85 protein-coding genes, 5 tRNA genes and 1 other RNA gene (2 of these 91 cut by a window edge) are annotated in these 115,343 nt (G+C 37.0%); 51 read left to right on the top strand and 40 right to left on the bottom strand.

Annotation, left to right across the window (positions count from 1 at the left end):
- The 19 genes from PHY73_00675 to PHY73_00585 all read right to left on the bottom strand — a co-directional run.
- On the bottom strand, positions 1-26,918 hold part of the coding region annotated (locus tag PHY73_00675) for a M24 family metallopeptidase (protein ID MDD3374223.1) (this coding region is incomplete at its 3' end). 17,564 nt of the annotated region lie to the left of the window's left edge; 26,918 of 44,482 annotated nt are visible.
- 282 nt (positions 26,919-27,200) lie between these two features.
- The gene (locus tag PHY73_00670; GenBank protein MDD3374222.1) at positions 27,201-27,323 is read right to left on the bottom strand and encodes a hypothetical protein; all 123 of its coding nucleotides are present in this window, start codon (positions 27,321-27,323) and stop codon (positions 27,201-27,203) included.
- Positions 27,324-27,681: 358 nt separating this feature from the next.
- Positions 27,682-28,554, bottom strand: coding sequence for a type II secretion system F family protein (locus tag PHY73_00665; GenBank protein ID MDD3374221.1), 873 nt, complete (start codon positions 28,552-28,554; stop codon positions 27,682-27,684).
- Between the two features lie 5 nt (positions 28,555-28,559).
- The gene (locus PHY73_00660) at positions 28,560-29,303 is read right to left on the bottom strand and encodes a type II secretion system F family protein (GenBank protein MDD3374220.1); all 744 of its coding nucleotides are present in this window, start codon (positions 29,301-29,303) and stop codon (positions 28,560-28,562) included.
- Positions 29,304-29,525: 222 nt separating this feature from the next.
- Positions 29,526-32,543 carry a hypothetical protein gene (locus tag PHY73_00655; protein ID MDD3374219.1) on the bottom strand — a complete coding sequence of 1,006 codons (3,018 nt, stop codon included), beginning with the start codon at positions 32,541-32,543 and terminating at the stop codon, positions 29,526-29,528.
- Positions 32,544-32,570: 27 nt separating this feature from the next.
- Positions 32,571-32,843, bottom strand: a complete 273-nt coding sequence (locus PHY73_00650; protein MDD3374218.1) for a hypothetical protein — start codon at positions 32,841-32,843, stop codon at positions 32,571-32,573.
- A 46-nt stretch (positions 32,844-32,889) separates the two neighbouring features.
- Complete coding sequence (locus PHY73_00645) at positions 32,890-34,470, bottom strand: hypothetical protein (protein MDD3374217.1); 1,581 nt, start codon at positions 34,468-34,470, stop codon at positions 32,890-32,892.
- Positions 34,471-34,513: 43 nt separating this feature from the next.
- Positions 34,514-34,951 carry a hypothetical protein gene (locus PHY73_00640; GenBank protein MDD3374216.1) on the bottom strand — a complete coding sequence of 146 codons (438 nt, stop codon included), beginning with the start codon at positions 34,949-34,951 and terminating at the stop codon, positions 34,514-34,516.
- Between the two features lies 1 nt (position 34,952).
- On the bottom strand, positions 34,953-35,285 hold the full coding sequence (locus PHY73_00635) for a hypothetical protein (GenBank protein MDD3374215.1): 333 nt from the start codon (positions 35,283-35,285) through the stop codon (positions 34,953-34,955).
- Entirely contained in the window at positions 35,282-35,605 is a 324-nt protein-coding gene (locus tag PHY73_00630; protein ID MDD3374214.1) for a Flp family type IVb pilin, read from the bottom strand. The genes PHY73_00635 and PHY73_00630 overlap by 4 nt, the downstream gene beginning before the upstream one ends.
- 105 nt (positions 35,606-35,710) lie before the next feature.
- Positions 35,711-36,103: a hypothetical protein gene (locus PHY73_00625; protein ID MDD3374213.1), complete on the bottom strand. Its 393-nt coding sequence runs from the start codon at positions 36,101-36,103 to the stop codon at positions 35,711-35,713.
- Positions 36,081-36,461 carry a hypothetical protein gene (locus PHY73_00620; GenBank protein MDD3374212.1) on the bottom strand — a complete coding sequence of 127 codons (381 nt, stop codon included), beginning with the start codon at positions 36,459-36,461 and terminating at the stop codon, positions 36,081-36,083. Before PHY73_00620 ends, PHY73_00625 begins: the two co-directional genes overlap by 23 nt.
- A 66-nt stretch (positions 36,462-36,527) precedes the next feature.
- Positions 36,528-36,836 carry a hypothetical protein gene (locus tag PHY73_00615; GenBank protein MDD3374211.1) on the bottom strand — a complete coding sequence of 103 codons (309 nt, stop codon included), beginning with the start codon at positions 36,834-36,836 and terminating at the stop codon, positions 36,528-36,530.
- A 68-nt stretch (positions 36,837-36,904) separates the two neighbouring features.
- Positions 36,905-37,210: a hypothetical protein gene (locus PHY73_00610; protein MDD3374210.1), complete on the bottom strand. Its 306-nt coding sequence runs from the start codon at positions 37,208-37,210 to the stop codon at positions 36,905-36,907.
- 98 nt (positions 37,211-37,308) lie between these two features.
- The gene (locus PHY73_00605; GenBank protein ID MDD3374209.1) at positions 37,309-37,683 is read right to left on the bottom strand and encodes a hypothetical protein; all 375 of its coding nucleotides are present in this window, start codon (positions 37,681-37,683) and stop codon (positions 37,309-37,311) included.
- Between the two features lie 34 nt (positions 37,684-37,717).
- On the bottom strand, positions 37,718-37,912 hold the full coding sequence (locus PHY73_00600; GenBank protein MDD3374208.1) for a class III signal peptide-containing protein: 195 nt from the start codon (positions 37,910-37,912) through the stop codon (positions 37,718-37,720).
- Between the two features lie 26 nt (positions 37,913-37,938).
- The gene (locus tag PHY73_00595) at positions 37,939-38,145 is read right to left on the bottom strand and encodes a class III signal peptide-containing protein (GenBank protein ID MDD3374207.1); all 207 of its coding nucleotides are present in this window, start codon (positions 38,143-38,145) and stop codon (positions 37,939-37,941) included.
- Between the two features lie 35 nt (positions 38,146-38,180).
- Complete coding sequence (locus PHY73_00590) at positions 38,181-38,336, bottom strand: hypothetical protein (GenBank protein MDD3374206.1); 156 nt, start codon at positions 38,334-38,336, stop codon at positions 38,181-38,183.
- Positions 38,337-38,502: 166 nt separating this feature from the next.
- On the bottom strand, positions 38,503-40,137 hold the full coding sequence (locus PHY73_00585) for a hypothetical protein (protein ID MDD3374205.1): 1,635 nt from the start codon (positions 40,135-40,137) through the stop codon (positions 38,503-38,505).
- Positions 40,138-40,538: 401 nt separating this feature from the next.
- Between PHY73_00585 and PHY73_00580 the strand changes: the two genes are divergently transcribed.
- Positions 40,539-40,772: a hypothetical protein gene (locus PHY73_00580; protein MDD3374204.1), complete on the top strand. Its 234-nt coding sequence runs from the start codon at positions 40,539-40,541 to the stop codon at positions 40,770-40,772.
- Between the two features lie 4 nt (positions 40,773-40,776).
- Here the strand turns inward: PHY73_00580 and PHY73_00575 are convergent, their stop codons facing one another.
- From PHY73_00575 to dnaA, 21 genes are all read right to left on the bottom strand, one after another.
- Complete coding sequence (locus PHY73_00575) at positions 40,777-41,118, bottom strand: DUF192 domain-containing protein (GenBank protein MDD3374203.1); 342 nt, start codon at positions 41,116-41,118, stop codon at positions 40,777-40,779.
- Between the two features lie 26 nt (positions 41,119-41,144).
- The gene (locus PHY73_00570; protein MDD3374202.1) at positions 41,145-43,304 is read right to left on the bottom strand and encodes an ATPase, T2SS/T4P/T4SS family; all 2,160 of its coding nucleotides are present in this window, start codon (positions 43,302-43,304) and stop codon (positions 41,145-41,147) included.
- Positions 43,305-43,327: 23 nt separating this feature from the next.
- Positions 43,328-44,968, bottom strand: coding sequence for a TonB family protein (locus PHY73_00565; protein ID MDD3374201.1), 1,641 nt, complete (start codon positions 44,966-44,968; stop codon positions 43,328-43,330).
- Positions 44,969-44,975: 7 nt separating this feature from the next.
- Positions 44,976-45,794 (bottom strand): Flp pilus assembly protein CpaB, encoded by an 819-nt coding sequence (cpaB, locus tag PHY73_00560; GenBank protein MDD3374200.1) that lies wholly within the window; start codon positions 45,792-45,794, stop codon positions 44,976-44,978.
- A gap of 10 nt (positions 45,795-45,804) precedes the next feature.
- Positions 45,805-46,770 carry a peptidyl-prolyl cis-trans isomerase gene (locus PHY73_00555; protein ID MDD3374199.1) on the bottom strand — a complete coding sequence of 322 codons (966 nt, stop codon included), beginning with the start codon at positions 46,768-46,770 and terminating at the stop codon, positions 45,805-45,807.
- A 116-nt stretch (positions 46,771-46,886) separates the two neighbouring features.
- A complete protein-coding gene (locus PHY73_00550; GenBank protein MDD3374198.1) occupies positions 46,887-47,342 on the bottom strand; it encodes a hypothetical protein in 456 nt (151 codons plus the stop codon).
- A gap of 75 nt (positions 47,343-47,417) precedes the next feature.
- A complete protein-coding gene (locus PHY73_00545) occupies positions 47,418-47,924 on the bottom strand; it encodes a hypothetical protein (protein ID MDD3374197.1) in 507 nt (168 codons plus the stop codon).
- A 21-nt stretch (positions 47,925-47,945) separates the two neighbouring features.
- Complete coding sequence (locus PHY73_00540; GenBank protein MDD3374196.1) at positions 47,946-48,923, bottom strand: malate dehydrogenase; 978 nt, start codon at positions 48,921-48,923, stop codon at positions 47,946-47,948.
- A gap of 57 nt (positions 48,924-48,980) precedes the next feature.
- Positions 48,981-49,763 (bottom strand): hypothetical protein, encoded by a 783-nt coding sequence (locus tag PHY73_00535; GenBank protein ID MDD3374195.1) that lies wholly within the window; start codon positions 49,761-49,763, stop codon positions 48,981-48,983.
- Positions 49,763-50,407, bottom strand: coding sequence for a glutathione S-transferase family protein (locus tag PHY73_00530; protein MDD3374194.1), 645 nt, complete (start codon positions 50,405-50,407; stop codon positions 49,763-49,765). Before PHY73_00530 ends, PHY73_00535 begins: the two co-directional genes overlap by 1 nt.
- Before the next feature lie 7 nt (positions 50,408-50,414).
- Positions 50,415-51,413 carry an NAD(P)-dependent oxidoreductase gene (locus PHY73_00525; GenBank protein ID MDD3374193.1) on the bottom strand — a complete coding sequence of 333 codons (999 nt, stop codon included), beginning with the start codon at positions 51,411-51,413 and terminating at the stop codon, positions 50,415-50,417.
- The gene (locus PHY73_00520) at positions 51,407-52,798 is read right to left on the bottom strand and encodes a TrpB-like pyridoxal phosphate-dependent enzyme (GenBank protein MDD3374192.1); all 1,392 of its coding nucleotides are present in this window, start codon (positions 52,796-52,798) and stop codon (positions 51,407-51,409) included. Before PHY73_00520 ends, PHY73_00525 begins: the two co-directional genes overlap by 7 nt.
- 35 nt (positions 52,799-52,833) lie before the next feature.
- Positions 52,834-53,364 (bottom strand): hypothetical protein, encoded by a 531-nt coding sequence (locus PHY73_00515; protein ID MDD3374191.1) that lies wholly within the window; start codon positions 53,362-53,364, stop codon positions 52,834-52,836.
- Between the two features lie 12 nt (positions 53,365-53,376).
- The gene (locus PHY73_00510; protein ID MDD3374190.1) at positions 53,377-54,282 is read right to left on the bottom strand and encodes a class I SAM-dependent methyltransferase; all 906 of its coding nucleotides are present in this window, start codon (positions 54,280-54,282) and stop codon (positions 53,377-53,379) included.
- Positions 54,279-56,228 carry a DUF2079 domain-containing protein gene (locus PHY73_00505; protein ID MDD3374189.1) on the bottom strand — a complete coding sequence of 650 codons (1,950 nt, stop codon included), beginning with the start codon at positions 56,226-56,228 and terminating at the stop codon, positions 54,279-54,281. The genes PHY73_00510 and PHY73_00505 overlap by 4 nt, the downstream gene beginning before the upstream one ends.
- Positions 56,229-56,294: 66 nt before the next feature.
- Positions 56,295-56,368 (bottom strand) — tRNA-Glu (locus PHY73_00500).
- 168 nt (positions 56,369-56,536) lie between these two features.
- Positions 56,537-58,990, bottom strand: a complete 2,454-nt coding sequence (gene gyrA / locus PHY73_00495; protein MDD3374188.1) for a DNA gyrase subunit A — start codon at positions 58,988-58,990, stop codon at positions 56,537-56,539.
- A gap of 39 nt (positions 58,991-59,029) precedes the next feature.
- Positions 59,030-61,498 (bottom strand): DNA topoisomerase (ATP-hydrolyzing) subunit B, encoded by a 2,469-nt coding sequence (gene gyrB, locus PHY73_00490; protein MDD3374187.1) that lies wholly within the window; start codon positions 61,496-61,498, stop codon positions 59,030-59,032.
- Complete coding sequence (locus tag PHY73_00485; GenBank protein ID MDD3374186.1) at positions 61,495-61,779, bottom strand: DUF721 domain-containing protein; 285 nt, start codon at positions 61,777-61,779, stop codon at positions 61,495-61,497. Before PHY73_00485 ends, gyrB begins: the two co-directional genes overlap by 4 nt.
- 4 nt (positions 61,780-61,783) lie before the next feature.
- Entirely contained in the window at positions 61,784-62,875 is a 1,092-nt protein-coding gene (gene dnaN / locus PHY73_00480) for a DNA polymerase III subunit beta (GenBank protein ID MDD3374185.1), read from the bottom strand.
- 159 nt (positions 62,876-63,034) lie between these two features.
- Positions 63,035-64,387 (bottom strand): chromosomal replication initiator protein DnaA, encoded by a 1,353-nt coding sequence (gene dnaA, locus PHY73_00475; protein MDD3374184.1) that lies wholly within the window; start codon positions 64,385-64,387, stop codon positions 63,035-63,037.
- Between the two features lie 392 nt (positions 64,388-64,779).
- Here dnaA and rpmH point away from each other — a divergent pair, with 392 nt between their 5' ends.
- The 50 genes from rpmH to PHY73_00225 form a co-directional block, all read left to right on the top strand.
- On the top strand, positions 64,780-64,917 hold the full coding sequence (gene rpmH, locus PHY73_00470; protein ID MDD3374183.1) for a 50S ribosomal protein L34: 138 nt from the start codon (positions 64,780-64,782) through the stop codon (positions 64,915-64,917).
- A gap of 25 nt (positions 64,918-64,942) precedes the next feature.
- A complete protein-coding gene (yidD, locus tag PHY73_00465; protein ID MDD3374182.1) occupies positions 64,943-65,155 on the top strand; it encodes a membrane protein insertion efficiency factor YidD in 213 nt (70 codons plus the stop codon).
- 10 nt (positions 65,156-65,165) lie between these two features.
- The gene (locus PHY73_00460; protein ID MDD3374181.1) at positions 65,166-66,782 is read left to right on the top strand and encodes a YidC/Oxa1 family insertase periplasmic-domain containing protein; all 1,617 of its coding nucleotides are present in this window, start codon (positions 65,166-65,168) and stop codon (positions 66,780-66,782) included.
- A gap of 1 nt (position 66,783) precedes the next feature.
- Positions 66,784-66,987: a Jag N-terminal domain-containing protein gene (locus PHY73_00455; protein ID MDD3374180.1), complete on the top strand. Its 204-nt coding sequence runs from the start codon at positions 66,784-66,786 to the stop codon at positions 66,985-66,987.
- 63 nt (positions 66,988-67,050) lie between these two features.
- Complete coding sequence (locus tag PHY73_00450) at positions 67,051-67,848, top strand: AAA family ATPase (GenBank protein MDD3374179.1); 798 nt, start codon at positions 67,051-67,053, stop codon at positions 67,846-67,848.
- A 31-nt stretch (positions 67,849-67,879) separates the two neighbouring features.
- A complete protein-coding gene (locus tag PHY73_00445) occupies positions 67,880-68,728 on the top strand; it encodes a ParB/RepB/Spo0J family partition protein (GenBank protein ID MDD3374178.1) in 849 nt (282 codons plus the stop codon).
- Positions 68,729-68,755: 27 nt separating this feature from the next.
- Positions 68,756-69,577: a YicC family protein gene (locus PHY73_00440; GenBank protein MDD3374177.1), complete on the top strand. Its 822-nt coding sequence runs from the start codon at positions 68,756-68,758 to the stop codon at positions 69,575-69,577.
- Positions 69,570-70,217, top strand: coding sequence for a guanylate kinase (gene gmk, locus PHY73_00435; protein ID MDD3374176.1), 648 nt, complete (start codon positions 69,570-69,572; stop codon positions 70,215-70,217). Before PHY73_00440 ends, gmk begins: the two co-directional genes overlap by 8 nt.
- Positions 70,177-70,458: a DNA-directed RNA polymerase subunit omega gene (gene rpoZ, locus PHY73_00430; GenBank protein ID MDD3374175.1), complete on the top strand. Its 282-nt coding sequence runs from the start codon at positions 70,177-70,179 to the stop codon at positions 70,456-70,458. Before gmk ends, rpoZ begins: the two co-directional genes overlap by 41 nt.
- A 4-nt stretch (positions 70,459-70,462) precedes the next feature.
- Positions 70,463-71,014, top strand: coding sequence for a flavoprotein (locus PHY73_00425; protein MDD3374174.1), 552 nt, complete (start codon positions 70,463-70,465; stop codon positions 71,012-71,014).
- Between the two features lie 128 nt (positions 71,015-71,142).
- A tRNA-Cys gene (locus tag PHY73_00420) sits at positions 71,143-71,214 on the top strand.
- Between the two features lie 185 nt (positions 71,215-71,399).
- Positions 71,400-71,482: transfer RNA gene (locus tag PHY73_00415), tRNA-Leu, on the top strand.
- A 127-nt stretch (positions 71,483-71,609) separates the two neighbouring features.
- A tRNA-Val gene (locus tag PHY73_00410) sits at positions 71,610-71,686 on the top strand.
- Positions 71,687-71,731: 45 nt separating this feature from the next.
- Complete coding sequence (gene thrS / locus PHY73_00405) at positions 71,732-73,468, top strand: threonine--tRNA ligase (protein MDD3374173.1); 1,737 nt, start codon at positions 71,732-71,734, stop codon at positions 73,466-73,468.
- Between the two features lie 42 nt (positions 73,469-73,510).
- Positions 73,511-74,017 (top strand): translation initiation factor IF-3, encoded by a 507-nt coding sequence (infC, locus tag PHY73_00400; protein MDD3374172.1) that lies wholly within the window; start codon positions 73,511-73,513, stop codon positions 74,015-74,017.
- 20 nt (positions 74,018-74,037) lie between these two features.
- Positions 74,038-74,235 (top strand): 50S ribosomal protein L35, encoded by a 198-nt coding sequence (gene rpmI / locus PHY73_00395; GenBank protein MDD3374171.1) that lies wholly within the window; start codon positions 74,038-74,040, stop codon positions 74,233-74,235.
- 18 nt (positions 74,236-74,253) lie between these two features.
- Positions 74,254-74,643: a 50S ribosomal protein L20 gene (rplT, locus tag PHY73_00390; GenBank protein ID MDD3374170.1), complete on the top strand. Its 390-nt coding sequence runs from the start codon at positions 74,254-74,256 to the stop codon at positions 74,641-74,643.
- 59 nt (positions 74,644-74,702) lie between these two features.
- A complete protein-coding gene (trkA, locus tag PHY73_00385; GenBank protein ID MDD3374169.1) occupies positions 74,703-76,061 on the top strand; it encodes a Trk system potassium transporter TrkA in 1,359 nt (452 codons plus the stop codon).
- Positions 76,062-76,070: 9 nt separating this feature from the next.
- Positions 76,071-77,525, top strand: coding sequence for a TrkH family potassium uptake protein (locus PHY73_00380; protein ID MDD3374168.1), 1,455 nt, complete (start codon positions 76,071-76,073; stop codon positions 77,523-77,525).
- A gap of 78 nt (positions 77,526-77,603) precedes the next feature.
- The gene (gene pheS / locus PHY73_00375; GenBank protein MDD3374167.1) at positions 77,604-78,647 is read left to right on the top strand and encodes a phenylalanine--tRNA ligase subunit alpha; all 1,044 of its coding nucleotides are present in this window, start codon (positions 77,604-77,606) and stop codon (positions 78,645-78,647) included.
- 260 nt (positions 78,648-78,907) lie between these two features.
- A complete protein-coding gene (locus PHY73_00370; protein MDD3374166.1) occupies positions 78,908-80,368 on the top strand; it encodes a hypothetical protein in 1,461 nt (486 codons plus the stop codon).
- Positions 80,369-80,436: 68 nt separating this feature from the next.
- Positions 80,437-81,903, top strand: a complete 1,467-nt coding sequence (locus PHY73_00365; GenBank protein ID MDD3374165.1) for a hypothetical protein — start codon at positions 80,437-80,439, stop codon at positions 81,901-81,903.
- 79 nt (positions 81,904-81,982) lie between these two features.
- Entirely contained in the window at positions 81,983-84,016 is a 2,034-nt protein-coding gene (gene pheT, locus PHY73_00360) for a phenylalanine--tRNA ligase subunit beta (GenBank protein ID MDD3374164.1), read from the top strand.
- A gap of 19 nt (positions 84,017-84,035) precedes the next feature.
- Positions 84,036-84,189, top strand: a non-coding RNA gene (gene ssrS, locus PHY73_00355) — 6S RNA.
- Between the two features lie 222 nt (positions 84,190-84,411).
- Entirely contained in the window at positions 84,412-84,975 is a 564-nt protein-coding gene (locus PHY73_00350; protein MDD3374163.1) for a 5-formyltetrahydrofolate cyclo-ligase, read from the top strand.
- Positions 84,976-85,150: 175 nt separating this feature from the next.
- Positions 85,151-86,707, top strand: a complete 1,557-nt coding sequence (gene rny / locus PHY73_00345) for a ribonuclease Y (protein MDD3374162.1) — start codon at positions 85,151-85,153, stop codon at positions 86,705-86,707.
- 106 nt (positions 86,708-86,813) lie between these two features.
- Complete coding sequence (locus tag PHY73_00340) at positions 86,814-87,596, top strand: TIGR00282 family metallophosphoesterase (protein ID MDD3374161.1); 783 nt, start codon at positions 86,814-86,816, stop codon at positions 87,594-87,596.
- A complete protein-coding gene (locus tag PHY73_00335) occupies positions 87,597-87,992 on the top strand; it encodes a PilZ domain-containing protein (GenBank protein MDD3374160.1) in 396 nt (131 codons plus the stop codon).
- 43 nt (positions 87,993-88,035) lie between these two features.
- Positions 88,036-89,310, top strand: a complete 1,275-nt coding sequence (gene gltX / locus PHY73_00330; protein ID MDD3374159.1) for a glutamate--tRNA ligase — start codon at positions 88,036-88,038, stop codon at positions 89,308-89,310.
- A 94-nt stretch (positions 89,311-89,404) separates the two neighbouring features.
- Positions 89,405-89,475: transfer RNA gene (locus PHY73_00325), tRNA-Gln, on the top strand.
- 47 nt (positions 89,476-89,522) lie between these two features.
- Complete coding sequence (locus PHY73_00320; protein MDD3374158.1) at positions 89,523-91,211, top strand: hypothetical protein; 1,689 nt, start codon at positions 89,523-89,525, stop codon at positions 91,209-91,211.
- A gap of 98 nt (positions 91,212-91,309) precedes the next feature.
- On the top strand, positions 91,310-92,032 hold the full coding sequence (locus PHY73_00315) for a glycosyltransferase family 2 protein (protein ID MDD3374157.1): 723 nt from the start codon (positions 91,310-91,312) through the stop codon (positions 92,030-92,032).
- Positions 92,033-92,044: 12 nt separating this feature from the next.
- A complete protein-coding gene (locus PHY73_00310) occupies positions 92,045-92,617 on the top strand; it encodes an NAD(P)H-dependent oxidoreductase (GenBank protein ID MDD3374156.1) in 573 nt (190 codons plus the stop codon).
- Between the two features lies 1 nt (position 92,618).
- Positions 92,619-93,530 (top strand): DUF481 domain-containing protein, encoded by a 912-nt coding sequence (locus PHY73_00305; GenBank protein ID MDD3374155.1) that lies wholly within the window; start codon positions 92,619-92,621, stop codon positions 93,528-93,530.
- A 290-nt stretch (positions 93,531-93,820) separates the two neighbouring features.
- Positions 93,821-94,516, top strand: a complete 696-nt coding sequence (locus tag PHY73_00300; GenBank protein ID MDD3374154.1) for a hypothetical protein — start codon at positions 93,821-93,823, stop codon at positions 94,514-94,516.
- Positions 94,513-95,583, top strand: coding sequence for a rhodanese-like domain-containing protein (locus tag PHY73_00295; protein ID MDD3374153.1), 1,071 nt, complete (start codon positions 94,513-94,515; stop codon positions 95,581-95,583). The genes PHY73_00300 and PHY73_00295 overlap by 4 nt, the downstream gene beginning before the upstream one ends.
- Positions 95,561-97,435 (top strand): hypothetical protein, encoded by a 1,875-nt coding sequence (locus tag PHY73_00290; protein ID MDD3374152.1) that lies wholly within the window; start codon positions 95,561-95,563, stop codon positions 97,433-97,435. Before PHY73_00295 ends, PHY73_00290 begins: the two co-directional genes overlap by 23 nt.
- A 270-nt stretch (positions 97,436-97,705) precedes the next feature.
- Complete coding sequence (glgB, locus tag PHY73_00285) at positions 97,706-99,631, top strand: 1,4-alpha-glucan branching protein GlgB (protein ID MDD3374151.1); 1,926 nt, start codon at positions 97,706-97,708, stop codon at positions 99,629-99,631.
- A gap of 122 nt (positions 99,632-99,753) precedes the next feature.
- Positions 99,754-100,065: a winged helix-turn-helix domain-containing protein gene (locus tag PHY73_00280; GenBank protein MDD3374150.1), complete on the top strand. Its 312-nt coding sequence runs from the start codon at positions 99,754-99,756 to the stop codon at positions 100,063-100,065.
- 112 nt (positions 100,066-100,177) lie between these two features.
- Positions 100,178-102,601, top strand: a complete 2,424-nt coding sequence (locus PHY73_00275) for a DUF3536 domain-containing protein (protein ID MDD3374149.1) — start codon at positions 100,178-100,180, stop codon at positions 102,599-102,601.
- A gap of 17 nt (positions 102,602-102,618) precedes the next feature.
- Positions 102,619-104,109 carry a 4-alpha-glucanotransferase gene (gene malQ, locus PHY73_00270; protein ID MDD3374148.1) on the top strand — a complete coding sequence of 497 codons (1,491 nt, stop codon included), beginning with the start codon at positions 102,619-102,621 and terminating at the stop codon, positions 104,107-104,109.
- An 86-nt stretch (positions 104,110-104,195) separates the two neighbouring features.
- Entirely contained in the window at positions 104,196-104,561 is a 366-nt protein-coding gene (locus PHY73_00265) for a response regulator (GenBank protein MDD3374147.1), read from the top strand.
- Between the two features lie 2 nt (positions 104,562-104,563).
- On the top strand, positions 104,564-106,726 hold the full coding sequence (locus tag PHY73_00260) for an ATPase, T2SS/T4P/T4SS family (GenBank protein ID MDD3374146.1): 2,163 nt from the start codon (positions 104,564-104,566) through the stop codon (positions 106,724-106,726).
- A 97-nt stretch (positions 106,727-106,823) separates the two neighbouring features.
- Positions 106,824-110,111: a PAS domain S-box protein gene (locus PHY73_00255; protein MDD3374145.1), complete on the top strand. Its 3,288-nt coding sequence runs from the start codon at positions 106,824-106,826 to the stop codon at positions 110,109-110,111.
- A 22-nt stretch (positions 110,112-110,133) separates the two neighbouring features.
- Entirely contained in the window at positions 110,134-110,502 is a 369-nt protein-coding gene (locus PHY73_00250) for a response regulator (protein ID MDD3374144.1), read from the top strand.
- A 9-nt stretch (positions 110,503-110,511) separates the two neighbouring features.
- Positions 110,512-110,871 (top strand): response regulator, encoded by a 360-nt coding sequence (locus PHY73_00245; GenBank protein MDD3374143.1) that lies wholly within the window; start codon positions 110,512-110,514, stop codon positions 110,869-110,871.
- Between the two features lie 71 nt (positions 110,872-110,942).
- Complete coding sequence (locus PHY73_00240) at positions 110,943-111,485, top strand: peptidoglycan-binding protein (protein MDD3374142.1); 543 nt, start codon at positions 110,943-110,945, stop codon at positions 111,483-111,485.
- Between the two features lie 132 nt (positions 111,486-111,617).
- Complete coding sequence (locus PHY73_00235) at positions 111,618-112,376, top strand: beta-phosphoglucomutase family hydrolase (GenBank protein ID MDD3374141.1); 759 nt, start codon at positions 111,618-111,620, stop codon at positions 112,374-112,376.
- Positions 112,355-113,149 (top strand): trehalose-phosphatase, encoded by a 795-nt coding sequence (gene otsB, locus PHY73_00230; GenBank protein MDD3374140.1) that lies wholly within the window; start codon positions 112,355-112,357, stop codon positions 113,147-113,149. Before PHY73_00235 ends, otsB begins: the two co-directional genes overlap by 22 nt.
- Before the next feature lie 4 nt (positions 113,150-113,153).
- Positions 113,154-115,343 carry the 5' portion of a glycosyl hydrolase family 65 protein gene (locus PHY73_00225; protein MDD3374139.1) on the top strand. Its footprint extends 249 nt past the window's final position, so 2,190 of the gene's 2,439 nt are visible here — the first part of the coding sequence; the start codon lies at positions 113,154-113,156; its stop codon lies beyond the right edge, outside the window.

Below are 115,343 nucleotides of genomic sequence, written 5' to 3'. Positions count from 1 at the left end.
TCAATCATTTTTCCATAACGATGAATTGTCAATCGCGCTTTTCTTAAAGAATCTACAATGACTGACGATGATCCTCTTAGGAACATAGAAGTAGGAGCTAGGACATATGGCATTAAATTGCTTGAAGCTTTGTTTTCTTCGATAGAAGATGCCGCTATCTTGCGTCCCTCCCTGCCACGGAAAAGATTTGGCGAAGATAGCGGCTGTGCGATCAAAAGCTCCGGTTTTTCAATTCCATTCCTGCTCCGCCTCGGCGAGTCCGCCCGAAAAGCTGGGCGAGATCTCGGCAAAGACGGACCTTCGGCGAGACGGGCACGGAAGAAAGAGCGAACGAAAACCGGCAAAATATTTACCATATAAGAGAAGATAGCCGCTATCAAAATCATTACGTCCCTGCCACGGAAAGGTGATTTTTGCGATAGCGGCTGTTCTATAAAGGATACCGGTTTACCATCTTCAATCCTGCCACGGAAGAAAAGATGAGCGGAAACCGGCAAAATGTTTGCGATATTTAAAAGAAAAGCCGCTATCAAAGTTTCAATCCTGCCACGGAAAGATAATTCACTTGATAGCGGCTTGTTTGCATCTATATTTGAAATAATAACGTTTGGTGCACTTGTTTTCTTAGCGCGCCATTTAGCAATACCGAAAACTATAAATGCGGCCGCAAGAGCAATAATCGCACCTTTTGTCATGAAAGCTGCGCTTACACCAGTGCTTAATATGATCGGGAATAAAAGAAGTGGGCTAATCGCATTAACAACAATCGGAGAGCTTAACGGTGTCACTGGAAGAATTGGAAGCGCTGAAGATGTTTTGTTCATTTTTTCAATAGCACTGGAGGCTTTTATCCAAATCGGCTTTACTTTAGCCGGAACAACGCCGGTATGAGCATTAAGCAACCAAATGGTTTGGCGTCCACGATAAATATAGCTTCGCGTAATGGATTGTCCGACTTTGTTCTCCACATAAACTTCTCTTGAATAACCTAATTCTCTCTCGAGGAACGGCAAGAATACAGCCAATGTCGTATCAGCTTTACCAATTTCTTTAATAGCAGCTTTGCGAGCATCTAGATAGTTTTGCAACCCGGCATTATAAATCGCAAGAGTTCTTAATAATCTTTCTTCTTCTGACATCGCGTTCCACTCGGTTATCATCTCAGGAACAACGCCGTTACGCTGCAAATTATCTTTAGGCTGATTGTAAATATTGGAGAGATAGAAAATACTTAAAACAATATTTGTTTGCGCATAAAGCACAGGATCTTTATCTACGAGCTTCCCAAATTCACGATAAGAGCTTGACTGCTTTAAGATATTCTTAATATAAGAGCTCTTGATCCTGCCGTTTCGTAGCTGTGACTTGAGATTATTATAAAGCACGTTTTGTGTTCCGCCGATCATATGCATCGGATTGTAAAGGCTGTTGGTAATATCAAATGTGCTTTCTAAGAATGTTACGGCAAAGGGAAGTTCGTAGGGAACATTAAATTCTTTAATGGCTTCTACATAAGCACGATAGAGTTTTTCTTGCTGTCCGTCTTTTCTTAAGCCGCTTCTATCGGCGAGCTCTTGAGTAAGCTTGGCATAAACCTGGTCTGAAACGCTCGCTTCTTTTGTTGGGTTAACCGTATCATAAGTATATCCGAATACAAATATGAATTTATTCTGGATATCTCTGTTAGGAAGGGTTTCTCTTGCCTCACCTAAATTCTTGAGGCCTTGTTTGGCTTTAACAGTTTGAACCTCAATCGTTGGGAATACTTGACCTTCTTCGCCCGAAGATAACAATGCTCTATCAATAACAAAAGCTAGGTAAATTGCGGCTAATGCTAAAAGTATATGAACAATATGTGTAGATAAAGTGCTCTTGTTTCGATATTTTGTTTTCTGGGCAGCCGTTCCGATAACACCTGATCTCTGAAGGGCTCTTCGGATAACCCAAACGGCTCCAGCAACAACAGCAACAGCCAAGACATATTTAAAGAATTTAATTGCTATAATAACGCCAATAATTGCAAGAACAGTCTTAACTCCAGAACCACCGTTATCCCCGTTAGAGTTTTCAGGTCGAAGATTAATATTTGAAGAAACTTTTTGTGTAAGGATTGAAGCTTTAGGAGACAGAGTATCCCCGGCAAACAATGTGGTAAGAATTTGAGAAATGGCAAACACCGCAAGTAAACTTGCAGTCCATGAAATTCCTATACTGTTTTTTGCCTCTAAGTTAAAGCTTGCTCTTACTCTGTTTTTAGCTTCTAAGTTGCTTACCTTGTTATATAGAGAAGCTGTAACTCTCTCTACATAAGCTCTTGCACGATCCAATACGTTTGTGACTTGTTGTGCGAGCTTTTCTGTGCTCATGCTAGAAGACGCACTTTCCAAAGCACCAGGAACGCCAATTTTTCCGAAACTAGACGCATTATCCCCTAATACAACAGGTTCAAATGCATAAGCCTCGCTTATACTGAACATTCCTTGCAACGATCCAGCTAACCAAAGAACAGATCTCTTGAATCCATTGACAACAGCCACTACAGATATGTTTGCTTCCCTAATAAGAGCGTCAGCAGATACCTCTGTAAAGATTAAACCAGTCAATAAACTCAAAGAGCGAACTTTACCTTTTTCACCCTTAGTAAGGGACAGTGCAGGCTCACTGGAGGCGTTTAATCCAAGCACACCTCGGGCATTGTTAACTCGTTTGGCTAGGCTAATTTCACCTAACACGTTACCATAGAACAAGTTAAAGCTATTTACTACTTCGTCTCTTACTGTCTTCATTAAACGAGATAGAGAACTAGAAACTCGCATAATGTCCGTGACTTTTTGTTCCACATTTACTATTACTGAGCTGCCTGAACCGTCGTGGAAACGGTCGGTAGCCAAATATACCGTTGGAGACGTGCCAGAAACCAGTCCGCTTGAGCATGAACCCTGTGCAATAGCAACTTTCCAATCAACTTGATGCTCTGCACTTGTTACTGGTGCGGCGGATTTCTGAATCGCATCTTTATCGTTATGAATAGACCTCGCATACGCTATCATTGAGCTACTTCGCCCATTGCCATCATTCGCTGAACCTAATAATAAAGGCATATTTATCGGAGTAACTGGCATAATCGGAGCAGGAGCCATAGGATCCTTCTGCTGCCCTACAGGAATATCGCTAAAAGGACTGCTTGTTTGTTGATTTCCTAGATTTGGCAGAGGAACTTGCTTAAATTCTCTATTTTCATTTGGCGTTTGGACCGTAGAAAGCGTTTCTGGGGCTTGACTTGTTCGTTGTCCAACAAATATAGGTCTCATGGTCAATGCCAGGCTTAGAATTGAAATAAATGCTGTAATCGGCATTGAAATAGATGTGGCTAGATCAATCGCAAAAAAGATTGCTTCAAAACCTAATGCTTTCAATATATTTCTTGCATAAAGAAGAATATTCGAAGCAGCTGCTTTTTCACCATTTGGTGCATTTGCCCTATATATAGAGGAAGGCGCTGGCTTTTTAACTGCTAGCGATCTTCCTTCAACATTTGCCTTAGAAATTGTCATCCAAGGAATCATTGGTACAACTGGCGTAAGAGGAACACCTGGTTGCTCTATTGTTGGCGCAGTTACGCCTTCAACCCCATCAATCGTTGCATCCATTTCTTCGAATTGTGGAATTTCAATAACCGAGATATCAGGTGCAGACCAAAAAGATGGTGCATCTGAAAACTCTACATTTCCGACTATATAACGAGCTTCCTCGTTGCTTGGCACAAAGCTATCTTTATATTCATCTGAAACAGTAATAACCCAACTGTTGTCAGTATTAATATCTGAAATATCGACCGGATACTCGTAAACTGCCATATGACCATCTTTAAGAGTAGCTATCGTTTCTTTTCTTTCAGCAGCGGAGACATAAATCACCGAAGATCCACTAACAAGAGCCATGTCTCTAACTGTAAGCCCACTATTACCTTGATTATATGTATTAAGGAGCTCAATATTGCCAAGAGGTCTGCTAGAAAGCAGAGTCGAGCTTCCAACATTTGAACTTGCGAGAACCATTTCTGGAGCCTTTGTTGTAGTCGGCACAACTGCTGTCTTAGATTTTACAATATTTTTTGTGGCTACAAGCACTGTATCTAAAACAAGAGCTAAGAGCACTGACTCTTCATATTCAGGTAAGAAAGGAACCTCATCTTCCTCGTTTAATGGATTGTCAGATTCTTTAGCTGCAAAAACATATCCTTCTACAACATCGCCCAAGCCTTCTTTCTCAGCAACAAAACCTTTATTAATTCGATAAAAATCCCCGCCAACATAAATATGAACTGTTTCTCCGTATTCTAGCAATGGCGCAATAATTTCATTCTTCAAATCAGTAATCGGTGTTGCGCTAGTCGCAACTGAGCTGCCTGGATTAATGCTTTGAGGTAATGCACGAGCAGTAGCAAGCTTTGACGGAGTAACAACCGTCGCAGAATTCGCCATCTTTTGATCGCCAACAGATCTCTTTGTATCAAGAAATTGCTTTGTCAAAAATGCGGTAACTGCGCCGATAGCTAAGAACGATAAAGATGCCACAGAATAATCCCCGTGTGCTGAATTAACAAAATCAAGTCCTTGTTGAACAACGCTCTGTGCGCTAGAAAGCATAGGCAAGAAAGTCAAAACAATAGGAAGCATTGCTGCGCCAATAGCAGGAAGCACAGACGAAGTATTGAATCCTCCTGACTTTGTCTCAGAAGTTTTAACGCGGTCGCTATCAATATTCATAACAGAAGAAGCAGACTGTATCTCAATCACCGGTAATTCTTTAGGAGCCTCGCCTGTTACAGAAACAAGCTGCAACTGTTCTTTCTTGCCCTTAACAGCCATATAAGTGTTCCCAGCTCCGCCTTTAAAGACTCCAGGCAAGTAAATACTTGGCTCCATAACAAAAACATCACCTTCTTGAATAACTATGTTGTTTTGCTCGCTAACAATCAAGTTTTCTTCATAATCCTGAAGTCCTGTTCCATACCCCAAAAGAGCACCAAAATTCCAATAAGCATCTTTTCCATAACCTTTTTCTTGAATAATCTTATTTGATGCCCGAGCCAAGTCTCCATAGGTGACAGACTCACCTTTGCTCATCCTCTCGTTAGCAGAATCAATAGGCGACTTTTCTGCTTGGAGAATGACTTGGTATATCTCTTCTTGTTGTTTTGTTCGTTTTCCAAAAGCATAAGGACGGGACATATTCGCATTATATATTTGTCCATCCTTTTTAACAACATCTCCAAATTTTACTGCCTCAACACTTCCATCATTTCTTTTAGCTATTTCTTGAATCTTCTTTTCTATTTCTGGATTCTTCAAATTCATAGCCCCAGCTGTTTTCTTTCCGGCTTCTTGAATCTGCTTGCGTTCTTGTTTTGTTCGTGAAGCAAGGAAAATATGTTTTACTTGAGCCAAACCTTGATTAGCAGCTTTAATATCATTATTGCTTGCTGCCACAATAGCCTCACTCCAAATCTTTTCCACATTTTTGCTAATAGATCTATCAAATCCTGCTAATTTGTACGCTTCTTGACGAGCTTGAGCAGCTTCTTTATATTTCCGACCATCAGTTTTTCCTTCTTTCACAAGAACTTCTACACGCTGTGAATATTCTTCAAAAAGAATCTCGTTAGTCAAAATCTTCTGGTTATAATTCTTGCTGTCCAAAACACTTAGCACTTTTACTGCATCATAAGCTCTAGGATAATCTTTCGTTTCTTTGGCTAATGCTAAGTCAGTAGAATAATCACTAAGAGCAGATTGCACAGGATTATATTCTTGACCTTTGAGCTTGCTTACTTCTAGGTCAACCTCTGCGGCATTCTTCCAATAGCCCAGATCAGCATCCTTAGGCACTTTCTTTAAAGAAGCTTGCTTGCGTAAATGCGCAGCTTTTGCTTCCAAAACAGAAATCGTTGCTTCCTTAAAATCAGGTACTTTCGATGCCGCTAATTTGTTCCAATGCGCAAGCTTACTATCTGCATCTAAAGCATCGATCGCATCATCATAATAATGTTCTTCGGTAAATCTATTGATAAGCGTAGCAAAAAGATCTGCTTTTTCTGAATCTGAAAGACTCTTGTGGTTCAAGATGTCCTGCTGTACGCTTGAGCGCTCCTTCTTTGTTTTAAGCGGAGTCTTTTGCAAGAAGCCAACAAGCGTCATTATTTTATTCTTTTTGTTCTCATAACTTTGGACAACCTCGTCAAAACTTTTACCCTCTTGTGCTAATTGAGCTCCTGCTTCCTGAATCTTAGCATTTGCCTCCTTTTTCTTTTCCTTTTCCGCTAAGATTTCTTTTTTCTTTCTTTCTTCTTTAGCGTTCTTTAAGCGATCAATATCCATGACAACCGTGGTTCCAACAACAACTTTCTTTTTTCCTGCAATAGAAAATGTAGGCTTAATGGCAATAGTGTCTCCAGCATAAATAAGGTTTTTAACTTCCCTTCCATCATGATGCTTGCCAAAAAGATCTTTATCAAGAGTGTATCCTAAATGCGACAAACCCTCCTTCTCCATCTCCTGGTCGATCTCTTGCTTAATTGAATCCTCTAATTTTTTATAGTTGAGAATGTCGCCACTTTTAGTCTTCTCTTTACCGTTTTCAATAGCCTTCAGGGCAATCTCCTGAATTTTTTCTTCCGTTTTCGCTGAAGCTTGTGTTTCTGTCGCCGAAACTTCTGTCGCTAGTGTTGCGTTTGCTTGCTCTGGCGATAAGATTTCTGGCACCTCACTATTTTCCTTTGCATTCAAATCAAAGGTTGTGGCGAAATTGTATTGCTCAAGACCATATCCATCACGGCTTGGCGCGTTTACAACTACATCCATGATCACATTGGTTCCCTCAACAACCACAGAAGTTTCTTTCAAATCAAGAGAAAATTTATTTTCGCTATTATTTAATTTTTGAGCATAAGCTGTTTTGATCTTTTCAGCCTTTTGCTCATCACTTAGACCTTTCAGCATTCCCTGCTTTAGCTGAGATATAAAATCATTTTTGATCTCTTGAACATTTTGTTGATATGAATCCCTCGCATCTGATACTTTTTCGTTATCCTCTTCGCTCCGCTCTCCTGCTTGATTAACATAAACTGTATTAAATTGAGCTTTTAGTTTCTCTTCATTAGTTAACATTTTATACAAATCAAATATATGTTCACTTCTCAATAATAAATCTTCCCGTCCTGCAGCGCGAATAGCTCTAATAGCTTCATAAGCAAGCTGACTATTTTTTTGTTTATTTAAGGCTGATTGCCCATCCTTTTTTGCAGTTTCCCTCGCAAGATCAATACCCTGATCCAAACTTATCTTGCGTACCCACCACTCTTGGTCTCTCATTTCACCCATATCGAAATAAAGCTGAGAAATACTCCTGTTGCTTATTTTCGACATGACGCGAAGGTCTTCATATAATTGAGCACCAACCTCAACTCGAGTGCCATTTTTCTTAGTCACAAACTTAGCCTGGAAATTTTCCATATTGCCATCGTTATTTTTATCCACTTCTGTTGAGCCATGATGATCATATTCATGAACAAGATTATAAAGACCCGTGTCATCAATAAGAAGTTTGCCGTCTTCATCAACGATAAAATTAGAATGCGCCGCAAACTTTGTAACTTCGCCCGCAGATGATTGGGCTGTGGTGTTTTGTTTCGCGACGTCGTTATACAAGCCATCCGTATCAACAACCTCAGAATTATCAATAGTTTTTGCGATCTCCGCTCCAGTGGAATCCTTAACAAGGCTCAAAGCTTCTTCCATCTGTGTGCGTCCACCTTCTTTATGCTTAATCCAATACGTCATAGCTGGCGCCAAGGCATCAGAGACTTTTTCACCGTTATAATTTTCTGTTTGCGCTAAAAAGCGAAGTTCGTTTTCAACCTTACTATCGACATCAACAAAGCCCTTGACCGTTTTAAGAAAATCTAATCCCCATACTGCACTACCAAACTTTTCGTGGCCTGATACCCGCTGACGCATTTGCTCTAAACGGTGCAAATTTTCTTTTTGTTGATCATAATTATTTATTGACTTTGTTAACCGATCCTTCTCTTGTTGTTCACTTTTAGTTAAAAATGTTTTTTCCTTTTTATCTTTTATAGCGCTACTATTCTTTTTATTCTTTGCAGAATCAGCATCATCTACATAACCTTCATCCGCCTTATTCTTTGCTTCCTTATCTGTTAGCTTCTTTAAGGCCTCTTTGTTAAACTTTTGCCCTAAAGCAATTTGTTTTCTTTTAGTAATTCCTCGAGCCTTTCTCTGCTGTTCACTCAACAAATCAGCAAGCTCTTGATCCTTTTCTTGAGATGCATCTGCATAACTTAAATAAGCCCTATTGTAAAATTTATCTCCGGAATGTGCATAAGCGTAATAATTCGTTAAAGCCCTTAACGATTGCGCATAAATCTCATTTTCAAGCATTCTACTAGGTTTTTTACTCTCATCTGTAATGTCTTTTTCACTATCAAGCTTTATCTCATCGTTCACAAAAGACTTAATCTCTGTTGTAAGACCCAAAGATCCTGTTTTGATAATCTGAGGTGTGCCGAGTTTTTCAATGGCTAGCGGCTGATAAAGAGGTCCCTTCGCCATCATAGGGTCTTGTTTCTTTTGTTCTGAATTCGAACGAGAAAAGAAAATTTTTCTAAACACAGACATCTTCTTCGAAGGCTGGTCTAAAACATCATTCGCTTCACTTGTTACTGTCTCAGCAGGAAGATTCTTAAAGAATTCTTCTTGCTTCTTTTGCTGAAAAGCTACAACCGCAGAGAATAATCTACGATCATGCGACAATTGATTCAAGAAATAATATTTGTTTACTTCAAGATTGTCGTTCGTGAAAACACGAGCGTTTAACTTATCATCAAAGAGATAATCGCTTTCATCCTTCTTGTCTTTATCCTTATATTCGTTTCGCTTAAACGAAATACCTGTCATCAAATCACTAACAAATTCCACATGATCTGCATTATCTGCATCTAGCATGCTGGCCATCAAATACCCATATGCGTTACGCCTATCCTCGCTCTGCTCTGTCTGTGTTTGTCGCTGAGCATAAGCCATAATTTCAGAAACAGACATGTCGCGTTCTACCTCGAGAGATTCTGTTAGGGCTTTCTTCATCCTTATGGCATCACGCTGAGCCAAAAATTTATTTCCATAAACTTTTCTTTCGTCTTCTTGTGTATTGATCATATATTTTTGACCAGCTGCGATAGAAAGACCAGCAGCAAATACCGACGCACCACCTATAGCAGTGATTGAAACAATTCTTTTAAAGCCAGCGCTATAATCATATTCGACTAAAACGCGCTCTGAACCAGCAGAAGCAGAAGAAGGATTCTTTTTTCTGTTTTCCCAATATTCTTTTGATTTTTGACTAAGCTTTTCACCGTCACCAAGCTTCCGCTCAAGGAAAGACACTCTCTCAACTGCAAAACGAGTATTTTCTGCATTACTTTTCATATATTCAGGCAAAAATCTTGCTTCCATAGTATCGCGAAAAACACGCGCAAAATCTTTAGCTGTCTTAACTGTTAGAAAACCTTCTTGCCTGCTAACTTCTTCCGCAGTTTTAGAAGGACCCGTGCGGAAGCTTAAAGATAGCTCTTCTCGCTCTACTTTTAAAATATTCTGTGTAATATCATTCTGATCCTTTTTGCCAAGACTATTAAACAATGTGTTCTTATCACTTTTCCTCAACTGTTTTACAAGGCGATCCACGTCAGATTTTTTATCTGGATCTCTTTCTCTAAGTTTTTCTAATTCTTTAATCAAACTTCTTGATTTTGTCGTTTTAGTATTTAACAATGTCTGGGCTTCGGCTTTAGCATTGGCTTGTGGAGCCCCAAGAATCTCACGCAAAGTTTTTTGCTGAGCAACAAGTCCTTCTTCAAGAACTTCGCGCGCCTTGCCAGCTCCTCCCTGACTCAAGCTCAAAGAAGATTCACCTTTCTTATCATGAATTTTTTGTAATGCCTCTTCAATCAAACGCCTTGTTTTTGGACTACGAGTCTTTGCTTTTAAATTACGCAAATATACTTCTGGCATATTAGTTTGAAGCTCAAGCAACTGCTCAGCAAAGATTTCTTGAGTAAACTTTGTTTGATTTTCTCCTTTGGCTTTCTCAGCAAATTTTACAAACTCTTTTTCCCCGTATTGCTTAATACCTTTTGCGCCTTCTTTAAGAACATAAAGCTCTCGCGCAACGCTATGAAGCATATCATTATCTTTACCTTGCTTTCCTACCCATCGGAAACGACCTGACCATTGTTCAATAAAATACGCAGCTGTTGCTTCATCTGCAATAAGAATTGATTTGTCTTTTCTATTTCCAAGTTGTCTGCTTTCAAAAGTTTTTCCAAATGTCGAATTTTTCTCAGCCAAAACAACAATATTGTCTTGATTTCGCATCAATCTTTGAAGCGCATCAATATCCGATTCCTCGCTTCCGTTTTTCTTAACTTCTTTCTTAATGCCTTCAGCATCTTTTGACCAATTTTTAAGATTTGTCTTAGCCTTATTTAGATCCACCTTAACAATCTTTCCAGTTGCTAAAGCCACATAAGTCTCAAGAGGCTTGCCAGCTGTACTTTTTTCTGCAACCTGCTTAATCCAAGACTCATGAAACTTATCTCCACCATTTCTTCCAAGTCGAACATGATCCGATGCAACATAAAAGGCAGACAAGTTACCCTCACGCTCATTAAGCGCTTTTTTAGCAACTAGTTCAGCCGATAAAGCTTCAAAAGCTTGCTCATAACTAAGCTTTTTACCGTTAACATCAATCTTCGCAACGTTAAATTCACCAGGATTACTTTCACCTTGTTTCTTACCATAAACTACAGCGCTGTAATAAGTCTCCAAAAGATTAACATCTAAATCGTACAGCGTTCCTGTGGCTGCCATAACAGACCCACCGTTTTCTGTAAACATGCGGATAACATCTAGATCAGTTGACTGAGATCCTTCTTTATCATTAAAAATATTTTCTCCATTCTCTTTGGAGCTCCATTCCCGTTCCAGTATTCTGTTTCCTTCAACATGAAGAGCAACTTGCTGATACTTGTTGTGTACGCGAACATTTTCATTTGCGCCGCCATAACGACCTGCAGGCGTCCAACTACCGCTGGACAACTCTACTTGGTCTCTCGAAGTAATTTGCTGCTTCGCAAAAGCCAACGCCTCAAGGATAGATTCAACTTCTTTAAAAGTCTGTTTGCCTGTTGTCGCGCTCCATTCTTTAGCCTCTGCATCCCATTTTAAGCCACGAAGATTTTCTAGCTCACCGTTTTGACTCTTCCAATGAGGGTTAAGAACGCCCTCTTCAGTTTCAATTTTTAATTCAATCTTTCCTTCTGCTCTCAACATTTCAAGCTTTTCATTCATAGCTTTTGTTTTGACAGCTAAATCTTCAATCTTTTTAACTTCATCATTTTTCTTGCTTTCTGAAATTGGATTGGAAATCTGTAAGGATGGAAGCGCCTGAAGCTCTCCTTTATACAACAAAGTATCGTGTGAGCGGATCATCTTTGCTAACATCGAAGATGCTTGATCATTCTGATGAATAAATTTCAAATCTTGATCTGTAATATGTACTAGCCCTCCCTTACGCATCTTTGCTTTGATTTCTCTAGCAATAGCACCTGACCCTTGATTCTTCACAGCATCTAAATCTATGCCCTGAATCCGCTTTTTAAAATCTTTGAAAATCTCTCCCTTCATATCTCTGCCAAATTGACCGATAACACCCAAGAATTCTTGACCTGCCAAATCCTGAGTTTGACCAAAATTTTGATTGTACTCAACCTTATCAGCCTCCGCAGAAACAAGCAAAGGTGATTTCTGCCCTGTTAGAAGCATAAAAATATAGGTTGCCAAAGGCGCAAAAGAACTTTTGCCAGAACCTGTCTTTCCTAAAATAACATAAAACTTGCCACTCTTTGTATCTCTAAGGGTTCCAGCCTCTTTTGTTCTTGCCAATCGACCATCTTTGGTAATCTCCAATCCTGCTTCTTTAAGGAGATTTTCATTCCCTTTTTCCTTGATTAACTCATTCAAGAACTTGTGCTCTTGTGCATTAATTTTAACACCTTTTCTCGTGCCCATAACCTGGCGAACCAAAGAGTGAAACTGCACATCATAAGCCCCATCGGAAAGAGTTTCGTGCAATTGAGCATAGACATTTTTCTCTTCCCTATTAATCCTTACAAGATTGAAAGATCCTGGTTCTTTAGAAGCTTCAATCTTTAAACCAATTTTTTCCAACGCATTTGTTTTTTCCCCTGGGTTATTGCCTTCGTTTGTTTTCTTGATTATCTCGTCAAATTTAACCTTTGCCTCTTTGCTGATAGGAACACTACCCGACTCGCTTAACTGAGCTTTAAAAACAATATCATTCACAACTTCAAAATCACTAAAATTGCCTTTATACATCTCCGAACTAATCTTAGAAAGAAGTTGGCTAAGTTCCTTCTTAGCTAAAGCCTTATTCAAAATATTCTTATTAACCTTATTCTTGCCGGCGAGAGCGCCAATTGTCTCCTTAAGCCCAGGACTTGCCTCAAAAAGTCTTCCCATGAGGTCTCCGCCAGCGCTCCACTGCTTGTTTTCTTTTTCTCTTTTTTGGATACTGTTTCGTACAAAATCCTGACGTAAACCTCCCAAGAAGAAATCAGCTAAAGCATATGTATATTTAGCTGCCACATTACCATTCTCCATAACGTTATTCCAAGAAATCTTTTCTCTGGCCACATCGATAACAGAAGCAGCTAACTTGTAACCCTTAGACGACTTTGCTCTTTCTACAAACATTTCAGCTGTGGTTCTTCCTACATCAGAGCCTGACAGCTTTCCTTCTAAAACTTCCATCTTGTTAGCAGTCTTAAGCATTTGCTGATCCAAGCTAATATTTTTTTCAACATTTAATGATGACTTATTCTGAGCGAAAAAGCTTTCCTTAAGTTCTTGCGCCTTCTTAATACTTTTCTCAAACTTCTTCTCTAAACGATTCTTTCGTGTCCAGCTTGACACAGATTTACTCGTTTCAGATGCATTATCACTCTTTTTACCAGATCTATCTTTGTTCCTTGCGATTTCCTTTAATGATTTTCCAATCTCAACAACAGAGTTTGTTTTCTCAATAGCGCTATTAACAGACTCAGCCCATGATTTACCAACTTGGCCATCTTTAGATGCAGCCAAAAGCCCTTCTAATTCTTTAGTTAAATTAGTTAAAGAACTTGGATCCTGATCTTTTTCCTCAAGCAAATCCCTTATTTTGCCTATGCGCTTTTCAGCAGCTTCATAAGTCTTGACCAAAGGCTCTATAACACTTTTTCCTTTTTCAGGCCCTACAACCTGCTCTAATGCTTTGTCAGCATTTTTCTTCCATTCAGCACGATCGGCTTTGCTAGACGGAATCTCACCAACTTCTTTAAGTATGCTTGAGAATTGAAGCAATCCCTTGCCATCTAACTCGGTTACCACAGTATTTAAGCGATCCCGAGTTGTAACCAAACCATTAACCTCATTAAGCGCCTCTTGGGCCTGCGTGAGCCATTCCCTACTTGATTGATCTTTCTTAGGTCCACCTTGAAAATCTCTAAGACCTTTATACATTTCCTGATCAGACCTACTTGTCTTATTTGCCTTAGTAAGATTTTCTGTTATTTCTTTGCGTACTCCAAAGACCTCTAGTTCGGTATCAGCGCGAGCCTGCCAATCTTCCATCTGCTTTTCATTTTCAAAACCTTTTTTAAACTCTTTTTTCAAGCTCCTAAATGATTCCGATTGTCTATCGCTAGAAGCAACCTTTGTACCCTCAATGCTTTTGCCTGTTTCCTGAGCCTTCTTAATTCCTTCGATAACTTTTCCAGCGCCATCTGTTGTTTCTTTGATCGCCTCATAATGAGTTCCCTCAAGCACCTTTTCCTCTAAAACTTTATCATGTGAGGTTAGTTTTTCTAGGCTCTCTTTAGCTATCTTTCTTGTCCCTTCAGGCAAACTTTTATCATTAACTATATCTTTAAGCTCTTTAACCTGCTTAGCCTGCATTGTTTTTATATCCGTTTTTACGCTAGATTCTACTATTCGTCCATGATTAAATCCTGCCACACGAGCAAACAACGCCATGCTCACAACACCAAAAATCTCAGTCTTTTTCATACTCTTTTCAATATCATCTTTTTCTTTTAAGTCCATGGCAAGAGGGCTAAGTGGACCATTTAACTCTTCGTTGCTCAACTCTTCCAAAGCGCTGGCAATCTCGGCTTTTGATGCACCTTCAACGTTTGCATTAATAACACCAATTCTTTCAGAGTCTATTCTGGCTTGATCTCGCTTTGCATCTCTTGCGATTAACCCAGCCACAATAGGGTTGTCCCCGTCTTCTACAAATGCACGCAATCCTTCACCCGCTGTTCCGTCCAAGAAAACATTTAACCCTTCGGAAAAACCTGAAAAATAAAGCGCTCTGTCCACATGCCCGATAAATCCATGGGAAACAGTTCCCAACATCGTTTGCTTGCCGCCAGCCATACGCATGCGTGTCACTTGATCTTCATAACTTTTAAATTTTTCAAAAAATCTACCGACGCGACCACCCAAACGACTAAGACGTGAAAGAGAGTTTTCTGCAACAGATAAGCCCTTGCCTACAACGCCACCGCCAGACCTAGCAATGGCACCAACTCTTCCCTCAGCCATACTCTTTGTGCCAAGCCCGCCAGTGCTTAAAACAACAGAGAGCCAAAGACCTGTACGCGGACCAGACCCCAAAGCTCCAAAGGCAAGCTTTTCAAGCATGGGCATATTTTCCTTGCGCTCATCCGAAACTGTAATTCCTTCTGGAACTTCAAGCTCAATTTTAAAATCACCACGTTTTCGATCTTTCAAATATCCATAAAAACTTTCAAGACCAGCACCAGTAAGCTTAAAAATTGGATCAATAAGCATAAACGAAACCGCTCCAGAGCGCATCTGCAACTGAAACGCCTTGGCCCCAGAAACAGTAATACTTTTCGCTTGGCCTGGAGTAAGATGTGAAAGAAGGCTAGGTTTTTGCACAGTCATGCCTTTAGGATTATGAAATTCCATCAATCTTTCGCGAATAGATGCCGCGTGACCTGAAGAAGGTCTAAACAAAAATCCTGCCATAAAACCAAGGGTTGCACCACGAGTCGCACGGCGCATCAAGTTTTCACTTGACCACATATTTTTCGTTGATTCATTAAATCCATCTCTAAAGCTTAATGAGCTATTGTACCCATCCCAGATACCCTCAACATATCCGCCTAAAGCCACATCTGCAACAACGCCAGCTGCTGTTCTAGAACCATAGTAAGCAAGCCTGCCTCCCCAAGCACGCACAGCAACAGAAGTCTCACGAACAATCAAATTAGCAATCTTATATCTCTCTCCAAAAACTCTGCCGGCTTTTAAAGAATCAACTACTTTCCTATAAACACTGGCCTTTTCTAATTTTTCTATTGCTTTGTAAGAATCTCGAATGGCTTGTGTTGGTTTGAGCATGTTCTCGCCAGAAACCGTATTTTTAAATTTTGCCCAGCGGCTTGTCTTGGCAACTTTCGCTGCAGAACCAGCTTTTGACACCAAACTACCTTCTGCTGCTGCATTCTTCATACGTGAAAATAGCTTTGTTCTTCCAAGAGTGCCTTTCCAAGCCTTTGACAAATATTTTGCGCTAACATTCTTAGTGCTAGAAAATGCATTTTTAGCAAGACCAAGTCCAGGTCCCGCCAAGGCTATAACCCCACCAAACCAAGCACCCATCTCCGCACCCATCTTAGCCTGTTGCCAGTTTTCCTTCAAAGAAAGAAGCTCTCCATTGGCTATAAGGCTCATGGCATTACCCGTCCCAACAAACCACATAGCACTTTCTGCGGAACCCCGCAAAACAAAACCAGGGGAATAAACTAAACCTCCACCAATTGCCATACCCTTCGCAAAATTTTCAACAGACCACCCATTGATTGAAGAATTAACCACTCCGCCAGTTGCAGCACCTACTCCAGTCAAAACCCCCCGGCCTAAACTAGTTTTACTAGCACTAATTGCCTCAGCTGTCGTAGCTTTCACAAAACGCGCTCCTATCTTTGGTGCTCTCTTTAACATTCCACCTGAAACAAATTCGCCAGCCTTTAAATATGTTTTTGCAAACACTCCCTCAGTAGCAGCAAGAGCTCTACCAACCTTAGTTTGAGTCATAAGCGCATCTTTCCCAGCAGACAATGCTGTTCTTGCAGAAGCGACTACTGGAGCTACCTTAAGATAGCCCAGTCCAGCTCCAAGAGCTCCAGTCAGAAAACCATTGCCAATAGCAGAGGCCGAAGAGCTTACTTCTCCTGTTACGTGCAAACTAGCGCCATCCAATAATCTATCAAAAGCCACAAAACTCATCAAAGTCTTGCCCCCTACGCCAGCCCCTCCAAAACCCATGGTACCAGCGGCTGTCAGATATTCTTCAGCAGCACCCAAAACTTGCGCAATCGCATTTTGAGAAAGGCTTGTCCAGTAATTTCCACCCTGCTTATTTTCCTTAGACTGAATCTTTAATAAGGTCACGAGACTTGCAGATTGTTGGGCGCTCACCAATTCTTTTGTATAAATATCCTTAACAAGACCTTTTTTCTTATCAAACCAAGCTAATCCTGCATCTGCCATTAATTTGTCTGTTGGCCTTTTCCCTCCAGACGCACCTTTCATCACTGCTGCATAATCAGCTCTACTCAAAGACCTATTTGCTTCTTTTTTATTGCCTAAAGCATACTGCACACCGGCGTTTCCTAACCAAAAAACAGACTGAAAAATACCATCAAAATGCTCTGTAATCATTTGGTATTGCGAATCTTTTTGCAAACTCTTCATTTGTCCAGCAAGCCAACTGTCTTTTTCCTTAACGAAAATTCTTTCTTCTCTGCCTTCATGAATTTCTTGACCAAGATTGTTGTAATAATCTAAAGTAGGGGTAAATGAAAATTTGTTATCAGATGAGAAACCAACAGAAGCAATAATAGTCCTGTCCCCAACAGGCTTGTCCATTGTCACCATGCCGCTAGATTCGACCTCCCTGTCAGATTCAATGAATTTTCTTAAAAGCGATCCAAGCGCATCCCGGCGATTATCGCTAGAAGTTTGAAATCCATAAATAATGCTTGCGCCTTCAATAGCATGGTTAATTCCTTTTTGTTCCAAAATCTTAGCATAGTCCCGAGAACTGTACATTCTTGCATCGGTATCATAATAAGAAATATTATCAGTATAAGCTAAATTTTTTCCTTCAAAAACGTTCAAACCATTCTTGTAATCAGCAAAATTATCACCCTTGCTTTCATCAAACATCCATCGTTTAGTAATATCTTTGCCCCACTCCCACGCACCGGATTTCTCATACTGTCTCATCACTGTTGAAACAACATTCAACTTAACCGTAATATCTTTTTCTCCTAATTGTTCAAAAGGCTTTCCGCTGTCTAATCGTTGCTCTTGAAGCTTGATGGCACCTTCAATCTTATTATTATCTTTGAAACTAATAACATTTGTATTCTCTCCGCCTATGAAATCAAGAGTAGTGATCCCATCTTTTTTGCTGATGCCTGTGATCATAGAAGATTCCGGAGAAACATCGAGCGTGCTATACTTTGTCCAATCTGCTGAAGATTGGACGCCATCGCTACCCATTGCCTTTAAAAATTCCCATTTAACCCCTTCAGCCTCAACTTGCGGACTAACCGAAGCCCCGGCAGCGCTTAAAGATAAAAATGCTGGTACTGTACCTTCCAATCCATCAATAGTATTAATACCTTTTTTATCTTTAGCTGTAAACGAATCTACAATCCCTGTATCAAAATCCTGCAAAACACCAAAGTTAGTCGTATACCCTAAATTTGTTTTGTCTCCGCCACCTTCTGCTGTGGAATGGACAATGCCTTGCGGAATAAAGGAAAGATTTTCAACACCATAAATCGTCTTTTTCTTACCATCTTCGCCAACAGTTTCAGTCTCATACTGATACTTAACGGATTTCCAAGCATTTTCTTGACTTTCAACGGGATCATAGACTCTTAAAGTGTCTTGTTCTTTAATTTCAATTTTCTCAACAAGCTTAGGAGGGCCTAAAAGATCAGCAGGAGCATCAGGATCCAACTCTAAAATAACGTTAAAAAGATTATCCTGATGAAGCAATGTTTTATCAGAAAATTCTTTAGCAAATTCTTCTTGCGTAGTGCCCGCTAAATAAAGCTCACCATAAAGAGTAATATCTTTTATCAAAGTACCATTATCATCAACAAACGCAATATCTTGTGATAAGCCATCGTTATCTATAGCATTCGCAGCTAACCATTCTTTAGCAACATCTTTTAGATACAAGTCAACTTCCTTTGAATATGCCTTCTTTTCTTCAGGTGTTAGATTAGAATTTCTAAGACCTACGAGCTTGCTAGCAATCTCATTCAATAAAGCAGTGTTCCCTTTTTCGCTTCGCCCAATTTGTTTTTCTTTTTTCTGCCAAACACCAAAATGATATTTTCCACTGGAATCAGGCGTATTAAACAAAGCAAGTTTGATATCACCTTTTCCGTCGGAATAATTCCATGTCTGATCAAGCGCTGAAATTAAAAGACCTGCACGCTTAAGATCTGACGACGGATCACTGCCCTTTTCTTGACTATTCGTATTTTCCTCTCCATATTGATAATCTCCTAAAGCAACTGGACTAAAAGTCCCTTTTAGCATAAAATGGTTATTATCGCGCAAGGACACACCACCATTGGCTCGGCTGCCCATAAAACTCTGGGTATAAACACCATTGCCATCCTCACCCCAGCTATAAGCAACAAGACCTTTGATATAATCTTCACTAATCGTAATGTCTGCAGCTGTCTCCGTTTTGCCATCAAAAGTTTTTTCGGTTGTTTTAAGCTCTCGAACCCCATGCCAAATGCCTTGATTCAAAGCAAGAGAATTAACATCAACAGAACCTAAACTTTCTAAGGTTCCGTCTTTTGCCCACTCTGCTCCCTCCATAAAGGTAAGATAATTGTCACCTGACCCCATGTTAATTTCGATCTTCTTGTTAACAGAGCTTGTCTTGTGCACATTATTTACATCAACAGTAATGTTAGTGCGATAGTCTTCAGCCTGCTTATCAAGCCCGCTGCCGCCGCTAGACTTTCCATCTTTTTGAGCAGGAATAAGCAAGTTGTCGCCAGCAATCCTAAGAGAAAAATACTCTTTCTCTTGATCGGTTCCCTTCTCAGAAAACTGCGCTACAGCATCTACAACATCAAAATGGCTCTCGGAATAACCTCCATTTTTATCCGGTTCTGTCTGAAAACCTTCTCCACTTGAAAAATACATCGTGTCTGCATCAAAAATAGAAATCACATTTTTCTCATCATTCGTATTGAATTTGCGACCAAGAACATAATCATTAACATGACCACGAACACCTAGCCCAGCTAAATCATCTTCTCTAGAACCAAAATCCATACGATCGCCAAACCTCACCTCAACGCCAGATCCAGAGAACTGTCCTGCCCCAGCGATTGTCAAAGGACCTTTAAATCGTTTATCAAGCTTATCGTCTCCCCAATGATCACCGATCACAGCGTCTTTAGTATAAGCGATGCCGGAATAGCCTTCATCAATCGTGCCTTCCTTATTTAAAGCGTCAGTATACTCTCCTTCATGCAAAGACATCTTTCCCTTATTAAGGATATTGACATTAGTAAACATCGGCTCAAATGAAATGCTGCCATCCTCGCCATCTTTGCCCTCACGCAAAACAACAGAAGTTTCACCCCCGGCCAAAACAAAATCAGATTCGGGAAGAACACGATTCATATAATTTAAATTTAATTTTTCGGTTTCCACAGGATTTGGATTTGGCTCGCCTCCAAGCTCTGTAATACTCTGATCAATAAACGGCGAATAGCCAAAGGCAGCACGATCAAAAACAAGATGCAAGCCATCCTGTTCCTGCGAATGACGCGTATAGTCACCTGGGTTAGCCAAGACAATCTTCAAAGAATTACCTTCCTCTTTAATAGATTCAAAATCTGGTGCAAGAAAATCTGTATACGCTTTGTCTGCATATACTTCTTTCGCATAAACCTCTAAATAACCCTTTAGAGTCTCTGCTGATAAACTGTCATCAATACTGGTCAATTTTTGCGTCGCATCTACGCGAGCAATCGACAAATCTTGATTCTGCTTAAAAATTGTTTTTCCTTCTGCATCAGGATAAAAATCAATCATGTCTGACAATTCCTTAACAGAAATATCTGTTTTCAAAGATAGGTCAAAATTCTTACCGTTCCATTCTGCCTTTCCTTCTCGCAAATCAGAAAATTCTTGATTCATAATATTTTCTTTAAAATACGCACCTTGACCTTCAAAAGCACCATTCTGAGTAATGCGCATCGGGCCAAGAGTTCTTTCCTCGAACGGATTCTGCGCTAAATACGTATCATCAAAAATATGAATACCAGTATGACGATCGACAGTCTGCATGTCTCCATTTTTGCCATAAGAAAATGTTTTAAATGTTGGCTTAAAGAGGTATGTAGCATCCTCGAACATAGGATTAAAACTAACGCTTCCGAATGAATAGGCCTCAGGATTTTCTATATTATCACCTTTAAACAGCAAGCCAGATAATTCCATGGTAATGTCACCATGGAGCAAATTAACATCGGTGCCGTGAAGACTGGTCGTGGTCCCGTCTTCATATGCAACCGTCTCACCTGACATGGCCAGCGGAGCAATGAAATTTAAAACTGTCGGAGATGTAGATGTAGAAGAATCTTCGTTAGTTTCTGATGCAGGCAATTCTTTGGAAAACGACATTTTATCTGCCAAGAAAGTGTCTGGAGCTTGTTCACGACCCTGTTGTTCTTGAGACTGAAAATAACTAACAACAGGCTCTAGCGCAATCTTCTCTTCATAGCTCAAAGGCTCTCCTGTAGCAGCTTTCTCCAAAAGAGCAAACTCATCGCTACGCCCTCTATGCTCAGCAAAGAAATTTCGCCCCTCTTGCAAGCCATCCTCAGTCGCCATATCAAACGGTATCTGCTTTTGGCTTAAATTCCCTAAATCTTCATAGATAAATTGATTTTTGAGCTCTTCGCGCTCTTCAGGGGTCATGTTATTATATTGATTTGACGCCTGCTGAATAGATTGATTTCTTCTTTGATCCTCTGCATTTAAATACGTCGACGGGGCAAAAGCTAAAGAATCTTTAAAAACAAGATCAAAAGTATCGCGGTTACCTTCAAAATCAAATCCGCCTTTAGGACCTGTAAGCTCAAGACCAAGGCCTCCATCGTTAGTCATATAGATTTTATCGAGTATGTCGTTCAGTCCAGCCTCTGTAAGTGTGTATTCAGAACCACCACTTTTGTGGGTTTTGCCAATGTCTCCTCCTAGAGCCATCTTTGCATATTCTTTAACTTGCTCTTTGTCATATCCATCAATAGCCTGAAACCAACCATCTGCATTAATATGAGTCTTGTCAATTTTTTCATTCTTTCCATCACCAGTACGCCATTGCAACTCAATCAAATTCTCAGCAAAAGTATCTAGCGTTCCATATTGAGCATCCTCTGCGCTCTCGGTACTTTTCTCTTGTTCTTTCTTCTCTTCAATCTTTTCAATCTTTTGCTCTCCCGCAACTTGGGCGCTTTTTGATTCTGGATTTTGTTTCTCTCCTAAATTAATAGTATGATTAGCCATTCCATAACCCCGTGATGGAATGCTCACAAAATTCTGCTCCTCATTGTTTTCTGAGTATGCATCCGCAGAAGCTTCAGATGACGTAGATTCTTTTACAACCTGAACATTTTTTGGTTTTAGATTTTGCTTCTGATTGATCTCTTCCTCGCTCATCACTTTGCCGTCTTTTAATTGTTGTGTTTTAAGCGTATAAAGACCTTTTTGACGTTGACCAACAAGAGTTTTGGTTCCATCGATGCCGCCGAATATTTTAGATCTTAACGAAGAAACACCTGTCATTGCATCAAAGCCAAAAGATTCTGACGCAACTGTAGATAAAAATCCTTTTATTTCGGGATGAGGTTTCACAACTCGCGTTTGAACACTATAGGTGCCGTCGGTCTCTTTAACCGTGTTTATATCACCAACCTTACGTTGAGTATAAAAACCAAGGGGACCAAACAATCCTTTGCGCTTTGATAATTCTCTAACATCCAAATCAACAGACATCGCCGAGCTCTGAGACGATTCCCACTCCTCGTTAAGGAAATGCTGCCGTGCAACACCTTGATCAAACTCTAAAACATCATATCCGCGTTTTTTGGTTTGCGGCAAAATCGAAAACTCAGAAGAGGAAACATCTGCCAAATCAATTATTTTTCCATCTCTGCCGGTTAACTTAAGTTTATGTCGAAAATCATCTTTATCGACCTGTAAATTTATTGCGGTGCGATATTCCCAAACACAAAGATTTCCTTCCTTATCAAAGAAAGCATCTCGAGGAGCATCAGAAGGACGAACAAAAGGTGAGGCAAGATCGTTAGCATTTTTAATAATTCTATGTGAAGAAAAATCACGGCCAATATCAAGATTATAGCCACCATAAACATCTGGATTGCCAACAAGCCCAAAAGTCAATAGTCCTGAAAATACTCCGTTGATTTGATGCATTGACCCTTCATTATAAATACGCCTAATCTTGCCTTCGCTATTTTTCACAAGCGTGAAATTTGAATCCCAAGGGTTAGCGCGAATAATCCTGGTTCTTCCACTATCATTAGCAGGCGTTTCAATTCTACGATTCCCTAATCCTCCCCAACTTAAATCAAGAGAACCTTTTGAAAATTCTAACCCATGAACAACATTATTGATCGTCCATCGCGAAAGCTTACTTTTATGATAATCAATTAATTCAGATACATAATTAGTTTCATACATATTTAAAGAAAAATACTGCTGCTGAACACCGTCGATAACGTCACTTTCATCCTTAGGCTTCTCTTTCAAAGCATTCTCTTTAAGAGCATCTTTAAGCGCTTTATCATATTGGGCCAAATATCTTGGTCGCATGCCGCTCATTTTTAAAACATGGTCCACACGATAAAAAATATCCTGAGATGAAGTCTTGTAATAATCCGTGCCTCTAGCCTTGTCGTCTTCATAAGTCGCTCCGGTCAAAGATCCTAACCCGCCCTGCGATAGTAAATCGCGGCCAAAAAGTTGTGTCTGAACGACCATAACATTTGCCGCATCAGCAAAAAATTGTCCTGCCACAGATAAAACTTTTCCAGCGCCTGTTTTCTCTCCTTCAAATGGATCTTCGTATTCAGGCTCAGGATTCTTAAGCCCAGGAATCTTCAATTTTTTGTTATAATCAAAAACTTTTTTCTCATATGCCTCATTGTAACTTATTTGTGTTTTAACACGATCAGATGGTATCACAGGCGATTTCTTTAATTCGTCCAATCTAACAATGGCAGCTTCCCACTCTTCATCAGAACTTTCTTGACTATTAATGATTTCTTCTTGTTTTTTGATATCTTTCTTATAGGCGATCAAATCTTTTCGATACTTTTTCATTTCACGGTCACGTTTACGCTGTTCTGGCGTTCTATATCTTGGCTTGTTTTCAATCGCTGACCATGTTGCCGCAGTCAACCCTGTAATCGCTGCTGTCCCTAAAAATGCGTACATCTGAAACTCTAAGCTCGAAACACCTTTTTCGTTCTTCTCTCCTGTTTCGTAATTCACAGCTCCCTTCACATGTTTTTCTGCCAACCGATCAATGTGATACGCCACAAAAGATTCAATCGCTCCTTTCGAAAAAGTCCCTAATAATTCTTTTCCTAAAGGCTTAACATTTTCGCGCAAAGGATTTCCTTTAGCATCAAAAACCGTGCGTGTCGCTGGTCTTCGATAAACGCCATTGTCTTCACCAATATACCGGCGGATGCGCTTGTCATACTGTTTATCTGTTTCTCCAATTTGTTGACTGTTCTCTTCTCTTTCCTTATAAATTGCAATATTGCGGTCAGAAATCTTTCCGCGGTATTCTTTATATGATTTAAAATATAAATCATTATCGTCTTCTTCAGCCTCGCTACCATACCAAGAAAATTGCGAAATGCGATCTAGAGGTATGCCCATTGACATATATTTTGCAACAATCTCTCCTCTTTTTGCACTAGAGATTTTTTTGACATAATCATCAACTATCTTACGACGATCTTTACGAGAAAGACTTTTAGGATCAACGCCAGAGGCTACATAAGGTGTTATCTCGTAATGAGAAAAAGCTTCCTGCTCTAGCCATTCCTTCCTATCTTTAAATATAACTTTGTCTATTTTTTTCCAAACTTTATTTTGCTTAGCAACCTTTCCTAAGAATTTGATATACCCCTTATATTCTTTTTTAGCTGCCTCATAATCCACATTTCCTTTTTCATATTTCCCATCAGCATAACCTTCGACTAATTCTTTCTTTGCGATATCGAGCTCTCCAAGCGAAGCGCTCGCCTTCTCGTTTGCTTTAAAAAATTTGTTAAGTAATTTATTTGCTTTATTTTGGCGTTTACTTGAAACATTAATTGATAAGTTGTCGGCAGACCAATCTTCAAAATTACCATCAAACTCATCAAGAAAAATACCTGCTTCGCTTTGAGCCTTGAACATTTTTTTCGCATTGCGATATTCTTTACGACTATCAAAATCATCTTTTCGATTGCGATATCCTAAAAGAAAATTCCTCTCATTACCCTCTTTATCTTTAGCGGCTAAAGAACGATGACTCTGTGATTGAACAAAACGATCCCAAAAAATACCTGTGACCGAACTGCCGAGTTGACTCAATGATTGAACAAACTGTCCTTGAGGATCGTGCTTGCGTCCACCAAAAACCTTGGTGTCTGTGGCTAACATCCCAAGCCCTGTACCAGCCAACCCTAAAACAGCGCCTCGGCCAACCATCTTACCTTCAGAAACTAGGTTGCCTAAGAATATTGAACCTGCGCTTTTACCTGCGCCTTCGGTCGTTTCAAGACCAAGACCCAAAACTAAGTTAATTTCCTTTGTGTCGTCCTTAATAGCAGCATTAATTCCAAGCTCCAAAGCGGAAACCACTGTAACTGAAAGACTAGAAGCAAGAGACGAGCCCACTGTATAAACAAGATCTTTAACAAGAAGATTAGCATTAGGCATCTTATTTTCAATATATGAAGCAATCTCATAATTAGCCCAACCGCGCATTCCACCTACAACAGCACCAACGATATAGCTTTTGAGTACACCTTTTGTTGGATTAAGCTGAGACCAAATGCTGTCTATCACAGCATCGCTTAAATGTACAGCTTGACCGGCTGCTTTTATCATGTTATAGCCTTCAGCAGAGTTAATCAAATTTATAGATTCCTCAAGATCTGAAACTACCCCCAAATCTGAAGCTACCGTTGATAAATCCGTAGAACCCGGCCCAATCGAGGACGTATTAAATCCAGGGGCCTCCACGATAGCCTCACCCACGGCTTCTTTTACCAACTTATCTTTAACCTCTTCTTTCATGCCCTCTTTAAGTTGATCTTTAACCTCTTCTTTCATGCCCTCTTTAAGTTGATCTTCAGCCGCGTTCATAGCCTCTTCTGCAGCTTGCGAGCCTACTGTTAGTGCTGTTGACACAACAGAACAAACAATCGAAGTTGTTTTAGCATCCCAGCCCCATTGCATAATACCGAATTGTCCAAGAGAATTAACAAGTTTATATATCGCCTGGGCTTTCATGTAGGCGCCAATCACCTTCATAGCAACTCTTACTTTATCCGCATATTTTAAAGCGTCTCCAGCCCTTTTTATCCCTTGCCCATAACTAACAAACAACATGACAACGTCTACACCTTTAGAAATCCAGAAATCTCTCCAGCCCGTATCCATTGGGCCCATGGCTCCAAGATAACGATTATGCCATTTCGAACCCCAAATAAAAGCCTGCTTTTCATCAGAGACTTTCTCGGCATACTTGGCTAAAAAGTCATTTTCTTCGGCAAAAACAAACCCTGAAAATTCTTGGACAAATTGATCCAAAGGCAAAACTTTTGTTTCACCAATATCATTAAAAACAACATTGCCTTCTTCAAAGGCTTTAACAAAAACAAAATGTTCTGGATTTAAGTTTGCAATAAAAGGAGTTTTGACTTGCTGAATATCAACGCCTGAAATCTTAGCAGACATAAAATTAATTCCATAGGCATTAGCGATGGTGTCAATCGCATAAAGCGATGTCTTTAGTTTTGGGTCACCAGCCTTGATAATTTTACCTAAAATATCAACCGTCAAAGTCAAAACAGAAGCTTCTTCAAGTTCAAGGCCAATCTGATAAGAAGCCAACAAATCTTTTAAGGCATAAACACCGCAATTAATTGTGTGAGTATCAGGATTTTTAAGCCATGCGACCATGTCGGCAACACCTTGCTCATCAAATGTCGCATTGGAAGAAACCAAAAGGCCGCGCTGCTTTTCAGAGCCTGCAGCATCGCTATTTGGAAGAATAATTTTAACTTGAGGCTTTTCTTTGTCTTGAACTTGGGCCAGGACATGCTGGATATTTTCAGAAACAGTTTCAAACGATTTGTCCCCAACATAGGCATCAACGCTTTTTCGATTCCAAAGAATAGCAGGATTATAGTTAAAAGCCCAGCTAACCTGCTCTGGAACAAAAACAAGAATGACCACCAAAGCAACTGTGCGAATCCAGCCTTTAAATCGGCTCTGGAATTCTTGCGCATATTCTGGGGTTATATCATCTGAAGCTTTTGAAAACACTGGTTGGGGCTCATAAGAAGACTTAGTTAAACCAAAAAAAAGAGTTCTCATAGTAAAGCGATATACTTTACTTAAAGAACTCTTTATCATTGATTTAATACTTTGTCTTTTCATGGCTCTTTCAAAAAAAATGGGCTGTGACTTCCAGCCACAGCCCTTGGTTAATATTAATAATTTCAGGGTACTCTTTCCGTGGCTTTTGTAAAATCTAAATCAATCAATTCAATCTAATCTAAAGGTGGTCCAACTACGAATTAAATATAACACAAGAATCGCGTCTGTCAAGAATTGGACATTCTGTAAAGTCAACTACTGCAATAACTTATAAATCTTTTATATTTTTTTATTTTTTCTTGGAAACCACTCTAAAAGCAAGCGTTTGCTTTTAGAATTTTCTTCCAATTTTATTTTTTTATTATTCAACTTTTTATAACCACCAAAATCTTTCTTGCCCATCTCATTTACTTTTTACTCGACGACAAACAAAAGAAATAGCTGTGAATTAATTTTAAATTAAGACGAAAATCATTGTATTTCAAGTTGTTAACGTCCTGTATTAATTTTAACAACATGTTTATATTAGATGATAAATGTGACGTTATTGTGTTGGATTTTTGAAATTTTTATGATATTTTTTAAAGAAATAATAAATTTATTATATTCTGAGTGGACATTTCAGAATGGACAAAGAAACAAACAAAAAACAAAGAGAAGTTTAAATTTTGCTTATATCTATGGATTTTTTGTATTAATGCGGGAATTTAAACAATTGATAATTCTAAAGACTGAACGTCCAATCTAGGAAATGAAGGATTTATCCGCTGATACCTTTTATAAGGTTCCCTTGAAAAAACTGCAGAAAAACGGGGCCAGCAACAAGAATGGCGACAACAGGAAAAATGCAGAACAGTAAAGGCATGAGCATTTTTAAAGGCGCTTTTAAAGCAATTTGTTCACCACGCCTAAATCTCGAAATTCGCATGTCTTCCGAAATAATATTAAGGGCATCCGCAACCGATGTTCCCATGCGGTCTGCCTGAACAAGAGCTCTAGTGAATGTCGATAGATCTGGTATTTGGTATTTGTTGGCAAAATCTGTCAATGCGTCTCTTCTCGGCTTTCCAACATGGACTTCCTGCAAAACATGCTTAAGCTCTTGAATCAATATTGAAGGGGCCGACTTCTCAATAACCCATTTTAGCGCAAGAAGAAAATCAAGCCCGGCATTAACACACAAACTTAAAAGATCAATCGTGTCTGGAAGCTCCTTGATAATTAAATTCTTCACCTTTTTTATTTTTATTTTAACTAAGAAATCTGGAACATAAAATCCTGCAGCCAAAATTGTAATAAGCCAAATCATGCGCGACTGCGGCTCCGACATAGGATATGTGAAAAAGAGAAGAAGCCCTATGAGAAGCTCTTTGAGAAATAAAAATTCTTCTGGAGAAATATTTATGCGCGCTAAGACAAGCTCTCTTCCTAGCCTTTCACCTAAAGGTCCTGCGCATAAAGGCTTGTTAAAAAAAACAAGGTGCCGAAAGAAAGAATACTTTTTCTTTTCTTCCTTCGGCATGTCTACAAGCCCTTTTAAAGTTGGTCTGGGCTCTGGCCTTAAAGTATCATGAATGGCTAGAACAAGTGTAAAGACCGCAAAAAATTCCAATAGAAAAATAAAAATTAGCATATTTTCTAAAAATCCCCTATTTTACTAAATTTAATAACAAAAAATGTTCCAACAACCTGCAAAAAAGCTGCCAATATTAAAAGATTTTTTCCCTGTTGCGACGCCAACATAATATCAAAATATTGAGGATTTGAACTATAAACAAAAACACCGAACGCAATTGGGAGCAAAGACATAACAAATCCTTGTATTTTCCCTTGTAATGTTAAAGTTTCAATATTTTGTTGAATTTTACGATTTTCGCGAATCGTGGCAATAATGCGATTAAAAATAACCGGAAGATTTCCGCCTGTTTCTCGAGCTAAAAGAACAGCCGAAATAAACTGCTGCAGAGCAGGCGTTCCCATGCGAGCATAAAGCCTATCAAAAGACGCCTCAAGAGAAACGCCCATTTTGTTTTCTCCAATCAAAATCGCAAATTCCTGACTAATCGGGTCAGGCATCTCATCGGCCACAACTTCCATTGCCTGCAAAAGACTTAAACCCCCTTTGAGCGCACTATTAAGCATCATCAAAGCATCAACAAGCTGACTATAAAACATCCTTTTTCTTTTGCCGGCTAAAAACTTAATATAAAAACTAGGAAAAACAAAACCAATCACGCCTCCGACAATTGAGGCCAAAAGACGATAGTCTTCAGGTGCCGCTAAAAAAGCAATCACCGCCAACAAGAAAGGAGCCAAAATATAAAGAAAAACCATCTTCTTTTCTTTAGCTTGAACAAACATCTCGTCCATTCTTGTAGCCATTTTCTCTGCTCGGCGCTTATTAAAATCGCGAATAAGATCGAGGAGCTTCGGTAAAAAAATAAAAAAAAGACTACTTACCGAAAAAAATAAAAGCACAAAAGACAATATTTTCATATTTTTTAATTTTTACCAACTAAAGAAAAATGTTAATTTTAAACTCATTAAAATAAAATTTCTGACAAAATCACAAATACTGTTAAAGAAATAAATCTCTAACAAGGCTTACCAAGGATCTGGAGCATCCTTACAATCCACAAATTTTATAGCAAAAGCACTAGGGTGTCCGCAAGGAAGATCACCTAAGAAATATTCAGTGCAAGATCGACTCTCAACCCCTTCTTTTAAAAGATCGCTCATTAAACTCCAACAATCTAAATTTTCATCAGTTATCTCAGCCAAAAGAAAAGCTCCTGGCGTACCAAAAGCCCCAGGAACCGAATCAAAAGCCATAATATCCCCACAATAACCTTGTTGAGCGATTAAATCTGGAGACGACACTGATTCAGCGTCTGGATGCTTAAAAATATTTCTCCAAAAATTCGTGCCTGTAGCCCAATTAAGGACTCCAGAAGGTTCGTCATAACGGATAACCCTCACCTTCGTCATCCCCCCTTTAAAACACTTGTTTGTGTTGCCATAGTCACTGGCAACTATACACCTACCTTTACCTCGATAATCCATAATACTAAAATTTGCCCCATTGTTGCCGTAGCTATAAAATTCTGGAAATTTTGGCTCCACAGGACAATCATCGCCATTGGTAGATGGATTAATATTCCCTCCATCGCTTATACATGTCGTTCTTCTGCAGTTTCCATTGCATAAACTTGGAATTTTTGCTTCAACAAAAACAATATGCCAAGGACCAAATTCTTGACCCTCTTTTGGATCATCGCGCCAAGCATAAACAGCGCTAGAATTGTTTCCCATAGAAAAAGGCGTATGCTGAGAAGCCGAATTCATATAATCACGTAATGCTTTTACTCGAGGATCATTTAAAAATCCATTAATTTTATCTTTAGCTTCTTGGAGTTTATTAAAAATATCTTGAGATTCTTTGTATAATCCTCCCTCCCCATCAGGTCCAAATAAAAATTCTTTGCGTTGCAAAATTTTATCCGCAATATTCTTTATTTCCCAGATAAAATGATAATATACGTTCGGGCCCGACGGAATATCAGAATGACATCCTGTAGCTTGATCGCCTTCAGGAGGCTCGCTAAAATCTAAGCCAAATTGATCCGCTAAATTTTGGCATATTGATATGTTCTCGGGGCACTCAGTAAAACAAGTATTAATATTTTGAAGAGCATCGTCATAACAATCCTTAATGTCGCCTAATGACCCAGAGCAAATACCGGGAAAATAAGGAAGAGTGTAATTAGCATTCTGAAAAGATGTAATATGATTTTGTATTTCTTCGATAGTCGAAACCCACTTTTCTAATTTTCCAGGATTATCCACATCGCCTACACGAATCCAAGGTTCCACGCCCGGATACCAATCATCAAATGTTGCTGCTAAATATTTAGGACTCTCGGAATCAATTTCTAAATATTTCGAAATTAGCCCGTCTAATCCATTTGCTTTATCGTACCTAAAAAGATCAATCGCATCATTTCGCCATTCGTCTTGATTATTAACAGAATTGCCAAGCATATTTTTACCACAAGTCCACAAGGCAATGCAAGAAAGAGGACATGATAAAGGATTTGTGCAACAAGAGCTGCAACTCGGATCACAGTTCTTTCCAGGACACCTGCTATAAGGAAGACTTTCAGAACAATATTGATTAGCGCCTTTTTTCCAAATTAAACCTCCTACAGAATCATAGCATTCGTTATTATTAAGAGACGCGACATTCACAGTATCTAGTTTTTCGACAGCATGCCAGCACCTTTCTTTGTCGTAATCAGGATATTCGAGGCACATCGATCCATATGTTAATGCTAAATTTAAACTATCCGGATAATCTTCACAAAATCCTGAACGCTTATTTCCCATCCCATCAAAACCAAAGCCACTCCAATAACAATTTTCTTCATCAGTCTGATATGGAGGACGCACTTCATACCACATCGCTAGCTTATCGAGCTTCCACAAGAATGGATATAGCTGTCCTCTTGTATCTTGCTCAAGCCACTGCTCCTCTCCAGAATTCAAAAAAATAGCATTGCCGTTAACGGCAAATGTAATCAATTGGTTTTCATCATCTCTTCCTATAAACTCACGAAAAGATTCAAAGCTAACATTAGAAAATCGTTCATAATATGGATCATAAATATATCGCCAAGGAGTGCCATTGTCAGGACAGGCTGGATCAAGTGGGCTTGCTGAAGCATCACATCTATCATCATATTCATTATGATGATATGTTCCTACATCAGGGATATCTTCGTGCCAACCAGAATCCCAAAGACCCCAACCATCATCATCTAACGGCTCTGAATCAAAGGGCAAGGATCCTCCCCCTTTTGTAACAAACTCTCCTAAAGCCCTTTGAAACAACTTTACAAGGTTAGTTCTGTCGTAAGATTTCTCTGCCAAAGCATGAACTCTTTTACCAAATAGAAAATTAAAACGACTAATTTTCTCATTAGTCCCTTCCGGGGTACCATCACCATAATAATAGCCATCCATATCATCATCACCAATCTCTGGAAGCTGAAATGAATCAGTAACTAAAGACTGAAGGGCAGTCATGAGACCTTGATCACGAATCTGCTGATTAATCTCAAGATCACTAAATGATTTATTCCATGAAGAAATAATCTTACCTTGGCCGATAGACTTAACTCCCATCTCTACGAGATCTGCCCCAACATTGATCCAAGCATTTCCAGCGGCTTTTCCTGTAACTGCAGCAGCACCAGGAACAAGACTTGCAATGGTCAACCCTACAGCACAGACCAAGTCAATAATAAACCCCACAATTTGCTTGCCCCATCCTGCCCCTTTTACAGTTAAAACGGAAGGACAATCAACATTATCCCTAATCCCTTCCATATAATAAGCTTCAACATAACTTGCAACCGAAGAAGCTAAAACAGCGGCAGTCGTATCAGAAACAACAGTTAACGCTGTTTTAATTTGAGAAATTTTTCCTAAATTAATAATAACGGACGTCAAGACCAGCAAAATAGCTAAAAAAACAACAAGCACAATAGCAATCTGCCCTTGCAGTCTTTTTCTTTGAGGACGACAGCTAAAACGTAACCATTGATTAAAAATCTGTAACATCAAACACTCTCCTTATGCCTCAAAATATTATTGCATTAAACTTTCTTGAAAAATTAAATTTAGCTGAGGAATTTCCTCTGATGGCCTTGTCATCTGATCTTTAAACTCCCACCATTCAGCGTTATCCGCAGGAGGATTTTGCTTAACACTTTCATTGCTTACAATAGGTCTAACAAAAATAATACCAGCCCATTGAAGAGCTTTAACGCAGCTGTAAAAAATAAGCATCACCACAATAAATGCAAAGACAAATTCCAATGTTGCTTGCGCTTTTTTTTGGTTTATTTTTATTTTTACCATTTTTTCTCTCTTGGCTTTATTTACTTTTTCTTCAAACTAAAATGTATTAATCCTGCGTTATAAATTTAACTCCTTTTCTATCTTCCATAACAGTGCGCACATAAAGAATATTTGTTCCATAATCAAAACATGTTTTATATTTCGCGTTATAAGCATCTCCGTCGCAACAATCCAAAGTGTTGCATGCCATCTCAACAGATAAATTGTCGCTGCTGCAATAATCGGGTTTTTCCGAGAAACCATAACCCACGTCATCTTTTGCGTGGCTATAACAACCTCCTGCCCCAATCAAACCTTTTTTTGGACAAAAACATCCTGTATTATTGCTTAACTGAATCTTACGCTCAATGATATCTAAAGAATTCTGAGTTTGTCTCGTTTTTTTCTCAATAGAACCAGAGGCAATCTCTTCTTGATCAACAATTAATTGTCCAGAAGAAAACGTTGTGATCTTTGCCTGGTCGCTCACAAGGCCAGGACTTGGTTTTCCAGCAACTTTGTCTGCAGTATCATACGTCATGTCAAGATCACCTGCTTGATAATCTAAAACCTTTAGCTGTGTAACCACCATACAAATACCCGCATCAGCAAATGGCCACAAAGCATCTCCGTATTCTCCGGGCTCCAAAAGATTATATGTACTTTCTAGCATAATGTTCCCACCGCAACCTTTTATCGCAATTAAAGTTAAAATCTGCTCTTCCTTTTTATCAAAATCAACATCAAGCACGGTCTGAGCGCCATCCTTATAAGGCTGTATGCCCCACAACGAAGCATGCACTGGAAACCATTGCCATTCCATGTTATAGCGATCTGCCTTAGACATCAAAGAAGGAGCAGGATCCTCCATTTTCAAATTAAACCTATGCTTAAGCTCTTCATTGCTAGGGTCATCGCCACAATGTCTTGAGAAATCTGGCTTCCACGGATCCCACTGACTATAACAAAATTTCTTATTTGTTTTCGCAATCTTTGTATAAAAAACAAGCTGAGGAGCTTTTATCAACCAACCACTAAACCAAGCAAACTCCTTCCATTCGTCTAAAACTGAATGAGGAACTTTTGATAAACAATTTTTTGAATTATTCTCTCCTGGACACAGATCCCAAAGTCTTACTCCGTCTCCTCCCATCATATTCACAGTTTGAGAACTATCATAAGACACTCCATTTGCTCCTTTTCCATATGTCCGAAATCCAGCCGTACGAAAAACAAAATGCTGACCATTGATATAAATATCAGTAACAGGCAAGTTTTCATTTTCTCCGTATTCTAAAGAATAGTTAAGAAGGTTAGAAAAAGTTCCTCCCCCGGATGCCATCGACGGAGTGCTGGAAGAAGAGCCATACTTTGCTCCACCTTCCAAAGTTGGCTTGTCATTAATCCATAAGACAGACGCATGAGACCTGCTTACAGAACCATCTACGCTGCCTGTCTCCGACAAGCTTCGCCCTGATAATTCTAAAGCCTTATGCATCGCACCAAATTGAGCATTTGAACTATCCGCAAAACTCATTGCATAGCGAATAACCACGCCCAAAAACATCAAAACAAGGCCTCCATAAATCGCAAGCTCTAAAATAGATTGTGCTTTTTTGTTTTTAAGTTTTCGGCAAATTAATATCATTATTCTTATCTTTTCTTTTTATTCTTTATCCGGCACATCATTCTCAATCTTTGCATTCATCTGTTTCGCAAGCCGTAGCACAACACCAATGAGGACTTAGCCCCCAAGGAATCTGCGGCTCATCGGGTTTTTTCCGACATTGATCCGCAGTAACACCCTGAATACTTCCATTAAAACCGTATTCTGTACAATCTGAAACACCCTCTTTATCTATGCAGCATGCGTAACAATTCTGAGCATACCATATTTCCCATGGCCATTCACCTGAACTAGAATCATGAGCTGCATAACGCTGACATTCCAAAGTCTTCGCCGGATCATACTGTTGGCCATATCCAAAACGATCAGCTGTTTCTTTCCATCGACCAAAAAAAGATCGATGTATCTGATGGCGCATCGCAATCATTGCACCAATAAACAAAAGAATTAAAACCGAATACTCAACAACAGACGAAGCTTTTTTGTTTTTCTTAAAATTCATTTTATTCAATGGTAATCGTTTCTACTTTATTTTCCACCATATTTGTTACGTCCGTTCTCGATGTTTCGTACCCAGATGCACCAGCGACATCAACTATCATCAACGTCGAAGAATTAGATTCCATATTTTGCGTTGAATGTACTTCTCCTAACGGATCATATTGCTTTCCCATGCCGTCAATAGTTTCTTTCCATTTTCCTTGAACACCTCTCTGAATATATGTTCGCATAGCAATAAGTGCTGAAATAATAACAATAAAAAGAACCACGAATTCTAAAAGTGTTTGCCCTTTTTTGTTATATTTTTTTGTTTTTAAACTCTTCTTTATCATCATTCTTCCGTTAAACCCAAATTTGTTAATGCATTTGTTTTTGTTGTGATCATCTCTTGTTCATAGCTACTATAAATACCTTGGGTTTCATCAATCGCTGTATTTGTCGTAACCCAAGCATTTGTTTCTGCAAAATCCAAATACCCTTCCTCATGATTTGCCGCTTGCTCAGATTTGCTTTGATAACCAATCGCATCTGCCACAGACTTCATAATTTTTTGAATCGTTCTCTTAAAAGGCGTTCCCATAGTTGCCAGCACAATGGCAACAATGCCTGCAACAATAGCATACTCGATTAATGTCTGTGCCTTTTTGCTTTTCACCTAGAAACATTCCCTTCTCAAATTTGCTAAAAATTATTTTACTAAACACTGTTTATTCGTCTGCCATTCCATGTAGCCATAATCGTAAGCATAATCAAATTCACATTAATTATTGTAATCGTCATCTCGAGCAAAGCCTTCTACACTTGTTGCCTGAACTTGAATATTTGAAGACACTGTATGCACATATTGGTCAGAAGCTCCGTCAAACAAAACATCTGCACTTGCATTGCTTGCTGTTGTTGTATCTTTTTGCGCATAATATGGCTCATACTCTGCCAACACCTGAGGATAGAGTTTTCCTCCTCTTTGTATATGAACTTCCTTAATGTCAGGGTCTAAAGTTGAAACCGCATATCCTCGAGCATCATTAATGCGCGCTGAAAGCCCTCTTTGAACAAACAGCGTCATGCCAATAATAGCAAAAGTTGCAATCGCAATCACAATAGTGTATTCGCCCAAAAATTGCGCGCTTTTATTCTTTCTTCTCTTTACCATATCCATCCTTCGTTTTATCTGACTGCCCATCTAATATGGGAGGCGGAGCAATTAGTTCGTCATAAGTATTCGTATAAACATCAACGTTAGTCGTCTCAGGCTGGAAAAAATCTGAATACGTTTCTCCTGCAACAGACTGCTCATAAGAATTACTAAAAGTGTTTGTTGTTTTGTTATATCTCGTGTGCCCATATTCAAATTGCTCTGAAGAAATATCATCGGTTGATGATTTAATTTTTCCTTGAAGACCTGTTTGAAAATATGTCCGCATAGCAATCAAAGCACCGATAATAATCACAATAAGGACAGCATACTCCAGAGTACTTTGGGCTGTTTTTTGTTTTATTTTTAACAGCATCTTTTTTCCTTTCTTGCTTTTTTAGTTCAGCCTAAATATTATTAATTTCAACCAACAATCCTATGACTACTGTGCAACATCTGTACCTGTTGAGTTTATCTTAACATTCGTCATTTCACCGCGAAGAGTGGTGTCTATTTGCCCAGCATAAGTATCCTCTGCTGTCCTACTGAAACTATTGGTTATTTTCGTATAATTTGTACCCGTCAGATCAAAGTGTTCAGAGGAAACATCATCGGTTGATGATTTAAGCTTGTCCTGGATGCCTCTTTGCAAATATGTCCGCATAGCAATCAAGGCACCGATAATAATGACAATAAGGACAGCATACTCCAGAGTACTTTGGGCTGTTTTTTGTTTTATTTTTAACAGCATCTTTTTTCCTTTCTTGCTTTTTTAGTTCAGCCTAAATATTATTAATTTCAACCAACAATCTCATTTTTTTACTCAATATCAGTTGCTGAATCTTCTCGAACACTTGTTAACTCTTGCCCGATAAGCGCAGAATTCGTTTGGCCGTCTTGAACGATCTCACGAGTTGTGCTAGAACTGTTAGTCTCTTTCGAATACGTCGTAGCGCTTGGATCAAACTGACCTGAAGAAATATCATCAGTTGACGATTTAAGCTTGCCCTGAATGCCTCTATTTAAATATGTCCGCATAGCAATTAAGGCACCGATAATAATCACAATAAGGACAGCATATTCCAGAGTACTTTGGGCTGTTTTTGTTCTTAATCTATACGGCATTCTCCCTCCTCTTTATTTATTCAATGTATATTAGCGACCCTCTTACAAAAACCATTATTTATGCTTCTTAAACTTTCTTCTTTTTTCCAACATCATTATTAAAACGCTATTCCATTGCCAATAGTGGCAGTAGTGTCATACATCGTATTCGAAGAACCTGTTCTTGTTGTATCTGTATTTGATATCAAGCTCGCTTGACCAGCAGTAACTGCCTGCATTTCATTTGCAGTGCGCGTGGTAGCATAGTTGCTTTGTGTATAATAAGGCTCGTATTGTCCAGTGCTGTAAGTAGTTGCCCCACCGGCACCAAAATTACTATTATCTGTCAAATACTGCGAAGCATCTCTAAGTCTTCCTTGCATGGTTCTTTTGACAAATGTTTGCATAGCAATAATTGCACCAACAACCAAAGCAATCAAAATAGCATACTCAGCAACATTTTGCGCTTTCTTGTTTTTTAAAAACCTCATCATCATCTCCTCCTTTTTTTCTTTTTTATAGTTAAGCTTAAAACGCCCCAGATAAAGTGTTAGCGGCTGCGTTCATTTCGTTTGCAACTGTGTTGTATGTGTCGCCAAGAATATTGCCAAGCTGTCCTGTTGCCGGATTTAAAAAAATAATAGCCACCGCAATAACGGCTGTTACCAAAAGAATGTATTCCAGCGTGCTCTGTCCTTTTTTGTTTCTCAATAATTTTGACACAATTTCCTCCTTTTTTGCTTATTCTTTTATAATGAAACTCTAATATTCCCAGCTAAATCTACCCCAGCCTCATCTATTTCACTCGAGATTGTATTCTGTGTATCATTAAGAACTCGACCAAACTGCCCTGTTGTCGGATTTAAGAAAATAATAGCCACCGCAATAACAGCTGTTATCAAAAGAATATATTCCAACGTGCTCTGCCCTTTTTTATTTCTCAATAGTTTTAACACAATTTCCTCCTTTTTTTATTAATAATAAATCATAGCTATTGTCGCATTTCTTCTTCAATCTGTTTTTGAATCGCTTGCGTTGAACGGGAAACATACGTACTCATAGCAATCATAGCCGCCGCCACTAATGATATGACAATGGCATACTCGATTAAATTCTGGGCTTTATTATTCAAAGGAAACAATCTCACTTTTTTTCTCCCGTGGCTTTGGGTTATTGAGAAAAAAAATGCCGGTTAGCAATTTTTTCATTTTCCGAGATTTTCCATTATATGGAAATTTATTTCTCATATTAAATATAGCATATGAAACTCAGGAAATCCATGTTATTCAAAGAAATAAAAAAGAAAGTGACATCTAGGCGTTAGCAAAGAAAATCCGGATCTTCTGGTTTAAGCAGGCGTTGCTCTCATTGACTCGCCTTAATATATATTTTAATTCTTTTATATATGTATATTCTTGCGGCAAAATTAACGATACTTTTACAATGCCGTCTTGTTCCTCTGCGAACCCAGAAAGACGATAAAAAACATTTTGCGCATCCTTAAACGAAAACTGCTTGCAACTTGATGGAAAGAAATGCTCTCGGCAATACCGGTGCATATTCATTAGAAAATTATGCGCCAATGTGTTTCTTTCCCCAAGAAACATCGACTCCCCATCCTCGCCTGACTTCTCGTCGGTAGAAAACATATTCGAGCAATCTTTTGTTGTCGGCTCTTCTTTTGTCATCATAAAATCTTGATGCCCAGTCCCAGGATGCGGCCACTGCGCAAAATACTGATTGATAATTTGCTCTGCGATTTGAATTGGCTTTGGAATATTGCTTATGAGAACAAACGGTTCTTGTCCTTCGATTTTTAAAATAAAAGCCCGTAAATTAATTTCTTTGTCAAGTAAAGGATTCTCAATAATAAGATCAGACTCCGAATACAAAACATTTTGATTTATAAAATTAAACGCTTTTTCTTGTGTTACGCCTTTTTTTTCTAGAGCTTGGGCAAAAATCATATGAGAATTCGGTAAAAATGTAATGAAATGACGTCTTTTATGAAGAACGGTGTCAAAGGAAGAGAGAATCTCGTCTTGTTTAGAAATAAGATCAACCTGAGCGACCCCGTAAGAAGGAAATCCTTCAAAGCATGCTAACATGGTATAAAAATAAGATGGGAAACTTTCAATGCCAGGAGCGCATCGCAAGACAATAGGGCGAATGTTAGTCGCTATCTTTTTTGATAAAAAATCAAGAGATTTCTCTAAAGGCAAAGAAAAGCTAGAATGGACATTATCTTTTGTCCAGACTGAATTAAATTGCGCGTCAATACAAAAAATATTACCATTTTTAAGAATAAATTTAAAACACTTGACCTCTGTAAAAATCTCAGAAGACTTTAGACTAATTTCTTGTTTTTTATTTTCTAGATCCTTTAGCATTGCCGTGGCTTGATGAATTTCTTGCGTAGGTGGAGAAGCGTTTATTCCATTTATTTTTTGCCAACCTATTTCTTCAGCTAACACGCTCTGATCACTGATACCAAACAAAGGCGCATACAAAAAACTCCCTGCCAGACCTGATTGAGCCGCTGAATCTGTAAGAAAGCTTACAAACCCTTCTTTTGCTATCTGCAATTCAGCTGCCTTTAGAATAAAAGATCCCAGCTTCTTTAATGGATACTCTTTCTTTTCCTGCACAACAACAGCCGCCGGTTCCTCGCCTAAGAGCTCCCTTGGCACATTAACAAAAAGTTCTTTTTTTCGATACTCTGGAATTTTAAATTTTTCTTGTTTTTTGTCTTCTCTCGACCTGCGTCCAATAGGACTGCTCAAAAGAAAAGTTTTAAGAATAGTATTAACAGAAGATTTTGAAATTTTTTTTTGAAAGAATTGACTTGCTAAGTCGGAAATTTTTCGACAGCTCAAAGAAGGACTTGTCCTTTTTTGAAGAAGGATATAATCAACAACTTCTTTTTTTAGTTTATACGTTACACCCATAAATGAGCTCCAAACTTATGGAGGCCAATTTTGCCGACATAAGTTTATTGAGCGAATTTATCCCGTACCCGAAGGGTATCGGGATATTCACCGATTAGATTTTCGAATTTACCCTGTGAGTTCCGCGGCCTAGCGGAACGAATTAAAATTTTTATTATTATCTTTCTTATAAAACCCCGCTTTGCGGGGTCATCTGCCTGATTTTTCTAGAAAACTCTAAAGAAATCAGACAAGAATGTCCAGAGAGAAAATGTCCAAAATGCTTTTTTTCATTATATCCTAGCTTGAATACCAACGTCAAGCTTAAAAAGGCAATTATTCTCTATTTATTAAAATCAAAAATTCTTCTTGTCAAAATAAAACAAACCATTCAAAATATAAAAAAAGAAAGGAAACTCTTTATGCAAAAATGTCCCTATTGTTTTGAAGCTGTTTTAGAGCAACCAAAAAAATGCCCTTTTTGTGACCAATTTATTATTGATGATTTAATTAATGTTGATTACAAAAGTATTGAAAAAAAGAAATGTTTTTTTTGTGGAAAAAAAGTCTTTAAGGAAGCGCGAATCTGTAAACATTGTCATCAATGGCTAGATCGTGTTATGGATGCAAGTGATACATTTGATAATATCGAATAACTTATTATTCTATTTCTAAACAATCCCCAATATGAACTGAGGATTTCTCAATGCTTCCTGCAGGAAGTTCAATCGCCTGCCTTGCTCTAAAGAAAAAAGGACTTATGCAAAAAGGCTTTATGTTTTGAACCAATCCTACAACCTTATTTTTTTGGTCAATAAAAAGAACGTCGATTGAAAATTTCATAAAAAACATATGAATCGCCTGACATCCATCGATAACTAGCGCATCCTCAGGACCAAAAAATTTTTTTCCCAAAAGACCTTTGAGGCGAGCTAAAAAACTTTTAGCCTCTTTTGCTTTTACTGCAACAATTGTTTTTTCTGTTAAATTAAGAATTCTCATAAGAAAAGAATTAAAAAGCGGTGAGATTATGCATTAAAAACATCTTTGGTGATGGCAATACCTCTTTTGGCAAAATCGTCAAAACAAGCTGGAACATAGCCGGTCGCCTTGTATTCACCTAAAATTTCTCCAGATTCACTAATACCCTGATGTTCAAAAACAAAGACATCTTTCATTATGATTTCGCGTTCTTTTGTTAATCCGGCAATCTCTGTGATCCCTGAGATCTTCCTTGTTCCGTCTGAAAATCGAGAAATCTGGACAACAATGTCAATCGCTGTTGAAAACATTTCATAAATCGCCTTTAGCGGAAGATCTAAGCCGCTTAACAAAATCAAAGAACTCATGCGAACTAAAACATCCCGCGTTGTGTTCGCGTGAATCGTTGTCATAGAACCATCATGCCCAGTATTCATCGCCTGAAGCATATCTAAAACTTCTGGCCCACGACATTCGCCAATAACAATGCGATCTGGACGCATGCGCAAAGAATTAACAAAAAGATCTCGTATTGTAATGGCGCCTTTTCCTTCAACATTAGGAGGACGAGACTCAAGCCGACCCCAATGCCTTTGCCGAAGCTTAAGCTCTGCGGCATCTTCAATTGTCAAAATACGCTCCCCGTCCGGGACAAAAGAAGAAATAACATTTAGCAATGTTGTCTTGCCAGATCCCGTCCCACCGGAAACAATAATATTTTTTCGCGACAAAACACAAGCTTTTAAAAAATCAACCATTGGCTGCGAAACAGAATGATGAATATGCAGAAGATCTTCAACGGTAATCCTGTCTTGTGCAAATTTTCGAATAGTCAGCATTGGTCCTTTTAAAGACAAAGGAGGAATGATCGCGTTGATACGAGATCCGTCCGGAAGTCGAGCATCAACCATAGGCACAGATTCATCAATGCGTCGTCCTAAAGGAGCTATAATACGCTCAATAATCGCACGAATTTGACCATTTGAAATAAATTTTTTATTAGTTAAAATAATGCGTCCGTTTTTTTCAACATAAAGCTCATCTTTATTGTTAACCATAATATCTGTAATCTCTGGGTCGGCTAAAAATTCTTCCAATGGGCCAAGGCCAAGAGTCTCATCAGCAATTTCTTTAACCAATCGTCTCCTCTCGTCATGAGAAGAAATAAGGGCGTCTGCCTCTTCAGCTAAAAGATCGCCAATCACTTTTTCGGTGCTTTCCCTAATTTTCTTAGATTGCTTAGGGTCCCTTAAAGCTTCTGTTGTAATAGTACTTAAATTTAATCGATCAACAAGTTTGTCGTGTACAGCTTGCTTTAACTTAATAATTTCATCATCCTCGTGAGCAACCGACAAAACCTCTTTGCTTTCTGAAATCTTTGAACTAATTCCCAACTTTTCCCAGAAATTCTCTTCTTGGCCAGAATTTGTTGTTGTGCGAATGCGAGCAACTTCTGTTCCTTGAATAAAAACTGTTTCTTTGATTAATCGATCTGCGAGCTTCTTGACAGCTTCGCTAGCAGGACTACCTGGTGCATCCGAAACACACGGAACACCTCTGTTTAGTGCAAGCCCAACAGCATGTCCGTCCGATGGAATCTGTGCAAAAATTTCACAGGGGAGAGCAGAGCGTACTTCCTGCCAGGCAACTCCTCCGCGACTTTGCGATCGATTTAAAACAAGTTTAACAATGCTATTTGGAAAATGAAGTCTCTCTAAAACATCCAAGCACCATCGGGCCTGAAAAACAGCTAAAATATCTGGCGTTGCCGTTAACAAGATAAGATTTGACTGATCAAAAACAGTAATCAGCGTCTCGTTAAAAACCTTTCCTCCGTCGACAATAATATAGTCATAAAGAGGTGCAACTTTTTTGAAAAACAATATAATTTTCTCTTGATTAATCAAAGGAACTTGATCGACATGAGTCACACATGGCAGAAAATGAATTCCAGACGAATGTTTAGAGCACGCCTTAACAATCATCTCTGCATTTTCCAGGGACTCATTATTAGAAAGAATATCAACAATAGATTTTTCTGTTTTAATATTTGCTGTTCTAGCCAAATCTTGGCTCGCCTGAAGATCAAAATCAAGCAAAAGAACTTTTGTTCTTTTGGAAGCCATTTCCACAGCCAAATTAAGGGCAACAAAAGTTTTTCCAACGCCCCCTTTAGTGCTAAAAACAACGGTTGTTTTTGCGCTCATTGTTTCCTTTTAAAATCACTTTTTTAATCCATGTCTAGTCGATAGACAATAGGAATTGTTACTGTTATTTCTCTAGCATTAACATCTGAAGGAAAATTTCCATAAGGGGAAAAACGCTGTGCCGTATTAAGCGCAGCTTGATCTAAAACTGGATAGCCGGAAGATTGGCTTATCAAAGCGGACAAAAGAGCGCCGTTTCTAAGAAGCACAAGCTCTAAATCAACAGCTCCTTGAAAATTGGACTGTCTGGCATCCTCGGGATACATAAGATTTCCAGCAATTTTTCTCTGAATCGCTTTAACATAATTTGCTATATTTGCTGGAACCGAAATAGACCGAAATGTTTCCTTAGCTGTTGAAATGGGCTTTTCCTCAATAACTGGAGTCGCTTTTACAATATTTTCTTCTACATCATCACTTTCTGCCATACGGTTTCTTGAAATAATTTTAGGCGTCAAAGTAATGAAAAGCTCTGTTTGCTTATTTGGGTCTGTGCTTTTATTTCTAAAAATAGCTCCTAATATAGGAATATCACTCAAGAATGGGACTCTAGAGATATTTTCTGCTTTATTGTCTTTAATAAATCCTGCCAAGACAACGGTTTGAAGGTTGTCCAAAAGAAGCTTTGTTTCTGCTGTACGTGTCGTATAGGCATAGTTTCCAGAAACAATATAGGAGCTGTCGACATCTGTTACCTCAACCTTAAGCTCAATGTCAATCTTATCGTCCTCTTTTACTATAGCCTTAAGATTTAAATCAACTCCGTAATCTTTAAACTCTATGTTTTGTGTAACATTGCCACCTTCGGTTGTCGTTGTAGTGCTAACGGGAATCTGGCCTCCAACTAAAAAACTAGCTTCTTCTCCGCTTTTCATAACAATTCTTGGCCGAGAGAGAACCTTTCCTTCTCCTTCAGTAATAAGCGCATTGATTGTTGCCTTAAGCGCCGTGGTTCTAGCAAAATCGCCTATTTTGAAAAAATCAGTGGGTGCGTTAGGATTAAATGTTGGTAAAGTTTCATCGTACTCTAAGCTTCCTCCGCCTTCAGAGTTGGTCCATTCAATTCCTAAATTCTTTGTTACCGTTGTATTAATCTCTGATATTTGAATATCAATTTCAATAAGCTCTTTTTTTTCTCTTTCTTTAACAAGATTCACGATGCTATCTGAAAAAGGCTCAACCATACCATCAAATTCCTTTTTCTTTGCGTCATCGAGCTCACCAGAAACAACAATCTTTCCTTCAAGTGCGTTTTCTTTAAACTCTAAGTCTTTAATGCCAGCGCTCTGCAAAAGAGATTTCAATCGTGTTTCGACGAGATCTAAATTCTCCTCAAACACCCAAACGACGATTGATCTCTTTCCATATTGATCCCAAATAAAAACAGTTGTTTTACCAGCTTTTTTTCCTGACATTAAAATCTCAGATGCGCTTGTTTCGACCACATCCGCAACAGAAGGATCTGTAACGGCAACCCTTGTCAATTCTTTAGTCCAAATTGTATCAAGATCTCCGACGACCATCTCAAGGGTATCCTCTCCAAAAGCACCAATTGTTTCCCTGAAACTTTTCGAAAACGCTTCAGGCGCTGCCGCTATTAAGAAAAAGACTGTCGCGACAAAAATAAAAAATCCAATATATTTTTTTGAAATATTTTTTTTCATAAAGTTTTTATTCTACTCCCCCTCGAAAAACTTGAATATTAGATTGTTCTTTTTCGTTAAGATCTACGGTTTCTTTCGGCGACGCTGGAGAGCTAACAACAACTCCTTGCTCTTCTAAGAGATATTTGTTAAATGTATCCCAATTGCCCGATGGCAAACGTTCTTCTCTCGTTTCTCTTGGGCCCCTTAAAACAAGCTGAAGATTTCCATGTGTTTCAGCAAATGTAATCATCTCAACTTGTTCTGGATCAACAGCTAATGTTATAGGAAGAGTAGCTGTTTTTTGTTGAGCTTCAAAATTTGCAGGCATCTCAACATTATAGCCAATAGCTAAAACTTGAATATTCTGGAATAATGTAACTGTTGTTTTTTCTCCAGAACTTGAACCATTTGCTTTTATATGAACTAAAATGTCGACAAAATCCCCTGGATTAATCAAGCCTCCAACAGCAGATAAAGTCTCGATCTTAACCGTAATCGCTCTTTTACCAGAAGGTGTTTTGAGGGCCAGAGATTGAGGTTTTACAATGTCTCCGTTTTCTTTTGGTGGGGCCTGACGCTGTTGTGCCTGTGTTTGGGAAAACGAATCAAGCCTTTGCTGAATTTGGCCAGCATAGGCGTCTTGTCGCTGATAAAGCGACTTGTTTTCTTGTTCTAGTTTTTGTATTTTTTCAAACAAAGCCTTAATCTCTTCCGACGAAGCTCCTTTTGAAACCGTCGTATTGATATAGTTATTAGTCAACACAATGGCCACAATCCCCGCAATCACCGCCAAAATAACAATGCCAATTTGCTTATTATTAAATTTTTTAAAATCAATAGCCATAGACCAGCCTTTATTTTAAAAGATCTTCGTTAATTTCAATATTCGCCTCTGATCGCAAAGTTTCAACATAATCAATAATCGCTTGCTGTTGATTCATCGCTACAAGGCCTTCTTTTAACTCTTCTTTCACATCCTCAAAATTCTGCATTATTCCTTGCTTTTTTTCTTCGAGCTTAACAATATAATATCCTTTGTCTCCTTTAAAAACATTGCTCGCAGAGCCTGGCTCTAATGTAAAAACAGCATTTTGGATTTTTGGATCTTCAAATTCCACAACAAATCCCGTGTCTCCCCCGCTAGAAGCTGTTTCAGCAATAGAGTTTTCTCGAGCCACTTGTGCAAAGTCTGCTCCTTGCAAAAGAGCAACAGCCAATTCTTTTGCTCTTGCTTCATTGTCAACAAGAATCTCTCGGATACGCCACTGATCTGGCTCTTTAAATAATTCTTGATTCTCATCATAAAATGTTTTAGCTTCTTGATCTGTAACGACAATGCTTTCAGCAATCTCAACAGCCAGCTCACGAACTAAAAGAGTTTTTTTGAATTCTTCGATAGCAGCAACAACCGTTTCTTTTTTATCAATCCCTCTTTTTTTAGCAGCCTCAACTAAAAGCTGTTGACGAATCAATTCTTCTAAAACTAATTTTTTTGTTTCAGGGTCATTCTCGTCGTATTCCGGCAAAACTTCTTTTAACCCTTTTGTTTTCTCCTTAAATTCTTCAATCGTCATCGTCCAGTCACCCATTTTTACTAAAACATTTTTAGCAAGAGGTGCTTCAGGCTTCGCAGAAACTATTGTTTCTTTTTTAACAGGTTCGTTCTGGCCACTTTTAATATTTTCTTTCTGAACAACTTTTTCTTTCTTGTTTTTCTTAAGAGAAGGGAAATAATCCTCTAAAAAAGAAAACTTATCGCAACCTGTTGTCGATAAAAGTATAAAAATACTAAAAAATATAAATAATTGCTTCTTTTTCACAAAAACCTCCTTAAAATATTGTTATTAAAAATATGTATATTTGATTATACTGGGGAATCGAGGTCAGTACAACATTTTTCTAATTTTTTTGGGTTTCTCCCGTTTAAATAAAGAACCTAAGTCGCAAAATTACAATCCTCGTCATATGTTACGTTACAAAAATTATCACTCATGGTGCATCCATTTATAACAATAAATCCCGAAGTTGTTGATCCTCTCATCCTACATGTATCAAAGGTAACAGCGCAATCACCAGGATTATCAGTCACTTCTTCGTATTGCTGCCACCACCAGCACCGACTTCCATCTTCACCAACAGCTGCCTTGCAACCGCTCTGGTCAGTAGAAAAATATCCACATTCAACAGACAAAGGAGGCTCTGCCCCTGGAACCTCCCAAGCATTTAAGCGCGCCCTTGTGTCTCTTTGTGTCTGTTCAGCTGAAATCTCCCAAGAACGCATATAAGCATTAACTCCCCGAATAACATACGGCCCCATCGCTGTGATCGACGCAATAACAGCAATAATAATCATAATATATTCTAGAGGCGATTGAGCATTCTTCTTATTCATGCCTTTCCTTTCTTAAAAATGGAACTATTTTAATTATACACTAAAAATCATTAAACAGCTAATTCTAGAAAAAAATTATTCTTCTTTTTTGCTAAAATCTTTTATCATCTGATCAAGCTTATCTACATTTTCGTTAAAAGATAGTTTTGTTTCATGCGTATCTTTTTGCCGATCTTGTTGCAAAATTGCTTCTTTTTCTTCTGTTAATTCCTGATCTAACTTTTCTTCTTTTCCCTCTTGAGGCTCAATATTTTCTTTCGGCTCACCTTGAACTTCTTTCGGAGTCTCTGCAACTTCTTCTGCAGCAACATTTTGAGCATCTTCTGAAACGCTTTCTAGGATTTCTGAAGCAGGCTGCGGCTCTTCTATTGCCGATTCTTTTACGCTATCTTGTTCTTTTTCCTCAGGAGACACACCTAAAAACTCTTCCTCTTCTTCGACGATATCTTCCTTTGATTCAATGCTCAAATTTTCTGCTTCTTGATCAGCTTTGTCCAAAACATTTTTTAAATTATCAAGCTCTGATTCATTTCCCACTTCTTTTTTTTCTTCCTCTTGTGGCTGAGAATTATTTTCTTCCATTTATGTATTCTCCATCCATTTTTAATTTTCTTGTGCTTTTTGTTTTTCTTCTTCGAGCTCTTGAAGCGTTATTTTTATTTTTGCTTTAGCAAAATCGTTGAGAGAAATATTTTTTACAATTTCCCATTTTTCTCCGTCGGACCGAACAGGAAAACTAAACATAAGCCCTTCAGGAATACCATAGCTTCCATCCGAACAAACCGCCACAGAAAAGAATAAATCTTTTTCTGTTGGCATTATAAGATTTTTTATTGTGTCAACCACTCCGTTAGCGGCTGAAGCGGCTGAAGATTTTCCTCTTGCCTTAAGAATAGCTGCCCCTCTTTTTTGCACAACGCTTAAAAATGTTTCTTGAATCCATTTTTCGTCTTTAATCACATCGATTGCTTTTTTGCCATTAATCATTGCATTGTAAAAATCAGGATATTGCGTTGCAGAATGATTTCCCCATATCCCTAAATTTTTAACACTATCAATGGAAACTTTTGCCTTACACGCAACTTGCGCAACAGCTCTATTTTGATCCAGCATAGTCATGGCAAAAAAGTTCTCTTTTGGAATTTTTTTGCAAACACTCTTTACTATGTAAGCATTTGTATTGCAAGGGTTTCCAACAACTAAAACCCTGCAATTCGGGTTAGCATTTTCGTCCAAAGCTTTCCCTTGTTCAACAAAAATTTTCCCGTTAATCTTTAAAAGATCGCTTCTTTCCATCCCCTCTTTTCTTGGAACGCTTCCAACTAAAAGAGCCCAATCTACATCTTTAAAAGCAACGCTTAGATCCGCTGTTTGAGTAACGCTCTTTAATAAAGGGAAAGCACAGTCATCTAATTCCATAACAACACCTGAAAGCGCATCTAAGCTTCCAGGAAGCTCCAACAAATTCAAATGAACCTGCGTATCTTTTCCGAACATCTCTCCAGATGCAATACGAAAAACAAGAGCATATCCAATTTGCCCGGCAGCTCCTGTTACACAAACGCGAATACTTTTTTTCATAATTTTAAAATTCCTTATTCAAAAAATTCAACAAACCGTTTTAAAAAACTTTCCTCTTTAGCGAGGTAAAATCTTTTTTATCTTTTCTAATTCTTTTAAATTTAACTCCACATAAAACATTTCTTCCTTGTGCCCAGACCCTTTCTTTAATATCTTTCCCGACGGGTCAACAACCATACTGTTTCCATGAAGAGCAATACCTTGCCCACTTGTTCCAACTTGATTAGGCGCCAAAACATAAGAGCCATTTTCAATCGCCCGCGCCCTTAAGAGAACTTCCCAATGTTTTTGTCCCGTTACCTTTGTAAATGCAGACGGGACCAAAAACACGTTCACATCTTTGCTTCTATATTTAGCATACATGTCTGCAAATCGCAAATCATAACAAATAGAAAATCCGAATTTAAAATTTTCTATTTTACCCGTCGTCAAAGAAGTTCCTGAAGAAATATATTTAGACTCATCAATTTTTTTACCATTAATGCACGCTAAAAATAAATTTCTTTTTCTATATTTTGATAAAATCTTTCCACTATCGCTAATCAAAAGAGATGTATTATAAACCTTTTTAGTTCGTTTTGTTTTCTCGTAAACAGAACCTAGCAAGATTGCAATCTTAAGCTCCTTTGCCTGCTGCATAAACAGTTTTACCGTCGATCCTTTAATTTCTTCTGCCTGCAGAAAAATGTCCTCTGATTTTTTTATATAGGACAAAAACGCTTCTGGAAAAAGAACAAGCTTTGCTTTTTTAGCCGCGGCCTTTTGAATAAAGCAAATAGCCTTATTAATATTTTTTTGTTTTTCTTTTTCTGTTTTAAATTGAACAAGTGCGATTTTCATTATTTTTCCCTACGGGGAAGAGATTCTCCATACTCTTTATAACATTTTGTATAAAAATCTTGCCTTTTAAGCATCTCTCTCCACCGAGAAAGATTGTCATACGGTAAAAGATCGATATCCGCTACTTCGCATGGATCTAAGATAGCGAGAAGATTAATGTCAGCCAAGGTCGCTTGACTTCCAGCAAGAAACTTGTTTTTTCCAAGCTGCTCTTCTATGACAGGAAGATATCTATTCAAAAACATATATCCGTCTTGAATTGCGCGCTCGTCAACAGGAACTTTAATACGAGGAGCAAATACTTTATTGAATAAAATTTTATCCATCGCACTACCCACATGAAACGAACAAAAATCAATCCATTGGTCAACTTCTGCTTTCTTTTTTATATCTTCAGGATAAAGATCTGAATTATTTTTCTCAGCTAAATATTTAATAATCGCATTGCTTTCAAAAACAATAAAACCGTCATCGTCAATAACAGGAATTTTTCCGGCAGGGTGCATCTTCAAAAATTCAGGAGTTTTGTGCTGCTTATCTTTAAAATTAATTTTTATATATTCATATTCAATGCCCATCGCGTTAGCAGCAAGCCGAACTTTATTGCAAAAAGAAGACAGGTCTCCTCCATAAATTTTAAGCATTTCTTCTTTAATTCCTCTCTATTAATGGCACCGAACAAGGAAATCTTTTTTCTTTTAAGAATAAAGCAACAGATTCCATTGTTTGCTCAGCTTTTCTTTTCAAGGCTTCCTTGGTATTAAACGCATTGTGTGGTGTTAGAACAACGTCATCTCTTTTTTGAAATTCTTCTATAATCTTAACAATTTCATCTTCTGGTTTCTTTTTAGAATTTCTTAAGAAATGAGCAATATTTTTTTCATCTTCAAACACATCTAATCCAACACCAGCCAAAACACCTTCATCTAAAAGTTGTTTTAAATCTTTGAGCGGAGAAATTTCTCCTCGAGCGATATTAACAAAAATAGCTCCTTTTTTTACATTCTTTAACGCCTCATATCCTAACATCCGGGTTGTTTCTTTGGTCAAAGAAAGAGCACAAACAACAATGTCAGCCCAGGCGAGTCCAGACGCTAAGCTTATATATTTAAAATCTTTGACCTTTTTTTTAATATCAACACCAGCTACATTCATGCGCAACCCTTTTGCAATATCAACAATTTCTAATCCAATGCTCCCGACGCCAACAACTAAAATATTTTTATTCTGACATTCTTGACCCGTCAATCCATCTCGATTAAATATTTCAAAACTATTGATCTGTTTTTTTAATTTTCTTAAAAGACTCATCACAAGTAACAGCGCCTGTTCGCCAACAGCGCGAGCACAATAACAAGGAAGATATCCTGTTTGCGCAGATGTTTCTGTCCAATTAACATAATCTAAAATATGGTCATATCCCGTGCTTCTCGTTAAAATGCCTTCTAGGTTTTGCGCCCAATTATCGGGAATTTTCGATTGTGTCCGAATGCTAATGAAGGTGCTCTGTGGTTCTTCGTCTTTTTTTTCTTGAATTGTTTGAGACGTAAATTGTGAATTTATTTGTGCTGGGCACAATTCTTTTAATAGCTTTTGCTCCTCCTCAAAAGCTTCATAAAACATAACATCTATTTTTTTATTTCCTACCACTTTCCGGTTTTTCTTTCTTCAGCTTTTGGCAAATCCTTAATTTGATCAATTGATTTTTCAAGCTCTTTATCAGACAAAGAATACGGTTCGAGCTTCCCGGCTAAGAATTTTTCATAACCAAGCAAATCCATAAGTCCATGCCCACTATAATTAAAAAGAATTACTTTTTCTTTTCCCTCTTCCTTTGCTTTAATAGCTTCATCAATAGCGCACGCTATAGCATGACTTGTTTCTGGCGCACAAATTGTACCTTCTGTCTTTGCCCAAAGAAGGGCAGACTCATAGCACTTGATCTGATCATACGCCTTTGGCTTCATCAAACCTTCAACAATGGCCTGGCTGACAAGTGGAGCCATTCCATGATATCTTAACCCTCCTGCATGTATTGGTGCTGGAATAAACCCATGACCGAGTGAATACATAGCTAAAAGTGGAGTCATGCCGGCACAGTCCCCAAAATCATACGAAAAAATTCCTCTAGTCATTTTAGGGCAAGCCAGTGGCTCAACAGGAATAATCTCTATCTTTTCCCCGTGAATTTTGTCATTAACGAAAGGAAATGCAAGTCCTGCAAAATTACTTCCTCCGCCTGCACATCCAATCACAACATCTACCTTTTTTTCACCGGCAATTTCAAGTTGCTTTTTAGCTTCTAACCCAATAATTGTCTGGTGTAACATAACATGATTTAAAACGCTTCCTAAAGAATATTTAGTTTGCCCTGTTTTATCTGATACCGCTTCTTCAATAGCTTCGCTAATAGCAATCCCAAGACTTCCTGGCGTATCTGGCATTTCTTTTAAAATTTTTCTTCCAACTTCTGTTTCGCTGCTAGGGCTTGCAATACATCGTCCTCCCCATGTTGCCATCATTGCTTTTCTTAACGGCTTTTGATCAAAGCTCACACGCACCATATAAACCTTGCACTCCAGCCCAACAAGACCACAAACAAAAGACAAAGCACTCCCCCACTGGCCAGCACCTGTTTCAGTTGTTAGTTTTTTTGTTCCAAATTGTTTATTATACCAAGCTTGCGCAACCGCTGTATTCGGTTTATGGCTTCCAGCAGGCGAAACGCTTTCATCTTTATAGTAAATTCTTGCCGGTGTATTTAAATATTTTTCTAAATAAACTGCCCTTCTAAGAGGAGCAGGTCTCCACCGATAAAGAATTTCTAATATCTCGTCAGGAATGTCTATCCAACGCTCAGTAGAAACTTCTTGATCAATTAAATTCATTGGGAAAATAGCCCCTAACATATCCGGGGTAATTGGTTTTCCATCTGGCCCCAAAGGAGGCAAAACTGAAGTGGGCAAATCTGCCGCTAAGTTATACCACTTTTTTGGGATATCCTTTTCATTTAAAAAAATCTTTTTCTCGTTCATCTTTTTTCCTTTTCTAAAAATGTTTCTATGAATAATTAAACTTTTGGTGAATTCATTTTGTGCTGAAGAAGGTCAATCAAAAGCGCACGTTCTTCATTGTCTATTTTTTTTGTCGCTTCTTTAAATTTTTCAAGCCTTTCTTTGCTTTGAAGATAAAATAAAACATCACCTAATGTCCGGATCACATCACGGACCATCCCCTGAATCTTTCCTGCACAGACAAAATCCATATTATCTTTTGTTTCTTTGTTAATCTCGTCGATTAATCGTTTCACCTCTCTTACCCACTCTTCAAAATTATTTTCCATTTTTATATAATAATCCGCATCTCCAACAATCCACAATTTCAGATATTCTAGCTCCTCAGACGAAAGACTCTGGTTACCAACAAGCTTATTAATAATCTTTTTTACTTCGATTTTTGTTAACTCCTGAATTCCTTCCCTTAGTTCATTGTCAGCCTCTTGGAGCGCTGTTGATAGCTTCCAGCATGCTTCAGAAGAAAAATTCTTTTCTAGCAACAGGTGATCTTCTTTAATCTTTTTAAAACAATTACAAAAATTCATAGCTCCTCCTTTTTATTTTTTAAAAGCCACCGCTTCAATTTGATCGTGTAGATTTATTTTTATCTTTATTTTCCCAAAACTACTTTTTTTAGAAATAAAATTAAATATTTTTAAAATCCCTGGCATATCATACTGACTAATTCTTTTCGCCCAATAGGAAAAAGAAAAAATTCTCACATGAGAATAATAACGGCTTATTTTAAACCCACATAATGTCAACATTTTTTGAAATGTTTCTTTCGAGAAATAAACAAGATGTGCTCTGTTAATTCCCCACCATTTAGCTCTTAAAATTCGACTCGCAAAACTAGAAATGTCCGGAGTGCTAATATAGAGAATCCCATCTTTTTTAAGTATTTTTTTTATCTGTTCAAGTTGCTTTCTGGGTTCTTGAAGATGCTCAATGACATCCATCATAACAACAACATCAAAAGATCCTTCTTTTAAGCTAGCGTTTTTTAATGGCCCTTTAAAAACATTAAGATTTAATTTTTCTTTAGCATAATCAAGCGCCCATTGAGACACCTCAACACCAAAAACTTCCCAGCCTCTCTTTCTTGCTTCATCAAGAAAAAATCCATTTGCACACCCTATATCTAAAAGTTTTCCGCGTTTTTTATGTTTTTCAATCTTTTTAATAATTATTCGCGCTGCCTCACGCCGCCCTTGCTCTTCTTTTAAATAATCTTCATCAATCATGTCTTCGTATTGCTTCAAATAAAATGTGCTCGATCTGTCTTTACCAGCAAAAATAAAATTGCAAACATCACACTGATAGACTTCTTCTGGTTTTTGAAGCTTTCCCTCAGAAATCCGATAACCCTGATCGACTCCTTCCTTTAACCCCTTCGATAATTCTTTATAAACAATTCTGTTTTTTTGAAGGCCGCAAAGGGGACATTCTTGATTATTTTTCATTTCATTTTTTTTCCATTAAACAATATTAAATTCCCGTCAGAATCAAATCTTTTTTTATACTCTGACTCTATTTTAATAAACTCTTTATTTGTGTCGTCCATAATTATCATTTTTAAAAAATTCTTTTCTTTAAAAAAAGATCGAGGCAAACAATAGCGATACTTTTCTTTGACAACTTCCCCTTTTTTCCATTGATATGTCGGATAAAGACGATAACATGTATATTTTCTTTGCTGGTGACTCACTTTTCCCTGAGCATCAACAATAGCAACGCTTGCATTATAATCATTTCTGGTTGGTCTTAAGCACTTCCAATAAAAGAAAAAAAGAACCTCTGTGCAACACTCTTTCTCTTGGATGTCAAAATCAAATCCTAAAAGCTCTATATCATCTTTTATCTTGCCTTTAATATTTAAATTTGGGCTTTCTTTTTCACCCAAAATTTCAAACAAAGAAGAAAAATTACTGTTCTTAGAAGCTTTAAATAAAACTGTCGATTCTTCAAAATCAACAACTTCCCAATTGTAGGTAGTCATAAAAAACTTGTTTAAATTTTTGTCTGCATCCTTGCTTTTAAAGGAAAAAGCAAACTCATCATCAAAATCAACAAGCGCATAGTCCACGCTTTTTGGCCAAGGATATTCTTTTAAAGACATGATATACGTTCCTTGGAGAAAATAATGAAACGAATAAACGTTCTTTCTCTGAGAAAGCTTTGGAAGAAAACGAAATGTTGAAGCCACAGAAGCTTCTGCCGGAATGAGGTCAATTTTTTCTTGATAAATTTTCCTTTGATGCTCCCGCTGAAAAACACAAAACACTTCTTTCCATACATCAATATTTCTTCTCCCGGAATTTGTGTTTACTACAAAATAAATATTAAAAAAACAAATAATTACTATTAAAATTCCAACTATTTTTCTCTTCTTTACAGAAGATTTTGAAATCAATTGTTTGAGTCCGTAAGCTGACGAAATAAATAAAAACGGAACAAATTTCGCAGAATAATGGAAAAAAATTGTTTTTTCCAAAAGTCTGTTGGACAAAAAATGCTGCAAAAATAAAGGAAAGGCTGGAACAAGCATTTTTAAAGAAAACAGAGGAAAGAACGCTACCGACAAAAACATCTGAAAAACAAGAAAGAAATTATCTAACGAAAACAGCATTCCTATAATTTTATATGGAGAAGAAAGAATATTTCTAAAAATACCCTCAGGGGTCCCTCCGATTTGCTGATAAATCAAAAAATAATTTAATGAGTTACTGTCCAGATAAGATTTAATAATAACAGTAAAGAAAAAGAAAACAAAAAAACCTAAAAAAAACGGTATTAAGATCCACCTGACAGATCTTTTATCAAAAAACGCCAATATCCCAAACATTGAAACAGCCAAAGGAATGTTCTCTTTGCATAGCATCGCAAAAAAACAAGAAAGCAAGAAAATAGCAAATTCCTTTTTTTGATAAGAAATCAATGCCAACATTAAAAAAGGAATAGTTAGAACAACAGGATGAAATTCATAAAGATTTGCATATATTAACGGCGGATATGTTAAATATAGCGCGAGTAAGGCAACCGCCCATGCTCGCCCAATAATTTGAGAAGCAAAACGATAAAAAAGATGCCCGCCAACAAAAATAGCAAACACTTGAAAAACAAGAAGGCAAGCAGGTGTTTTAAGCACAAAATAAAAAGGAAAAATAAAAAAAAGAATAAGACTTATATGGTTTTCTAAAAAAGAGACGCCCAAAAGCGAACTATGTAGGGTTTCATGCAGCATATTCCACATAACTTGTGCATATATTGCAAAATCAAAATCAACAAAAGAAAAGAAGTGATATCTCAAAACTGCAACCACAGAAAACAAAAAAAGATAAATCCCTAGCGAAACAAAAGCTATCTTGTCAATAGCACTTTTTTTTATTTCCTCTTTCAAATTATCCACATCAAATCCCCTGTTTCTCAGATAAAACAAATGGCTCTGAAGGAATTTCCTTCAGAGCCACAAAAGCGACCCCAACGGGATTTGAACCCGTGCTGCAAGCTTGAAAAGCTTGTGTCCTAACCAGGCTAGACGATGGGGTCTTAAATATCTTTTGCCCGACACGCTTCGCATGCGGGGTAAATTCGCCTGTCAAGTTTATGAACGCTAACGCTTCATAAACTTGAGGCTCATTTAACGATAGAGTCTTAAATTTATGTTTCAGCATTATAAACAAAAAACTAACACAGTCAAGAAAAAATATTTTCCTTTTACTCCTCTTCTTTAGCTACAACACTTGCAACAGAACTAACAACGTCATCTTTGTCCAAATTGATCAGCCTGACTCCTTGCGTATTACGCCCTGTTTGCCGAATATCCTTAACAGAGCATCTAACAACCATCCCTTTTTTAGTCATAGCCATAATCTCATCTTCTGGCGTTGCAGAAAGACTTCGAACAACATGTCCATTCTTTTCCGTGACACTAATATTGATAATTCCTTTCCCGCCTCTCGATTGCTGGCGATAATCACAAAAATCTGTCCGTTTCGCAAACCCCTTAGAAGTTACGCTTAAAAATGTGCTTCCTGTTTTTTCGATACCAGGAGACATAACCTCCATACTCACAACAGCATCTTTTTTCCCTAATCGAATGCCGCGAACACCCTTGGCACTTCGCCCCATATCCCGAATTTGTTTTTCATGAAACCGAACAGCTTTTCCTTCCCTGGTAGCTAAAAGAACCTCACAGCTGCTGTCACTAATATCGGTTCCAATCAAAACATCTCCTTTTTCTAAGGTAATTCCAACAATGCCTCCTTTTCGAGGATTGCTGTAAGCAGAGAGTTTTGTTTTTTTAATGTTTCCTTGCGCTGTTGTCGCAATAACAAACTTTTCGTCACTAAACTCTTTGACCGCCACAATCGAACTAATGCGCTCATCAGCTCCAACAGAAAGAAGGTTAACAATCGCCTTTCCTTTAGAATTACGTGATGCAACCGGAATTTCGTAAACTTTAAGCCAACGAACAATTCCCTTATCAGAAAAAATCAAAAGATAATCTTTCGATGAAGCAACAAACAAATGCTCAACAAAATCCTCTTCTTTTGTTGTCATCGCTGAAACACCTTTTCCTCCACGTTTTTGTTTACGATAAGCATCAACGCTAAGTCTTTTAATATATCCTGTATGACTAATTGTGATGGCCATATCTTCTTCCGCAATCAAATCTTCAACCTCAATTTCTTCGGCTTTCCCAGCAATTTCCGTTCGCCTCTCATCGGCATATTTCTTTTTTATATAAAGAATTTCTTCTTTAATAATTCCATCTATTTTCTTTTCTGACCCTAAAATAGACCGAAACATCTCAATATTTTTTAAAAGTTCTTTATATTCTGATTCCAATCTATCTTGTTCAAGAGCCGTTAATCTCTGCAACTGCATTTCAAGAATAGCTTGCGCTTGAATCTCTGAAAGATCAAAATTCTTCATCAATGCTTTTTTGGCTTCTTGCGCTGTCTTAGACTCTTTGATTGTTTTAATAATTTGATTGATAAATTTTAAAGCAATTTTTAATCCTTCAAGAATGTGTGCTCGGCGCAGCGCTTTATCAAGATCAAATTGGGTTCGTCTTCTAATAATAACACGACGATGTTCTAGAAAATAATTCATTAACTGCTTAAGATTTAAAACTCTAGGCTGATTATTCGTTAGTGCTAAATTAATAATTCCAAAAGTTGTCTCCATCTGAGTGTGTTTATAAAGATAATTTAGAATAATTTCTGGCTGCACATCTCGACGAAGATCAACAACAACCCGAATACCGTCTTTATCAGATTCGTCTCGAAGATCTGTAATGCCATCTACTTTTTTATCCTGCACAAGATGCGCTATGTTTTCAACTAGATTAGCTTTGTTAACTTGATAGGGAAGCTCTGTAACAACAATCCTATCCTTGCTTCCTTTTTGCCTCTCAATCACAGCTTTCGCTCTTAAAGTAATTTTTCCTCGTCCAGTTGTATATGCATCTACAATACCTTGGCGTCCGCAAATAATGCCTGCCGTTGGAAAATCTGGTCCTTTAACATACTTCATTAATTCTTTAATCGTTGTTTCTGGTTTGTCCAAAAGAGCAATAATTCCGTCAGAAATTTCTTCTAGGTTATGAGGCGCCATATTTGTTGCCATCCCAACAGCAATGCCGCTTGATCCATTAACTAAAAGATTAGGGATTGCCGATGGCAATACTTGCGGCTCCTGGAGAGTGTTGTCAAAATTTGGACTAAAATCAACTGTTTTTTTCTCTAAATCTTTTAAGATTTCTTCGGAAATTGATTCCATGCGTATTTCAGTATAGCGCATAGCTGCCGCAGAATCTCCATCTACAGACCCGAAATTTCCTTGACCATCTACCAATGGATAGCGCATAGAAAAATCTTGAGCCAAACGCACAATCGTATCATAAACAGCTGTGTCTCCATGAGGATGATATTTACCTAAAACCTCACCAACGATACGCGCACTTTTTTTATAACTCTTGCTGTGTTCAAGGCCTAATTCTTTCATTGCATACAATACTCGTCGATGAACTGGTTTAAGCCCATCTCGAACATCTGGCAATGCACGGCTAACAATAACGCTCATCGCATAAGAAAGATAAGACGTCTTCATTTCTTCTTCAATGTTAACTGGGAGTATTTTTTCTTTCGTCGTAAAATCTTTCATCTTTTTTTTCTAACCTTTCTTAAAAATATCTATTTTCCTTTAAACATCCAAATTCTTAACTTCATGAGCATTGGCTTCAATAAACTCTCTACGAGGCTGCACCGCATCTCCCATTAAAGTCGAAAACGTTGCATCTGCTTCAACTGCATCCTCAAGAACCACCTGAAGCATGGTGCGCCTTTCAGGATCCATTGTCGTTTCCCACAATTGTTGAGGATTCATCTCCCCAAGACCTTTATAACGTTGAACATAAATGCCTTTATTCGCCTGAGTCCTTACAAACTCTAAAACTTCCTGAAGACTAATAAAATATTCTTTTTCTTTACCGCTTTCAACCACAAAATTAGGCTTAAGTTCCTCAACTTTTGTTGTTTTTTTAGTTCCTTTTTTCTTATCTTCAGAAAACATAAATGCACTTGTTTCTACTTTTAAAAATTCTGTAACACTAAGATTATGTTTTAAAAGAACTTTTTCTATATTCTCGATTTCTTCAGACTCAAAAATTTCAATATATTTAGCGTCTTCTTGATCTTTTGTTGCTTTAGCAAGTTCTTTATCATCGTAGAAAAATTCATCTTTATGCTCCACATTCATAACATAAACTGGCATTTTTTTGGTCTTTGGGTTCATTTTTTCAACATATTTTTGGAAATTTACTCCCTTTCGTCCCAATCTTCCAGATATTTTTTCAATTTCTACTAAATTTTCTAAAATCTCTTTTAGAGCAGCACCTTTAATTGGGTTTTTTTCTTTAATTTTTGAAAACACAAGATCTTCTGATCCAAGCTCTAAAATAAGCTCATTCATTTCTTCTTCTGTTTCAATATATTCTTCTCTTTTTCCTCTTTTCATTTTATATAAAGGAGGCTGAGCAACATAAACATGACCAGCTTCTATGAGCGATTTCATTTGACGATATAAAAAAGTTAAAAGCAATGTACGAATATGCGATCCATCAACGTCAGCATCGCACATAATAATCAATTTATGATAACGCAATTTCTCTAAACTAAACTCCTCGCCAACCCCTGTTCCAAGTGCTGTAATCATGGTTCGGATTTCTTCGTTACTTAGAATTTTGTCCAAACGGGCTTTTTCTACGTTTAGAATTTTTCCTTTCAAAGGCAAAATTGCTTGAAAAGTTCTGTCTCTTCCTTGTTTTGCAGAACCTCCTGCAGAATCACCCTCAACCAAATAAAGCTCACATAAAGAAGGATCCTTCTGTGAACAATCAGCTAATTTTCCCGGAAGTCCTCCACTCTCTAAGGCCCCTTTTCGTCGGGTTAGTTCACGCGCTTTACGAGCTGCCGCTCGAGCCCGCGAAGCAACAATCGCTTTATCAATAATTTTATTTGCAACAGACGGGTTTTCTTCAAAAAAAGTGTTCAGCTCTTCCAAAGTAGCTGATGCAACAAGTCCATCGACCTCTGAATTTCCAAGCTTTGTTTTTGTTTGTCCTTCAAATTGAGGGTTTGGAATTTTAACGCTTATAACAGCCGTCAACCCTTCCCTTGTGTCGTCTCCACTAATTGTAATATCATTTTTTAAAAGATTTTTACTTTTAGCGTAACCGTTAAGCGCTCTCGTAAGAGCTGAGCGAAAACCGCTTAAATGTGTTCCGCCCTCAATCGTATTAATATTATTTGCGTAAGTAAATACATTTTCGGCATAACTTTCACTATATTGAAGAGCAACTTCTATTTCAATTTTTTCTTGTTCTCTGTGAAAATAAATAACTTTTTTATGAAGAGATTCTTTTTTAGTTGAAAGATGCTCAACAAAAGAAATGATTCCTCCTTTAAACTGAAAAATATTTTCTTTTTCTTTTTTCTCTCTTTTATCAACAAGCTTAATCCAAATACCTTTATTTAAAAAAGCAAGTTCTCTCATGCGTTTTGCTAAAGTGTCATACGAGAATATTTGTGTTTCTTGAAAAATTGTTTTATCAGGCTTAAATGTAACTTTTGTTCCTGTTTCTTTTGTTTTTCCAATAACGGTTAATTTTGATGCTGTTTTTCCTTGTTCATATCGTTGATGATAAATTTTCCCTTCTTTCTTAATTTCTACCTCAAGCCACGTTGAAAGAGCATTAACAACGCTGACCCCAACACCATGCAAACCCCCGGAAACTTTATACACCCGATGATCAAATTTTCCGCCTGCATGCAAAGTTGTTAAAACAACTTCAACGGCTGGTTTTTTTTCTGTTTTGTGAATATCTACCGGAATTCCTCGCCCATTATCAGAAACACTAATTGTATTATTTTCATTAATCACAACTTCAATTTTATCGCAATACCCTCCCATAGCCTCATCAACTGAATTATCAACAACTTCATATACTAAATGATGAAGCCCTCGTGCTGTTGTATCTCCAATATACATAGCTGGGCGCATCCGGACAGCACTAACTCCTTCTAAAACTTGGATGTTTGTTGCATTATAATTATTTTTTTTCGCTTCTTTTTCGTCTACTTTTTTCTTCTCTTCTTTTATTTCTTTTTTCATGATACCTTTCCTAGTTTAAAACAAATTTCTTTTACTTCTGAAATCTCTTCTCTAATTTCTTTTAAAATTTTATTTTTTTTAAGATTTAAATGAAACATCCATGCCGGTGAATCCACGCATACAATCATTTTTCCTTCTTTAATTCCAAATATTTTTGTGTGTTTTTTTATTTTTCCGTTTAGTAAATTATCCCAAATTCTTTGTATTTTTGTTTCTTCTTGAGGTTCTTTAACCGAAAGTGTTTTCACAACATCTTGTATAATATTTTTAATTTCTTCCATTTTTTTAAATACGCATTGGAAGCGCTAAATAAAGATAATCGTTCATTCTTATAACACCTGGTTTATCCGCCCCTAAAAGTTCTAATCCAATCTCTTCTGATTCAATATTTTTTAAAGCTTCAATAAAGAAATGCGGATTAAAACCAACAATAAGTTCTGGGCCGCCATATTCAATTTTTACTTCTTCTCTGGATTCCCCTAGGTCAGGAGTAATTTTTGAAACAACTAATTTATCTTTAAAAACTTCAAACTTCACTGCTTGAAAATCAGGTGTTGTTAAAAGATTAGCTCGTTTGATTGCAGCTAACAATTCTTGCGTATTGATAATAATTTTATTTTTTTGTTCAGTAGGAATAACTTGATTATAGTTCGGATAATCTCCTTCGATAACACGTGTTGCAATTAATACATGATCAATATCAAACAAAAGTTGGTTTGCGTTCGTCAACAAAGAAATCTGCCCCTCTTCTTTTATATTTCTCATAACTTCATAAACAGCTTTTGTTGGGATAATGATTTTAGTTTCTTTTTTAATTGGTGCTGATGTTGTTTTCTCAATCTTAGCTAATCTTCTGCCATCAGTTGCAACAAGGCGTATAATATCATCTTCAATCTCCAACAAAACACCATTTAAGATATATCTTGCTTCTTCATGCGATACAGCAAAAGAAGTCATTTTTAACATTTCTTTCAAAACTCCTTGATTAATCACAACAGCTTCTACATTTTTAAATTCAGGAAATTTTGGAAATTCTTCTTTAGGAAGACCAATTAATTTGAATAAGCATTTTTCTCCCTCAATTTCAACATGATTGTTTTTCTTTGCTGTAATTAAAATATCCCCCGATGGTAATTCTTTAATAATATCACTAAACTTTTTAGCTGGAAGAGTTATCGCTCCTTCTTCAAAGATTTGCACAGGTATTTCACAGGATATTCCAATATCAAGATCTGTTGCATAGAGACGAATTGTTGATTTTTTTGTTGTTTCTAGCAACATATTAGAAAGGATTGGTAATGTTGTTTTTGAAGACACAACATTTTGTACCTTTGTTATTCCAAACAACAAGTCATCTTTTAAAATCTTGATTTTCATAATATTCACATCCTTTACAAAAAAATGATTCTAACTATTTTAAAAAAAATAGTTGTAGTTATCGTAGTGCCTGTTAATAATTTGAATAAGAACAAAACTATAAGAAAACAAAGAACTTATAAAAAAAAATCATGTTTAAAACTAGTGGATTAAAAAAGATTATTGTTTAATCTCCAAGGATAACTGTTCCGTGGATTGTTTCAAAATACTATTTTCGGTTATTTCTTTTCCAATTTTTTTACATGAGTGTAAAACTGTCGTATGGTCTTTACCCCCAAATGCAGTTCCGATTTCAGGTAACGAAAGATTCGTAAGCTGTCTAGATAAATACATTGCAATTTGGCGAGGCAAAACAATATTTTTATGTCTTTTGGTTGTTTTTAAGTCATGTAAAGAAATATTATAATGATTAGCCACAATTTTTTGGATCATATCAACCGTAATTAGCTTAGTTGTTTCTTTAACCATATCTTTTAATATAATTTTAGCCATTTCTAAAGAAACGGTTCGTTCCTCTAATAAAGAATATGCCATAACTCGAACCAAAGCCCCTTCAAGTTCTCGAATATTTGTTTTAATTTGCTCGGCAATAAAAAAAACAACTTCATCTGGCACTTTAGTTGACTCACGTTCAATTTTCTTTTTTAAAATAGCAACGCGAGTTTCAAAGTCTGGCGGTTGAACATCTGCAACAAGCCCCCACGCAAAACGAGAGCTTAGCCGATCTTCTAAATTTGGAATATTTTGAGGTGGCCTATCCGACGAAACAACGATTTGCTTACGAGCTTGGTGAAGATCATTAAACGTGTGAAAAAATTCTTCTTGTGTTGATTCTTTGCCAGCAATAAACTGAATATCGTCGACAAGAAGAACATCTACAGAACGATATTTTTGACGAAATTGTGCTGTTGATCGATGGCGAATAGCATCAATAAGGCCGTTAGTAAATTTTTCAGAAGAAATATAGCAGAATTTTGTTTCTGGTTTACTTATTCTAATTTTATTTGCGATGGATTGCATTAAATGTGTTTTTCCAAGCCCAACTCCGCCGTAAAGAAACAATGGATTGTATTCTTTTGCTGGAGATTCAGCAACAGCAAAGCTAGCGGCATGAGCAAAACGGTTCGAAGACCCGACGACAAAATTTTCAAAAGTAAATCGAGGCGTGATGATAGAGGAATCAACAATCCCTGTTTTCGGCGAATGTTTTTCTTCAAATTTTTTTTCTAATATGCTAAATTTTTTTTGTTTTTGGGCGCCGAGAAGTTGAGAATTGACTTCAAATTCAAGATTGATATTTTTTGGTGTTTGTTCGTTGACAGCTTCTTCAATGAAAGTAAGATAGTGTTCGACAATCCAGTTTTTAAAAAATTCGTCAGGTGTTTCGATAATGAGTGTATCAGGATTTTTTTCTTTGATGCTTAAAATGGAAAACCAGGTTTCATGGGAGGTCTCTCCGATTTTGGATCGAATAAGAGGCTGTGCGTTTTCCCAGATTGTTAATAAGCTCATAAAAGATGACAATAAAAGGTTTAAATAGGTTAATCCACAGAATTAACAGCTTTTCCACAGAAACAGTGTATGGTTTTTCGCCGTGAGCCTTCGAGGAACACAAAAAAATAAAATGAATATTCTAAAGAAGCGGCAAAAGCGAATTTATTATAACAGAGAAAAAACGAATTTCAACCTAAAACTTCCCCTTCTCCCCCTTGGTGATTATAAAAGGTTTTTAAAAATGAAAATGGCTCCTAACATATTGGGAATAGATTGTTTTAGGGCCTTTGAAAAAAGAAAAAAGCTTGACTAGAAAATCAGTCGTGTTATACTTATTCAAATATTTACAAAAAAAGTAAAGATACTGAGCACCAGTATCTTTTAATTTTATTAACGAGGAAATTCAAAAAATGAAAAAGACACTAAAAACACCAACAAAAATAAAAGGTAAAAGAAAGCATGGTTTTCGCCACCGCATGGAAACGCCTGATGGACGAGAAATTCTAAAACGCCGACGACAAAAAGGGCGAAAGAAATTAGCAGTTTAGCATCTATCCTCAAAAAAATCTAATTATGATTATTAATATATTATCGTTTTTGATACGCTTATATCAAAAAATTAAACACAGCCTTTTTACAGGTACGTGTCGTTTTCATCCTTCATGCTCGGAGTATGCGCTCGAAGCTTTGCAAAAATATGGGGCTGTCAAAGGCTCTATAAAGGCAATTTGTCGAATTTTGCGCTGTTCCCCCCTCTCTCGAGGAGGGTTTGACCCTTTAACATAGGATTAAATTTATGGAAAAAAGAACTTTTTTGGCTATATTAATATCAATAGTTATATTATTTGGATATAACGCTTTAGTATTAAAGAAAAGCCCTGTAGGAGAAGCGAAGAATATTGTTTTAGGTCCTTCAGCAGAAGAAACGCAAGTATTTGACAATAAAGAGTTTACAAATATTGAGGTTGCTGAAGCAACCCCTGATTCAGCAAATTTTTCTGGAGCAAAAGAAGAAGTAACAATAATTGAAAACGATGTTTTTAAGGCAGAATTTTCAAATATTGGCGGTAATTTAAAGAAAATTACAATTAAGAAGTATCAAGAATCCATGCCGGTTGAAAATATTATTGGTTTAGCTGGTTATGAAAGATACCCCTTCTCGCTTCGAAAATCTTTGGACAATAAAGTTATTTTTTATTACAGAGATGATTCATATGAAGTTACAAAAACATATGATTTGTCCAAAGAGGATTATCTCTTCAATGTTGAATTAAACATACAAAATGTTTCAGGAATGTCCAAAGTGAAAAATTTAAAAATAAACACTTTGACTGTTGAAACAAGCGAATTGATTAATGATAAAAATAATGCTCGCGAACGCGGACTTTATGAATATAGCGTTTCTTTAGACGGGGAAATCATAAGAAAAAATAATGCTATTGAGTTTAATTCTAAAAATTTATTTCATAAGATGGGAAATGTTGATTGGTCTGCTTTTAGAAATCGGTATTTTTGTGCTATCGTTAAGCCTGAATTTAAAACAAAAGATTACAAAACGGTTCCTGTTGGAAAAAATCAGCTCGACTTAATTTTAGAAACAAAAAATGTTGAAATGAAGCCTGGAGAAAAAATTTCTTATAACGCTTTTGTTTATGTTGGTCCTCAAGATAAGACAATTTTATCCGGATATGATCTTGGAATTGAAAAAGTGTCTGTTTTTAGTAAATATTGGATATTAGATTCAATATCAAACTTGGTTGTGATCACAATGAACTTGATATACAAGGTTATTCCAAATTGGGGATTTTGTATTATTATGATCAGTATTTTATTTTATTTAGTGACGTATCCGCTGACCATAAAAAGCATGCTTTCTATGAAAAAAATGCAAGCTTTGCAGCCAGAAATTACAAAGATAAGGGAACAATATAAAAACAATCCACAGCGCTTAAACAAAGAGATTATGGATTTGTACAAGACAAATTCAGTAAATCCTATGGGTGGTTGTCTCCCAATGATCTTACAAATGCCTGCATTCATTGCTTTATATCAAGCGCTTTGGAGAACGGTATCTTTAAAAGGAGCAAATTTTTTATGGATTAAAGATCTTTCTATGCCAGATAGATTGTTTATTTTTCCGTTTTCGCTTCCGATTATTGGGAATGAATTAAATATTTTGCCAATTATTATGATGGTAGCGATGTTTTTTCAACAAAAGGCTTCATCCAAAAACATGGCGGCAACAGATCCAAATCAAATAATGCAACAAAAAATGATGACCATGATTTTTCCAATATTTTTAGGATTTATATTTTATAAATTTTCAAGCGGGCTAACATTGTATTTTACGATGTTTTATATTCTCTCGACTTTTACTCAAATGAGAATGTCCAAAATAAAAAAGGTAGGGTAATATGCCGAAAGAGTCAAACAAGCCTGCTAAAAGTATTGAGGCATATGGAACAACAGTAGAAGAGGCTATCCAAAAAGCTCTAAAAGAGCTAAAAGTAGAAAGGGATAGAATAATTGTTAAAGTTGTTTCAGAAGAGAAAAAGGGTCTTTTTGGAATGGAAGGCGAAAAACCCGCAAAAATCATTGTTTCTTTGAAGGAATCATAGTAGAATATTATTAAAATCGGGTAATTTAATTAATGTTTCACGTGGAACATAGGGGTGAATAATATGGGAAAAACAATCGCGTTATGTAATCAAAAAGGTGGAACTGGAAAGACTACAACGTCAGTCAATCTTTCTGCTGCGTTGGCCCATAAAAATAAAAAAATTCTTTTAGTCGATACAGATCCTCAGGGAAACGCAACGAGTGGACTAGGAATTAATAAAAATAATATTGAAGTATCTATTTATGATGTTCTTTTAAACAAAGCAAAAATAAAAGATATTGTTGTCCAAACTGAATATGAAAATTTAACTGTTGCGCCGTGTAATATTAATTTAACTGGAGCAGAGATTGAGCTTGTTGGGGCTTTATCTCGAGAGGCAAGGTTAAAACGCGCGATTGAAGAAATAAAAAATGAATATGATTATATTTTTATTGATTCACCGCCATCTTTAGGTCTGATTACGTTGAATTCTTTGGTTGCAAGTGATTCGATTATTATTCCAATACAATGTGAATTCTATGCTTTAGAAGGCGTCTCACAACTCTTAAATACAATTAATTTGATAAGAGACGGGCTTAATCCGAATTTAGCAATTGAAGGTGTTTTAATGACTATGGCAGACTTTAGAACAAATTTAACAACAGAAGTTATTAATGAGATAAGAAGCTTTTTTAAGGAAAAGGTTTATAAAACTGTAATTCCAAGAAACGTTCGATTGAGTGAGGCGCCAAGCTTTGGAAAGCCAATTGCGATTTATGATAGCAGCTCGATTGGTGCAAAAAAATATGATGAATTTGCAGCAGAATTTTTAGGCGAGAGAGTTGAGAATAAAGAAGAAGAGGCTGTTGAAGCAAAGTAGTTTTATTTAAAATAAGAAAAGGAAACAACTTATGGAAAAAAGTGCTTTAGGAAGAGGACTTTCTGCGTTAATTACAGAGAACGTAAGCTTGGAAAAAGGAGAGACGATCGCCTATATTAGTACGTCTCATATTAAAAAAAACACGTTTCAGCCAAGAAAAGAATTTAATCAAGAAAGGCTTGATGATTTAATTTGCTCTATAAAAGAAAAAGGGGTTTTGCAGCCGTTGCTCGTTCGAAGAAGCGGCGATCAATATGAGCTGATCGCAGGAGAACGTCGTTTAAGGGCAGCGCAAAGTTTAAATATCGAAAAGGTTCCGGCGATTGTTAAAATAGCATCTGATCAAGAGGCTTTAGTCTTGGCATTAATTGAAAATATTCAAAGACAAGAGCTTAATGTTATTGAGGAAGCAAAGGCGTTTAAACGTCTTATTGATGAATTTAATTTTACGCAAGATGTTGTGGCGCAATCAGTTGGGAGAGATCGAACAACAGTTACTAATATTTTAAGATTGCTTATGCTGCCGGAAGAAATTCAAAAAAGTGTTTTGATGGGGTCTTTTTCTATGGGGCATGCGCGCGCGATTCTTAGTATTAAAGATGAATCTGTTCAAAGAGCTCTTTGGAAAAAAACATTAGATAAAGGGCTTTCTGTTCGTGAGGTTGAAAATTTAGTTAAGTCTGAGACCGATGGTTATGGGAAAAAGAAAACAAAACCTTTGGATCAAAGGGATCGATATGTTGTAGATTTGGAAGAAGATTTGCAAAGAGCCTTGGGCACAAAAGTTCGTATTAAAGCGCAAAAAAAACGCGGGCAAGTTGTTATTGAATATTATTCTTCCGACGATCTTGAGCGTATTATTGATATTATTAAAAAATAAGACGGATTTTCCGTCGAGGGGATAGACATGATTAAGGGAATGACAGGGTTTGGAAGCGCTGAAATTTCTTCCGGAGCAACAAAAGGTATCGTCGAGGTTAAAAGCGTTAACCATCGTTATTTGGACGTCGGATATTTTTTACCTCCAGGATTTATGCTGTTAGAAGATAAAATTCGCAAGCTTGTTCAAAAGGATATTTTTCGTGGACGCATTTCTATCGTAATGAAGATTACGAAAAAAGAGGCGCCAACAGTTTCTTTTAATAAAAAAGTTATTCAAACGTATTTAAAGCAAGAGAAAAACTTAAAAAAAGAGTTTGGATTATCTGGAGATTTGTCTTTGGGAGAGCTAATTCGTCTTCCTGGGGTTGTTGATGTACAAGAAACAGATGTTAATGCAAGCACTTTATGGCCAGCTGTAGAAAAGGCAATTACAAAAGCTTTGGCGTCTTTGGTGAAGATGCGAAAAAGAGAAGGCCTGAGCATTGCCAAAGATGTTAAAAGCCAGCTATCTCTTATGTCCTTGCAAATAAAGAAGATACAGCTTAGAGAAAAACAAGTATTGTTTTTGAATAAGAAAAAAATGGATTCTGAAGAATTTGAGTCGTATCAAAAAAGCATTGATGTTAATGAAGAAATTTCTCGTTTAGCGCATCATGTTGTAGAATTTCAGCTGTTTTTAAAAAGCAACGGGGCTGTTGGAAAAAAACTTGATTTTATTGCACAAGAAATGCAGCGAGAAACAAATACTATTGGTTCAAAAATACAAGACAAAATTGTTTCTAATTCAGTTATTTCTCTGAAAAGCAAGATCGAAAAATTAAGAGAGCAAGCACAAAACGTTGAATAAGAAAAACACAAAAAAAGAAAAAGGAAAAATTTTTGTTCTTTCGGGCCCGTCGGGTTCAGGAAAAACAACACTACATAAGCGAGTGCTTAAAAATAAAAAAATTTCAAAAGTGCTTGTTAAAACTATTTCGGCGACAACGCGTGCTCCTCGAAAAGGAGAAAAGAATGGCCAAGATTATTTATTTCTTACGGAAAAAGAATTTCTTTATCGGAGAAAGATTGGGTATTTTTTAGAGTGGAAAAAGGTTTTTGATTGTTATTATGGAACGCCAAAGAAATTGGTCGACGGGGTTCTGAAAAAAGGAAAGAATGTTTTACTTTGCATCGACGTTCAAGGCGCAAAGGTTGTGTTTCGGCAGAATAAAGAAGCCGTTGGTATTTTTTTAAAAACTAAGAATATGAGCGTTCTAAAAAAGCGTCTCCAAGAAAGAGGTGCAGAGACAAGTGAAGATTTTTGCAGGCGCATCCAGACGGCTCAAAAAGAGATGAAAGAAATAAAGAAGTACAAGTATGTCGTTATTAATGATGTTCTAGACGTAGCAACAAAAAAGATCGAGAGCATTCTTTTAGATGAGATAAATAGAGAAACAGGAGGAGTCAATGGGGTATCAACCGCTAGAAAAGCTTTTGCCCAAAGCTAAATATAGTATTTACAAACTTGTTTTGTTGGCCGCAAAAAGAGCGACTGAACTTGCCGAAGGGATGCCAAGTCTCATTTCAAGACCTTCGAATATTAAAACAACAACGCTTGCTTTAGACGAAATTATGGAAGGAAAAGTTGTTTTAAAAGGAGCGGAGGATCAGCTTGTTCCTGGGGATTTGCCTAAAATCGAAGAAGAGGATGAAAAATCTGAAGAGATGGGTGCAGAAAAAGAGGAATAGAACAGTGGCGAAGCAAAAGCATGTTGTTCTGGGAGTTACAGGAAGTATCGCCGCGTATAAGGCGTGCGATATTATTCGAGGGCTTCAAAGAAAAAATATTTTTGTTACGGTTCTGATGACTGAAAAGGCAAAAAATTTTATTACGCCACTTACGTTAATGAGTCTTTCTCAGAATAAAGTGTATTGTGAAATGTTTGTATCAAATTTTGATCAATGGGAAATGGATCATATTAGCTTGGCGCAAAAAGCAGATGTTTTTTTAATTGCTCCAGCAACAGCAAATGTGATTGGAAAAATTGCAGGGGGTATTGCAGACGATCTTTTGACAAGCACCGCAATAACAACAAAAGCACCTATTGTAATTGCGCCAGCGATGAATACGGCGATGTATGAAAATACAATTGTTCAAAATAATATTAAAGATTTGAAAAAGCACGGAATAGAGTTTATTGATCCTATTCCTGGAAAGCTCGCGTGTGGCGATGTAGGCAAAGGCCATTTAGCGCAGACAGATATTATTATAAAAAAAGTTTGCGCTCTTTTGAAAAATGCATAAAATGATTAGACGTTTGGCGCGATAGCAAAGTGGGCCGATTTTTTTAATCGATTTTTTAAGGATGTCGGCATTCCAGATTTCTATACGAAAGCTAGAATAGGGCAGCAAAGAATTTTAGTTATTTTTTTGGCGCGATAGCCAAGTGGTAAGGCAGTGGTTTGCAAAACCATTATGCGCCGGTTCGAATCCGGCTCGCGCCTTTAAATGAGGACATGGTTTACGGAGCTTAAGTTCCGTAAACTATAAGTCCGAATTTACTCCGCACGCGAAGCGTGTCGGAGAAATGATTTGATTGATTAGAATGTAGGATACGAGTTTTTGTAAGGTATGTAGGCGAATTTGCTCTGCACGTGAAACGTGTGAAGTTAATGATCTTTGAATATTTGGGCAAGTGGTGGAATGGCATACACGAAGGACTTAAAATCCTTTGGTCGAAAGACTATGAGGGTTCGACTCCCTCCTTGCCCATATGAGTTTTTGAAAATCAAAAACTCACAGAGCAATTGAGAATAGAAAATAGATAATTGACAAGAAAAAAAGTCATTGCGTTCAAATCTCTATTTTCAATTTTTACAAATATTTGAATTTTATTTACGGGCTCATAGCTCAGTTGGTTAGAGTACTTGCATGACATGCAAGGTGTCCGAGGTTCGAGTCCTCGTGGGCCCACCAGATTTTAGAAACATAAGTCTTTTTGTTTCAGCTAGATAGGGAAAGATGGCAGAGAAAGAAAACAAAAAAAAATTGGAAACTTTGAGACACAGTTGCTCGCATGTGATGGCGCAAGCCGTTAAAGAGCTTTGGCCTAATGTGAAGGTGGCTATTGGTCCTGCGATTGATAATGGTTTTTATTATGATTTTGAACGCAGCGATCCTTTTTCAACAGATGATTTGAAAAAGATTGAAAAAGCAATGCGCCGTATTATTCAGGATAAGCCAAAAATTGTTCAAAGTCTAATGCCTAAGAAAGAAGCTTTAGAGCTTTTTGAAAAACAAGGCGAAATTTATAAAGTTGAGCTCATTGAAAATTTAGAGGACGAACAAGTTTCTGTTTATCAGACAGGCGATGGATTTCTGGATTTATGTAAAGGCCCGCATGTTGATAATGCTGGAGAAATAAAAGCCTTTAAATTGCTTTCGGTTGCTGGCGCTTATTGGCGTGGAGACGAAACAAAACAAATGCTTCAGCGAATCTATGGCACTTGTTTTCCGTCAGAGAAAGAGCTTAAAGAATATTTAGCGATGCTTGAGGAAGCGCAAAAAAGAGATCATCGGAAGTTAGGGCCACAATTAGATTTGTTTAATTTTTATCAAGAAGAAGCTGGTGCAGGGCTCATTTTTTATCATCCTAACGGAGCGATGCTTCGAAAGATAATCGAAGATTATATTAAAGATGAAAATATCAAACAAGGGTATGATCTTGTTCAAACGCCAAATATCCTAAAAGGAAAGCTTTGGGAAACATCTGGCCACAGCGAGTATTATCGAGAAAACATGTATTATTTTGACGTGGATAATCAAGAGTATGCCGTAAAGCCAATGAATTGTCCGGGTCATATTTTGATTTACAAATCAAAGACGCGTTCTTATCGCGATTTGCCAGTGCGATTATTTGAATTAGGAACTGTTTACCGTCATGAAAAAGCAGGAGTATTGCATGGACTTTTGCGTTTGCGTGGATTTACCCAAGACGACGGACATATTTTTTGTCGAGAAGATCAGGTAAAAGATGAGGTTATGAGCGTTATTGAGTTTGTATTTAAAGTGATGAAAACATTTGGATTTAATGATTATGAGATTGAGCTTAGCACGAGACCCGAAAAATTTATTGGAGATATTAAGGATTGGGAAATCGCAACTAATGCTTTAGAAGAATCTTTGAAGCAAAAAGAAATTGAATATCAGATCAATGAGGGTGACGGGGCCTTTTATGGGCCGAAGATTGATATTAAGCTTAAAGATGCGATTGGTCGCTCTTGGCAATGCGCGACAATTCAATGTGATTTTGCTTTGCCTGAGCGGTTTAAGATGACTTATATCAACGAGGAAGGCAAAGAAAAAAAACCGATTATGATTCATCGGGCAATTTTAGGGAGCGTGGAACGTTTTTTTGGGACACTAATTGAGCATTATGCAGGCGCGTTTCCTTTGTGGCTTGCGCCAATACAAGCGGCGATTATTCCGATTAGAGAGGAACATCAAGCTTTTGCAAAACAAATAAAAGAAGATTTACAAACAAACGGTTTTCGGGTTATAATTGACACCAGCAATGAAACTTTAAATAAGAAGATTCGAGAAAATTCTGTTAAAAAGATTCCTTATTTGATTATTTTAGGGGACAAAGAAGTTGAGACAAGAGAAGTGTCTGTTCGAAAAAGAGGCGGCAATCAAACAAATATTGCTTTTGATGCTTTGGTAGAGCAGTTTAAAAAAGAAGTTGTTCAGAAAGTATAAGATAAACCCATTATAGCAGGAGGTAGTTTTATTAATAAATATATTCGAACTAACGAGCGTATCCGAGTTCCAGAAGTACGTGTTATTGGGCCAGAGTCAGAGCAGCTTGGCGTTGTTCTTATTAAGAGAGCGTTAGAGTTGGCTCAAGAGAATGAGCTTGATCTTGTTGAGATTGCCCCAACAGCAAAACCACCGGTTTGTCGTATTATGGATTTTAGCAAATATAAGTATGATCAAGAGAAAAAAGAGCGGCTTGAAAAAAAGAGTCAAAAAATAACACATTTAAAGCAAATTCGTCTTAAACCGCACATTGATCAACATGATTATCAAGTAAAATTAAGGCAGGCGATTTCGTTTTTAGAGAAAAAAGATAAAGTAAAAGTAAATCTTTTTTTCCGAGGACGCGAGATGGCTTTTAGGGATCAAGGAAAAGAAGTGTTGAAGAGGTTTGTGGAAGAAATTTCTGAACATGGACAAGTCGAAAAAGATCTTAGCATGATGGGCCGCGTGATGTCTATTGTCGTTGCCCCTAAAGCAAGTAAGAAATAAAGTTGTAGAAAGGAAATATTATGCCAAAGCTTAAAACAAACAGGTCTGCCGCTAAGCGAGTGCGCGTTACCAAGACAGGTAAGATAAAAAAGCGAAGCGCAAATCGTGGACATATTTTAGGAAAAAAAACAAGTAAAAGAAAACGCCATCTTCGCAAAGACGGATATCTTAAGTCGGGCGATGCAAAGAAACTAAAAAAGATATTACCGTATCTTTAATAAGGAGGAAGGGATCTCATGACGAGAGTTACAAACGCTGTTGCCTCACGCAAGCGAAAAAAAAGAGTTTTAAAACAAGCCAAAGGACAATTTGGACACAGGAGCAAACGTTATCAACAAGCGGATCGTTCTGTTACAAAAGGAATGGCATATTCTTATCGAGATAGACGTGTTAAGAAGCGTGAAATTAGATCTTTGTGGATCGTTCGCATTAATGCCGCTTGTCGCGATGCTGGGTTAACCTATAGCCGCTTTATTAAAGGATTAAAAGAGGCTAATATTGAGGTTAATCGTCAGATGTTAGCAGAATTAGCTGTTAATTCTGCGGTTGCTCTTAAAAAGCTAATCAAGATTGCTCAAGAATCTGTAACAGTAAAGCCTGTTCCAAAGACAACCAAAAAGGTTTAAGAACGTTATATTAAGGCAAGGAATTTATTCTTGCCTTTAATATTAATATTTTTAAAAATATGAAAATAACAATTGTTGGAGCAGGGATTATCGGGTCAAATCTTGCAAAAGATCTTTCTGATCAGAATCATGAAGTGTATGTGGTTGAGAAGAATCCAGAGATTGCAGCTAAGGCAAATGAAAAACTAGATGCCAAAGTAATAGTAGGGGAGGGTTCTGATCCTGAGATTTTAAAGCAAGCAGGCGTTGAATCTGCAGACCTTGTGATTGCTGTGACCGCTTCTGATGAAACAAATTTTGTTGTTTGTTCCTTAGCAGATGCTTATGGTGCTAAGAAAAAAATTGCCCGCATTCGAAATCTTCCTTTAAGCCAAGCCCTAAATAAATTTGGTTATTCTCGTTTTTCCATTGATGAAATTATCAATCCTGAGCAAGTCGCGGCCGAACAAACTGTGAAGATTGTTATGGCGCCAGGATCACATGAAGTTGCTGATTTTGGTGATGGAAAAATTCTTTTACGTTCCTTTGTAGTCTTGGAAAATTCTCCTTTGTGTAACGCTAAAATAGAAGATTTTCGAAACGATGATTCGCCATGGCCTTTTTTGATTATTGCCGTTAAAAGAGATAATAGCGTCGTGATTCCTAAGGGGGACATTGTTATACAAAAAGCAGACCGCATTTATGTTTTGTTGCCAGCTGCTTCTCTTGGAGAGTTTTTAGCGTTTGTTAATCCGGATGCTCGACGGGCAGAGAAAGTTGTTATTTATGGAGCAACGAGCATTGGTGAGAGAATTGCTCAGGACTTGGTAGGACATGTTAGAGATATTCTTATTTTAGAAGAGAACGAAGAAGAGGCTCTTGAGGCGGCTGGCAAACTAACGAATGTCCGCGTGATTAATGGTTCTCCATCAGAAAAAGAACTCTTAAAAGAATGCGGAATGGAAGCCGTTGATGTATTTATTTCAGCTTCGGAAAACGATCATTCAAATTTAGTAAGCGCTGTTTTAGCTAAAAAAGCAGGAGCTAAAAAAACAATCATTATTACACAACAGCCAGATTACATGACGATCATGGAATCTCTTGAGATTGATGTTATGATCAACCCTCGATTTTTAGCTGTTGATCAAATTCTTCGTCTAGTCAGAGGGGATGGGGTCAATGCCGTTACAAAAATTGTTGGGTGTAACGCTGAAGCTCTTGAGCTTGTTCCAGAGCAAGGGTCTCCGATCACAAAAGCACCGTTAAAGGATGTTAAATTTCCTAAAGATTCTATTATTGGGGCTGTGTTTAGGGATGACGATGTTCTTTTGGCAGATGGAAATACTCATATTCGTGAAGGAGAAGGGACAATTGTTTTTTGTCACGAAAAATGTATCGTACCTTTACAAAAATTATTTACTAGAAAAAAAATTTTTTAAAATCCTCTTATGCATAAAAAGATTGTTGTAAGCATTGTGGCTAGAGTTCTTTTGGTTGTTAGCCTTATTATGCTCATCCCTTTAGGATGGGCATTTTTTGATAACAAGGAAAGCCTTGAGGTGTTTGCATTTACGACAACGATATTGCTGGGATTGTTGGTTTCTGTGGTTGTGCGTGCGGTTTTTCCATTGGATTCAGAAGGATTTGAACTTTTGAATGCTAAAGACGGATTAGCTATTGTTGGGTTGTCGTGGATTGTTTTGTCTTTTTTTGGATCTTTGCCTTTTTATTTAGCAGAAAGTGTTCCGTCATTTACCGATGCTTTTTTTGAAACGGTTAGTGGATTTACAACAACAGGAGCGACGATTTTTTCTTATATTGAAGGGCTGCCCAAAGGACTTCTTTTTTGGCGTAGCTTGACTCATTGGCTTGGCGGGATGGGAATCATTGTTCTTTTTTTAGCTTTGTTGCCTGTTATTGGACAAGGCGCTTATCGGCTTTATCAGGCTGAGGCTCCCGGTCCAACGGCAGAACGAGCGCAGCCACGCGTCAAAGAAACCGCCAAGGCACTTTGGGGTGTTTATTTTATTTTGTCTGTCTTAGAGACGCTTTTGTTGAAAGCAGGAGGGATGACTTGGTTTGATTCTCTTTGCCATACTTTTGGGACAATGGCGACTGGAGGCTTTTCTACAAAAACGGCAAGTGTCGCTGCGTTTAATCCTTTTATTCAATGGACAATTATTGTTTTTATGTTCTTGGCAGGAACTAATTTTATTCTTCATTATCAAGCTATCAAAGGGAACTTAAAAACATTTTTTAGAAGCGAAGAGTTTCGATGGTATTTTTTTCTTGTGCTTGCCCTTGTTTTTATTTTTACATTTATTCTTAAAAGTTATTACGACGTGACAACGCCATTAAGAACGGCAGCGTTTCAGGTTGTTTCGATTTTGACAACAACTGGATATGTGACCGCCGATTTTAACCTTTGGCCTCAGGCGCTTCGTATAGGTCTTGTGTGTTTGATGTTTGTTGGTGGCTGTGCAGGATCGACCGGCGGAGGGATGAAAGTTCTTCGTATTTTTTTAATTTTCAAAGTAGCGCTAAGGTCAGTTGTTCAAGCAATATTTCCAAATGCAGTTATTCCTGTTAAAGTTGACAATAAACCAGTTTCAGACAAAATTGTCTTGGGAGTTTTGTCTTTTGGAGCGATTTTTATTCTTCTTTTTATTTTAGGTGCGATTGCTATGGCTGCCACAAATGATTGTGATTTGCAAACAGCAGCCACCGCTTCTATTGCTTGTTTGGGAAATATTGGCCCTGGTTTGGGTAAGGTTGGGGCTGTTGAAAATTATGCTTGGATTTCTGTTCAAGGAAAATGGGTTTTGGCTTTTTTGATGTTAGCAGGGCGCCTGGAGCTTTATTCTATTTTGATTTTATTGGTTCCAACAACTTGGCGCAAATAGTTTCTGCCTCTGGCATTTTTTATAGTATAATAATTATACTTTTACTTCTATTTACTAATTTTCTGGAATTTAAAAAAAATGACATCTTGGAATTTCGAAGAAATTAATACAAATTTATCTCAAGAAGCTTCTCAGATAAGTGGCGCAGATCAGCTAGAAGCCTTTCGTATCAAATATTTAGGGCGAAAAGGGTTTGTTGCTGAAATTTACGCAAGTCTTGGGGCCGCCTCAAAAGAAGAAAAACCTTTGATTGGCAAAAAGGCCAATGACCTAAGGAATAAAATACAGTCTATTATTGATGAGAAAAAGAAACTTTTTCAGTCTGAGCATGAAGAAAAAAAAGCTCAAGATAGTATCGATGTGACTATGCCAGGAGTTAAAGTGCCTTTGGGGCATGCGCATATTTTATCTCAAACAATGTATGAAATTTGTGCAATTTTTGAGAAATTAGGATTTTCTGTTTTTGAAGGTCCAGAAATCGAAACAGAGTTTAACAATTTTACAGCGCTTAATATTCCGGCAGACCATCCTTCTCGCGATGCGTTTGATACTTTTTATTTGGATGCGAAAGACCCGAGTAACAAAGAACGTAATCTTTTGCTCCGCAGTCACACTTCTCCTGCACAAATTCGTGCGATGCAAAATAATAAACCTCCTTTAGCTGTGATTGTTCCTGGCAAGGTATATCGACCTGATGCGGTGGATGCGAGTCATTCATTTATGTTTCATCAGATTGAAGGATTGCTAGTTGATGAAAAAGTGACTCTTTCCGAGTTGAAGGGATTGCTTACAGTTTTTTGTCAGAAATTGTTTGGAAAAGATATTAAAATGCGATTTCGTCCACATTTCTTTCCGTTTACCGAGCCCTCGGCAGAGGTCGATATTTCGTGTTATATTTGTAAAGGAAAAGGATGTTCGGTTTGTGGACGAAAAGGATGGCTTGAAATATTGGGTTGCGGCATGGTTCACCCAAAAGTTTTTGAAGCGGTCAAATATCCAAAAAATAAATACACAGGCCTTGCATTTGGAATGGGCGTTGAGCGCATTGCCATGCTAAAGTACGGCATTAATGATATTCGTTTGTTTTTTGAGAATGATGTAAGATTTCTTAAACAATTCTAGACGCAAAAGCTCGGTTTTTAGAACATAAGGGACCAGCCGAGCAAAAGCGAGGCAGTCCCGAAAACGCCTAAGCGTTTTCGGGATATTGAGCATTTGATTTTGAATGTTATCCCGCATGTGTAGAATGCTGGGATATTGAATATTTGATTTTTGAAAGTTATCTCGCACGTTTAACGTGTTGGGACTAATCTTAACCTAGACAGAGCTTTGTATTTTGTTGTTACGAAGAGTAGGCCCTGGCTAAATTTAGGAGGAAAAAGATGAAAAAAGTAATTTTTACAATATTATTTCTTATTGCTTGTTGTTCGTTAGTTTTCGCAGATAAAGTTACGCTGACAACGTATTATCCAGCCCCTTTTGGCATGTATCAAGAGATGCGGGTTATGGGCTTGCTCGGCGTTGGAGAGGAAAACCCTACTCATAAAGTGGAGATTATTGCTGATGGGGCAGGTCAAGGTGTCCTTGTTGCTGGAATAGGAAACACAGCGTCAAATATGTCCTCTGCTCTTGGTTCAGGAAACACAGCGAGCGGATCAACTTCTTTTGCAACAGGAGATATGAATAGCTCTACTGGAGCTAGTTCTTTTTCAACAGGATCTGGCAATACTGTTTCTGGGCTTAGAGCTTTTGCTTCTGGGTTTTCAAATACGGCTTCTGGAGAAACATCTTTTGCTTCGGGAGACGAAAATGTTGTTTCTGGTGAAAATTCATCTGCGTTTGGTTCAAAAAATGATGTAGATGGAATTAGTTCTTTTGCCGCAGGATCTGACAACGCTGTTTCGGGAGACAATTCTTTTGCAACAGGGGAAAGCAATACGGTTTCTAACACAAGATCTTTTGCTTTTGGATTTAAGAATGCTGTTTCAAGTGAGCAGTCCGCTGCCTTTGGAGAGGGGAACATTGTAAGCAACGAAAAAAGCTTTGCTTTTGGAGAGCAGAATAATGCTATTGGAAGAAATACTTTTGCTGCTGGGATAAACGTGACGGCAAAAGCTTTGGGTTCTTCGGTTTTTGGAAGATTTAATCTGGTTAGGGGAACGGAGCATCTTTGGAAAAATTTAGACCCCTTGTTTGTTATTGGAAACGGAACAAATGACGCTAATCGATCTGATGCAGTGGCTGTTTTAAAAAATGGAGATGTTGGGATTGGTGTTGCAAATCCTGTATCTAGGCTTGATGTTAGCGACGGAACAATCACGTTAGGGGACGGTAATATTTCTAGCTCAGGAGACAATGATCGAGGTATTTTTGTTAAGCAAGATGGTGTAACGGGTGGTGATTTTATTGGGTTAAGCAAGGAAGATCCGAGTTTTCCTGTTCATGTTGGCCTTGATTTTGGAGGCATTTCGATGAGTAGCGCAACTCTTCTTCAGGTAGATGGGAGAATTAGTTCTGGCCATATTGTTGTTGGTGGTAATGATGTTGATGAAAATCGTAATATTTATGTCTATGGATATGCTCAGTTTGGTACAGCTCAATTAGTTGCCTGTAATGCAACTCGAGCAGGGTCTGTTCGCGTTGCTGCCGTGCCCGCTGGGAGCTGTAATGATTGCTGTGCTTTGGAGGTTTGTTATCCTGGAGAAGAATATGATAAAGACGGGATTTTGATACCAGGAGGGCCGGGATATACATGGAAAGGGGCTTGTCATGCGGTTAAGCTTGGCGCTGCTTCTCCTCCCGGAGGATCAGGAATAGAAAATGGGCTTAATCTTACTGATTAAAAGATAATAAATTAGTTTAGATTTTAGCTTTTGAATTTATTTTATTTAATATTGTATTGGGGGAAGAAATGAAAAAAATAATTTTTACCATATTATTTGTTGTTGCTTGTTGTTCATTAGCTTTTGCAGATAAAGTTACTTTGACAACGTATTATCCAGCCCCTTTTGGCATGTATCAAGAGATGAGGGTTATGGGACAGCTAGGTGTAGGGGAGGAAAACCCTATCCATAAAGTTGAGATTGTTCCCGATGCTGGACAAGGTGCACTTGTTGCTGGGTCAGGAAACACAGCAACAAACGCCTCTGTTGCTTTTGGTTTAAATAATACTACGACAGGAAACAATTCTTTTACATCAGGAGAATCGAACAATGCTACGGGGAACTATTCAACGGCTTTTGGTTCAGAAAATACAGTAAGCGGGACAAGATCTTTTGCATCAGGGTTTCAAAATAATGTTGCAGGAGACAATGCTTCTGCTTTTGGTGGAAGCAATTCGGTGAGTGGTAGTTATTCTTTTGCAGCAGGAAATGCGAATGTTGCTTCTGGGAAGAGAGCTTCTGTTTTTGGTCAAGCAAGTTTTGCTAGCGGAGACTATTCTTTTGCTAGTGGGCAATTTGCTAATGCTAGGGCTAAAAATTCTGCTGTTTTTGGACAATATAATATTGTTTCTGGGACGACAAATGCCTGGGTTGACACTGACCCTTTGTTTGTGATTGGGAACGGAGCAAGTGCTGCGAATCGGTCTAATGCAGTCACTGTTTTAAAAAATGGAAGAACTGGTATCGGAACAGAAACTCCTTTTGCTGACCTTCATGTTCAAAATACAGATTTTAATTATTCTGCTGTTTTTGAGAATACCGCTGCTGCGCCAGATGGTCCTGTTATTGAGATTTTTAATGATGCCGTTCCAAGGAGTGTTACGACAAAGTCAGGAATTTATATGGAAACTTCTGCTGATACGGCGTATGGAATTTATCAAACAGGCGGCGGGGATAATTATTTTGCTGGGGATGTTGGGATAGGAAAAACTGCTCCTCAAGCTCATCTTCACGTTAATGCTCAGGGGAGTGCAGAGGGGGTTTGGATTAAATCTGAGGCTGCCAATAGCTCTTCAGGGCTTAGTTTTGTTAGCGGAGGAACAAACGATCGATATAATATTTTTAGTAATCAGGGAAATTTAACCTTTGCTCGATATAGAAACGGAGCGGGACAAACTGATAGTAATTTTATGGTTATTGATGATCAGGGGTGGCCAAACGGTGGACGTCTTGGGATTGGGATAACTGTACCTCAGGCCAAGTTGGATGTTAATGGTGCTATTAAAGTTGGTACTGAAGGGACGGCGTGTTCAGATAAGACAGCTGGGATGTTGAAATTCACGCCAATTGAAAAAGTTGTATGTGCAACGGGGACTGTTCAGACATCTACTTTACGCTTATGCTCTACTGATGACAATGGAGCAAATTGGAAATGGTATCTTGTCCATGGAGATTGGAATGAAGTGTGTTCTCCTTCCCCATCTCCAATTGAATGATGAAAATTTATTGAACGGAATAAAAAGTAAAAAAAGATTAAATAGTAGCTTAGGATTATTTTAGTTAAAGAAAATAATAATGAAAATAAATTTAAATTGGATTAAAGATTATATTGATATTCCAAATAAAGTTGATGAGCTTGCGCATAAGCTAACTTTATCTGGACAAGAAGTCGAGAAAATCGAAAAGATTAACGGCGACACCGTTTTTGAGCTTGAGGTGACTCCGAATCGGCCAGATTGTCTTAGCTTTATTGGTTTGGCACGAGAGTTTTCTGCCATTTTAAATAAGAATTTAAAAAAGCCAAAAATAAAAAAAATAAAATTTTTAAACAATAAATGTGACATCACAATTGAAGATAAAAAAGACTGTAGTCGGTATATTGGTGCGATTTTGACAGGTGTCAAAATCGCACAATCTCCACTTGGGATGCAAAAAAATTTAAAGACCATTGGTCTTCGCCCTATTAATAATATTGTTGACGTGACTAATTTTTGCTTGATGGAAACCGGTCAGCCTATGCACGCCTTTGATTATGATAAATTAAAAGGCAACAAAGTTGTTGTGCGTCGCGCTAAAAAAGGTGAAAAAATTATAGCGATTGATGACGTTGTGTATGATCTTGATCCATCTATTTTGGTTATCGCAGATGAGAAAAAGCCAGTTGCGATCGCAGGTATTATGGGAGGCAAAGAAGCCGAGGTAACAAAAGAAACAAAAAATATTTTGTTGGAAAGTGCTTATTTTGATCCTATTTTGATTCGGCGCGCATCGCGCAATCTCGCGCTTCGAAGCGATTCTTCTTATCGCTTTGAAAGAGGGGTTGATGTTAATGTTGTTGAGGCGGGGATTAAAAGAGCAGTTAATTTGATTCAAGATTTGGCAGGTGGTGTTGCGTTTTCTCAAAAAGATGTTTATCCTGGCAAGTCAAAAAAGATTCAGAAAAAGATTGATGTGACGACAGATCAAATCAATTCTCTTTTAGGGGCAAATCTTCCGACGACAAGAATTAAGAATATTTTAAAGAAACTTGAGTGTTCGGTTTCTGAGAAAAAGAAAAATTGTTTAGAGGTTGCTCCTCCATCATTTCGAAGTGACATTACAAAAGACGTTGACGTGATTGAAGAAATCGCGCGTGTTGTTGGCTTTGACAATCTTCCTCTAAAGATGCCAGAAATTAAAGCACAAAATATTGTTGGCTCTCAAAAATGGATTTTTAAAAAAGATTTGTCACAGGCATTAACAGGGCAAGGATTAGACGAAATTATTAGCTATACCATGGTGGGAGAAAAAACGATTGAGAATGCAAATATTTCTTTTGATAAAGAAATCATTCAAAATCAAAATCCTTTGACCGAGGATCAGGTTTTTATGAGAACAGATTCTTTGCCAAGCATTCTAAATATTGTTTCTCTAAACATAAAAAGAGGTCAGAAAAATTTAAAGTTATTTGAGCTTGGGAAAATTTATCCAGCGTCTGGCGAGAAAGATATTTTGTCAATTGTAATGACCGGAGATAGGAGCAAAGATTGGCGCAGTTTAAAAAAAGAAAAAATAGATTTTTATGACATTAAAGGTACTGTTGAAAATGTGCTAGGTTATTTTTTAAAAGAAGAGGGTTGTTTTGAAAAAGCAGAGATTTGTTATTGTCAAAAAGGACAGAGCGCAGAGGTTGTTTTTAAGGGTAAGAAAATTGGATTTTTGGGGAAGATTGATGAAGGCGTTTTAAATAGATGGGATATTAAATATCAAGATGTTTTTTTTGCACAAATTGAAACAAGTTCTATTTTTAAAGCGTCTCAAAAAATTGAGAAATATAAAGCTGTTTGCGAATATCCTTGTGTGGTGCGCGACATTAGTTTGAGTCTTCAAGAAAATATTAGTTATCAAAAAATAAAAGATGTCATTTTAAGGGACAACGAGCCATTGCTTTTAGAGGTTGATTTTGTAGAGCAGTATTTGGGCGAAAAGCTTGAAAAAGGACACCGTGGCGTTACGATTTCTCTTACGTATCAATCTTTTCAAAAGACACTTACGGAGCAAGAGGTTCAAGAGGTTCATGGCAATATTTGCCAAAGAATTATTGCGGATTTGCAAGCTATCAAGCGTTGATAGTTGTGTTATAATAAATCATTCCCTGCTGTGTGCGTTGGGTCAAGTTATACTGAACCAACACAGTATACACGGGAGCTAAGCTTTTAAATCATCTTTGGATGGTTTAAAGAGGCACCCACTTGACACATACGGTTCATGTTACCTATCCTAACGGCATAAGCGGGGATTTTTTTGTTTAGAATATTTTAGCAGAATCTTGCTTACAGGTTTAAGTGTCTGGAATCAATAGGTTTGTAGGATATTTGAAAGAATTTCTTAAATAGTAATATTGTTTTATTTTACATGTGCCCGCCTTTTTATAAATAAATCTCTATAATATTAATAGTTGTCTATATATTAGAAAAATGGTAAAATGTTTCCCTTAACGTAGTTTGTATGATTAAGGATAATAAATGGGCAACAACCTCAAGGAGTCTTTGCGAAAAAGACTTTTGACATTACTGAGAATTCAAAAGGAGGATGTTAGACTTAAAAAAAGTAAGCTTATCGAAAATAAGCTGTTTAAAACACCGGAGTTTATGCGTGCTCAGGTGGTCATGTTCTACTTTTCTTTTGATGGAGAAGTAGAGACCCTTTCGATGATAGAAAAGGCACAAAAATTAGGAAAAAAAGTAGCGTTACCAATTACGATTAAAAAAGAAAAAAAGATTATTCCTTCTCTGATAGACAGCATAGAAAAAGATTTAACAAAAGGACCTTATGGCATTCAACAACCCAAACATAGCATTGCAAAAGGCTTCGTGCCTGTACATCCGGATTTAGTTATTGTTCCGGGTGTTGGGTTTGATCAAGCCAATAATCGTCTTGGTCGGGGAGAAGGATATTACGATCGTTTTTTAAGTATGCTACCCAAAACAACGCCGATATTTGGATTAGCGTTTGATTTTCAAATTGTTTCCTGTTTGCCTTCCATCGAAAAACACGACATTCCTGTTTCGCGTATTCTAACAAATTAATTGACTCGCATTCTTGAATTATTAGAATGCTCTTAATCCTAATTGTTCGATAAAAAACATTTAGGCAATCAAAGTAAACCCCGCTTTTCTTAAACATTTTTGGAGAAAAGCTAAATTGCGCATGCTAGTCTTAAGCGTAAAATGTGGGGCTAATCATAGAAGGGAGATTTTTACCATGTCAGGACAACCATTAGCAAATAATATTGTATTTCTTGTTTTTGGAGCTTTGTTGGGATATTTTTTAAGCCGATTTTTTAGTGATCGCCGTATTAAACAATCTACAATTAAAACAAAAGAACTTTTAGAAAAAGCTGAACGTGAGGGAGACAATAAGATAAAAGAGGCGGAAATCAAAAGCCGCGACATGCTCATTCAGTTAAGAGAGAATTTTGAAAAAGAAACAAAGGACCGCCGCGAAGAGCTTTCTTCCGCTGAAAAGCGTATTTCGCAAAAAGAGGAGAATCTTGAAAAACGTGTAGATCTTCTTGAAAGAAAAGAAAAGGATATCGAAGGACGTGTTAACCAGTTACACCAAAATGAAGTTGAACTAAAAGAAAAAGATATAAAGTTAGAGCAGTTAATTGAGGAAGAAAAGCATCGATTGCAAAAGATTTCTTCGATGACATCAGAAGAGGCGAAGACGCTTCTCTTGTCTCGCGTTGATGATGAGCTTATTGCCGAGAAAGCAACCCGTATTCGGGAAATGGACGAAGAGCTTAAAACGAACGCAGATAAAAAAGCGAAAGAGATTTTGTCTTCTGCTATTCACCGATGTGCCAGCGACCATGCTGGAGATACGACTATTAGCGTTGTTCATCTTCCTTCAGACGAGATGAAAGGTCGCATTATTGGACGCGAAGGACGCAATATTCGTGCGTTTGAGATGGCGACGGGTGTTGACATTATTATTGATGATACTCCAGAAGCGGTTACAATTTCAGGATTTGATATGATGCGTCGAGAAATTGCAAAGATTTCTTTGGAAAGATTGATTCACGATGGACGCATTCATCCTGGACGCATTGAAGAAGTAGTTGAAAAGGTTAAAAAAGAAATTGATACAAAAGTTAAAGAAGAAGGGGAACAAGCTACTTTTGACCTCGGCATTCATGGGATGCATCCAGAGCTTGTTAAATTAGTCGGAAAATTAAAATATCGAACAAGTTTTGGGCAAAATGCGCTTCGTCATTCGAAAGAAGTTGCTTCTTTAATGGGGATCATGGCATCTCAACTTAATTTAGATTTTAAAGTTGCTCGTAGGGCTGGTCTTTTGCATGATATTGGAAAAGTTGCTGGAGAAGATATCGAAGGTCCACACGCTATTATTGGAGCAGAGATTTCTCGTAAGTATGGAGAACAGCCGGATGTTGTGAGAGCCATTGAATCTCATCATGAAGAAGTTGAGATGAATATTTATGGTATTTTAGTTGCAGCTGCGGATGCGGTGAGTGCTGCTCGCCCAGGAGCTCGCGCTGAAACAATGGAGACGTATGTTAAACGAATCGAATCTTTAGAGAAGATTGCGACTTCGTTTAACGGTATTGATAAAGCGTATGCGCTTCAGGCAGGACGAGAAGTTCGCATTATGGTTAAGCCGAACAAGATAAATGACGATGAGTCTATTGTTTTGTCCCGAGAAATTCGAAAAAAGATTGAATCAGACATGGAGTACCCCGGGCAAATTAAGGTTATTGTCATTCGCGAAACGCGAGCAACAGAATACGCTAAATAAACGAGCGTGTTGATTGTAGCGCTAGGCGATATAGGCGATAAGATTAACCAATATTTTTTTATTTGTTCCTTTTAAAAGACGGACTTTAAGAGTTAGGATTTCATTTATGAATATTTTGTGTATTGGAGACATTGTCGGAAAGCCCGGCAGAGAAGCTGTGGAAACGCTTTTGCCTACGCTGATTAAAGAATATGATATTGAATTTGTTATTGCTAATGTTGAAAATGCGGCTGGTGGCTCAGGGATTATTCCTCGTTTAGCTGAAAGTTTTTTGTCTTGTGGTTGTGATGTTTTAACAACTGGCGATCATGTTTGGGATAAAAAAGAGATTTTAGAATTTCTTGGTGATGAAAAGAGGATTCTTCGTCCCTGTAACTTTCCAGAAGGATCACCAGGAAAAGGCTTTTGCGTGACAACAACAAAGAAAGGCAATAAAATTGCCGTGATTAATCTTTTGGGGCGGGTTTTTATGCGATATAATGTTAACTGTCCATTTAAGGCATTCGAGCATTTGATTAAAGATATTCGGAAGGAAACGCCAAACGTTATTGTTGATTTTCATGCGGAAGCAACAAGCGAAAAGATTGCTTTTGGACATTTCGCTGATGGAAAAGCGTCTGGCGTTTTCGGAACGCATACACACGTGCAAACAGCAGACGAAAAGATTTTACAAAAGAAAACAGGATATATTACAGATGTTGGAATGACAGGGCCGTTTGACTCGGTTATAGGCCAAAATAAAGAAAAAATCATTGAGCGATTTTTAAAAAGTATGCCATCAAAGTTTGAAGTGGCATCTGAGGATGTTTGGTTAAATGGTGTTGTTTTTACAATTGATGAACAAACAGGATTAGCTTTAAATATATTAAGAATTCAAAGGAGGATGTAGATGGCAAACTGGCAAGGTTTAGAGAGAAGACAATTTCCTAGAGTTAACTATCCGTGCTTAGTGACGGTCCGTCATGACGCTGAGGGCAAAGACGCATTCTTAACGCATACGGAAAATATTGGAACGGGCGGGGTTTGCGTTATTTTTAAAGAAAGTTCAAGGCTTTTTTCTGAAGTCGATTTAGAAATTGATCTTTTAGATATGGAAAAAAATATTAAGTGTAAAGGTCGCGTTGTTTGGTCTGTTAAAACACAAGCAAAGAATCAATCAAAAGCGACCGTTTATGATACCGGTATTGAATTTTCAAATATTTCTCCTGAAGAGCAAAAAAGAATTAGACAGGTTGTTCTTCAACTGATAAAAGAAGGTTATGAAAAGACACCTTACAGAGGATAAAGTGTCGTTTTTTCAATTAATTTCTTAAATACAAAGGTAAAGAATGAAAGTTAGGTTTGCTCCTAGTCCGACAGGATATTTACATATTGGCGGGGCCAGAACAGCTTTATTTAATTGGATGTATGCAAAATCTCAAAAGGGAAGTTTTGTTTTGCGTATTGAAGATACGGATTTAGAGCGTTCGAAGAAAGAATTTCTCGATGAGATTTTAGAAAGCATGCAGTGGCTTGGGCTTTCTTGGGATGAAGTTTACAAACAAAGCGATCGATTTGATATTTACCGAAAATATGCAGATCAATTGCTTGAAGAGGAAAAGGCGTATCTTGATGGAGATGCAGTTATTTTAAAGATGCCCCAAAAAGAAGTTAAGATTTATGATTTAATTCGTGATGAAATTATTTTTGATACAGCTGTTTTAAAAGATCAGGTTTTGATGAAGTCAGATGGATCGCCGACATATAGTTTTGCGTGCGTTGTTGATGATGCGCTGATGGAGATTACTCACGTGATTCGTGGGGAAGATCACATTTCAAATACACCAAAACAAATTATGATTTATGAAGCGCTTGGCTTCAAAGTGCCAAAGTTTGCTCATCTGCCTTTGATTATGGGAGAAGATGGAGGACGTCTTTCTAAGAGAACAGGGGCCGTTGCGGTTAGTGATTATAGAAAAATGGGTTTTGTTTCTGAGGGTATCGTTAACTATCTTATGTTACTTGGTTGGTCTCCTGGGCCAAATCAAGAAATTGTAATGCTTAAAAAAGCTGTAGAGAAGTTTTCAATTAAGAAGATTAACAAGGCGGCGGCTATTTTTTCTATAGAGAAATTAAAATGGGTCAATGCGCAGCATATTCGACAGATGGATCTGGAAAAACTAACAGATTTGATAATTCCACTTTTAAAAGAAAAAGGTTATCTTGACAGTGAATTTGACAGAAAGAATTTGGAAAGTATTGTTAATTTATTTAAAGGACGCGTATCGACTTTAGAGGATTTTGTTGATTGGGCAGATTTTGCTTTTCTTAAAGAAATTAATGTAAGTGCGGAAGATCAAGAAAAGTTCTTTTCAGATGACGCAAAGAAACAATTTAAGCTTTTAGCCGAATGTTTTGAGAAATTAGAAATATTTGATATTCATTCTTCGGAGGAAGGCTTTCGCCTTCTTGTCGACGATCTTAAAATAAAAGCTGCTGAGCTCGTGCATCCTGTGCGCGTTGCTTTAACAGGAAAAACAATAGGTCCTGGTCTTTTTGAGACAATGGCGGTTATTGGAAAAGAAAAGACAATCCAACGGCTGAGGCAGGCTGCTAATCTTTAGTATTAAAATTTATTTAAATGTAATTTAATATTTGCCATGCCTTTTGTTTTGAAGATCAAGGGATATGGCATTTTTTTATAAAAAACAAAAATATTGCCCGGTTGTGTAATGGTAGCACGACTGCCTCTGGAGCAGTTAGTTTTGGTTCGAATCCAAGCCGGGCAGTTAAAATTTTTTGTTAAAATCTGGTTAAACAATTTATTTTCTTTTTAATGTTTAAAAAAATATTATATTATCAAAAAACTATAGGATTAGCTGTTTTCTTATCGGTAGTTTTTTTGTGTTTAGATTATTTGATTATATATTTTTCTCCTTTTATTCAGAATATTTTTCCTCTTCTTTTCATTTCTTGTTTGATTGTTGCTATTTTTGCTCTTAGCCTTGCAAGGCAAGAAAATCTTGCTGCACATCTATTTGTTCTAACGCTCTCCCTGACAGTCTTTTTTAGTTTCTTAAGCATTGTCGTTAATATTTTAATGGAACCATTTTTTGATTGGAATTCAGCTCGTCTTGCCTGGACTTTCTCAATAAAATATGGGCATCAAGTTTTTTATGGTCTTTCCAAGGGGCCCATTCTCGCAAGAATGTATGGACCTTTGATGCCATTATCTTATTGGCCGTGTACATGGATGAAAACGCCTACGCTAGCTATTTGTTTGGGGTCTTTGTTAAGCGTGCTTTTTATTTTTGTTCCAAGCATAAGTTTTTTTGTAATAGAAGCAAAAAAAGAATCTTTCTCGAAAAGCGCATTTTTTTGTTATTTTTCATTATTTTGTCTTTTTTCATTTAGTCTATATTCTTTGAGCCGGTCTATTTTTATGATTCATGCAGATGCCCCCTCGATTGGCTTGGCAGCGCTTGCGTGTTTGTTTTTGTATGGAGATCGAGAAGAGTTAAGGCCGCATTATAAAATTCTTTCTGCTTTTTTTGTCGCTTGCTCTATTTGGACTAAGCAAATTGCTGTTCCTTTGGCGATTGCTCTTCCGATGTATGTATGGGTCAAAGAAGGAAGGCGATCAGCCCAGAGTTATTTCTTTCAGATAATTTTATTTTTGTTTTCTTTGTTGGCGTTGTTTTCTTATTCCTTTGGATTCAGAGAGATGTTTGAGGAGATGTTTTTAATCCCGTCTAGGCACCCCGCGCGATATTCTATGGGATGGGGCAAGGGATTCTTTTTGATAGCATGGTATTTTTTAAAGAATACAAGCTTGTTTGTTGCATTAATTCTTTTAACTAACATAGAACCAATAAAGAGACTTTTTAAAAGGGCAGTAAGCTTTAATGTATTTTTTAAGCAAAATGATTGGGTTTTGTTTTTTTTGGTAGGAGTTGCGATGGCTCCGACAGCGATTTTGGCGATGCTTAAAAAAGGAGGAGATGTAAATAATTTCAGCTTTTCTATATACTTCTTTGTTTTAGCGGCAACCATTTGCTTAGTCCGGTTTTTTTTAAAATCGTTAAAAGAAGTTTCTCTGGATCGCAAAAAGATAATAAAATTTTTATTTTGTATTTTGATGTTTTGTCTGATGAGTTTAAGTGTAGGAACTTTTTTTTCTTTTTTTAATAGACTTATTTTAGCCGATCGAAATCCGCAAGAAATGGCCTATGTTTTTTCTTTGCAGAATCCTGAGAAAATATATTTTCCAGATAGTATTCTGTCGACCTGTTTTTCTGATAAGAAAGTTTATCATAGTCTAGATGGTGTTTATGATCGAAAGAACGCGAGAATTCCCATTGATCCACAGCATTTTAAGAAGTATATTCCAAGGAAGTTAGAGCAGATTGCTATTCCTAAAAGATATCTATATCGACATTCGTATATTTTAGAAAAATTTCCAGAATTTCATGCTCAAAAAGGAACTAAAGAAACAGCTTTTTGGACTGTCTATGAGAAAAAATAGAAGATTTTGATTGAGAGTGCGAACTATTAGCAGGCTTGTGTTATTGTGATCTTATAATATAATAATAAAAATTAAAAATTTGAAAGAATTTGATTAATATGCAAGTATCAATAATTATTCCAGCATATAACGAGCAAAGGTGTATTCAAGAGACTTTGGATATAATCTGTTGCTATTTAGAGGCAAACAATGTTGATGCTGAAATTATTATTGTTGATGACGGAAGCAAAGATAATACATTTCTTATAGCAGAGGAATTTTCAAAAAAGCATAATTTTATCGTTGTTTTAAGAAATGATTGCAACAGAGGAAAAGGGTTTTCGGTTCGCAAAGGAGTTCTCGCGGCACGAGGAGACTGCGTTTTGTTTTTAGACGCAGATAATTCAACGCCGATCGAAGAAATTAAAAAAGTGATGCCGCTTATTTTAAATAATGAATATGATGTTGTTTTAGGGTCGAGGTCTATCGAGGGGTCAGATGTTAGGATTTGTCAGCCTTATTTTCGCATTGTTATGGGTCGCATATTTAATTTGTTTGTTAAGATGCTTTTTTATCGAGAGTTTAAGGACACCCAATGTGGTTTTAAATGTTTTTCTCGTAAGGCAGCTAAAGAAGTTTTTTCTAAGCAACGTATTAATAAATTTGCTTTTGATGTCGAGATTTTAGCGATTGCAAAACAAAGAGGCTTTAGAATTAAAGAAGTCCCTGTTTGCTGGATTAATAATCCTTGCAGCAAGGTTCATCCAATTAAAGATGCTTTTGTAATGTTTGTAGATTTATTTAGAATCAAAGTAAATCTTATGAACAAGAAATATAATTAAGAAGGGAACATCATGAAACATTTAGTTATTTACAGTCATCCGAATCCTAAAAGTTTTAATAATGCTATTGTGGAGTCTTTTTCTCAAGCGCTCAAAGATAGCGGTAACGAAGTAAAGATTAGAGATCTTTATGCTATGAAATTTAACCCTGTTTTGAATGTGAATGATTTTGAGCGAATGGATCAGGGTACATACGCTGATGATGTTTTAAAAGAACAAGAGTTTGTTCGATGGGCAGATGTGATCACGTTTGTTTTTCCAATATGGTGGAATAGTTCTCCTGCCATTACCAGAGGATATGTTGATCGCGTATTTAGCGTTGGTTTTGCTTATACAGAAGACATGAAAGGGCTTTTGCCTGATAAGAAAGTTCTTGTTATTTGTACGTTGAATGCGCCAGAACATATTAGCGAAAAAACAGGTGCTTTTAAAGCGATGAATTTTACACTTGGGCAAAGTTTGGCTAATTTCTGCGGAATGACGTTGCTTGAACAAAAATATTTTAGTTCGGTTGCATCTGTATCTAGCGATGAACGAAAGCAGATGTTAGAAAACGTTAAGAATATAGCGAAAGGAATAAGATAAAATGAAGCATGTTTTTTTTATAGTTGGAATGTTTTTTCTTTTTTCAAGCACAGCGATTGTTTCTGCTGACGAGGTTTACTTGAAGAATGGCGACCGCTTAACAGGGGTTGTTACTGTAAATGATGAATCAGAAATTCAAGTTGAGTCTGAGGCAATGGGCACTATTTTAATTAAAAAAGAGTTTGTTAAAAATATTGTTTCTTCAGATGCTTTAGCAGAAAAAAAAGATGAAAGCGTAGAAGAAAAAAAAGAAGAAGTTGCTTGGAAGAGAGATCTTTCAGCTGGATATAATTTATCGAGTGGGAATACTGAAAAATCACAATTTGCAGCAGCTCTTTCTTTAAGCAGAAAAACAGGTCGAGACGAATGGTCGCTCAAGGCAGCCTCTTTTTATTCTTCCGCAGACAAAAAGATGGACTCTCAGAAGTGGGATGGATCTTTGCGTTATGCGTTTAGTTTTGGAGAGAGCTTAAGGGCATATAATTTTTATCGTTTTGATGTTGATCATGATCGTTTTGCTAACATTGATTATCGGCTTACACCGTTTGCTGGGCTTGGGTATTGGTTCTTTGATGAGGAAGCAATAAAGTGGAAGGGAGAGCTTGGCGTTGGCTTTGAGCATACTTCTTTTAGAGATGATCAAAAAGATAAGGATGAGGCTATTCTTATCCCAAGATTTTATTCTGAGCATGCTTTAATAGGGAAATCAAGATTAACGAAAGATATTGCTCTGTATTTGCCATTCAATGATATAGAAAGCTATCGTGTTCATGGAGAAGTGTCTTTTATTAATCCTCTCGATGAGCATTTATCGTTAAAAATAAGCGTTATTGATGATTTTGATTCCAATCCTAGCGAGGATACGAAGAAAAACGATGTTCGATTTATTTCATCTCTTGTTTATTCGTTTTAAGGTGTTTTTTATCAAGGATGAATTGTTATTGCAGGGGTAGCGCAATAAAAAAGAAATAAATAAGAAATCTTCATAGATCATAGAAATTTGTTGTTTTGCAAGTGGTAAAATAGGTAAAAATAGGAGATTATTTGGAGTAAAAGAAGTTTTTTGATTGAGTAGTATTGAAAAAGGCGATTAATAGGTTGGCTGGAAGCAATAGTGTGGCATGGTATGCTTATTTAGAAGACTTTGGATGCCCTTATTTAAGGCGAAAAATGTTGTTTAAACGTTTATTTCAATGATGACACATGGAAAAGAATAATTTAATAATCACGCTTAAAGTAAGACGTATATTTTTTTGCTTAATTCTGATTATTGTCTTGCTTGTTTTATTGAATCTTATTGGAGGGATGCTTGTTAGAAACCCTATATTTTTGCATAAATTTCATTTGGATCATGAGCAAAATATTCCAACTTATTTTTCTTCTTTAATTCTTCTTTTTTCGGCAGGCCTTCTTGGGATAATAGCTGCATTAGAGAGAAAAAAGAAGAAAGCGAATAGTTCTTATTGGGCATGGCTTGCATTTATTTTTTTGTTTTTTTCTCTTGATGAGACAGCTGTTTTACACGAAGAGATGATCATCCCTCTAAGGGAAGCTCTTTGTGCGACAGGTATTTTTTATTTTACATGGGTTATCCCGGGAATAATTTTTATTCTTTTTTTTGGAATATTATTTTTGAGATTTTTTCTTCAGCTTCCTAGAGAAACTAAGTTTTTGTTTAAGATTTCGGCAATTCTTTATATTGGCGGAGCCCTTGGATGCGATCTTTTCGGAGGATGGTTTTCGTTCTCATTTGGGGAAAAAAATCTTATTTATTTTGTAATAACAACTATTGAAGAAACGCTGGAGATGACGGGGGTTGCTGTTTTTATTTATGCTCTTTTAAGATATTTATGTGTAAACTTTAAGGAAGTAACATTTTTAATTAGAGATACAGAATGAAAATACTAAAATTTAGCATAATGATTTTGTTTTTTTTATTGCTTTTGTTTTTGTTTGCTCGGAAATCTTTTGCATTTTTACCGCCAGAATTTCTAGTGCAGACGTTTTCTTCTATCGGCATAATTTTGGCAAGCGGCGTTGCGTTAGCTATAATTCCATTAATTGCAGTAAGGCTTTTCTTAAAAAGGAATAAAAGAATTATTGTTATATTGTTAGTTAATAATGTTATTTTGGGAATCGCTATTGGTTTTTTCTTCTATTATCGATACTATCTTCCCGTAAGGAAAGATAGCTATTTGGTGAGACCTTTAGCCCCGAAGTTGATAGGGGATAACGTACGTAAATACGGAATTTCTATGCAAGCAATTGAAGAGGAAGAAGAGAAGAAAAGAAAGGTGTGCTTTATAGATATCCGAGAGCCGGAGGAGTTTGCGGTGGGGCATTGTAAGAAGGCGTACAATGAAAGAGGCGTTGAGCTTTCCAAAGAAAGAATAAAGAAAATTTTTAAGATTTCGGATAAAGATTTTCAAGAAATCTTATTTATTATATATTGTCACGACGGAGATAGAAGTATAGATTTAGCCAAAAGAATGAATTTGCCTAATATCAAATATCTTATCGGAGGTGTTTTGCAATTTAAGGAAAACTTAGAGAATTTTCAAGGATTAATAGAGCCTTCAGAGGCATTATTTGGTAAAGAGTATACTACAAAATATCAAATTAACGTTAAATTAGCAGCTGATATTATCAAGAGCAAGAAAAGTGTTGTTGTGGATGTGAGAGGTAGAAAGTATTACGAGGTAATGCATATAAAAGGCTCACAGTGGTTTAGAATAGGCAATATGACATTCTTAGAAGTTGAAGAAGCGATGGAAAAACTAACAAAACAGTTGAGCAAAAGAAAGCAGTTAGTTGTGATCGCCAATGGATACGGAGATCTTTTTTATGCCCAGTTATTAATTTATAGACTAATTAGAGATTATAATTTAAGTGAAATAGATTATAATATTCTTTTTAATCAGATTGATTATATTTTTAAGTATTATGATATTCCCGTGCAAAAATAAAGCTTTCCCAGCTAAAATTAAAACCCTTTTCCTTTTACGTTCTTTTGGATTTTTTGTTCCAGATTTCTTTATTGTTGATGAAAAAAGAATCCGAGATGAGAATTTTTTAAAGAGAGAAAAGCAGTTTCTTCAAAATAAAAAAGTTAAGTATGTGATTATCCGTAGCGCTAGCATTACGGAGGACGGTAGATATAAAACAAATGCTGGTATTTTCGAAAGCTCTCCCAAATTGCTTCTTGATGAAGTTTCTTCTAAAAAGATTTATGAATATTGGATTAAAAATCTTGAGAAAGTTTCTTGTCAGAATCCTCAAAATCTTTTTTTGATTATTCAAGATTATTTTGACTTCGATTATTCTGGAGTGCTTTTTACACAAATGCCTTATTTTTCTTGGAAAGCGTGCGTAGAGATATCGAAAGAAGCTGAAAAGATTACTTCTGGGCGTAGAAGTGATTTTTCAGCTGTTTTTGATAAAAATTCCAGAAAGTGGAGCGAAAGTATATTTTCAAGAAAGATTCAAATTATTTTAGAAAAAATAATAAAAAATTTGGAAAAATATGATCAAAGCGGATGGGATATAGAGTTTGGGATTAAAGGGGACAGTGTGGCAGTCTGGCAAGCAAGGATGATTGTTCAAAGTGAGGATGAGAAAATATTATTTTTGGAGAAAGAACGTCTTAAGAATAAATTTAAGAATACCTTTGAGCAACAGCTATGGGAAAAGAATACGTTTATTCAAAGCTTAGGAGATCTGACCTATTTTTCTATTACGCTATATAATTTTTTGTTGAGATCGGAGACTCTTTATCAAGGATTATTGAGAAACGGATTTTGTGAAAAAAGAAAAGGGTTGTTGTCTTTTGATATTCTTGAAAATATAGGAGGACGTACATATTGGAATAAAACGCAAGAGAAAGAATATTTTCCGCGTCGAGAAGGATTCTTTTTTAATTTTAAAAGACTTGTAGTGATGAAGATTAATTATGAAATAATAAGAAAGGAAATAAAAGAAAGCGAAGCAAGGGATTTAGAAAGCGTTTTTTCTTATTTCTTTCTTTCGGGGGTTTTTTTGTCTTTTTTTTTAGAGCAAGAAAAGATACAGCAAAAAGATAGTTTTCTTGATCGCCTAAGGCAAACAGAATTTGCTTGCGGAGCGACTAGTTTTTTTCCCGTGAATATGTCCAAAAAAGAGACTGAAGATTTTTTACAAAAATATGGTTATTTGTGTGACTATCCTTATGAGGTTGCTTCTGTTCGGTATGATGAAGATTCGAGTTTATTGTTAAGAGCTCAGAGAGAGAAAGTAGATTTTCTAAAAAATGGTCCTTTTCTTTGTGAGGATGTGCAGTTTTGGATGAAACAGAGGGTGAGGTGGAAAGAAGTTTTTTTGAGAATGTTACAAAAAATGCGAGTTACTATTTTAAAAAAACACCCTAAAGATTTCTTTAGGATCTACAGTTATTCTGATTTCTTGAATAGAAAGATGTGCTTGAATAAGGAGATTAAGGAAAAAAAAGAAAAGAGAGTACAAGGTAACTATATGTCAATTTCAGGACGTTTTTTCCCTAATCCGTTGCCACCTGTTGAGCGAAGTAGAGATAGTATTATTATTTTTCCTGGTGAAATCCCAAGGGAACAGTGTTGTAGAGTTGATTCTTATGAAGATATTCGAAAGTATTCTGGGAGATTTGTCTTAGCAGAATATTGTCCAAATCATTGGATTCCTTATCTTTCAACTTTAAAGGGTCTTGTTCTTTGCGAAGGAAATATTCTTTCTCATGTTGCGATTACATGTCGTGAGAATATGATTCCTTGTCGGATTTGCAGACAGGCGTTGAGTGGTGAGACGTAACGTAAAGGATAAAAATGGTATGACTTGTGGATTTTCTTGAAGAGTTGATTGGAAAAAGAATGTATTGGCACGCCATTGTTATTTTAAAAAAGAAGGGGAAGCGGTTTGTTAAAACTTAAAAAATGGACGTTTCAAGTTTGTCTTGACAATTAAATAAAATTAATTGCTAAAAATCAATTTTACGTTAAAATAAGAAATCTGTTTTTTATTAAAGATGTAATTGTTTGGCGTTATTAGAGATAAGATAAATAGAGATACAAAAGGAGAAAGATGCTTTACGATATCAACGGAATTAAGCATGGTATTACGCGGTTCGGAGAGCAAGATGCGCATCTTTTTAAGGAAGGAACGCATTATAGGCTTTATGATAAGCTTGGTTCTCATGAGATGACTGTTGATGGCAAGCAAGGGACTTATTTTGCGGTTTGGGCCCCAAATGCTGAATCGATTCATGTGGTTGGGGATTTTAATGATTGGGACAGAACTCGTCATCCTTTAGGTGTGCGTTGGGATTCTTCGGGAATTTGGGAAGGCTTTATTGAGGGGGTTTCAAAAGGTTCTTTATATAAGTATTATATTGTTTCAAAAGAAAATGGGTACCGCGAATTTAAGAGGGACCCATTTGCTTTTTATAATGAAATTGCTCCTAAAACAGCTTCAGTTGTTTGGAATACAGATTATCGCTGGAAAGATAGTAAATGGATGAAAGGTCGACATAAACGAAATGGTCTTGATTCGCCAATGTCGATTTATGAAGTTCATCTTGGATCTTGGCGTAGAATTGTTGAAGAGTGCAATCGTCCTCCTGATTATCGAGAGATGGCAGAAGATTTTGTCAAATACGTTAAAGAGATGGGCTATACACATGTCGAATTCTTGCCGGTTATGGAACACCCATTTTATGGATCTTGGGGGTATCAATCCGTTGGATATTTTTCTCCGACTTCGAGATACGGAACACCTCAAGATTTTATGCATCTGATTGATTGTTTGCATCGAAATGATATTGGAGTTATTTTAGATTGGGTCCCATCGCATTTTCCGTCGGATGTGCATGGGCTTTTTTATTTTGATGGAACGCATCTTTTTGAACATGCTGATCCAAAGAAGGGATTTCATCCGGATTGGAAAAGTTATATTTTTGATCATAGTCGTCACGAGGTTAGAGAATTTTTAATTTCAAGCGCATTATTTTGGATGGACAAATATCATATTGATGGCATTCGCGTTGATGCGGTTGCTTCCATGCTTTATTTGGATTATTCTCGAGAAGAAGGGGAGTGGATTCCGAATCAATTTGGTGGTCGAGAAAATATTGAAGCTGTTGATTTTTTAAAAACGCTTAATCGTGTTGTTTATGAGAATTATCCTGATACACAGATGATTGCTGAAGAGTCAACGGCATGGCAAGGTGTTTCTCGGCCTCTTTATGACGGTGGGCTTGGTTTTGGCATGAAATGGAACATGGGCTGGATGCACGATGTTCTTTTGTATTTTTCAAAAGATCCTGTTTTCCGAAAGTATCATCATAATGATTTGACATTTAGCTTTTTGTATACATTTACAGAGAATTTTGTTTTGTCTCTTTCTCATGACGAGGTGGTTCATGGAAAGGGATCACTTTTGACAAAAATGCCAGGGGATGATTGGCAGAAATTTGCTAATATGCGTCTTTTGTTAGGATATATGTTTGCTCATCCAGGGAAAAAACTCCTTTTTATGGGGGCAGAAATCGGCCAGTGGGAAGAGTGGAATCATGAAACTAGTCTGCAGTGGCATCTTTTACAATATTCACCACATCAGGGTTTGCAGAAATGGATGAAAGATTTAAATCGTATTTATAAAAAGGAAGCTGCCTTATTTGAAAAAGATTTTACTCATGAAGGGTTTAGGTGGATTGATTGTAATGATTGGCAGCAAGGTGTTATCAGTTTTGTGCGGTGTGGCCATGATTGGAGTCAAAAAATTGTCGCTATTTGTAATTTTACTCCAGAAACGCGTTTTGACTATCGCGTTGGTATGCCAGAGGCAGGCACCTGGCGTGAAATTTTAAATAGTGACGCAAAAGACTATGGCGGAAGCGGCCAAGGAAACTTTGGTAAAAGAGAAACAGAGCCAATTTCAGCTCATGGCTGCCAAGATTCGTTCTCGATTACAGTGCCTCCTTTAGGGGTATTGTTTTTGAAAAAAGATTAGAATTTTTGTATTTTGTCGAAGTAAATTTGCTTGACGTAGACCCCTTTTTGTTATACAAATATGGCATTAGCAGATGCGTTTTACTTAGAAGTTTGTGAAATTTTAATAAATAGGAGGAAGGTATGAAAAATAAAATTATTGAGACAGCAGGAAAAACTTGGAAAATTTTAGGCGAAAAAAAAGAAGTTAAAGTTACAGATCTTGCTAAGCTTGTAAAAGAAAAAGGCGAGATTGTTTTTCAGTCTTTAGGATGGCTTGCTCGCGAGGATAAGATTAATTATATTTCTAGAAGTAATCAAACTTTTGTTTCTTTGGTTGAACCAGAATTTGAGCATTTTAGAAATACTTTTTCGGTAGAGAAGACGCCGGCTAAAGGAACAAGCTCGATTGTTAAATCAAAAGTAAAAAAAGTTCTTAAAAAGATTAAGAACTAATTTTTAAAATTCGTATTTCAGAAACGACCACTAAAATATAATTAGGCTTAGTGGTCGTTTGACTATCTTTTGTTTTTTAGAGATTTAAAAGATAAAAATACTGGAGAATTGTTTGAATAAATATATTTGTCTTCATGGTCATTTTTATCAGCCTCCTCGGGAAAATCCTTGGCTAGAGGAAATTGAGGGTCAAGATAGTGCCCGTCCTTTTCATGACTGGAATGAGCGCATTTCATTTGAGTGCTATTCCCGCAATTCTGCTTCACGTATTCTTAATAATGATAAGAAAATTATCGATATTGTTAATAATTATTCTAAAATCAGTTTTAATTTTGGTCCAACGCTTTTGTCTTGGATGGAAAAAAAGGATCCAGAGACCTACCGCGATCTTTTGTATGCCGATCAATTGAGTCAGCAGAATTTTTCAGGACATGGAAGTGCTTTAGCCCAAGTGTATAATCACATGATTATGCCTTTGGCGAACGAGCGCGATAAAAGAACGCAAATTTCTTGGGGGATTAAAGATTTTGAATATCGTTTTAAGCGAAAACCCGAAGGCATGTGGCTTGCGGAAACTGCTGTCGATATTGTAACACTAGAAATTTTAGCAGAATATGGGATTTTATTTACTATTTTAGCGCCTCATCAAGCGAAGAGTGTGAAGAAGATATTGGACAAAAAATGGATTTCTGTAGAAGGTCAAAAAATCGATCCTAAGAAACCGTATTTATGCAGGCTTCCTTCAGGAAAAAATATTGTTATTTTCTTTTATGATGGGCCTATTGCGCAAGGTGTTGCTTTTGAAGGACTTTTAAATGATGGAGAAGAGTTTTCCAGGCGACTTTTGAGAGCGTTTGATATTAAAACAGAAGAAAATCAAATTGTTCATATTGCAACGGATGGAGAAACATACGGACATCATCATAAATTTGCAGACATGGCTCTTGCTTATTGTTTGCGGACTATTGAAAAGAATAATTTAGCTAAAATAACAATTTATGGAGAATTTCTAGAGAAGTTTCCTCCTCAAGAAGAGGTTGAGATTCATGAAAATACTTCTTGGAGCTGTGCTCATGGGATAGAGCGATGGCGCTCAGATTGTGGTTGTTGTATAGGCACAAATCCAAAATGGAATCAGAAATGGCGTGAGGGTTTACGTTTTTCGCTTGATTGGCTAAGAGATGAAGGCATTAAAGTTTATGAAAAAGAGATGGGGCTGTTTGTCGAAGATGTTTGGGCGCTACGAAATCAGTATATTTCGGTAATTTTAAATCGAGATAAGAAGGCTGTTGAGAGCTTTTTTGCCAAAAATATTCAAAGATCTTTATCTGAAAATGATAAGGTTAAAATATTGAAGCTTTTAGAAATGCAGCGAAACGCTCAGCTGATGTATACAAGCTGTGGATGGTTTTTTGATGAAATTTCTGGCATTGAGCCAACGCAAGTTTTAAAATATGCGGCGCGTGTAATTCAGTTAATAAAAGAAGTCTCTGGCATAAAAATAGAAGAATCATTCTTGGGTCTTTTAGAAAAAATAAAAAGTAATGTTAAAGAAATTGGCGATGCAAGAAATATTTATCTGCAACAGGTGCAACCGTTTGTTGTTGATCTTTTTAGAGTTGGAGCTCATTACGCGGTTTCGTCTTTGTTTGAAAAGTATCCAAAGGAAACAAAAATTTATTGTTATACAATTCGAACAGAGCGCTCATATCAAAAAGAGGACGAACGGCTTAAGCTTTCGATGGGATGCGGGACAGTGCAGTCTGATATAACGCTTGAACAAACGCCTATCTTTTTCGCAGGATTTCATTTGGGAAATCACAATATTATTCGCGGTGTTAAGGAACTTTTAGAAGGAGATTATAGCCAAGCACAAAAAGAAATTGTTGAGGCATTTATTACAAAACAAATTCCAGAAGCAAATCGCTTGATAGATAAATATTATGGCCCAGAAAATTATTCTTTAGAACATCTTTTTAAAGAAGAGCAGCAAAAAATATTAGATGAAGTTTTGAAAACGACGATGGATGAAATCGAAGAATCGTTTAGGGAGATTTATGAAAAGCATCATCCTTTGATGCAAGTTCAAAAGGAGCTTCAAGTAACGTTGCCTAAGGCGCTTGCAACAATTGCAGAATTTGTTTTAAATAGAGATTTGTGCGATGTGATTCAATCTGATCCTATTGACTTAAAGCGATTGAGAATGCTTGTTTGGGAAATTATGAGATGGTCTTTTAGCCGTGATAAGCAAACAATTTGTTTTATTGCTGGACGAAAAGTTAATGAGCTGATGAAAGAATTGATTAAAAATCCAGATGATATTAATTTGATTGAAACGCTTATTTCTGTCGTTGAAAGTCTAAGTATTTTAAATTATAAGTTAGATTTGTGGAAAGCGCAGAATATTTATTTTATTCTAAATCGCAAATTGCTCAAAGATAAAAAAGGACAAGCTGAAAAAAGAGATCCTCGATCCCAAAGATGGGTTGAGGCTTTTGAGCTTTTAGGGGAATTTCTTCAAGTTGAAACAGTATAAAATAATGGAATTGAAAAATGTCTAAACGGAAAAGCGGAGTTTTGCTTCATATTACATCTTTACCGTCACCACATGGAATTGGCGATTTTGGTTCTGGAGCGTATCAGTTTGCTGATTTCTTAAAAAATAGCAAACAATCGTATTGGCAAGTTTTGCCTTTAAATCCGACGGACATCGCTCTTTCTAATTCTCCATATAGCAGCTGTTCGGCTTTTGCCGGTAATGTTCTTTTGATTAGTCCAGAATTCTTAATTAGAGATGGGTTTTTAACGCAAAATGATTTAAAAGAAGTAAAGTTTTCTGGAGACCGTGTCGATTATGTGGCGGTTGCTATGCATAAGGTAGATGTTTTGTATCGAGCCTTTCATAATGTAAAAAAAACAATATCTTCAGATAAAAGTTTTAAAAGTTTTTATGAGAAGAATAAGGTTTGGCTTGATGATTATAGTTTGTTTGTTGCGTTGAAAGAAAAATTTGAAGGTGCCTCTTGGTGTCAATGGCCGGAAAATATCCGAAAAAGAGAGCCAGCTGCCATGGAAGCGTATCGAGAGGAGTTGCACGAATTTATTTTGCGAGAAAAATTTTTTCAATATCTTTTTTATTCTCAATGGTTTGATTTAAAGGGATATTGTAACAAGAAAGGTATTAAAGTTATCGGGGATGCTCCTATTTATGTCCAGCACGATAGTGCCGATGCGTGGGCGAATAAGGAAATTTTTAAATTAGACGAAAATGGAGAATGCGAATTTTTAGCAGGAGTTCCGCCGGATTATTTTAGCGAGACAGGACAGCTCTGGGGCAACCCTGTTTACCGATGGGATGTTTTGCAATCTTCAGGCTATGATTGGTGGAAAAAACGGTTAAAATATAACTTTGATTGTTTTGATATTGTGCGCATTGATCATTTTAGGGGTTTTGTGGATTTTTGGGAAATTCCGAAAGGTGAGCAGACGGCGATTAACGGCAAGTGGGCTAAAGTTAATGTATATAATTTTTTTGATGAGCTTTTAGATTATTTTAAAGAGTTTCCTATTATTGCTGAAGATTTGGGCATCATTACAGCAGATGTTAAAGAAGTCATTAAGCGTTATCGTTTTCCAGGAATGAAAATTCTGCAGTTTGCTTTTGATGGCAAAGAGGACAACCCTTACTTGCCCCAAAACCATATTAAAAATTGTATTGTTTACACGGGAACGCACGATAATAATACAACTAAAGGCTGGTTTCGCCGGGAAGCCACTGAAGAAGCTAAAGTTCAGATTAATAAAATTGTAGGCCAAGAGCCAACAGAAAATAATATTGCCTTGATTTTTGTCAAATTAGCAATGAATTCTATAGCGGATACTGTTATTCTTCCACTACAGGATATTTTAGGTTTAGATGAGTCTGCTCGCATGAACCAGCCTTCAACGATTACAAGCAATTGGGAATGGCGTGTCAAAGCTTCTTCTTTAAATTCTTCAGTTCAAAAAGAACTTGCCAATCTTTGTTCTGCAAATAATCGCTAGTTTTCTTAATTATATATATTAGTATTAGAATAATTATAAATTGAAAACATCATTTTTCAAGGTAAAATGAAACACGGAGGAATGCTATGTCTAAAATTCTTTTTGTTGAAGACGATCTTGATTTTTTGACTGTTATGAATAGGCGTTTAATTGAACACGGTCATCAGGTGATGGCAGCTTTTGATTGTTTTCGTGCAGTTGAACTTGCGCATAACGAAAAACCTGATGTGATCGTTCTTGACTTAAAGTTGCCTGGAGGAGGAGGGCTTAGTACGTTAAAGAATTTAAAATTGTCTTTATATACAAAAGATATTCCTGTGATAATTTCAACAGCCATGAAAGATGATGAGCAAAAAAAGCTGGTTTTGCAAGAAAAGCCGGATGGCTACTTAGAAAAACCATATGATTCTGATGCTTTGATAAGAATGATAGAGAAAGTGATGCTGCGTTAAAAATGAGTAAATTATTGGATACTTTAGTTGAAAAAGGGCTTGTTACAAGAGAGCAGATTCAAGATGCCAAAATAAAGCAAGTTGGGGCCAAGAAATCAATTTCTGAGCTTTTGGTGGACATGAATTTTATCAAAGAGGATGATTTGATTAATGTTGCATCTGAAGTTTTTGGTCTCCCCGTTTGTATTTTGGCTAAAGAAGAGATTGATCAAGAAGCTCTTAAAAAACTTCCCTATGAGAAAGCAAAGCGTTATGGCGTTTTTCCCGTTCGAATTGAAGATGGAAAATTGTTGCTTGCGATGTGCGATGCTCAGGATTTTGTTGCTCTAGAAGATATTGGGGCGATTTGCGGCATAGGGGTTAAGCCTATTTTGGCAAAGAAAACCGATATCACAAAACATATTGAGAAATATTATCTTTTAGATGATGTAACATATGATCTTATTAAAAATATGACTGAGGATATTAAGGTTGAGCTTATTCAGAAAGAGTCAGAAAAGGAAATGTTTGAAGATGAATATTTTTCTGGCAAGGAATCTCCTATTGTTCGGCTTTGTAATTTAATTGTTTCAGATGCAGTTAAGGCAAGGGCGAGCGATGTTCATGTTGAGCCGTATGAAAAAGTTGTAGAGGTGCGCTATCGAGTTGACGGATATTTAAAAAATATTATGAAAATTCCAAAAAGGCTTCATGCGTCTTTAGTTGTTCGAATTAAGATTTTAACAGAACTGGATATCGCAGAGACAAGAAAGCCTCAGGATGGCAGAAGTAGCATTTTGATTGAAGGGCGTAAAGTTGATTTGCGTGTTTCAACAATTCCGACATTCCATGGAGAAAAGATTGTTATTCGTCTTTTAGATCAAAAAAAGGCACAGATTGATTTAGACAATATGGGATTCGGAGATAGAGATCTAAAATTATTTAAAGACGTGATTTCTAGGCCGCAAGGAATGATTTTGATTACAGGGCCAACAGGAAGCGGAAAGACATCTACTCTTTATGCCGCTCTTAATGAGATTAAAAATGAGACAAAAAATATTGTTACGATTGAAGATCCTGTTGAATACTTAATACAGGGAATCAATCAAATTCAGGTTAATCCGGCTAAAAATGTTAATTTTGCAACAGGATTAAAAAGTATTTTGCGTCAAGATCCTAATGTGATTTTAGTTGGAGAAATTCGAGATCAAGAAACTGCTGAAATTGCGTTTCGGGCTTCTTTGACAGGACATCTTGTTTTTTCAACGTTGCACACCAACAATGCTTTAGCAACGATTATTCGTCTTTATGATATCGGCCTTGAGCCATACTTGATTGGATCATCAGTTATTTTAATTGTAGCGCAAAGGCTTATTCGGTTGGTGTGCACTAAATGTCAAGAACAATATGTTCCCGATGCAGAAGCGCAAGAAAGATTTGGTGCTTTTATTCAGAAATATAAAATTCAAAAGTTGTCTCGAGGAAAGGGTTGTGAATATTGTGGATATACGGGGTTTCTTGGACGAACAGCTATTTTTGAAATCTTGGAAATTAATGAAAAAATAAAAGAGCTGATATCAGAGAAGGCTCCTGAAAGCATTATTTGGAAAGAAGCAAAAGACAATGGCCTAAGAACTTTGGCTGAAGCCGGCGCGCAAAAAGTAATTGAAGGCGTAACAACCATAGAGGAAATTGAACGTGTTTCAGAGCTTCCGCATGAAGAATCTATGAAGAATGAAGCTAAAGAGAATAAAATAGAAGAAGTGGATCCAGAGAGTATCAAGATAGCTTCTCAACTTCGCCAAGAAATTAATAAGAAGTTTTGTATTTTGATTGTTGATGATGAGCCAGATATTAGAGAAATTTTAGGGATGCGTCTTAATGCTGCCGGATATAGTATTTTAGAGGCCGAAAATGGTGCTGAGGGCGTGCGCATAGCGCATCAGAAAAAACCAGATTTAATTATTATGGATGTTATGATGCCTGTGATGGATGGAATTATAGCGACACGGAGAATACGCGCTGAGCTAGAAACAGCAGCTATTCCTATTTTGATGTTAACGGCAAAGACAACTAAAGAAGATGAGCTAGAAGGATTAGATGCTGGGGCTGATGACTATTTGGGTAAACCATTTGATGACGAAAAATTGCTGGCAAGAGTTAAAATGCTTTTAAGACGACGATAAAAGTTATTTGTTTGACAATAAAATAGATATTTTTTGTTTGATTTAGAAATAAATAAAAGAAGTATAAATAAAAAAGTTACAACTAAAGAGAAAAAGAATGAGTTTTAAGAAAAGTTTTTTAAGATCAAAGTTTTTTATTGTTTATATTATTTCTTTGATTGTTATTGTTGTTGCTGGTGGCATTTTAACAATGCAGCTATCTTATTATGCGCAAAAGGAGATTTCTCGAGAATCAGAGGCTGCTTTGTTTGCTTTAAGCAGTAGCGTTAATCGAGAAATAGACACTGTTGAAAGAATTGTCAAGGCTTTAGCGGGCAGCGATGAGATCAAAGATATTTTTTATTCAAATGATTTTGAAACTTTTGCAAGAATCAACCTGGTTTTAGATCGTTATGCAGATGCTTTAAGAGATACAGTTTGTTATGTTTTAGATTTGGATGGAACAACACTTGCTTCCTCAAATCATGAGAGTTTAGATAGTTTTGTTGGAAAGAATTATAAGTTTCGACCTTATTTCGAAAGTGCAAAAAAAGGTGATCTGGGCCGTTATTTTGCTTATGGAGTAACTTCGAAAAAGCGAGGAATTTATTTTTCAGCTCCTGCTAAAGATGAGCTTGGCAATATTGTAGGTATCGTTGTGATTAAAAGAGAAATCGATTCTTTAGCAAGAGATTTTTCAAAATTTGATTTATGTTTTCTAATTGATCCCAATGGAATTGTTTTTCTTTCAAGTAGTCCTAAAAAAGTTCTCAACTCTTTATGGCCGCTTAATTCAGATCAAAAAGAAATGCTTGTTTCTACAAAACAATTTGGACCAGGACCTTTTGAATCGATTTTAAAGAAGAAAGTTAATAGCGGCGAGCCCATTGAGTTTCAAGATAAACCATTTCTTTTCTTTAGCCATCCAATTAATGTTTCTGGGTGGTCTGTGGCGATGGTTATTTCTTCGCAGCAAGTGCAGACGTATTCATTTTTTGGCATTATTTTTTCCTTGTTCCTTGTTATTTTAGTAACAGTTTTTTTTGTTGTTGTTAGCTTGATTAACAAATCTGCGGAAGATTTGCTTCGTTTTTATGCGATTGTAGAATCTTCTAGCGAAGCGATTATCGGAAAGAGTTTAGATGGCAAGATTTTAAGCTGGAATAAAGAAGCAGAAAGAATATATGGATATTCTGCTAAGGATGTTATCGGAAAGTCGATAACAATGCTTGTTTCAAAAGAACAGCAAGGTGAGATTTTAGATATTCTTAAGCGGATTAAGCAGGGAGAAACAATTAGAAATTATGAGACAAAGAGACAAAGAAAAGACGGAACATCAATAAATGTTTCATTAAATATCTCACCTATTAAAAATAAACAGGGAAAGATTGTTGAGATTGCGACGATTGCACGTGACATAACGCAAGAAAAAAAAGCGCAAGAAGTTTTGAGAGAAACTCAAGAGGCTTTAAAAGAAAAAGCGTGGGGTCTTGAGAAAACAAATGATGCGATTAAGGCTCTTTATGGAGAACTTTCTGATAAGACAGAAAAGCTTGAGGAGTTTCAGAGGGAAATTATTGCCGCCAAAGAATCGGCTGAGCGAATTTTTGAGCTTTCTCCAAGTGCTATTTTTATAGTTGATGTAAACAAAAAGATTGTCCGATGGAACAAGAGAGCGGAAGAGGTGACTGGGTATTTGTCAGGAGATGTTATTGGAAAACAATGTTCATTGTTTGCTGATTATCCGTGCAGGGATCTTTGTGGTTTGTTTTCAGATTCTATTGAAAAACCGCTTACAAACAAAGAATGTCATATTAAAAGAAAAGATGGCGAGATTAGAATTATTTCAAAGAATGCTGATTTGCTTTTGGATTCTCAGGGTAATGTTGTAGGGGGCATCGAAAGCTTTGAGGACATTACTGAAAGAAAAAAAGGTGAGTTAAGAATAGCGGAGGCTTTAGCGAAAAATACAGCACTTGTGAGCGCAGTTAGTCAGATTGTTTATGAGCATTATTTCTTAGAAGATAAGATTGTTTGGGGTGGAAATTTTTTAGAAACCTTAGGGTATACTCTTGAAGAAATGGGGAGCAATACTGAACAATGGCTTAGCAAGTGTCATCCAGAAGATGTTTTAAATGTAGAAAAATCGCTTAAACAGGCTATTGATGAAAAGAAAAATTTTAGTTGTGAATATCGTTTTCGATGTAAAGATGGAACATATTTGTGGTTTTATGATCGAGGATTTTTAAGCTTTGACAAGGAAGGTCGCATTTTTTCTAATATTGGCTTAATGGAAAATATTACAAAAAGAAAAGAAACAGAGATTGAGCTTATTAAATTGTCTCGAGCTGTTGAGCAGAGTCCAAGCACAGTTGTGATTACAGATCCTGAAGGCAATATTGTTTATGTAAATCCAAAATTTTGTGAGCTAACCGGATACACTTCAAAGGAAGCTGTTGGACAAAATCCAAGAATTCTAAAATCAGGAGATCAACCGAAAGAAGTTTATCAAGAATTGTGGAGCACAATTTTAAGTGGGAATGAATGGCGAGGGGAATTTTGCAATAAAAAGAAAAGTGGAGAAGAATATTGGGAGCTTGCCTCGATCTCTCCTATTCGAAACGAAAAAGGAGAAATAACATATTTCTTGGCTGTAAAAGAAGATATTACAGCACGAAAGAAAGCAGAAGAAAAAGCTCTTGATGCTATGCGGATGAAAAGTGAATTTATTTCTGTTGTGTCTCATGAGCTCCGCACTCCTTTGACTGCCATTAAAGAAGGTGTCTCGATTGTTGCCGATGGCGTCACTGGCGAAGTGAATCCTGATCAAGCGGAGTTTTTATCTGTAGCAAAAAGAAACGTAGAGAGACTCTCTCGTCTGATTAACGATGTTTTAGATTTTCAAAAGTTAGATGCTCAGCAAATGACTTTTGATTTTGAGCTGAGCGATATTAATTTGTTAGTTGAAGAAGTTGTTCAGACGATGGAAACGATTGCTCAAAAAGAGGGATCGGATCTTAAGCTTGATTTAGATGGAAATATTCCAAAGGTGAGCATGGATCATGATCGTGTTACGCAAGTTGTAACAAATTTAGTGAATAATGCTATTAAATATGCAGGGGGCAAGCCGATCACAATTAAAACAACATTGGAACATAATACGGTTCAGATTTCTGTTATTGATCAAGGTGAAGGAATTAAAGAAGAAGATTTTGAGAGGCTTTTTCAAACGTTTAGTCAGCTAAAGAAAGGCAAAGAAAGAAAAACAGGAAGCACAGGGCTTGGTCTTGCTATTTCGAAGAAAATTGTTGAAGGTCATGGAGGAAAGATTTGGGTAGAATCCGAACACGGAAAAGGAAGTGCCTTTTCATTTCTTTTGCCGATAGAAGAGAGAAGAAAAAGATAAGGTTGATTGATAGGAGGGCATTGTGTCTAAGAAAATTTTAGCTGTTGATGATGAGCCAGATATTTTAAAGGTTGTTATTTTTCGTCTTAAAAAAGAAGGGTATGATATTAAAACAGCTATTAATGGGCAAATGGCCTTGGACATGATTGCAGAAGATCGTCCCGATCTTATTCTTTTAGACATTACGCTTCCTGTGCTGAATGGATTTGAAGTCTGTAGAAGAATTAAAGCAGATGAGCATTCTAAAGACATCCCTGTTATGTTCTTAACAGCATCAACAGCATCTGAAGGTTTTAAGGAAAGAGCTGCGGAGGCTGGAGCGCAGGATTATATGTTTAAGCCGTTTGATTATGATGAGTTGTTGGCAAAAATAAAGAAAATGTTAAGTTAGGAGAAGAGGATGAAAAAAAAGATTTTAGTTATTGAAGATGAAATAGATATTCAAAAAATATTAAAAGCAAATCTTGTGGCAGCAGGATATGAAACTTTTGTTGCTTCAACGGCAAAAGAAGGTTTAGAAATTTTTGCAAAAGAAAATCCTTGTACCATTATTTTGGACGTTATGCTTCCCGATGAAAACGGATTTGATGTGTGTCGAAAAATTAAAGATGATAATGATGAAGTAAAAATTATTATTTATACTGGAAAATTAGAAGCAGTAGATGCTAGAAGAGCTAGAGAGGCCGGGGCAGATGATTTTACAGTTAAGACAGTGGATTTCAAGTATATTTTAGAGTCTATTGAGAAATTAATTTCTTAAGAAATCCAAAATTTAATAAAGTCGGCTCTTGTCTTTTAACGATAAGAGCCGATTATTTTTTAGAGGCCAAAGTGAGAAGAAAATTAATATTTTTATTAGTCTTTTTCATGTGTGCTCAAAGTTTTTTAGGGTGTGATTTTATTTATGGTCTTATTCAAAGAGAAGCAGCTGAAGAAAAGGCTTTAATTGGAGAGATTATCCCTTTTATGTACAATGAACAGGTTGAGCAGGTTCAAGAACTTTTAAAGGTTAATGGGTATTCTTGCGGAAAAATAGATGGAAAAATGGGGCCTAAGGTTAGAGACGCGATTGCAAGATTTCAAGAAGACCGCCAGATTAAGGTTAACCGGTATGTCGATAAGGCAACGTGGAAAGAATTAAATTTCTTTAAAGATCTAGGTCTTGTTTTTGATGGAGAAATTGATGTGGCTTTTATTCAGCAAATTTTGATTAAAGAAGGCTTTTCTCCAGGAAAAATAGATGGGAAATTAGGCCCAAAGACAATTTTAGCTATTCAGCAGTTTCAAGAAGCAAATGGACTAAAAGCTGATGGAAAAATAGGGGGTAAAACATTATCTGTTTTTGCTGATTATGTTATGACTGCAGAATATTGAGGAAAAGCGGTGGACTTTAGGAGAACTGCTTGCCATCAGATGACAAATCGCGTATAATATTTAATGTATTTGCTCTTGTTACATTAAAGCTCTAAGTATCAGCGAAATAAAGGTTTAGAAAAGGAATTTGAGATGAAAAATTATGATGCGGTTATTTTTGATTTAGATGGTGTTATTACAAAAACGGCTTTAGCTCATGCAGCTTCGTGGAAAGAGATGTTTGACGAATATCTTAAATCTAGAGAGCAGAGAGATGGCGAATCTTTTAAGGAATTTACACATGAAAAAGATTATCTTCCTTTTGTTGATGGAAAACCTCGGTATAAAGGTGTTCAGAGCTTTTTAGAATCTCGAGGAATTGATATTCCTTATGGAGATCCGGCTGATGCTCCAGACATGGAAACAGCTTGTGGACTTGGAAACAAGAAAAATATTATGTTTAAGAATATTTTAGCGGAAAAAGGAGCTGAAGTTTTTGATCCTGCTGTGGCTTTAATAAAGGATCTAAAGGCAAATGGTGTTCATGTTGGCGTTGCTTCTTCGAGTAAGAATTGTCAACTTATTTTGCAAAAAACAGGCTTAGAAGATCTTTTTGAAACGCGCGTTGATGGCGTTGTTTCAGCTGAATTAGGTTTAAAAGGAAAACCTGAAGGGGATATTTTTGTAACAGCTTGTAAGAATGTGGGATGCACTCCCGATAGAGCTGTTGTTGTTGAGGATGCAGTTTCAGGGGTTCAGGCAGGAAAAAATGGAGGCTTTGCTTTTGTTTTAGGTGTAGCACGTGAAGGAAACGAAAAAGAACTTCAAAGTAACGGCGCAGATGTTGTTGTTACTAATCTTGAGAATGTTAATGCACAGAGGATAGATCAATGGATTGTGGACAAAATTTAAAGAACTTTTTTGAGAATTTAGATGAGATCAAAGCGCGCTTAGACGGAAAAACTTTGGTAGTTTTTTTAGATTATGATGGAACGCTTACTCCAATTGTGTCGACTCCAGATTTAGCAATTATTTCTGATGAAATGAGAAATGTTGTTGAAAGTCTTTCTAAAAAGGTGAAGGTTGCGATTGTTTCGGGTCGCGCGACAGATGATGTTCGAAGCAAGGTTAAAATTAGTGGTATTTTTTATGCTGGAAGCCATGGTTTTGAAATTAATGATCCTCAAGGAGAAGTCAAGATCAACGAAGAAGCACAAAAAATTCGCCCTGTAATTGACGAGGTTCAAGCAAAACTTGCAGAGCGCGTTAAGAATATTGAGGGGGCTTTGATTGAAAATGTAAAATATACTGTATCGTGTCATTATCGCTTGGTGAAGGATGAGGATTTTGAAGTTTTTGAAAATCAAGTTGATTCTGTTTTGTCTGAATATCCTCAGTTGCGTAAGACGAGTGGTAAAAAAGTTTTTGAAATTCGCCCTAAAATTGATTGGCACAAAGGGAAAGCAGTCGATTGGATTTTAAGCGTTTTTGAAAAAGAACAAAAAAATATTTTGCCTGTTTATTTAGGCGATGATACTACAGATGAAGATGCGTTTAGAGCGTTAAAGGAAAAAGGTTTTGGTGTTTTGGTTTCGACAGAGCTAAGAGACACGCAAGCAGAGTATATTGTTAGAGACTCTGGTGATGTTAAAAAAGTTTTACAAACATTTATTGATTTGAGCTAAAAAAATGAATACATGGAAATTGATATACGATAAATTTGTTCCAGAAGAGGAAAATCTAAGAGAAGCGCTTTGTACTCTCGGCAATGGATATTTTGGAACGCGAGGCGCTGCGCCAGAGACGGTAGCAACAAAAGTCCATTATCCGGGTACATATATTGCAGGTGTTTATAATGAGCTTGTGACAGATATCGCTGGGCGAAAAGTTGCTAATGAAGATTTTGTTAATTGTCCTAATTGGCTAATGCTTAATCTTCGTGTTGGAGATGGTGCTTGGTTTGATCGCCTGAAAGTAAAAATTCTTTCTTGGAGAGTGACGCTTGATATGCGTAAAGGCGTTTTGTCTCGTCGAGTGCGCTGGCAAGACGAACAAGGGCGAATTACAGCAATGGATAATTATCGCATTGTTAGCATGGCAAGTCCTCATTGCGCGGCTCTTCGCTGTACAATTACTCCCGAAAATTATAGCGGTAAGATAACTATTCGAAGTGGAATTGATGGTCAAATTATCAATGCTGGCGTTGAAAGATATAAGCAGCTTAGTTCGAAACATTTAGAAGCAAAATCTTTGGGTTGTTTTGGACGCGATGGACTTTTTTTGCAAATGCAAACAAATCAATCAAAGATTGAAATCACAGAGGCAACGCGGACACTTGTTTTTCGTGATAATAAGAGGATATATCCTAATATGCGTGTTTTAACGCACGGCCATGAACGTGCTGTTAAAGAATTTACTATTGATGTTCAAAAAGGAAAGAAATATGTCGTTGATAAATTAATGAGTTTGTACACTTCTCGAGATCAGGGGATTGTTGATAATTGTTTGGCTGCGCAGGAATCTGTTTCAAAAATAGAAAGTTTTGATAGCCTTTATCGGGCGCATGCGGCTCGATGGCGTGCTTTATGGAAAAAATGTGATATTGAAATCGAAGGCGATGAATTAAGTCAGCTTGTGCTGCGATTGCATGCATTTCATTCTCTTCAAGTGGCATCAACTTATAATGAAGAAATTGATGCAGGTCTTCCAGCTAGAGGCCTTCATGGTGAGGCGTATCGCGGACACATTTTTTGGGACGAACTTTATGTTTATCCTTTTTATAATTTAAAAGCTCCAGAAATCACCAGAGCGCTTTTAATGTATCGTTATCGTCGGCTTTTTGCAGCAAAAGAATATGCCAGAGAAAATGGATATAAGGGAGCAATGTATCCATGGCAAAGCGCGTCTGGCGGCAATGAAACAACCCAAACCGTTCATCTGAATCCTATGTCTGGAAAGTGGGGACCGGATTATAGCTGTCTCCAAAGACATGTTTCAATTGCAATTGCCTATAATGTTTGGACGTATTATTACACTTCTGGTGATAGTGATTTTCTTAATCGTTATGGCGCGGAAATGATTTTAGAAATTTCTCATTTTTGGTCAAGTATTTCAAAGTTCGATGAAAAAAAACAAAGATATTATATAGAGAACGTTATGGGGCCAGATGAGTTTCATGAAAAAATTCCTGGTTCAAAAAAATCTGGCCTTAAAAATAATGCGTATACGAATATTTTAGTTGTTTGGATTTTAGAAAAAGCATTATTTTTGCTTGATTCTATGAGCGAAGAAGATAGACATGCTCTTCTTTTGAAAATTGAGGTAACCCCCGAGGAAGTTGAGCGGTGGAAAGATATTACAACTAAAATGGAAATCGTAATTGGAAAAGATGGCATTATTCATCAATTTGAAGGATACATGGATCTTAAAGAATTAGATTGGGATGAGTATCGAGAAAAATATGACAATATTCATCGCATTGATCGTATCTTAAAGGCAGAGGGAACTTCTCCCGATAATTATAAAGTTGCTAAGCAGGCAGATACGTTGATGACTTTTTATCTTTTGAATGACGAAGAAATTCGCGCAATTTTTAAGAAGTTAGGATATCCAGTTTCTAAGGATATGTTTCGAAAGAATTATGACTATTATGTTCAGCGCACTTCCCATGGTTCGACGCTGAGTCGTGTGGTTCACGCCTATCTGGCGCAGCGCATCGGGTATGAAGACCTGGCAATGGAACATTTTAAGGATGCGCTTAAAAGTGATCTTTATGATACACAAGGCGGAACAACTCAAGAAGGCATTCATTGCGGTGTTATGGCTGGGACGATTGATTTGGTGATGCGTTGTTTTGCGGGTTTGAGTGTTCAAGATGAT

This window comes from Candidatus Omnitrophota bacterium (assembly GCA_028693815.1).
Classification (GTDB): Bacteria; Omnitrophota; Gorgyraeia; order Zapsychrales; family Aceulaceae; genus Aceula.
The sequence above is the reverse complement of the archived record's forward strand: the minus strand, read 5'-3'. Positions and strand labels throughout refer to the sequence as shown.

What these genes read in the sequence shown, in the direction of transcription:
- PHY73_00670 (MDD3374222.1), bottom strand. Translation starts at nt 27,323, where the DNA reads ATGGGCAAGAAAGATTTTGGTGGTTATAAAAAGTTGAATAATAAAAAA.
- PHY73_00665 (MDD3374221.1), bottom strand. Translation starts at nt 28,554, where the DNA reads ATGCTAATTTTTATTTTTCTATTGGAATTTTTTGCGGTCTTTACACTT.
- PHY73_00660 (MDD3374220.1), bottom strand. Translation starts at nt 29,303, where the DNA reads ATGGCTACAAGAATGGACGAGATGTTTGTTCAAGCTAAAGAAAAGAAG.
- PHY73_00655 (MDD3374219.1), bottom strand. Translation starts at nt 32,543, where the DNA reads ATGTTACAGATTTTTAATCAATGGTTACGTTTTAGCTGTCGTCCTCAA.
- PHY73_00650 (MDD3374218.1), bottom strand. Translation starts at nt 32,843, where the DNA reads ATGGTAAAAATAAAAATAAACCAAAAAAAAGCGCAAGCAACATTGGAA.
- PHY73_00645 (MDD3374217.1), bottom strand. Translation starts at nt 34,470, where the DNA reads ATGATATTAATTTGCCGAAAACTTAAAAACAAAAAAGCACAATCTATT.
- PHY73_00640 (MDD3374216.1), bottom strand. Translation starts at nt 34,951, where the DNA reads ATGAATTTTAAGAAAAACAAAAAAGCTTCGTCTGTTGTTGAGTATTCG.
- PHY73_00635 (MDD3374215.1), bottom strand. Translation starts at nt 35,285, where the DNA reads ATGATGATAAAGAAGAGTTTAAAAACAAAAAAATATAACAAAAAAGGG.
- PHY73_00625 (MDD3374213.1), bottom strand. Translation starts at nt 36,103, where the DNA reads ATGGTAAAGAGAAGAAAGAATAAAAGCGCGCAATTTTTGGGCGAATAC.
- PHY73_00620 (MDD3374212.1), bottom strand. Translation starts at nt 36,461, where the DNA reads ATGCTGTTAAAAATAAAACAAAAAACAGCCCAAAGTACTCTGGAGTAT.
- PHY73_00615 (MDD3374211.1), bottom strand. Translation starts at nt 36,836, where the DNA reads ATGCTGTTAAAAATAAAACAAAAAACAGCCCAAAGTACTCTGGAGTAT.
- PHY73_00610 (MDD3374210.1), bottom strand. Translation starts at nt 37,210, where the DNA reads ATGCCGTATAGATTAAGAACAAAAACAGCCCAAAGTACTCTGGAATAT.
- PHY73_00605 (MDD3374209.1), bottom strand. Translation starts at nt 37,683, where the DNA reads ATGATGAGGTTTTTAAAAAACAAGAAAGCGCAAAATGTTGCTGAGTAT.
- PHY73_00585 (MDD3374205.1), bottom strand. Translation starts at nt 40,137, where the DNA reads ATGGGTGTAACGTATAAACTAAAAAAAGAAGTTGTTGATTATATCCTT.
- PHY73_00580 (MDD3374204.1), top strand. Translation starts at nt 40,539, where the DNA reads ATGCAAAAATGTCCCTATTGTTTTGAAGCTGTTTTAGAGCAACCAAAA.
- PHY73_00575 (MDD3374203.1), bottom strand. Translation starts at nt 41,118, where the DNA reads ATGAGAATTCTTAATTTAACAGAAAAAACAATTGTTGCAGTAAAAGCA.
- PHY73_00570 (MDD3374202.1), bottom strand. Translation starts at nt 43,304, where the DNA reads ATGAGCGCAAAAACAACCGTTGTTTTTAGCACTAAAGGGGGCGTTGGA.
- PHY73_00565 (MDD3374201.1), bottom strand. Translation starts at nt 44,968, where the DNA reads ATGAAAAAAAATATTTCAAAAAAATATATTGGATTTTTTATTTTTGTC.
- cpaB (MDD3374200.1), bottom strand. Translation starts at nt 45,794, where the DNA reads ATGGCTATTGATTTTAAAAAATTTAATAATAAGCAAATTGGCATTGTT.
- PHY73_00550 (MDD3374198.1), bottom strand. Translation starts at nt 47,342, where the DNA reads ATGAATAAGAAGAATGCTCAATCGCCTCTAGAATATATTATGATTATT.
- PHY73_00545 (MDD3374197.1), bottom strand. Translation starts at nt 47,924, where the DNA reads ATGGAAGAAAATAATTCTCAGCCACAAGAGGAAGAAAAAAAAGAAGTG.
- PHY73_00540 (MDD3374196.1), bottom strand. Translation starts at nt 48,923, where the DNA reads ATGAAAAAAAGTATTCGCGTTTGTGTAACAGGAGCTGCCGGGCAAATT.
- PHY73_00535 (MDD3374195.1), bottom strand. Translation starts at nt 49,763, where the DNA reads ATGAAAATCGCACTTGTTCAATTTAAAACAGAAAAAGAAAAACAAAAA.
- PHY73_00530 (MDD3374194.1), bottom strand. Translation starts at nt 50,407, where the DNA reads ATGCTTAAAATTTATGGAGGAGACCTGTCTTCTTTTTGCAATAAAGTT.
- PHY73_00520 (MDD3374192.1), bottom strand. Translation starts at nt 52,798, where the DNA reads ATGAACGAGAAAAAGATTTTTTTAAATGAAAAGGATATCCCAAAAAAG.
- PHY73_00515 (MDD3374191.1), bottom strand. Translation starts at nt 53,364, where the DNA reads ATGAATTTTTGTAATTGTTTTAAAAAGATTAAAGAAGATCACCTGTTG.
- PHY73_00510 (MDD3374190.1), bottom strand. Translation starts at nt 54,282, where the DNA reads ATGAAAAATAATCAAGAATGTCCCCTTTGCGGCCTTCAAAAAAACAGA.
- gyrA (MDD3374188.1), bottom strand. Translation starts at nt 58,990, where the DNA reads ATGAAAGATTTTACGACGAAAGAAAAAATACTCCCAGTTAACATTGAA.
- gyrB (MDD3374187.1), bottom strand. Translation starts at nt 61,498, where the DNA reads ATGAAAAAAGAAATAAAAGAAGAGAAGAAAAAAGTAGACGAAAAAGAA.
- PHY73_00485 (MDD3374186.1), bottom strand. Translation starts at nt 61,779, where the DNA reads ATGGAAGAAATTAAAAATATTATACAAGATGTTGTGAAAACACTTTCG.
- dnaN (MDD3374185.1), bottom strand. Translation starts at nt 62,875, where the DNA reads ATGAAAATCAAGATTTTAAAAGATGACTTGTTGTTTGGAATAACAAAG.
- dnaA (MDD3374184.1), bottom strand. Translation starts at nt 64,387, where the DNA reads ATGAGCTTATTAACAATCTGGGAAAACGCACAGCCTCTTATTCGATCC.
- rpmH (MDD3374183.1), top strand. Translation starts at nt 64,780, where the DNA reads ATGAAAAAGACACTAAAAACACCAACAAAAATAAAAGGTAAAAGAAAG.
- yidD (MDD3374182.1), top strand. Translation starts at nt 64,943, where the DNA reads ATGATTATTAATATATTATCGTTTTTGATACGCTTATATCAAAAAATT.
- PHY73_00460 (MDD3374181.1), top strand. Translation starts at nt 65,166, where the DNA reads ATGGAAAAAAGAACTTTTTTGGCTATATTAATATCAATAGTTATATTA.
- PHY73_00455 (MDD3374180.1), top strand. Translation starts at nt 66,784, where the DNA reads ATGCCGAAAGAGTCAAACAAGCCTGCTAAAAGTATTGAGGCATATGGA.
- PHY73_00450 (MDD3374179.1), top strand. Translation starts at nt 67,051, where the DNA reads ATGGGAAAAACAATCGCGTTATGTAATCAAAAAGGTGGAACTGGAAAG.
- PHY73_00445 (MDD3374178.1), top strand. Translation starts at nt 67,880, where the DNA reads ATGGAAAAAAGTGCTTTAGGAAGAGGACTTTCTGCGTTAATTACAGAG.
- PHY73_00440 (MDD3374177.1), top strand. Translation starts at nt 68,756, where the DNA reads ATGATTAAGGGAATGACAGGGTTTGGAAGCGCTGAAATTTCTTCCGGA.
- rpoZ (MDD3374175.1), top strand. Translation starts at nt 70,177, where the DNA reads ATGGGGTATCAACCGCTAGAAAAGCTTTTGCCCAAAGCTAAATATAGT.
- thrS (MDD3374173.1), top strand. Translation starts at nt 71,732, where the DNA reads ATGGCAGAGAAAGAAAACAAAAAAAAATTGGAAACTTTGAGACACAGT.
- rpmI (MDD3374171.1), top strand. Translation starts at nt 74,038, where the DNA reads ATGCCAAAGCTTAAAACAAACAGGTCTGCCGCTAAGCGAGTGCGCGTT.
- rplT (MDD3374170.1), top strand. Translation starts at nt 74,254, where the DNA reads ATGACGAGAGTTACAAACGCTGTTGCCTCACGCAAGCGAAAAAAAAGA.
- trkA (MDD3374169.1), top strand. Translation starts at nt 74,703, where the DNA reads ATGAAAATAACAATTGTTGGAGCAGGGATTATCGGGTCAAATCTTGCA.
- PHY73_00380 (MDD3374168.1), top strand. Translation starts at nt 76,071, where the DNA reads ATGCATAAAAAGATTGTTGTAAGCATTGTGGCTAGAGTTCTTTTGGTT.
- pheS (MDD3374167.1), top strand. Translation starts at nt 77,604, where the DNA reads ATGACATCTTGGAATTTCGAAGAAATTAATACAAATTTATCTCAAGAA.
- PHY73_00370 (MDD3374166.1), top strand. Translation starts at nt 78,908, where the DNA reads ATGAAAAAAGTAATTTTTACAATATTATTTCTTATTGCTTGTTGTTCG.
- PHY73_00365 (MDD3374165.1), top strand. Translation starts at nt 80,437, where the DNA reads ATGAAAAAAATAATTTTTACCATATTATTTGTTGTTGCTTGTTGTTCA.
- pheT (MDD3374164.1), top strand. Translation starts at nt 81,983, where the DNA reads ATGAAAATAAATTTAAATTGGATTAAAGATTATATTGATATTCCAAAT.
- PHY73_00350 (MDD3374163.1), top strand. Translation starts at nt 84,412, where the DNA reads ATGGGCAACAACCTCAAGGAGTCTTTGCGAAAAAGACTTTTGACATTA.
- rny (MDD3374162.1), top strand. Translation starts at nt 85,151, where the DNA reads ATGTCAGGACAACCATTAGCAAATAATATTGTATTTCTTGTTTTTGGA.
- PHY73_00340 (MDD3374161.1), top strand. Translation starts at nt 86,814, where the DNA reads ATGAATATTTTGTGTATTGGAGACATTGTCGGAAAGCCCGGCAGAGAA.
- PHY73_00335 (MDD3374160.1), top strand. Translation starts at nt 87,597, where the DNA reads ATGGCAAACTGGCAAGGTTTAGAGAGAAGACAATTTCCTAGAGTTAAC.
- gltX (MDD3374159.1), top strand. Translation starts at nt 88,036, where the DNA reads ATGAAAGTTAGGTTTGCTCCTAGTCCGACAGGATATTTACATATTGGC.
- PHY73_00320 (MDD3374158.1), top strand. Translation starts at nt 89,523, where the DNA reads ATGTTTAAAAAAATATTATATTATCAAAAAACTATAGGATTAGCTGTT.
- PHY73_00315 (MDD3374157.1), top strand. Translation starts at nt 91,310, where the DNA reads ATGCAAGTATCAATAATTATTCCAGCATATAACGAGCAAAGGTGTATT.
- PHY73_00310 (MDD3374156.1), top strand. Translation starts at nt 92,045, where the DNA reads ATGAAACATTTAGTTATTTACAGTCATCCGAATCCTAAAAGTTTTAAT.
- PHY73_00305 (MDD3374155.1), top strand. Translation starts at nt 92,619, where the DNA reads ATGAAGCATGTTTTTTTTATAGTTGGAATGTTTTTTCTTTTTTCAAGC.
- PHY73_00300 (MDD3374154.1), top strand. Translation starts at nt 93,821, where the DNA reads ATGGAAAAGAATAATTTAATAATCACGCTTAAAGTAAGACGTATATTT.
- PHY73_00295 (MDD3374153.1), top strand. Translation starts at nt 94,513, where the DNA reads ATGAAAATACTAAAATTTAGCATAATGATTTTGTTTTTTTTATTGCTT.
- PHY73_00290 (MDD3374152.1), top strand. Translation starts at nt 95,561, where the DNA reads ATGATATTCCCGTGCAAAAATAAAGCTTTCCCAGCTAAAATTAAAACC.
- glgB (MDD3374151.1), top strand. Translation starts at nt 97,706, where the DNA reads ATGCTTTACGATATCAACGGAATTAAGCATGGTATTACGCGGTTCGGA.
- PHY73_00280 (MDD3374150.1), top strand. Translation starts at nt 99,754, where the DNA reads ATGAAAAATAAAATTATTGAGACAGCAGGAAAAACTTGGAAAATTTTA.
- malQ (MDD3374148.1), top strand. Translation starts at nt 102,619, where the DNA reads ATGTCTAAACGGAAAAGCGGAGTTTTGCTTCATATTACATCTTTACCG.
- PHY73_00265 (MDD3374147.1), top strand. Translation starts at nt 104,196, where the DNA reads ATGTCTAAAATTCTTTTTGTTGAAGACGATCTTGATTTTTTGACTGTT.
- PHY73_00260 (MDD3374146.1), top strand. Translation starts at nt 104,564, where the DNA reads ATGAGTAAATTATTGGATACTTTAGTTGAAAAAGGGCTTGTTACAAGA.
- PHY73_00255 (MDD3374145.1), top strand. Translation starts at nt 106,824, where the DNA reads ATGAGTTTTAAGAAAAGTTTTTTAAGATCAAAGTTTTTTATTGTTTAT.
- PHY73_00245 (MDD3374143.1), top strand. Translation starts at nt 110,512, where the DNA reads ATGAAAAAAAAGATTTTAGTTATTGAAGATGAAATAGATATTCAAAAA.
- PHY73_00235 (MDD3374141.1), top strand. Translation starts at nt 111,618, where the DNA reads ATGAAAAATTATGATGCGGTTATTTTTGATTTAGATGGTGTTATTACA.
- otsB (MDD3374140.1), top strand. Translation starts at nt 112,355, where the DNA reads ATGGATTGTGGACAAAATTTAAAGAACTTTTTTGAGAATTTAGATGAG.